The 115343-nt window shown below is 32.2% G+C and carries 102 protein-coding genes, 7 tRNA genes and 1 pseudogene (1 of these 110 running past the window's edge); 35 read left to right on the forward strand and 75 right to left on the reverse strand.

Translation table 11 applies throughout. The features are described 5' to 3' along the window. On the forward strand, positions 1-359 hold the end of the coding sequence (locus QM746_RS15055; protein ID WP_414984967.1) for a hypothetical protein. Its footprint begins 553 nt before the window's first position; only the last 359 of its 912 coding nucleotides appear in the window; its start codon lies off the left edge, out of view; its stop codon occupies positions 357-359. A 268-nt stretch (positions 360-627) separates the two neighbouring features. Here the strand turns inward: QM746_RS15055 and purE are convergent, their stop codons facing one another. From purE to QM746_RS15110, 11 genes are all read right to left on the reverse strand, one after another. Further along, complete coding sequence (purE, locus tag QM746_RS15060) at positions 628-1128, reverse strand: 5-(carboxyamino)imidazole ribonucleotide mutase (RefSeq protein ID WP_414984968.1); 501 nt, start codon at positions 1126-1128, stop codon at positions 628-630. A gap of 51 nt (positions 1129-1179) precedes the next feature. Beyond that, positions 1180-2292 carry a 5-(carboxyamino)imidazole ribonucleotide synthase gene (locus tag QM746_RS15065; RefSeq protein ID WP_414984969.1) on the reverse strand — a complete coding sequence of 371 codons (1113 nt, stop codon included), beginning with the start codon at positions 2290-2292 and terminating at the stop codon, positions 1180-1182. A 90-nt stretch (positions 2293-2382) separates the two neighbouring features. Further along, on the reverse strand, positions 2383-2817 hold the full coding sequence (locus QM746_RS15070) for a nuclear transport factor 2 family protein (protein ID WP_414984970.1): 435 nt from the start codon (positions 2815-2817) through the stop codon (positions 2383-2385). A gap of 39 nt (positions 2818-2856) precedes the next feature. Continuing rightward, the gene (locus tag QM746_RS15075) at positions 2857-3234 is read right to left on the reverse strand and encodes a VOC family protein (protein WP_414984971.1); all 378 of its coding nucleotides are present in this window, start codon (positions 3232-3234) and stop codon (positions 2857-2859) included. 3 nt (positions 3235-3237) lie between these two features. Beyond that, complete coding sequence (locus QM746_RS15080; RefSeq protein ID WP_414984972.1) at positions 3238-4266, reverse strand: LLM class flavin-dependent oxidoreductase; 1029 nt, start codon at positions 4264-4266, stop codon at positions 3238-3240. A gap of 324 nt (positions 4267-4590) precedes the next feature. After that, a complete protein-coding gene (locus QM746_RS15085; RefSeq protein WP_414984973.1) occupies positions 4591-5649 on the reverse strand; it encodes a diphosphomevalonate/mevalonate 3,5-bisphosphate decarboxylase family protein in 1059 nt (352 codons plus the stop codon). 50 nt (positions 5650-5699) lie between these two features. Beyond that, positions 5700-6704 carry an NAD-dependent epimerase/dehydratase family protein gene (locus tag QM746_RS15090; RefSeq protein ID WP_414984974.1) on the reverse strand — a complete coding sequence of 335 codons (1005 nt, stop codon included), beginning with the start codon at positions 6702-6704 and terminating at the stop codon, positions 5700-5702. A 61-nt stretch (positions 6705-6765) separates the two neighbouring features. Further along, entirely contained in the window at positions 6766-7551 is a 786-nt protein-coding gene (locus QM746_RS15095; RefSeq protein WP_414984975.1) for an alpha/beta fold hydrolase, read from the reverse strand. 54 nt (positions 7552-7605) lie between these two features. Beyond that, on the reverse strand, positions 7606-8010 hold the full coding sequence (locus tag QM746_RS15100) for a hypothetical protein (protein WP_414984976.1): 405 nt from the start codon (positions 8008-8010) through the stop codon (positions 7606-7608). Positions 8011-8032: 22 nt separating this feature from the next. After that, entirely contained in the window at positions 8033-8767 is a 735-nt protein-coding gene (locus QM746_RS15105; RefSeq protein ID WP_414984977.1) for a pyridoxine 5'-phosphate synthase, read from the reverse strand. 103 nt (positions 8768-8870) lie between these two features. Continuing rightward, positions 8871-10112: a mechanosensitive ion channel family protein gene (locus QM746_RS15110; RefSeq protein WP_414984978.1), complete on the reverse strand. Its 1242-nt coding sequence runs from the start codon at positions 10110-10112 to the stop codon at positions 8871-8873. An 85-nt stretch (positions 10113-10197) separates the two neighbouring features. Here QM746_RS15110 and QM746_RS15115 point away from each other — a divergent pair, with 85 nt between their 5' ends. Beyond that, entirely contained in the window at positions 10198-10683 is a 486-nt protein-coding gene (locus tag QM746_RS15115; protein ID WP_414984979.1) for a DUF456 domain-containing protein, read from the forward strand. Positions 10684-10689: 6 nt separating this feature from the next. After that, complete coding sequence (locus QM746_RS15120) at positions 10690-11154, forward strand: hypothetical protein (RefSeq protein WP_414984980.1); 465 nt, start codon at positions 10690-10692, stop codon at positions 11152-11154. Between the two features lie 197 nt (positions 11155-11351). Here the strand turns inward: QM746_RS15120 and QM746_RS15125 are convergent, their stop codons facing one another. Both QM746_RS15125 and QM746_RS15130 read right to left on the reverse strand, forming a co-directional pair. Continuing rightward, positions 11352-11993, reverse strand: a complete 642-nt coding sequence (locus QM746_RS15125) for a uracil-DNA glycosylase (RefSeq protein WP_414984981.1) — start codon at positions 11991-11993, stop codon at positions 11352-11354. Positions 11994-12084: 91 nt separating this feature from the next. Continuing rightward, on the reverse strand, positions 12085-12777 hold the full coding sequence (locus tag QM746_RS15130; RefSeq protein ID WP_414984982.1) for a hypothetical protein: 693 nt from the start codon (positions 12775-12777) through the stop codon (positions 12085-12087). An 84-nt stretch (positions 12778-12861) separates the two neighbouring features. Between QM746_RS15130 and QM746_RS15135 the strand changes: the two genes are divergently transcribed. From QM746_RS15135 to QM746_RS15170, 8 genes are all read left to right on the forward strand, one after another. Continuing rightward, complete coding sequence (locus tag QM746_RS15135; RefSeq protein ID WP_414984983.1) at positions 12862-15012, forward strand: endonuclease MutS2; 2151 nt, start codon at positions 12862-12864, stop codon at positions 15010-15012. Between the two features lie 53 nt (positions 15013-15065). Next, positions 15066-16166, forward strand: coding sequence for a sensor histidine kinase (locus QM746_RS15140; RefSeq protein ID WP_414984984.1), 1101 nt, complete (start codon positions 15066-15068; stop codon positions 16164-16166). A gap of 54 nt (positions 16167-16220) precedes the next feature. Then, entirely contained in the window at positions 16221-16892 is a 672-nt protein-coding gene (locus tag QM746_RS15145; RefSeq protein WP_414984985.1) for a LytR/AlgR family response regulator transcription factor, read from the forward strand. Between the two features lie 99 nt (positions 16893-16991). Further along, a complete protein-coding gene (locus QM746_RS15150; protein ID WP_414984986.1) occupies positions 16992-17774 on the forward strand; it encodes an intradiol ring-cleavage dioxygenase in 783 nt (260 codons plus the stop codon). 74 nt (positions 17775-17848) lie between these two features. Then, on the forward strand, positions 17849-18469 hold the full coding sequence (locus QM746_RS15155; protein ID WP_414984987.1) for a hypothetical protein: 621 nt from the start codon (positions 17849-17851) through the stop codon (positions 18467-18469). A 1-nt stretch (position 18470) separates the two neighbouring features. Further along, on the forward strand, positions 18471-18974 hold the full coding sequence (locus tag QM746_RS15160; protein WP_414984988.1) for a hypothetical protein: 504 nt from the start codon (positions 18471-18473) through the stop codon (positions 18972-18974). A 246-nt stretch (positions 18975-19220) separates the two neighbouring features. Beyond that, the gene (locus QM746_RS15165; RefSeq protein WP_414984989.1) at positions 19221-19745 is read left to right on the forward strand and encodes a carbohydrate-binding domain-containing protein; all 525 of its coding nucleotides are present in this window, start codon (positions 19221-19223) and stop codon (positions 19743-19745) included. Then, positions 19723-20745 (forward strand): carbohydrate-binding domain-containing protein, encoded by a 1023-nt coding sequence (locus QM746_RS15170; protein WP_414985163.1) that lies wholly within the window; start codon positions 19723-19725, stop codon positions 20743-20745. Before QM746_RS15165 ends, QM746_RS15170 begins: the two co-directional genes overlap by 23 nt. A 53-nt stretch (positions 20746-20798) precedes the next feature. Here QM746_RS15170 and QM746_RS15175 read toward each other — a convergent pair whose 3' ends face one another. The 5 genes and pseudogenes from QM746_RS15175 to QM746_RS15195 form a co-directional block, all read right to left on the reverse strand. Beyond that, complete coding sequence (locus tag QM746_RS15175) at positions 20799-23183, reverse strand: outer membrane beta-barrel protein (protein WP_414984990.1); 2385 nt, start codon at positions 23181-23183, stop codon at positions 20799-20801. Between the two features lie 192 nt (positions 23184-23375). Continuing rightward, a tRNA-Phe gene (locus QM746_RS15180) sits at positions 23376-23448 on the reverse strand. Positions 23449-23514: 66 nt separating this feature from the next. Next, a tRNA-Phe gene (locus QM746_RS15185) sits at positions 23515-23587 on the reverse strand. A gap of 112 nt (positions 23588-23699) precedes the next feature. Then, positions 23700-25518: pseudogene (locus tag QM746_RS15190) on the reverse strand (lysophospholipid acyltransferase family protein). An 8-nt stretch (positions 25519-25526) separates the two neighbouring features. Beyond that, on the reverse strand, positions 25527-26765 hold the full coding sequence (locus tag QM746_RS15195; protein WP_414984991.1) for an aspartate kinase: 1239 nt from the start codon (positions 26763-26765) through the stop codon (positions 25527-25529). Between the two features lie 127 nt (positions 26766-26892). Here QM746_RS15195 and fbp point away from each other — a divergent pair, with 127 nt between their 5' ends. The 3 genes from fbp to menC all read left to right on the forward strand — a co-directional run bounded on the left by fbp (position 26893) and on the right by menC (position 29237). After that, entirely contained in the window at positions 26893-27909 is a 1017-nt protein-coding gene (gene fbp, locus QM746_RS15200) for a class 1 fructose-bisphosphatase (RefSeq protein ID WP_374362129.1), read from the forward strand. Positions 27910-27992: 83 nt separating this feature from the next. Next, positions 27993-28202, forward strand: coding sequence for a PLDc N-terminal domain-containing protein (locus QM746_RS15205; protein WP_414984992.1), 210 nt, complete (start codon positions 27993-27995; stop codon positions 28200-28202). Positions 28203-28205: 3 nt separating this feature from the next. After that, on the forward strand, positions 28206-29237 hold the full coding sequence (gene menC / locus QM746_RS15210; RefSeq protein ID WP_414984993.1) for an o-succinylbenzoate synthase: 1032 nt from the start codon (positions 28206-28208) through the stop codon (positions 29235-29237). A 162-nt stretch (positions 29238-29399) separates the two neighbouring features. On the opposite strand, the gene QM746_RS15215 is transcribed toward menC, so the two are convergent. From QM746_RS15215 to QM746_RS15225, 3 genes are all read right to left on the reverse strand, one after another. After that, the gene (locus QM746_RS15215) at positions 29400-30182 is read right to left on the reverse strand and encodes a sensor histidine kinase (RefSeq protein ID WP_414984994.1); all 783 of its coding nucleotides are present in this window, start codon (positions 30180-30182) and stop codon (positions 29400-29402) included. 681 nt (positions 30183-30863) lie between these two features. Then, a complete protein-coding gene (locus QM746_RS15220; protein WP_414984995.1) occupies positions 30864-31718 on the reverse strand; it encodes a hypothetical protein in 855 nt (284 codons plus the stop codon). Between the two features lie 20 nt (positions 31719-31738). Next, positions 31739-32368 (reverse strand): response regulator, encoded by a 630-nt coding sequence (locus tag QM746_RS15225; protein ID WP_414984996.1) that lies wholly within the window; start codon positions 32366-32368, stop codon positions 31739-31741. A 244-nt stretch (positions 32369-32612) separates the two neighbouring features. On the opposite strand from QM746_RS15225, the gene QM746_RS15230 reads away from it, so the two are divergent. After that, positions 32613-34292: a glutamine--tRNA ligase/YqeY domain fusion protein gene (locus tag QM746_RS15230; RefSeq protein ID WP_414984997.1), complete on the forward strand. Its 1680-nt coding sequence runs from the start codon at positions 32613-32615 to the stop codon at positions 34290-34292. A 42-nt stretch (positions 34293-34334) separates the two neighbouring features. Here QM746_RS15230 and QM746_RS15235 read toward each other — a convergent pair whose 3' ends face one another. From QM746_RS15235 to QM746_RS15265, 7 genes are all read right to left on the reverse strand, one after another. After that, positions 34335-38582, reverse strand: coding sequence for a T9SS type B sorting domain-containing protein (locus tag QM746_RS15235; protein WP_414984998.1), 4248 nt, complete (start codon positions 38580-38582; stop codon positions 34335-34337). 93 nt (positions 38583-38675) lie between these two features. Then, positions 38676-40001, reverse strand: a complete 1326-nt coding sequence (locus QM746_RS15240; protein ID WP_414984999.1) for a hydroxymethylglutaryl-CoA synthase family protein — start codon at positions 39999-40001, stop codon at positions 38676-38678. Between the two features lie 152 nt (positions 40002-40153). Then, entirely contained in the window at positions 40154-42655 is a 2502-nt protein-coding gene (locus QM746_RS15245) for a M1 family aminopeptidase (protein ID WP_414985000.1), read from the reverse strand. Positions 42656-42658: 3 nt separating this feature from the next. Then, entirely contained in the window at positions 42659-42964 is a 306-nt protein-coding gene (locus QM746_RS15250) for a hypothetical protein (RefSeq protein WP_414985001.1), read from the reverse strand. Further along, positions 42961-43191 (reverse strand): hypothetical protein, encoded by a 231-nt coding sequence (locus QM746_RS15255; protein WP_414985002.1) that lies wholly within the window; start codon positions 43189-43191, stop codon positions 42961-42963. Before QM746_RS15255 ends, QM746_RS15250 begins: the two co-directional genes overlap by 4 nt. 101 nt (positions 43192-43292) lie before the next feature. After that, positions 43293-44180 carry a hypothetical protein gene (locus QM746_RS15260; protein ID WP_414985003.1) on the reverse strand — a complete coding sequence of 296 codons (888 nt, stop codon included), beginning with the start codon at positions 44178-44180 and terminating at the stop codon, positions 43293-43295. After that, complete coding sequence (locus tag QM746_RS15265) at positions 44180-44974, reverse strand: thymidylate synthase (protein ID WP_414985004.1); 795 nt, start codon at positions 44972-44974, stop codon at positions 44180-44182. Before QM746_RS15265 ends, QM746_RS15260 begins: the two co-directional genes overlap by 1 nt. Positions 44975-45153: 179 nt before the next feature. Between QM746_RS15265 and QM746_RS15270 the strand changes: the two genes are divergently transcribed. From QM746_RS15270 to QM746_RS15295, 6 genes are all read left to right on the forward strand, one after another. Next, positions 45154-46461: a TolC family protein gene (locus tag QM746_RS15270; RefSeq protein ID WP_414985005.1), complete on the forward strand. Its 1308-nt coding sequence runs from the start codon at positions 45154-45156 to the stop codon at positions 46459-46461. Between the two features lie 11 nt (positions 46462-46472). Then, positions 46473-47741, forward strand: coding sequence for an efflux RND transporter periplasmic adaptor subunit (locus QM746_RS15275; RefSeq protein ID WP_414985006.1), 1269 nt, complete (start codon positions 46473-46475; stop codon positions 47739-47741). 79 nt (positions 47742-47820) lie between these two features. Beyond that, entirely contained in the window at positions 47821-48558 is a 738-nt protein-coding gene (locus QM746_RS15280; protein ID WP_414985007.1) for an ABC transporter ATP-binding protein, read from the forward strand. Between the two features lie 131 nt (positions 48559-48689). Continuing rightward, the gene (locus tag QM746_RS15285; RefSeq protein WP_414985008.1) at positions 48690-49907 is read left to right on the forward strand and encodes an ABC transporter permease; all 1218 of its coding nucleotides are present in this window, start codon (positions 48690-48692) and stop codon (positions 49905-49907) included. Positions 49908-50048: 141 nt separating this feature from the next. After that, positions 50049-51074 carry a sensor histidine kinase gene (locus tag QM746_RS15290; protein ID WP_414985009.1) on the forward strand — a complete coding sequence of 342 codons (1026 nt, stop codon included), beginning with the start codon at positions 50049-50051 and terminating at the stop codon, positions 51072-51074. A 19-nt stretch (positions 51075-51093) separates the two neighbouring features. Continuing rightward, positions 51094-51825 carry a LytR/AlgR family response regulator transcription factor gene (locus QM746_RS15295; RefSeq protein WP_414985010.1) on the forward strand — a complete coding sequence of 244 codons (732 nt, stop codon included), beginning with the start codon at positions 51094-51096 and terminating at the stop codon, positions 51823-51825. 3 nt (positions 51826-51828) lie between these two features. On the opposite strand, the gene QM746_RS15300 is transcribed toward QM746_RS15295, so the two are convergent. The 6 genes from QM746_RS15300 to QM746_RS15325 all read right to left on the reverse strand — a co-directional run bounded on the left by QM746_RS15300 (position 51829) and on the right by QM746_RS15325 (position 56985). Beyond that, on the reverse strand, positions 51829-52266 hold the full coding sequence (locus QM746_RS15300) for a hypothetical protein (RefSeq protein ID WP_414985011.1): 438 nt from the start codon (positions 52264-52266) through the stop codon (positions 51829-51831). 61 nt (positions 52267-52327) lie between these two features. Continuing rightward, the gene (locus QM746_RS15305) at positions 52328-52924 is read right to left on the reverse strand and encodes a transposase (RefSeq protein ID WP_414985012.1); all 597 of its coding nucleotides are present in this window, start codon (positions 52922-52924) and stop codon (positions 52328-52330) included. 94 nt (positions 52925-53018) lie between these two features. Beyond that, positions 53019-54365 carry an alpha-amylase family glycosyl hydrolase gene (locus QM746_RS15310; protein WP_414985013.1) on the reverse strand — a complete coding sequence of 449 codons (1347 nt, stop codon included), beginning with the start codon at positions 54363-54365 and terminating at the stop codon, positions 53019-53021. A 107-nt stretch (positions 54366-54472) separates the two neighbouring features. Continuing rightward, complete coding sequence (locus QM746_RS15315; RefSeq protein ID WP_374361393.1) at positions 54473-55048, reverse strand: IS1096 element passenger TnpR family protein; 576 nt, start codon at positions 55046-55048, stop codon at positions 54473-54475. A 190-nt stretch (positions 55049-55238) separates the two neighbouring features. Further along, positions 55239-56288: a sensor histidine kinase gene (locus QM746_RS15320; RefSeq protein ID WP_414985014.1), complete on the reverse strand. Its 1050-nt coding sequence runs from the start codon at positions 56286-56288 to the stop codon at positions 55239-55241. A gap of 16 nt (positions 56289-56304) precedes the next feature. Beyond that, positions 56305-56985, reverse strand: a complete 681-nt coding sequence (locus tag QM746_RS15325) for a response regulator transcription factor (RefSeq protein ID WP_374361398.1) — start codon at positions 56983-56985, stop codon at positions 56305-56307. 181 nt (positions 56986-57166) lie between these two features. Here QM746_RS15325 and QM746_RS15330 point away from each other — a divergent pair, with 181 nt between their 5' ends. Together QM746_RS15330 and QM746_RS15335 are read left to right on the forward strand one after the other, a co-directional pair. Beyond that, entirely contained in the window at positions 57167-59965 is a 2799-nt protein-coding gene (locus QM746_RS15330) for a TonB-dependent receptor domain-containing protein (RefSeq protein WP_414985015.1), read from the forward strand. A gap of 36 nt (positions 59966-60001) precedes the next feature. Beyond that, positions 60002-61417 carry a hypothetical protein gene (locus QM746_RS15335; protein ID WP_414985016.1) on the forward strand — a complete coding sequence of 472 codons (1416 nt, stop codon included), beginning with the start codon at positions 60002-60004 and terminating at the stop codon, positions 61415-61417. Positions 61418-61519: 102 nt separating this feature from the next. Here QM746_RS15335 and QM746_RS15340 read toward each other — a convergent pair whose 3' ends face one another. The 5 genes from QM746_RS15340 to QM746_RS15360 all read right to left on the reverse strand — a co-directional run bounded on the left by QM746_RS15340 (position 61520) and on the right by QM746_RS15360 (position 64427). Beyond that, positions 61520-61807 (reverse strand): barstar family protein, encoded by a 288-nt coding sequence (locus QM746_RS15340; RefSeq protein WP_414985164.1) that lies wholly within the window; start codon positions 61805-61807, stop codon positions 61520-61522. A gap of 60 nt (positions 61808-61867) precedes the next feature. Beyond that, positions 61868-62449, reverse strand: coding sequence for a ribonuclease domain-containing protein (locus QM746_RS15345; protein WP_414985017.1), 582 nt, complete (start codon positions 62447-62449; stop codon positions 61868-61870). Between the two features lie 19 nt (positions 62450-62468). Next, positions 62469-62996 (reverse strand): hypothetical protein, encoded by a 528-nt coding sequence (locus tag QM746_RS15350; RefSeq protein WP_414985018.1) that lies wholly within the window; start codon positions 62994-62996, stop codon positions 62469-62471. A gap of 63 nt (positions 62997-63059) precedes the next feature. Further along, positions 63060-63854 carry an NAD(+) synthase gene (nadE, locus tag QM746_RS15355; RefSeq protein ID WP_414985019.1) on the reverse strand — a complete coding sequence of 265 codons (795 nt, stop codon included), beginning with the start codon at positions 63852-63854 and terminating at the stop codon, positions 63060-63062. Positions 63855-63896: 42 nt separating this feature from the next. Continuing rightward, entirely contained in the window at positions 63897-64427 is a 531-nt protein-coding gene (locus QM746_RS15360) for a GNAT family N-acetyltransferase (protein ID WP_414985020.1), read from the reverse strand. An 88-nt stretch (positions 64428-64515) separates the two neighbouring features. Here QM746_RS15360 and QM746_RS15365 point away from each other — a divergent pair, with 88 nt between their 5' ends. From QM746_RS15365 to QM746_RS15405, 9 genes are all read left to right on the forward strand, one after another. Then, entirely contained in the window at positions 64516-65502 is a 987-nt protein-coding gene (locus QM746_RS15365; RefSeq protein WP_414985021.1) for a gliding motility protein GldB, read from the forward strand. Between the two features lie 92 nt (positions 65503-65594). Further along, positions 65595-65918, forward strand: a complete 324-nt coding sequence (gldC, locus tag QM746_RS15370; protein ID WP_374362801.1) for a gliding motility protein GldC — start codon at positions 65595-65597, stop codon at positions 65916-65918. Between the two features lie 13 nt (positions 65919-65931). Next, entirely contained in the window at positions 65932-66381 is a 450-nt protein-coding gene (locus tag QM746_RS15375) for a GNAT family N-acetyltransferase (RefSeq protein WP_414985022.1), read from the forward strand. An 87-nt stretch (positions 66382-66468) separates the two neighbouring features. Then, positions 66469-66975, forward strand: coding sequence for a DinB family protein (locus QM746_RS15380; RefSeq protein WP_414985023.1), 507 nt, complete (start codon positions 66469-66471; stop codon positions 66973-66975). Continuing rightward, positions 66972-67400: a hypothetical protein gene (locus QM746_RS15385; protein WP_414985024.1), complete on the forward strand. Its 429-nt coding sequence runs from the start codon at positions 66972-66974 to the stop codon at positions 67398-67400. Before QM746_RS15380 ends, QM746_RS15385 begins: the two co-directional genes overlap by 4 nt. A 1-nt stretch (position 67401) precedes the next feature. Further along, positions 67402-67683, forward strand: a complete 282-nt coding sequence (locus QM746_RS15390; RefSeq protein ID WP_414985025.1) for a hypothetical protein — start codon at positions 67402-67404, stop codon at positions 67681-67683. Between the two features lie 24 nt (positions 67684-67707). Then, a complete protein-coding gene (locus tag QM746_RS15395; protein ID WP_414985026.1) occupies positions 67708-68316 on the forward strand; it encodes a hypothetical protein in 609 nt (202 codons plus the stop codon). A 2-nt stretch (positions 68317-68318) separates the two neighbouring features. Further along, complete coding sequence (locus tag QM746_RS15400) at positions 68319-68867, forward strand: L-threonylcarbamoyladenylate synthase (RefSeq protein WP_414985027.1); 549 nt, start codon at positions 68319-68321, stop codon at positions 68865-68867. Positions 68868-68977: 110 nt separating this feature from the next. Continuing rightward, positions 68978-70393, forward strand: a complete 1416-nt coding sequence (locus QM746_RS15405) for a CCA tRNA nucleotidyltransferase (protein ID WP_414985028.1) — start codon at positions 68978-68980, stop codon at positions 70391-70393. A 119-nt stretch (positions 70394-70512) separates the two neighbouring features. On the opposite strand, the gene hemL is transcribed toward QM746_RS15405, so the two are convergent. The 5 genes from hemL to QM746_RS15430 all read right to left on the reverse strand — a co-directional run bounded on the left by hemL (position 70513) and on the right by QM746_RS15430 (position 74706). Further along, a complete protein-coding gene (hemL, locus tag QM746_RS15410) occupies positions 70513-71811 on the reverse strand; it encodes a glutamate-1-semialdehyde 2,1-aminomutase (protein ID WP_414985029.1) in 1299 nt (432 codons plus the stop codon). A 27-nt stretch (positions 71812-71838) separates the two neighbouring features. After that, positions 71839-72888, reverse strand: coding sequence for a glucosaminidase domain-containing protein (locus QM746_RS15415; RefSeq protein ID WP_414985030.1), 1050 nt, complete (start codon positions 72886-72888; stop codon positions 71839-71841). A gap of 32 nt (positions 72889-72920) precedes the next feature. Beyond that, positions 72921-73829, reverse strand: coding sequence for a 1-aminocyclopropane-1-carboxylate deaminase/D-cysteine desulfhydrase (locus tag QM746_RS15420; protein ID WP_414985031.1), 909 nt, complete (start codon positions 73827-73829; stop codon positions 72921-72923). A gap of 154 nt (positions 73830-73983) precedes the next feature. Continuing rightward, positions 73984-74511, reverse strand: coding sequence for a DUF4136 domain-containing protein (locus tag QM746_RS15425; protein ID WP_374361606.1), 528 nt, complete (start codon positions 74509-74511; stop codon positions 73984-73986). Positions 74512-74514: 3 nt separating this feature from the next. Next, positions 74515-74706 carry a DUF5522 domain-containing protein gene (locus QM746_RS15430; RefSeq protein WP_374361604.1) on the reverse strand — a complete coding sequence of 64 codons (192 nt, stop codon included), beginning with the start codon at positions 74704-74706 and terminating at the stop codon, positions 74515-74517. Positions 74707-74776: 70 nt separating this feature from the next. On the opposite strand from QM746_RS15430, the gene QM746_RS15435 reads away from it, so the two are divergent. Beyond that, the gene (locus tag QM746_RS15435; RefSeq protein WP_414985032.1) at positions 74777-75106 is read left to right on the forward strand and encodes a hypothetical protein; all 330 of its coding nucleotides are present in this window, start codon (positions 74777-74779) and stop codon (positions 75104-75106) included. 36 nt (positions 75107-75142) lie between these two features. On the opposite strand, the gene pafA is transcribed toward QM746_RS15435, so the two are convergent. After that, positions 75143-76813 (reverse strand): alkaline phosphatase PafA, encoded by a 1671-nt coding sequence (pafA, locus tag QM746_RS15440; protein ID WP_414985033.1) that lies wholly within the window; start codon positions 76811-76813, stop codon positions 75143-75145. A 137-nt stretch (positions 76814-76950) separates the two neighbouring features. After that, positions 76951-77877 (reverse strand): malate dehydrogenase, encoded by a 927-nt coding sequence (locus tag QM746_RS15445; RefSeq protein WP_374361596.1) that lies wholly within the window; start codon positions 77875-77877, stop codon positions 76951-76953. Between the two features lie 232 nt (positions 77878-78109). Between QM746_RS15445 and epsC the strand changes: the two genes are divergently transcribed. Further along, entirely contained in the window at positions 78110-78937 is an 828-nt protein-coding gene (gene epsC, locus QM746_RS15450; protein ID WP_414985034.1) for a serine O-acetyltransferase EpsC, read from the forward strand. Between the two features lie 154 nt (positions 78938-79091). Here epsC and QM746_RS15455 read toward each other — a convergent pair whose 3' ends face one another. From QM746_RS15455 to QM746_RS15595, 29 genes are all read right to left on the reverse strand, one after another. Further along, complete coding sequence (locus QM746_RS15455; RefSeq protein ID WP_414985035.1) at positions 79092-80126, reverse strand: nucleoid-associated protein; 1035 nt, start codon at positions 80124-80126, stop codon at positions 79092-79094. Positions 80127-80223: 97 nt separating this feature from the next. Then, positions 80224-84144 (reverse strand): T9SS type A sorting domain-containing protein, encoded by a 3921-nt coding sequence (locus QM746_RS15460; RefSeq protein WP_414985036.1) that lies wholly within the window; start codon positions 84142-84144, stop codon positions 80224-80226. A gap of 1599 nt (positions 84145-85743) precedes the next feature. Further along, positions 85744-86046 carry a DUF3467 domain-containing protein gene (locus QM746_RS15465; protein WP_414985037.1) on the reverse strand — a complete coding sequence of 101 codons (303 nt, stop codon included), beginning with the start codon at positions 86044-86046 and terminating at the stop codon, positions 85744-85746. 92 nt (positions 86047-86138) lie between these two features. Beyond that, positions 86139-90407 (reverse strand): DNA-directed RNA polymerase subunit beta', encoded by a 4269-nt coding sequence (gene rpoC / locus QM746_RS15470; RefSeq protein WP_414985165.1) that lies wholly within the window; start codon positions 90405-90407, stop codon positions 86139-86141. Between the two features lie 32 nt (positions 90408-90439). Next, positions 90440-94267, reverse strand: coding sequence for a DNA-directed RNA polymerase subunit beta (rpoB, locus tag QM746_RS15475; RefSeq protein ID WP_414985038.1), 3828 nt, complete (start codon positions 94265-94267; stop codon positions 90440-90442). 309 nt (positions 94268-94576) lie between these two features. After that, positions 94577-94945: a 50S ribosomal protein L7/L12 gene (rplL, locus tag QM746_RS15480; RefSeq protein ID WP_414985039.1), complete on the reverse strand. Its 369-nt coding sequence runs from the start codon at positions 94943-94945 to the stop codon at positions 94577-94579. A 104-nt stretch (positions 94946-95049) separates the two neighbouring features. Next, on the reverse strand, positions 95050-95640 hold the full coding sequence (gene rplJ / locus QM746_RS15485) for a 50S ribosomal protein L10 (protein WP_414985040.1): 591 nt from the start codon (positions 95638-95640) through the stop codon (positions 95050-95052). A 13-nt stretch (positions 95641-95653) separates the two neighbouring features. Beyond that, positions 95654-96346 carry a 50S ribosomal protein L1 gene (gene rplA / locus QM746_RS15490; RefSeq protein ID WP_414985041.1) on the reverse strand — a complete coding sequence of 231 codons (693 nt, stop codon included), beginning with the start codon at positions 96344-96346 and terminating at the stop codon, positions 95654-95656. A gap of 11 nt (positions 96347-96357) precedes the next feature. Next, positions 96358-96801, reverse strand: a complete 444-nt coding sequence (gene rplK / locus QM746_RS15495) for a 50S ribosomal protein L11 (protein ID WP_414985042.1) — start codon at positions 96799-96801, stop codon at positions 96358-96360. 255 nt (positions 96802-97056) lie between these two features. Then, on the reverse strand, positions 97057-97485 hold the full coding sequence (locus tag QM746_RS15500; protein WP_414985043.1) for a hypothetical protein: 429 nt from the start codon (positions 97483-97485) through the stop codon (positions 97057-97059). Positions 97486-97572: 87 nt separating this feature from the next. Further along, entirely contained in the window at positions 97573-98844 is a 1272-nt protein-coding gene (locus tag QM746_RS15505; protein ID WP_414985044.1) for an SOS mutagenesis and repair protein UmuC, read from the reverse strand. 152 nt (positions 98845-98996) lie between these two features. Then, positions 98997-99539, reverse strand: coding sequence for a transcription termination/antitermination protein NusG (gene nusG / locus QM746_RS15510; protein ID WP_374364562.1), 543 nt, complete (start codon positions 99537-99539; stop codon positions 98997-98999). Positions 99540-99550: 11 nt separating this feature from the next. After that, positions 99551-99757: a preprotein translocase subunit SecE gene (gene secE / locus QM746_RS15515; RefSeq protein WP_374364560.1), complete on the reverse strand. Its 207-nt coding sequence runs from the start codon at positions 99755-99757 to the stop codon at positions 99551-99553. 12 nt (positions 99758-99769) lie between these two features. Beyond that, positions 99770-99840 (reverse strand) — tRNA-Trp (locus QM746_RS15520). A 63-nt stretch (positions 99841-99903) separates the two neighbouring features. Beyond that, on the reverse strand, positions 99904-101091 hold the full coding sequence (gene tuf, locus QM746_RS15525; RefSeq protein ID WP_414985045.1) for an elongation factor Tu: 1188 nt from the start codon (positions 101089-101091) through the stop codon (positions 99904-99906). 242 nt (positions 101092-101333) lie between these two features. After that, on the reverse strand, positions 101334-104432 hold the full coding sequence (locus tag QM746_RS15530) for an efflux RND transporter permease subunit (RefSeq protein ID WP_414985046.1): 3099 nt from the start codon (positions 104430-104432) through the stop codon (positions 101334-101336). 55 nt (positions 104433-104487) lie between these two features. Then, the gene (locus tag QM746_RS15535; protein ID WP_414985047.1) at positions 104488-105585 is read right to left on the reverse strand and encodes an efflux RND transporter periplasmic adaptor subunit; all 1098 of its coding nucleotides are present in this window, start codon (positions 105583-105585) and stop codon (positions 104488-104490) included. Further along, the gene (locus QM746_RS15540; protein ID WP_414985048.1) at positions 105582-106829 is read right to left on the reverse strand and encodes a TolC family protein; all 1248 of its coding nucleotides are present in this window, start codon (positions 106827-106829) and stop codon (positions 105582-105584) included. Before QM746_RS15540 ends, QM746_RS15535 begins: the two co-directional genes overlap by 4 nt. Before the next feature lie 77 nt (positions 106830-106906). After that, on the reverse strand, positions 106907-108271 hold the full coding sequence (locus tag QM746_RS15545) for an ATP-binding protein (protein ID WP_414985049.1): 1365 nt from the start codon (positions 108269-108271) through the stop codon (positions 106907-106909). A gap of 9 nt (positions 108272-108280) precedes the next feature. Next, positions 108281-108961, reverse strand: a complete 681-nt coding sequence (locus QM746_RS15550) for a response regulator transcription factor (RefSeq protein ID WP_374364554.1) — start codon at positions 108959-108961, stop codon at positions 108281-108283. Between the two features lie 69 nt (positions 108962-109030). Further along, positions 109031-109102 (reverse strand) — tRNA-Thr (locus QM746_RS15555). Positions 109103-109150: 48 nt separating this feature from the next. Continuing rightward, positions 109151-109223: transfer RNA gene (locus QM746_RS15560), tRNA-Gly, on the reverse strand. Positions 109224-109307: 84 nt separating this feature from the next. Continuing rightward, a tRNA-Tyr gene (locus tag QM746_RS15565) sits at positions 109308-109390 on the reverse strand. Positions 109391-109413: 23 nt separating this feature from the next. Beyond that, a tRNA-Thr gene (locus QM746_RS15570) sits at positions 109414-109487 on the reverse strand. 125 nt (positions 109488-109612) lie between these two features. Then, positions 109613-109903 carry an HPF/RaiA family ribosome-associated protein gene (locus tag QM746_RS15575; protein ID WP_374364552.1) on the reverse strand — a complete coding sequence of 97 codons (291 nt, stop codon included), beginning with the start codon at positions 109901-109903 and terminating at the stop codon, positions 109613-109615. Positions 109904-109949: 46 nt separating this feature from the next. Continuing rightward, entirely contained in the window at positions 109950-110831 is an 882-nt protein-coding gene (locus QM746_RS15580; RefSeq protein ID WP_414985050.1) for a tyrosine-type recombinase/integrase, read from the reverse strand. A 91-nt stretch (positions 110832-110922) separates the two neighbouring features. Beyond that, complete coding sequence (gene rpsU, locus QM746_RS15585) at positions 110923-111120, reverse strand: 30S ribosomal protein S21 (RefSeq protein WP_374364548.1); 198 nt, start codon at positions 111118-111120, stop codon at positions 110923-110925. Positions 111121-111321: 201 nt separating this feature from the next. After that, a complete protein-coding gene (locus QM746_RS15590) occupies positions 111322-113691 on the reverse strand; it encodes a TonB-dependent receptor (protein ID WP_414985051.1) in 2370 nt (789 codons plus the stop codon). A 155-nt stretch (positions 113692-113846) separates the two neighbouring features. Then, on the reverse strand, positions 113847-114200 hold the full coding sequence (locus QM746_RS15595; protein WP_414985052.1) for a hypothetical protein: 354 nt from the start codon (positions 114198-114200) through the stop codon (positions 113847-113849). Positions 114201-114310: 110 nt separating this feature from the next. Here QM746_RS15595 and pfkA point away from each other — a divergent pair, with 110 nt between their 5' ends. Then, positions 114311-115297 (forward strand): 6-phosphofructokinase, encoded by a 987-nt coding sequence (gene pfkA, locus QM746_RS15600; RefSeq protein ID WP_374364542.1) that lies wholly within the window; start codon positions 114311-114313, stop codon positions 115295-115297. The last annotated feature ends 46 nt before the right edge of the window (positions 115298-115343 follow it).

Genomic DNA, 115343 nt, shown 5'->3' on the forward strand with positions numbered 1-115343 from the left:
ATGGACTAATAAACTCTACAGAATCTGATGAAAACGAAGAACAAAGAATTATGAATTTTCTAAAAACAAATATTTCAGAAAAGCAAATAATAAACTATACGGAAGCTGCATTAATAAAAACCTTTAAGCCTAAATACAATAAAGAATATAAAAATTCATTTCCAAGCATTAATCATCAAAGCTATGATGAATGTTATAAATTAGACATAAATACTATTATAATTATTATAGAAATTGACTTAAATAGAAATTTATATACATCCCATAAACCTAGATCTGAAAATTATTTTATTTTTAAACAGCATCTTTTGGTAAATAGTAAAGATAGATATAATTTCTTTTTTAATGAATATTTATAGTTTAGCTAAACACAATACTTAACAATAATATAAATTTAAATCTCACTTTTCAAAAAAAGTATGAAAAGTGAAATTTAGCCCTGATTGCAGTGAAAATCCTTTTTTGGAGGCTGAGCGTAGCCGAAGCCACCAAAAAAGATTGTAACGAAAAGCAGGACTGCAAGTGTAAAGAAACGAAAACGTGTTGCTTCTATCTTCGACTTTGCTCAGAATAACGAAAACAGATTACTTCGTTATTTCACTGCGTTACATTCCTCGCAATGACATGTTAGTCGTAAGAATTCGGGTGCGTTTTTTTAATTTCTTCAATATTAGAAAGTACCTTTTCTTTTAAACTCAGTTGATAGATTTCTAATTTTGTAGAAATTTCTTCGTTTGAACTTCCTAAAATTTTAGCAGCTAAAATTCCAGCATTGGTAGCTCCATTAAGAGCAACTGTAGCCACGGGAATCCCAGAAGGCATTTGCAAAATAGACAAAACAGAATCCCAACCATCAATAGAATTACTGCTCAAAATTGGAACTCCAATCACTGGCAAAGTAGTACAACTCGCTACCATTCCTGGCAAATGCGCAGCTCCTCCAGCTCCCGCAATAATCACTTTTATGCCTCTATTTTTTGCAGATTTAGCGTAATCGAACATTCGTTCTGGCGTTCTGTGCGCCGAAACCACAATTAATTCATAAGGAATTTCTAGAGATTTAAGAAAATCTGCTGCTTGTTGCATAATTGGCAAATCGCTTTGGCTGCCCATAATTATTCCTACCATTTTTAAAAATTTTAGATTTTAGATTATAAATTTTTATAAAAATACAACAATTTATACCGAAATTACTTTTACCAAAGTTTTTATGTGATTGAGTTTTTCTAAAAGTTCTTCTCTGGAATTTGCCAAAACATTGATATGTCCCATTTTTCTACCAGGTTTTGTTTCGGTTTTTCCATAGAGGTGAACATAGGTTTTTGGCAATTTTAAAACTTCTTCTAAACCTTCATATTTTACTTTTCCTGTATAATTTTCTTCGCCGACTAAATTCAGCATTCCCGAAAATACAAAAGCATCTGTATCTGCCAAAGGAACATTTTTCAAAACTCTGTAAAATTGTTCAAATTGAGAGTTGGCGTTTCCTTCTTGCGTTTGATGACCAGAATTGTGCAATCTTGGCGCCGTTTCGTTTACCCAAACTTTTCCTTTTTTATCAAGGAATAATTCTATGGCGAAAAGTCCAGCAGAATTGGCAGCTTTGATGAATTTATCTGCAATTACCTCAATTTGAGATTGAACTTCTGATGAAATATCCGCAGGACAAATATTGAAATCCAACAAATTCAGTTTTTCATCGGCAACCATTTCTGTTACAGGAAAAGTTTTGGTTTCGCCATTTTCGTTTTTAGTGATAATGATAGAAAGTTCTTTGTCGATATCTACTAAATTTTCTAACACCGAATCTTCTGTCCAAAGATTTTTTAAATCTTCAGCATTTCTGATGATTTGCACGCCTTTTCCATCGTAACCGCCAGTATTTAGCTTTTGAACAAAAGGAAAATCGATTTTAATTTCATCTGAACTTCCGTCCATTATTTCAAAATCTGGACTTGGAATATTGTTATTTTTGTAAAATTCTTTTTGAAGAATTTTTTGTTGAATAGTTTTGATGATTTCAGCGCTTGGAATTACTTTTTTTCCTTGTTTTTCTAACTCAAAAAGCGCATCTACATTTACGTGTTCTATTTCTATGGAAACTACATCTTTGTCTTGTCCGAAAGACAAAACATCGTCGTAATTATTAAAACTTCCTAACGTAAAATGCGAAATGTGAGCACAAGAACAGTCTTTTTGAGGATCTAGCACACAGAATTCGTCGTCATAATTTAATGCATTTTGAATGAACATTCTGCCAAGTTGTCCACCACCAAGAATACCGATTTTCATTTTTTTTGATTTATTTCTGTGCAAAAATATAAATAAGTTTTGCAGTTGGCAATTTTCTTGAAAATAAAAAAATCGAACTTTCGTCCGATTTTATTTTATGCAATTCTCTTTTCGTCTGGTATCAATAATGTATTGAATTTTCCATTCGTTGTTCAATTTCGTCAATTGAAAGCTATTAACACCGCAATGCGAGAAATTTCCCTTGTAATAAAATTGATATGGAACCCAAACCGAAGCCATATTTCCATCAACCAAAATTTTAGAAATGGTAAATCTTTCGTCTAAATCACCAACTTTGGCAGCACCAACTTGTTTAGCAAAACCTTCTACTTTTTCGGTTTTTATTTCGTTGTTTTTGCCAAAAGTTTGCATAATTGCTGAACTAGAAAAAGCGTTTTTAACCCCAAGAGAATCTGCAGATTTCATTGCTTTAAAAAGACTTTCGATAGGTTTTACAACTTCTTTTTCAGATACATCTTGAGCAAAAGAAAAAGTTGAAATCAATAGAAATAAAAATGTTTTCATATCAATATTTATCAATAAGTACATTTTGAAATCTAAAAGTTACATTTCATAAAATTCTAAAGGCAAATCATCTGGGTCTGCTGTGAAAAAGAATTTTTTATTGGTAAATTCATCTATTCTAATTTCTTCACAATTGAGTCCTTTTTGTAATAATTCTGTACGTTTTTCCTCTACATTTTCTACCGCAAAAGCCAAATGTCGCAAACCACAACTTTCTGGTCTGGAGGGTCTTTTCGGAGGATTTGGAAACGAAAAAAGTTCTATTACGTAATCATCACCAATTGCCAAATCTAGTTTATAAGACTTTCTTTCTTCTCTATAAACTTCTCGAATGATATTCAAACCTAAAATCTCAGTGTAGAAATTTTTAGAAATTTGATAATCTGAACAAATGATGGCAATGTGGTGAATTTTCATTTTTTATCTTACTTTTTCTGCAACTTTAGTCCCGAATAACTCAATACTTTTCATCATCACATCATGGTTAGGAGCGCCAACATCCATGTGAGCAATATATCTTGTTAAACCAAACATTTCTTTTACGTCATTTATTTTTGCTGCCACTTCACCAGAATTCCCGATAAACAAAGCTCCATCTTTGCTTCTACCGCCTTCATATTGCATTTTGGTATAAGGCGACCAACCTCTTGTGCTGCCAATTCGGTTCATTTGAGCCGCATAATTTTCAAAATAAGCATCAATAACTTCAGGATCTTCGCTTACCAAAGTGTGAGAATGAATTCCGATTTGCATTTCGGCTGGATTGTGTCCGTTTTTCAAATATTCTTGTTTGTAATAAGCAATTAAAGGTTTAAATTGTTTTGGTAAACCGCCAATAATCGCGACCACCAAAGGCAAACCTAATCTGGCAGCTCTAAGAACAGATTCTGGAGTTCCGCCAACTGCAATCCAAACAGGTAATTTACCATTGCTAGTAGCTCTAGGATATACCGTTTGATTTTCCATTGGAACTCTAAGATTTCCTTTCCAAGTTACGTTTTCTTGAGAATTTATTTTGAGTAATAAATCTAATTTTTCTTCGAAAAGTTCGTGATAATCATTCAAATTGTAACCAAAAAGCGGAAAAGATTCTATAAAACTTCCTCTTCCGACACCAATTTCGGCTCTTCCGCCAGAAATTAAATCCAAAGTAGAAAAATCTTGATACACTTTTACAGGTTCTGCTGAACTTAACACCGTAACAGCACTCATCAATTTGATATTTTTTGTAATTGAAGCAGCTGCAGAAAGCACCATTTCTGGAGACGAAACCACGTAATCTGGACGGTGATGTTCGCCCAAAGCAAAAACATCAATTCCTAATTCGTCGGCTAATTTTATTTCGGCTAAAATTTGTTGTAATTTTTGTTGAGCATCAGCAAATTTCCCTGTTTCCTTATCGAAAGCCAAATCGCCGAACATCCCAACTCCTATTTCAAATTTTTTCATATTCTAAATTTTTATTCAAAAATACAACTTCTGAGCAGCGAATGAATTGATGTAAGGTAAGAAATAGATTGAGTTTATTTTAATAAATAATTACCAAATAATCTTTCTATTCTCTCCCCGAACTCCTAAGGAAAAATTTTTAATTAAATAAATTAGAAAAAATATTATTATCAATACAATAATAAATATCAAAACTGATTTTAACCTAATTTTCATAACATTAAAATTTAGATTCCTATGGAAATTGAAAATTCTACGAAGTCTATGACAAACTTTTTGATTAATTTTAAAACTCTTGACTTCTGACTTCTGACTTCCAACTTTTTAAAACCTCATCACATCTTTCACCACTCCTCCTTTTTGGGTGTGTTGCAATAATTCGGTTTCTATAAAATTTTTAATAGTTTCAGAGCTTTCGTTTTCTGGGAAAAGCAAGTGTACATTTGCGCCAGCGTCTAAGGTAAAAAACAAAGGATTGCCCTTTTCTTCACGGAATTTCCAAAGTTTATTGATAACTTCCATTGTCCCCGTTTTCATCAAAATAAAGGCTGGTTCGCTCATCATCATCATGGCATGAAGCGTTAAAGCTTCGTGTTCTACCAACGTGATGAATTTTTCTAAATTTCCTGTTTTCAGAATTTCTTTAAGAGGAACAAAATTCTCTCTCGCTTCTTGGAAACGTCTTTCGGCATAAGGATTTGTATTCATTAAACCATGACCAACAGTAGAACTCACCGTTTTTTGACCTTCATGAATAAGCAAAACCCAATCGTTAAAATTCTTAAAAATTGGGTGAATTTCTTCATCAGGATATTTCACCGCAAATAAATCTGAACTTCCTTCTACTTCATCCGTTTTTCCCCAAACCACAAGTCCATTATACAAACTTCTACAAGCGCTTCCGCTTCCTAAACGTGCTAAAAAAGAAGCCTTTTGGTTAATGGTTGATGGTTGATGGTTGTCAGTAGAAAAAATTTGGTCTAGATTCATCAAACAACTTGCAATAGCTCCAAAACCTGAAGCCGAACTTGCAATTCCTGAACTGTGAGGAAATGTATTTTCAGTCTTGATAATGTATTTTCCTTTGAGAATCCAAGGCAAATATTGTACTATATTTTTGAAATATTTATCAATTTTTTCTGCGAATATCAGTTCTTCATTTCCAGCCAAAAAAGTTTGAACAGAAAACGGTTCATTTGCCAAAAACTCCATTGAAGTTTGGGTATTGCAATGATTCAAAGTATAAGAAATACTAGGATTTGCAGGCATTTGATTGGCATATTTCCCCCAATATTTAATTAAAGCAATATTAGACGGACAAATTGCCGAAACCACTTGATTGGATATATTGAAATTTTGATTTCCTAAAAATTGATTTTCCATAATTTTTGTTTAAACGCAAAGATTTTTCATTGCGCTATTATTGCGAGGAATTATTTATTTGATTTTATATAATTTTCTACATGAAAAGCCAAACTTTCTTCTACAGAAATGAATTCATAATTAAGCTTTTCTTTTATTTTTTGGTTGGAAATTTTATTGAATTCTGTTACTGATTTCGCATTCACTTTATTTGCCATTTTGAGCGGAGAAATAAGCCAACCTAAAATTGAATTCAAGAAAACTGCTACTTTTAATAAATTATTTGGAACAATTTTAACTGCTGGTTTTCCTAGTTTTTGTTTGATAGAATTCGCAATTTCTTCATACTTTTTGTTTTCGGAAATTAAGATAAATCTTTCTGCGAAAATGTTTTTTCCCATCAATTCTACCGAAATTTTGGCAACATCTCTCACATCTACATAAGAAGTTCCTCCCGAAAAAGTATAATTATTTTCTCCCAATTCTTTGAATAAAGTTCCGCTGCTTTCGTTCCAATTTCCAGAACCGATGATTAAACCAGGATTCACAATTACGGTATTTAAACCTTCAGCCGAAGCTCGCCAAACTTCCATTTCTGCAAAATGTTTCGAAATAGCATAAGCAGAATGGTCTATTTTAGGATTAAAATCTGAACTTTCGTCTAATTCTCCGTTTTCATTGAATCCATCTAGAACCGCAATAGAACTCACAAAAAGGAATTTCTTAACCGAAGAATTTTCGCAAGCGTACAAAAGTTGTGTAGTTCCTTCAATATTGGTGTGATACATTTTTTTCTCATCATTTGGATGAAAACTCACTTTTGCAGCACAATGGTAAACTTCTTCTACGCCTTCTAAAGCTTTTTCAAGAGAGTTAAGATTGTCAAAATCTACATCAATCCAATTGATTTTTTCAAAATATTCGTTAGGATTTTCGGTGTAAAATCGGAAAGAGTTTTTCACTTCTTCCAGATTGCTAGATTTTCTTTTGGTTGCGCGAACCGTTTTACCACGTTTTAACAATTCTAAAACGATAACTCTTCCGAGAATTCCTGTGGCGCCTGTAACGAGAATCATTCTTTTTGTTGGATGTTAGATGTTAGATGATTTTTACAAAAATACGGTTAATTATTTAAGTTTAAAATTCACTTTTTGACAAGAAATTTTTCACTGCTTCATTAAAATCTTTCGGGTTTTCGGCTTGAACCCAATGCCCTGCATTATCAATAGTAATTAATTGATATTTAGGAAATTGCTGACGAAGCAACAAACCATCTTGTGGAAGAATATAATTGGATTTTGCACCAGCTATAAATAACGTTTCACCTTCAAATTTTCCAAATTTTATAGCATTCGAAACAAATTCTGTGTATTTTTCTGATAAAGTTGTCAAATTAAAACGCCAATTGAGCTTTTTATCTTCCGTCCAATACAAATTTTTAGTTAAAAACTGAATCACAGATTTCTCTGGAATGTACTGTTGAAGAACTTCCTCTACCTCTTGTCTGGAATTTACTTCGTTAAAATTAACAGATTGAAGCGCTTTAATAATTCCTTGATGATGTGGAGGATACGCTTTTGGAGCAATATCTACCACGATGAGTTTTTCAACTTTTTCAGGAAAAGAGATTGCGAAAGTCATCACTGCTTTTCCGCCGAGAGAATGCCCAAGAAGATTGGCTTTTTCGATGCCATGAAAATTCATATAATTGAGAATATCTTCTGCCAAAACTTGATGATTCATTTCGTCTGAATGAAAACTTTTCCCGTGATTTCTTAAATCCAGAATATGAGTTGGAAACAATTCTCCGAATTCTTTCCCGAAACTTCCCCAGTTATCCAACATCCCGAAAAGTCCGTGAAAAACGAGAAGAGGTGTTCCGTTTTTCTCTTGTCCGTATATTTTTGAGTGTAATATGTTCATTTTTTTCTCGCTGATTTTAAAATTAAAATTTTCGGCTAATCCCCAAAATAAAATTCATTCCCATTGATTTGTTTTATGTATTTTAAAATAATAAGAAGAAATTATTATTGAAATACAATAAATAACTGAAAATGTTATACCACTAAAATTTCCATTACTGTTATAAGAATTATTTCCAAAAACTAGTCTTACATTAATTATCATTAAAATAATTGATAAGATTATAAGAATAAATTTGCTTTTTTCATTAAGTTTAGACTTTAATTTTAAAAAACTTAAATGATAAATTAAAAATGATGGTAAAGAATAAATCAATGAATATCCAAACATAAAAAAAATTAATAAAATTGAATCTGGATCAAAAGTTTTAATTTTTAAAAATGTTAATAAATTAAAAAGTATTGGCGACAAAATTAAAGTTGTTAACCAAACTTTAATAGTGTATAATTTATCTTCCATCCGTAAATTATTTTCAATTAAATTACCACTTTGCCAACCTTTTCAAATAAGCTTGAATCGTGTTTTCTAAACCCAAATACAACGCTTCAGAAATCAGAGCGTGACCAATAGAAACTTCCAACAAATTCGGGATATTATCTGCAAAATATTTCAGATTGTCGAGACTCAAATCGTGCCCTGCATTAATTCCTAAACCATATTTTGCAGCTTCTAGAGCCGTTTCGTAGTAAGGTTTTATAGCCAATTCTTTTGTCATGCTGAGCGAAGTCGAAGCATAATTTCTGGCATAACCTTCGGTGTAAAGTTCTATTCTGTCTGTACCTGTTTCTGCGGCAAATTTCACCATTTCAGGATTTGGGTCTAGGAAAATAGAGGTTCTAATTCCTGCGTTTTTAAATTCTGCAATTACAGATTTTAAGAAATCTAGATTTTTTTCACAATCCCAACCTTGGTTAGAAGTGATGGCGTCATCTGCATCTGGAACCAGCGTTACTTGCTCTGGTTTTACTTCTAAAACCATATCTATAAACGGACGGTGAGGATTTCCTTCAATATTAAATTCTGTGTAAACCAAAGGTTTCAAATCGTACACATCTTTTCTGGTGATGTGTCTTTCGTCTGGTCTTGGATGAATGGTAATCCCTTGTCCGCCAAACTCTTGAATTTTAATTGCTGCTTCTGTTACACTTGGTGTGTCTGCTCCTCTTGCATTTCTAATCGTTGCAATTTTATTGATGTTTACTGATAATTTTGTCATTATATAGTTGATAGTTGATAGTTGATAGTTGATAGTTGTTGGCTGATTCTTTGGATGTCAATTTATTTTTTCATCAACTGACAACCAATAACTATCAACAAAATTATACTTTATTTACTTGCATTACTTCTAGGTCAAAATCTTTAGCTGCCGTAAGAATATGGTCAAAAATATCTGCTTGAATTCTCTCGTAATCTACCAATTCTGCTTTGTTGGCAAAACAATAGATTTCTAAAGGCAAACCTTGCGGTGTAATCTCTAACTGACGAACCAATACAATTTCGTCTTGGTCTATTTTAGGATTATTTTTCAGAAAATTAAGAACGTAATTTCTAAAAAGTCCAATATTTGTTAATTGTTGACCATTAATTAAACGTTCAGAATGCGGAATTCCTTTTTTAGATTCTGCAATTTCTCTCAGTTTTCGGTCTAAATATTCTGAAATAAGATTGATGTCTTTTACTTTATTATAAAATTCTTCGTCAACAAATTTGAAAGATTTGATATTAAAATAGATAGAACGTTTTATTCTTCTACTGCTTCCTTCGTACATAATTTGATGATTTCTAATTTCCGTAGAAAGCAAATCATAAGTAGGAATTGTAGAAATAGTTTTATCAAAATTTTGAATTTTGGTAGTTAAAAGATTAATATCCTGAATATTACCTTCAATATTATATTTCGGAATTCCTATCCAATCGCCAATTTTTAAATTTTTAGAAGTAGAAACGTGTATCCCCGTTACAAATCCTAAAATAGTATCTCTAAAAACCAATAAAACAACAGCTGTAACAGCTCCTAAAACACCAATCACGGTTTGCAAACCAATACCAAAAATTACAAAAATCCCAATAAGCGAAAAAATTACAATCCCGAAAATCCTTAGCGACTCTGAAATCGCTTTAATTGCTGTAATTCTATACCTATCTTGGTTTTGTTCATAATAAGTCTCTACCGCTTTTATCAATCGGTAAACTAACACTGCAAAAACCATTACTTGCCCAAAAATAATCATCCTTTCTGTATAAATATTGGTTCTAGGATGTCTTGGTCCAAAAATCTCTTCGTAGATAAAAAAACAAAATAATAAAGAGAAAAAATGAGCCAGAGAACGCCAAGCTTTCTGTTTATATATTTCTTTTAAGATACTTTTACTTCCTAAAATCTTCACTAAAATTTTAGAAAAATATTTCCAAAAAAGAATAGAAATAAAATCTACCACCAAAAAAGTAAGAACCAAAAACAAAAGTTTTGCACCAATGGCAAATGGTAAATACAAGTCGTCTGTAATGTATTGAGTTACCCAAATACTTATTTTGTCGCTCCAACTTTTAAAAAATCCCATTTAGCTATAATTTTCCTACAAAAATAGAAAATATGATTGGCAATTGCGTTTATTTATTAATTTTATACAAATTTTTATACAAATAATGGAGCAAGCTTTTTTCGCATTTATTTCTTTATTGCTTATTGCTGTGGGTATTGCAGGAACAATTCTGCCTATTTTGCCAGGTTTGTTGCTTAGTTTTGCAGGAATTTTATTATACAAATTCTTCGGGAATCCAGAATTTTCTATTATTTATGTTATTATTTTTGGAATTTTAACTTTGGTTTCATTAATTCTTAATTATACCATTCCCATCAAAACTACAGCTAAATACGGAGGAAGCAGATATGGTAAAATCGGAGGGTTTTTAGGAACCATTATCGGATTATTTTTTCCGCCAATTGGTTTTATAATAGGGATGTTGCTTGGTGTTTTCTTAGGAGAACTCATCCATGATAGAAAAGACAGAAAAAAAGCATTTAACGCTACAAAAGGAGCTTTTTTAGGATTTGTTTACGGTACAGGTTTTAACCTTTTGGTAGGTTTGGCAATGTTTTTGGTAGTTCTAATAGATATATTTTTAAAATAAATAATGATGAAATCTAAAATATTTTTTCTTGCAGTTTCGGCACTTATTTTCACACAATGTGCTTCTCAAAAAAAATCTGAAAATCTAAAAATGCCTATTACAAAATCTGAAATAGTAAATAGTACTTATCCAACTGAAAAACCAGAAAATGGAACAATAAGATTGGTAGAAAAACAAAATATTTTTTCGGAAGAAAATAAGTTAAACATCACTTTTGTTAAAACCATCGAAGACAGCAGATGTCCTATGAATGCGCGCTGCATTACTGCGGGATTTGCAACTGTAGAAATAGAAGTAATGAGTTTGCATTCCAGACCAAGAAAATTTACCATTTCTACTCAAGAGAATAAAAATTCTTTTGTTTTTGGAGGCAAAAAAATTACGTTAACGAATATTTACCCTTCCAATTCTACCGATGTAGGTTTTGACGATTTAAAAGGAAAATATGTAGTTGATTTAAAAATAGAATAATATTTTGGCCGTGTTTTTTGCCAAAGCTTATCCCAACACAAAAAAACCGCGCTGTCCGTTACAATCTTTTTAAAATTTTTCCCAGAGCTTAAACCCTTTCTGCGTTCAAAACGCAAAAAGGGTTGCCATCACAAAAAATTTTAAAAAGGATTTCCACTACCATCGCTCACGCAAGGTGCAGAAATTTTTAGAAACATTTACCAATCAATCGGTTTTTTGCCTTTTAATTTCAAATAATCGTTAATTTTAGAAAAAGGTCTGCTTCCGTAGAAACCTCTGTACACCGAAAACGGAGAAGGATGAGCAGATTGAATGATAAAATGCTTCGTTTCATCTATAAGCGAAGCTTTTTTTTGTGCAAAAGCGCCCCAAAGAACAAAAACTACATTTTCTTTTTTCTCAGAAATTTCTTTGATGATAAAATCTGTGAATTTTTCCCAACCCAAATCTTTGTGAGAATTCGGTTCGTGAGCACGAACCGTAAGCGTTGCATTGAGCAATAAAACACCTTGTTTTGCCCAAGAATCCAGTTCATTACTCGTTTTTTCGATTCCTAAATCGTCTTTCAATTCGGTAAAAATATTTTTGAGCGAAGGCGGAGCTTTTACTTGGTCTGAAACAGAAAAACACAAACCATTTGCCTGAAAATCGTTATGATAAGGGTCTTGACCAATAATTACAACTTCAACGTCCTCAAAAGGCGTGAGTTCTATCGCTCGGAAAATTTGTTCTTTCGGAGGAAAACATTTATTCGCAGCATATTCATATTTTACTTTTTGCCAAAGCGTTTCAAAATATTCTGTGTTTTTTATTGGGGAAAGGATTTCTGTCCAAGTCATGATTTGTTGTAAAATTGTTTAATTGTTAATTCGTAAAGTTGCATTGTCTTTGCAAGGAATGAGGAACGAATGACGAAGCAATCTGTTAAAGTTATTTCAGATTTTCTTTCTTAATAATTTTAGCAAATTGTTTTTCTAATTGTTTATTATTTTTACTAATCGTGTCAAATTTTCCATTATTGAATTGTAAAAGAAAATAATGATTTTCCATAAAACTTGGTGTTTCATTATCTACGTCCATGCTATCATCATGCGCATAATACCTCCAAAGAAAGCAATTCAATTGATTATTTTTATCTTTATAAATCCAAGATTTTTTGGTGAGAACATCTCCTGCATCTCCCCAACTTTCAGCAATTTCTATAAAATTTATAATTTTTTCTTGGCTTTTATTGTAAACAAAAAATTTTAAAGATGTTGGCCAATATTCTGATGGAGTTCTAGCAATTAAACCTAAATTATTTTCATCTACATTGAACTTATAAATTGCATACGTTTCTATTTTACCACTCTCAAAAACATCATATTTTTCTGGAAATAATTTCACATCGCAACTATCTATTTTTTTACCGAAAAATTCGAAATTTTCATTATAAATTTCTTCTCCAGAATAAACTTTAAGCGTATCAAAATCTACAGTTTTAAATTTGTCTAAAAACTTTTGATTTTTACTTACCCAAACTTTGATTTCTGGTACTTTTTCTTTTATAATTTCAGTTTTTGAAACTTCCTTTTTACAAGAAATTAAACTTAAAACCGTGAAAATTGTCATTAGTTTTTTCATAAAATTTATTTATTCAAACTTACAAAAATCATTGAAACGATTTTACATCTTTACAATTCAACGACTTTACACTATCTTTGCACCGTGCAAGTTACCAAAGAAAATTTACAAGAATTAGAGTTCCCGAAACTGCTTGCGGAGATTTCTCCTTTTGCTTTTTCGCCGAAAGTAGCCGATAAAATCCTTCATCTTAAACTTTTAAAAATTGATGAAGCAGAAATTTCATTAAAAAAAACGTCTGAATTCCTTACGAGTTTTGAGAGTTCTAACGCTATTCCTTTCAGCGAATACGAAGACTTAGAAGCAGAATTGAAGGTAATGCACATCGAAAATTTCAGGTTAGATAATACTGCTTTTATTCGAATTAAAAACATAACAGAACAAATTGGGAAACTGCAAAAATTCTTTCCTGCATTTTCTGAAACCTTCCCAATTTTGTTGGAAGAAGTTCAGAAATTAGAATTTAAAAAAGAAATTGTAGAAAAAATAGACAAAGTTTTCAACAGATTTGGAGAAGTAAAATCTGAAGCTTCCACCGTTTTGAAAACATTAAGAACCGAAATTCAGCACGCTAAAAAACACATTCAGGAGAATTTTAGCAAAACGCTTTCTCATCTTTCTTCTACAGATTTTTTAGATGAAATTAGAGAAACGGTAATTGATGACCAAAGAGTTCTCGCTGTAAAATCTAGCTTCAAAAAAAGAGTTCCGGGAAGAGTTTTGGGCGTTTCTAAAACAGGTTCTATCACGTATATTCAGCCAGAAAGTGTTGCTAGACATCAATTCAAACTGAAAGAAGCCGAAGAAGAAGAAAAAAAGGAAATTGATAAAATTCTTAGAAAATTAACCGCAGAAATTGCCATTTTTGCTCCAGAATTAGAAGAATATCAAACGTATATTTTCGATTTGGACATTACAAGAGCCAAAGCCAAATTTGCTGAACAAGTAAACGGAGTTTTGCCAAAAATCAATCGACATAAAACGATGAGATTGGTAAATGCTTTTCATCCTTTGCTTTTGCTGAAAAATAAAGCCGAAAACAAGGAAATTTATCCCCAAACTTTAACTTTGACAGAGCACAACCGAATTCTTTGTATTTCTGGACCGAATGCTGGTGGAAAATCTATCACTTTAAAAACTGTTGGTTTGCTTCAATTGATGATTCAAAGTGGGATTTTAGTGCCCGTTCATCCGAAATCTGAAATGTTCTTTTTCAATAAAATAAGAACCGACATTGGCGACAACCAATCTATTGAAAATCACCTTTCTACATACAGTTCTCGTCTCAAAAAAATGTCTGGAATTATACGAGAAGCAGATGATAACACCTTACTTTTGATTGATGAATTTGGTACAGGTTCAGACCCAGAATTAGGTGGCGCTTTAGCAGAAAGTTTTCTGGAATTTTTCTACGAAAAAAAATCTTTTGCCATTATCACCACGCATTATACCAACATAAAATTGGTGGTAGAACAATTGCCAAATGCAACGAATGCTGCAATGCTTTTTGATGAACATTCTTTGGAACCTTTGTATAAATTAGAAGTAGGACAAGCAGGAAGTTCTTTTACTTTTGAAGTGGCAGAAAAGAATAAAATTCCGAGATTTATCATCAGAAATGCCCGTGAAAAAGTAGAAAAAGATGTAGTAAACTTAGATAAAACCATTGTAAAACTTCAGCAAGAAAAATTTGAAGTAGAAAAGCTAAAAACCAATCTCGCCGAACAAAAAGAATCTGTAGAAGATAAGCGAGAAAATCTTCAAAAACTGAACGAACAATTGCAACAAAAGCTCTATAATTTCCAAAAATTGTACGAAGAAGAACATCGAAAATTACAATTCGGGAACAAGATAGAAACCTTTATTGATGGTTATTTGAGAGGAAAATCTAGAAAAGACATTGTAAAAGATTTTGTAAAAATTCTGGAGCAAGAGAAATTTAGAAAATTAGGTTCAGACAAAACTGAATCTGACAAACTGAAAGTAACCAAAAGAAAGGTAGAACAACAACTCAAAAAAGAAAATATACAAGTCCAGATTGCAGAAACCAACCAAAAATTGGAAGAAAAAACGCAAAAAGAACGTGCCGTTTGGATGAAGGTTGGGCAACGTGTAAGAATTGCAGGTTCTACATCAATTGGCACCATAGAAACCATCCACAAAAACGGAAAAGTAACCGTAAATTACGGACTTTTTAAGACGCAGATTGATGGTAATGAATTGGAAAGGATTTGATAAAGGAAAATTTTATTATCTTTATTTTTGAAAATCACATACTATAAAGATTAATGAAAAAAATTCTTATTCATACTATTCTGGTTTTGTTATTTTTAACCATTCCTGTACTTACTTCGCCAGATTTTGACAGCAGTTTCAAGATGCTTTCTGTACCAATGTTCCAGAGAAGTTTTCTAGAAATGGTGTTGCTTATTATTTTTTTCTATGTGAATTTCTTCATTTTAATGCCAAAATTATTCAACACAAAGAAATATCTAATATTCGGCTTTTCTATTCTTTTATGCTACATTACCATTGCTTCTTTATCAAATTTACTAATTGATATTCCTCAAAAATCTGAAATAGCACCAAAAATGCAACCTGATTTTGGACCAGAAATGAGACCCAATTTCAAAAATAGTAGAAATCCTCCTTCATTTGAAATAAACAGACCTCCCGAAATGAGAGAAAACTCATTCGTTTTTAATTTTATGAGAGGCTTATTGCCATTTGGTTTTTCTTTATTATGTTCTTCTTATTTGTTTATTTTCATCAAAAAAAGAGAAATAGAAATGCAAAAAAACAAAGCTGAACTATTGAGTTTAAAATACCAACTTCAGCCACATTTTTTGTTTAATATTCTTAATAACATCTACTCTATGTCTATCCTAAAATCTGATAGAACGCCAGATAGTATCTTGAAATTATCTAATGTAATGAGGTATGTTGTAGATAAATCTAGCAAAGATTTTGTGAAGATAAAAGAAGAAATAGCTTATTTAGAAGATTATATAGCTCTTCAATTGGTGAGAACAGATGACAGTTTGAATTTTTCTTTCAAAAAAGATATAAAAACAGAAAATCTAGTAATTGCACCAATGATTTTAGTAAATTTTATAGAAAATGCTTTCAAATATGGTTTTAATCCGGAAGCAAATTCTGTAATTCAAATAGAAATTTCTACAGAAAACCAAGTGCTTCATTTGAGGGTTTTTAATAGAATTGTAAACAAATCTGTACCTAAAGAAATGTCTACCAAAATTGGTATCAAAAACACTTTAGAGAGATTGAATGAAATCTATCAAAAGAAGCATTCAATTAACATTCAACAAACCAATTCTGAATACATTGTTGATTTAAAGATGAATTTAGAATTGCAAAAAACAATATAATTTAACATTCTTTAGAAATAAAACATTCTGAAATTCGTTAGAAATTAAAAAAAAATGATTACCGCCATTGCATTAGACGACGAGCCATTTGCTTTGAAAATTATAGAAAACTTCTGTAATGAGGTAGATTATATTACACTAGAAAAAACGTACACCAAACAAAGCGAAGCGCTGAAACATCTTAATAAATATCCTGTAGATTTAATTTTTTTAGATATACAAATGCCTCAAAAAAATGGTCTAGATTTTTATAAAAGCATACATCAAAACACCAAAGTAATTTTTACTACAGCTTATCCAGATTATGCGGTAGATGCTTTCGAAGTAAATGCAATAGATTATTTGGTAAAGCCTTTCTCCTTCGAAAGATTTTTAAAAGCTCTTGAAAAAATTAAAGAAAATCTAAAAGCTCCTTCTTCTGAAACCCTTTTTATAAGAGCAGATTATAAGCTTCACAAAATAAATTATCACGATATTCTTTTTGTAGAAGCTTTGGATGATTATATTAAAATTCATCTGAAAGACCAATCTAAAATTACCACAAGACTTACTCTTAAAAACATTCAAGATAAGCTTCCTGCGAGTCATTTTGTAAGAGTTCACAGGTCTTATTTGGTTTCTATTAACCATATTAAAAGTATTGTAAACAAATCTATAAAAATAGAAGATTACATTATTCCTATTGGCGAAAAGTACAAAGAAGAAGTACATAAATTACGACAATAATTATTTTCACCTACACATTTTTTGTCTTTACCTCATTTTTTTCGCTACTCTTTTTTGAGAAATTACCTTTGAAACTGTAAATCAAAAAAGTGGAAAAATATGAAATCTATCAACAGAAAAGATTTTTTAAAAAATCTAGGTTTAGCTGGAGTAACGGTAGCTGCAGCTCCTATTTTGGCTCATTGTAGGTCAGATGGAGACGAACAAACTTCTTCATCTTCTAGCTCATCATCTTCTAGTAGTGGCAGCGGTGGCAGCGGCAGCGGCGGCAGCTCTTCTTCAGGAACCTGTAGTGTTACCAATTCTGAAACGGAAGGTCCTTTCCCTACAAAATCTCCTTCATCATTGGTTAGAACAAATATTATTGGAGATAGAACAGGTGTTGCCTTTACGATTAATATTACTATTCAAAATACCAACAATTCTTGTGCTGTGCTACAAGGTGCATTGGTAGACATTTGGCATTGTGACAAAGACGGAAATTATTCTGAGTACGGAGGCACAAGTATGCAATCTACAGATTATACTTCTAATCATTTTTTGAGAGGAAGACAAACTACAGATTCTAATGGTTTGGTATCTTTTACTTCTATTTTCCCAGGATGGTATCAAAGTAGAGCAACGCACATTCATGTTCATATTTATAAATCTGATGGAACTTCTTTATTGGTAACGCAAATTGCATTTCCCGAAGGAAGCGACAGCGCAGTTGTAGCCGTAAACAGTGCTACTTCTTACGGTTATAGTAAAGGAATGAGTGGCTATACTTACAATGCAAATGATAATGTTTTTTCAGATGGAACGTCTAACGAAATGAGTAGTATTTCGGGAAGTGTTAGTGCTGGTTATATTTTAACACACACTATAAAAGTAGCTGGTTAGTATAATTTTTCATATCAATTTTTGCCATAACTAAGTTCTGTTGTGGCAAAAATTAAATTAAAAAAACAATAAAAATGTTAATACAAACCCCTTCTATTATTTTTAAAAATGATTTTAGAAAATGGTATTCTTCTGAAAACCTACAACATTGCGAAATTATTAGTGAAAAAAATTTAAAAGTTCAAGAATTTTTATTAAAAGAATTCTCCCTCACAGAAATTGAAATTAAGCCCAATTATATTACGCTTATCATCCCTCTTTACGGATTAATTAAAATCAACGAAAAAATTGTTTCTGCAAACGAAGTTTTTAGTATAAAACCATCTGAAAACAAAAGTATTACTATAAAAAATCTATTAGATACAGCATCTAATTATTCAATTATTGAAATAAAAGACGAAAAAGAACTTACTTTCGAAAATTTTTCTGAAATTAATGTACTTAGAAATGCTCTTTCAAAAATTTCAAATCATCTAAAAACGCCTAATTATATTGGAATTTTTGATGGAAGAGAAGAAATTCAATTTCACTTAGAAAATCATCAAAATAAAATTTTTGCAATGGTTTTAAATGGTGCTTTTGAGATTCAGAACAGATTATTAGAAAACAGAGATGCCATAATTCTTTGGGAAATAACCGAACTGGAATTTGAAGCATTGAGTGAAAACGCATTGATTATTTTTTTTGAAATATAAAATGATGAAAGCTAAAATAAGACTTGCATTTAGAATTACTATTGATCAAAACTCTGAACATCTTTGGGACAAATATGTCTTCGAAGACACTTATAATGAATACAGAATACAGCATCAGGTATTTAATTCAAACGAAAAACCTGTAAATTACTATTGGGAATTGTTGGCTCAAAATCCCAATGCTTATAAAATTCCATTTCTATTGAGTGCTGCTTCCGAAAATTACATAAAACAACTTAATGGCGAAATAAAAAGCCTTCCAGATGTACTTGGTAACCAATTTTTCACATTCGAAAATTACAAATTAGATTTGGTAAGCGCTCATCTTAACGACGCATCTAAATTTAAAATCGGAATCACTTTTTTTAGCAAAAAACTTCTATTGATTGATATAATTGATCAAAAATTTTTACTCTCCGAAAATCTGAACAAAGAGGAAGTGCTTTCTACTTATATGATGGCTTTTCATCCTCAAATAAGCATCTGCGAATACGAAAAAATATAGAGATTATTTTCCCCGACAAAAAAAGTGCATTTACCTCATTTTTTTGTTATTCAACTATTTTAAAACCAACTTTGTTATACAAATTTAGCCTTAAAAAATTAAAAATAGAATTTCCTTACACTCTTTTTCTAACTTAAATTCACAGTAAAATATGAGATTATAATTATTCTTTTTGTTCAAAAAAACCATCAAGATAATTCTTGAAAACTTCAACAGTATGTAGTAAAACTTAAAACTTTTATTTATATGAATACCCTGAATAAATTAAAAATGATTATGTCTCTTATGGTAATTATTACCATAAATGTAGCTTGCTCTCGTGATTCTGACTCTAGTGACTCTTCGTCTAGTACGAGTAGCTCTGCTGTTACAATTACGAATACTACTTCATCTGGCACAGCAGAAGGCGATACCGCTATTAATGGTAGCAATTCTGATGATTTAATAGAAAACGAAACCTTCAGCTCAACTATTAACATTGCTTTTTCTGGTACATCTGCCACAATTACTGGTTCTGCAACTGGTGTTACAATTACCAATAACGGAGCAAATGTTGTAGTAAATTCTACCGTTTCTGGTATAGAATACGTACTCTCTGGCGCAAGTACTGCTGGCTCTCTTAAAGTTTATAGCACAAAAAAATATAAACTTACTCTAAATGGAGTTACTTTAACAAGTACAGACGGTCCTGCACTAAATTTACAATCTAGTAAAAGAGCATTTATCATCTTAAATACAGGAACAACCAATAACCTTTACAGATACTACTAATTATACTACAACCTACAATTCTGCTGGTGAAGAAGAAGATTTAAAAGGAACAATTTTCAGCGAAGGACAATTAATTTTTAGTGGTACTGGTACTCTAAATGTAACCGGAAAATACAAACATGCAATAGCAAGTGATGATTATATTAGAGTAAGAGATGGTGTAATAAAAGTAACAGCAGCAGCTACAGATGCTATACATACTAATGATGCTTTTGTGATGGATGGAGGAGAATTAAATCTAACCTCTTCTAGCGACGGAATTGAAGTAGAAGAAGGTTACATGGTCTTCAACAGTGGTACTACTACTATTAATTCATCTGGTGACGGTATCGCTGCTTCTTATGATACAGACGCTACCATTGATCCTTACATTGTTATAAATGGTGGTAATTTTACAATAAATGCTTCGGAAGAAGGTATAGAAAGTAAAACAAGACTTACTATCAATGATGGAACTTTTTACATCAAAACGACAGATGATGCCATTAACGCAGGTGATGCAATCTATATCAACGGTGGAAATATCTACGCCTATAGTACAACTAACGATGGAATAGATTCTAACGGAACACTTACCATAACTGGAGGAAAAACCATCGCAATAGGTGCTTCTGCTCCAGAAGCAAGTTTTGATTGTGACCAAAACACTTTCAAAATTACAGGAGGTTCTATTGTAGGAATTGCAGGAGACACCAGCAAACCTACCACAAATGTTACCACTCAACCTACTGTAATCTTAGGAAGCGGTAGTGCAAATACAATTGTACATGTACAATCTTCAGATGGTACAGAAGCTTTAACGTTCTTAGCACCAAAATCTTTTACAAAATTAATTTTCTCTAATGCCAAATTAAGCACAGGAAAAACATACAAAATATACAAAGGAGGTACTGTAAGCAATGGGACAGATTTCAATGGTTTATACCTTACCGGAAGCTATAGCGGAGGAACACAATCTAGCTCTTTTACAGTAAATTCTATGCTTACAACCGTTAATTAAAAAACACAAATCAAATATACATAGAGCTAGTTTTAAAACATTAGCTCTTTTTATTAATTCGCTCTATTTTTTTCTTCGTCGTTGCTTTTGTTTATTGTTTTATTCTTAATATTAGAATTTCCAAAAGAATATTTCACCGAAATTCTTACAGATTGTCTATCTTCATAATTTTTGAATGTACTTTTAATTCCTGAAAAATATGTGGTATTTTGTACTTTCAACGTTCTTAAAAGATCGTCACCATAAATTGAAATAGACAGTTGTTTTTTCAAGAATAAAGTCTTTAATCCAATTCCTAAATTAGACATTGTTTTCATTTTATAAGGTCCATAATATTCTGGCAGTTGCAACCAATAATCTAAAGACAGTGAAATTGTTTTTTCTTTATTCAGAATAAATGTGTTAGAAGTCTCGAAAAACATGCTCCAACCATTATAATTATCAATATACTCTGGAAACAAAGATTTAATTTTCTTATAATAAGCACTCATGCTGTTACTGCTTTCTAGCCATTTCCATTTTTGAAATGTGTAAGATTGATTAATTCCAAAATTAAGCTCATTAAAAGCGTTTTCGTATTTAGTTCTGTTATTGATATTGTCTTTATTAATGTAATTAATCTGTTCATTTACATCATCACTTTTACTTAGATATAAAGAAGTATTCCAATTGTCTTTGTGCGTGAAATTTAATTCAAAATTATTGGTAAAAGAAGGTAGCAAGAAAGGATTTCCTTGTGTAACAGAATAAGGATTTATATACCTTACAAAAGGATTAAGTCTTCTATACGAAGGACGACTAATTCTTTTATTATAATTTACAGAAAAAGAATTATTTTCGTTGGGTTTGTAAAGTAGATAAACGGTAGGGAAAATTTTTAGATATTTATCCTCATGCACTTCTGATAGCGTTTCAGACTCTCCTCTAGCATTAGTATTTTCTAAGCGAACTCCAAGCTGAGCATCCCATTTCCCCATTTTTTTACTTCCAGATATGTAAACAGCTTGTTGCTGCTCTTGATAATTAAATACATCACTTCTATTAGGCTGATAAATAGCTTCTCCAGAAGACCAATCATAAAAATCTATTATGCTCTTGTTTTTAGTTTCAGAAATTTTACTTCCAAAATTAAGTTTAAGCCATTTTAAAGGAAATTCAAAATCTAATTTAGCCGATACATTATTAATTTTCTGATTGCTTTTATTATCTGCTGCGGTATAAGTTTTTAAATAATTTTCAGTAAGGTCTTCGTACTCGTTGGTCTCAAAAAACCTAGACTTTTTAGTATCGTAGTTAAAATAATCTAAATTAAAATCTATTTTCTTACCTAAAGAATCTATTTTATAAGTTGAGTGATAGTTTAAGCTATTACCGTTCTTTTTATCAAAAAGTCTAGATTCTGTGGTAATTAAATAATCTTTAGCCGAAAATATTTTGGTAATGTTATTATCCAAATTATCTGGAATATAAAAGTAATTCGTAAGATATTGAATTCCCATTGAAAGTTTTTTAGAAAACTCATAATCTAATCCAAAATTGAGATTAATATTATCTCCATATTTATCTCTCATCTTGCTTTTAGATTGGTATAATTTATCTGGATAGAAGATATTACTATCTTCCGTACGATAAAAATTAGTACCGTCACCATGAGAAGCAGAGGTATAAAGAGAAAGTTTGTTTTTGCTATATTTTACTGCAATACTTTCGTTGTAATCGCTATATTTTGATTGTGTATATGCTGTGGAAAGATTAACATTAAAAGAATTTTTTTTAGCTTCTTTCAATACAATATTTACAATTCCGCTATTTCCTTCCGCATCAAATTTTGCAGGAGGAGCTGTAATTACTTCTATACTTTTTATCTCATCAGAAGTAAGAGTTTTGAGATAATTAATTAAATCTTCACCAGAAAGTTGTAATAATTTATCATTCACCATTACCGAAAGTCCACTTTTACCAATCATTTTAATTTGGTCTTTATCTACTCTCAATCCTGGGGTTATTCTTAAAGCATCTAATCCGTTTCCGCCTTGTGCCGAAATAGAATTTTCAATATTAAAAACCAATCGGTCTGCTTTTCTCTCTATTAATTTTTTTGTTTTTAGGATATTAACTTCTTTTATTTCGACCTCCTTTATTTCGTTAACAGAAAAATTCTTCTTTATATTTCCGTTTACATTTAAATCTTCATTTAAAATCGTTTTTCCTTGGTAAATAATTTCGATATTGTAAACTCCATTTTCTGGTAATTTTATTAAAAAAACACCTTCAAAATCTGCAACAGTACTCTTTACAATTTTATCTTTGGTAGCAACTATAGAAACATAAGGAATTCTTTTACCATTATCATTACTTACAATACCACCAATTTTTTGAGCCTTAAAATTGATAAATAGGAAAACAAAAAACAGTAAAACATTGACTCTCTTCATCATTATTAGAAATTATAAGTTCAAAATTAGAAATATAAAAACTTGAATTAATTGTAAAATCTAGAAACATGATGAAAATCATCATTGAGTATTCAAAAACTGAAGAAAATTTAAAAAGAATACCCTAAAAATACATGTATATTAAAAAAATAATACAAAAACAAAAAACCACCCATTAAAATGAGTGGCTTAAAGTGGTTTCTCCAGGAATCGAACCAGGGACACACGGATTTTCAGTCCGTTGCTCTACCAACTGAGCTAAGAAACCTTAAAGGTTGTTTTGCAATTTTTTACTAAAACTTTTAAATAATAAAAGTAAAATAAAAAATAAAAGTGGTTTCTCCAGGAATCGAACCAGGGACACACGGATTTTCAGTCCGTTGCTCTACCAACTGAGCTAAGAAACCAATTTAGCTTTAGTTTTTAAAGTGGTGCAAAAATAAAGACTTTTTTCACACCATGCAAGTATTTATCCTTTAAATTTAATCAAATCAGTAAAACAATTGATTTTCAAGGGTATTATTTTTCTGTTTCTTTCAAGTGTTCGCTCATTTCTTCTAAAACAGGTCTTATTGTACTTTCTGGAAGGTCGCTAATTCTAATATACATTAATCCATCTATAGCATCATTGAAGTTAGGATCTACATTAAAAGCGATAACCTTAGCATTTTGCTTTATATATTTTTTAATAAGCACAGGAAGTCTCATTTGAGGCTCAAAATCATCAATAAGTTTATCAAACTTATTCAAATCATTATCTAATCCTTCGAAAAACAGATTTTTATCCTTTTCCCTAAGCCTTACTTTATAATCATTTTTTGGATGCACATATTGAGCCACAACAGAGTCATAGTAATGAGAACGCATAAACTCTATCATCAAAGATTTAGAAAAATCTGAAAATCTATTGCTAATGCTTACCCCTCCCATCAAAAATTTATGTTCAGGATTTCTAAGGCAAACATGTACAATACCTCTCCAAAGTAAAAATAAAGGCAACGGTTTTTGTTGATATTCCGCGGTAATATAAGCTCTTCCCATTTCTATTACTTTTCTAAAAAATGGGCGTAATTCTTGGTCGAATTCAAATAAAGAACTAATGTAAAATCCTTCAATACCATATTGTTTCATCACCTGAGCTCCAAGCGCCATTCTGTAAGCTCCACCAATTTTTTTGGCGGCATTATCCCACAAAATTAAATGATGATAATGTTGATCGTACTTATCCAAATCGAAAGGCAAATTGGTACCTTCTCCTACTCCTCTAAAAGTAAGTTCTCTTTGCCTACCAATTTCCCTCATTAGCGACGGAATAAGGTCGTATTCGGTGAAATAAACCTCATAATTTCCGTTAGCAAAAAGCATTTTGTCTTTAGCTTTAAGATTTTCTATATCTTTTAGTAAATCTTCAACAGGCGTTTCGTCTATAATATTTTGCACCACTTCTTCTTGCCTCAGAGGGAATTTAAGTGGCAGATTAGACAATTTAAAAAGTTCTGTAATAGATTTCCTTCTCTCATAATAAGACCTCATCATATAGACTTTTTTTCGCAAAAAATCTCCCATTTCTCTAGCATCATCACAATCTTCAATAATTTTTGTGCTTACAGGCTTTCCTATTCTTATTCTGATGGGCTTATCTCTTTTTTTAAGCATTTCGGAAGGAAGCATAAGTGTTTGCAAATCTGGATGAATCTTTGCGATATTGTAAAAAGTTCTAGAATTTTTAGCATGAAAATAAAAAGGCACAACAGGTACTTTAGCTTTTTTAATTAATTTCAAAGCCGTTAGTTCCCATTGTTTATCTAAAACCTCACCTGTTTCATTATTTTTATTAGAAACTTCACCAGCAGGAAAAATCCCGATACAACCACCATCTTTTAGATGTTTCAATGTATCTCGCATTCCTCCCAAACTGCTATACGCTTCCTTTCTTTCTTCAAAAGGATTAACTGGAATTACAAAATCTTTAATGGGTTCTATTTTCTGAATAAGAAAATTGCCCATTATTTTGAAATCGGGTCTTATTTCTGTGAGAATTTTACACATCAAAATTCCATCGATAGCACCAAGCGGATGATTGGCGACCAATATAAATGGACCCGTTTTAGGAATTTTTGCCAAATCTTCTTCGTATGCTATATAATGAACATCTAGTTCTTTAAGAAAAGCATCGAAAAAAATCTTTGCCTTGGGTATTTTTTATTTTATCATAAAGCTTGTTTACACCATCTAGTTTCACTAGCTTCATCATAGTAGCAGCAATGGGCTTCTTAAGAAATCCAAACTTAGAAAGCCCTGCAGCTTTTATAAGGTCTTGTTTTGAAATGAGGGTCATTAGTAGTATTAGTTTGTAACAATTTGTACCGTTTGTTTTGAAATTTGCTCTAGTAAAACTTTCTTATTTTCATAGAATTTAGAAAGTTCGTCTAAGTTAGCATTTCTTACGGTATAAAGCGAAACATTTTTTACTAAATCTGTATTGAATTTTAAATTCAACTCCTCATTTACTACATCTATTTTACCAAATTTATCTTCTAAGCAAAGAGCTAAAGAAATCGCCGAGTTTTGCATCAGAGAAACCTTTACCTTATGTTTTGCCAAAAGATTGAATATCTGACTGATATGATCCTCAGCAATAAAAGAGAAATCTCTCGTCGAAATATTAATTAAAACCTGATTTTCTTTTAAAATATAACTTTCTTCGCTTTGGTTTTTATCAGAATTCCCCACTTTAGTACCTGGTTTCATAGGCTCTACGAATGATTTAACGTAGAAAGGAATATTTTTTTGCTTAAGCGGTTGCAATGTTTTCGGGTGAATAACAGATGCTCCATAATAAGCCATTTCTATTGCTTCTTCGTAAGAAATATTAGAAAGCAATGTTACATTTTCGAATTTTCTTGGGTCGCCAGTCATTACACCAGGAACATCTTTCCAAATCGTCATTGCATCTGCATTAAGACAATAGGCAAAAATTGCAGCAGAATAATCTGAACCTTCTCTACCAAGAGTTACAGTAAAATTATTATCTTCAGAACCTATAAAACCTTGTGTAACGTATGATTGTTCTTTGTTAAGTTTAGCCACATTAGCTTCTGTTTCTTGCCAATTTACCACACCTTCTCTGTAAGAATCATCTGTTTTCACATAATCTCTGGCATCTAGCCAAGAGTTTGCAAAACCTATATCATTAAGAAAATCGCTTAAGATTTTAGACGAAATCATTTCGCCACAACTTACTACTTGATCATAAACAAAGTTATAATTTGGTGATTTATTTCTTCTAAGAAAAGCTTCCAAATCATCAAAAAACAATGCTACCTCTCCAAAAATGGAATGATTATCCGCAAAAAGTCCTTTAGTAATTTCTAGGTGAGACTGTTTTATCTTCTCGATTTCACTATGGAAATCTTCCTTCTTAAAGTAATATTCTACTACTTTTTCAAGAGCATTGGTGGTCTTTCCCATTGCAGAAACTACCAATAGACACTTCTCAAAACCTTGAGATTCTAACACTTTAGCTACATTTTTTACGCTATCAGCATCTTTCACAGATGCTCCTCCAAATTTAAAAATTTTCATTGTTGTACCTTATAACATTTCAAACCTTCAAATTTATTAAATTATTTTCAAATGTTTCTGTTTAAATTTCATGATGAAAATTGGCAAATTTTTACGAAATTTACAACTAACCAAAAAAACAAAAATCATGTCTGAGCAAACATTCCGCACATTGGGCGAATTCATTATCGAGAAACAAGAAGATTTTAAATATTCATCTGGAGAATTATCAAGATTAATTAGCGCCATAAGACTTGCTTCCAAAGTTGTAAACCGAGAAGTAAACAAAGCCGGAATCGCCAATATTATCGGACAAGTGGGCAACCAAAATATACAAGGCGAAGACCAACAAAAACTAGATGTTCTTGCCAATAATATTTTTATTGAAGCTCTTTCTCAGCGAGAAGTTGTTTGCGGAATTGCTTCCGAAGAAAGCGACGATTTTATCGAAATTAAAGCAACCAATAACGCCCACCTTAGCAAATATGTGGTTTTAATAGACCCTTTAGATGGTTCTTCTAACATTGATGTAAATGTTTCTGTAGGAACTATTTTTTCTATCTACAGGCGTGTAACAGAACCAGGAACGCCAGTGCAAATGGAAGATTTTTTACAAAAAGGTATAAAACAAGTTGCCGCTGGTTACATTGTTTATGGTTCTTCTACCATGATTGTTTACACCACAGGAAACGGCGTAAATGGTTTCACTTTAGACCCTTCTATTGGAACGTACTATCTTTCTCATCCCAATATTAAAATCCCAACCGTTGGAAAAATATATTCTATAAACGAAGGAAACTACATCAAATTTCCTCAAGGTGTGAAAGATTATATAAAATATTGCCAATTAGAAGAAGAAGACAGACCTTACACTTCAAGATACATTGGCTCTTTAGTATCTGATTTTCATAGAAATATGATAAAAGGAGGCATCTATATTTACCCTTCTACTTCTCATTCTCCAAAAGGAAAACTCAGACTTTTGTACGAATGCAACCCTATCGCTTTGATAGCAGAACAAGCAGGCGGAAAATGCAGCGACGGCTTTAAAAGAATATTAGAAATTCAGCCAACAGAACTTCACCAGAGAGTTCCTTTTTTCTGTGGAAGTGCAGCAATGGTAACCAAAGCAGAAGAATTTATGGCAAAAAATATAAATTCTTAGTACTTTTCCAAATTGAAAATTCGCAAAATGAACTGTAGTTTTATGATTTTATTGTAATTTTAATCAAAATTTTTTATAAAAATATGTTTTTAAGTCTTTCAGCAATTTACCTTATCATTGTATCGGTATTTTTATTCTTACCAACTTTGCTTTGGATTATCGCTTTGGTAGATATTTTAAAAAGCAATTTTAAAGACTCAAATAATAAAATACTTTGGGTTTTAGTAGTGATATTACTTCCGGTAATTGGTTCAATTTTGTACTTTATTATTGGAAAAAACCAGAAAATATAATTGATGCAAGCAAAATTTAAGAAATACGACCTCAACTTTAAACAAGCAAGTGGGACTTCTAGAGGAATTTTAACCGAAAAAGAAACTTATATTTTAGAAATTTCAGACGGAGACAAAAAAGGAATTGGAGAATGTGCTATTTTCCGTGGTTTAAGTTACGACGACGTTCCTGAATATGAAGAAAAACTAATTTGGCTTTGCGAGAACATCAATAACGATGCTGAATTTTTAAAATCTGAACTCAAACATTTTCCTTCCATCATTTTTGGATTAGAACAAGCGCTTCTCAATCTGAAATATGGCAAAGATTTATACTTCCCAAGTGATTTTACAGACGGAAAAGATTCTATAAAAATAAATGGACTTATCTGGATGGGAAATGCAGATTTCATGCAAAAACAAATTGAAGAAAAACTAGAAAAAGGCTTCAATTGCATCAAATTAAAAATAGGAGTAGATTGGGAATCTGAAAAAAAAGTGATTCAAAAACTTAGAGAAAAATTTCCTGCAGAAGTTATAGAATTAAGAGTTGACGCCAATGGAGCATTCAGTTTTGATGAAGCCAAAATCGTTTTACAAGAATTAGCCGAACTCAAAATTCATTCTATAGAACAACCGATAAAGAAGTCCGAAGTCCGAAATCTGAAGTCTGAAGATTCTATGATGGCGAGATTATGCTCAGAAACACCAACTCCTATTGCGCTAGACGAAGAACTTATAGGTATTGTAGATTTTGAAGAAAAAAAGAAACTTTTAGAGCTTATAAAACCTCAATACATTATTCTGAAACCGGCATTAGTTGGCGGTTTTTCTGGCAGTGACGAATGGATTTCTATTGCCGAAAGTTTAAATATTGGCTGGTGGATTACTTCTGCTCTTGAAAGCAACATTGGACTAAACGCTATTTGTCAATACACTTATACCAAGAAAAATCCTTTGCCTCAAGGTTTAGGAACAGGCGCACTTTTCATCAATAATTTTGAAACAAATCTACATTTGGAAGGCGACAAAATGTGGTACAAAAAAAAACAATAATTAATTTGCGAAAAACATAAAAAAACAGTGACTTTCTATGAGAGCCACTGTTGTATTTCCATCATTTGTGTGTTTAAGACTAAGCTTCCGCGATTATGTTTTTTGATGAGACAAAATTAGCGTTAGTTTAATTACCGCGCAATTACACTTTTGTGTAATATCTTAAACATACGTCACAAATTTTAGGGTTAAACCATTTTCAGAACTAGAAATTTGGCACTCACCTCCTACATCTTTCATCCTTTTTTGCATATTTTGAAGTCCGTAACCAGAAGAAGACTTCTCACTGATTCCCAAGCCGTTATCAATAATTTGCATGGTAAACATCTCATTATTGTTAAGACTAAACAAAATATTAATTTCAGAAGCTTTGCTGTGTTTATAGATATTATTAAAAGCTTCTTTGGCACAGAGAAAAAGATTTCTACGTACTTCTGAATTCAATTTGGTTTCTAGCGAATAAACCGCTCTTTTTACTGTAATTTTAATATCTGTTTTTTTGAAAAAATTCTCTGCATATTGTGCTACATATTGCATAAAATTTACCAGATTATCATTATCAGAATTCAAACTCCAAAGCATTTCTCGCATAGAAAGATTCATTTCTCCTGCAGTTTTCAACAAATCATCTACATCTGCTTTTATCATTTCGTCTTCTACTTTTTGCTTAATAAATTCGGCTTGAAGTTTTAAAGCAGAAATTCCCGCTCCCAAATCATCGTGCATATCGTGAGAGATACGTTCTCTTTCTTCCTGAACTTTCTTTTGTATTTCTAATTCTTTCTCTAAAATTCCGTTTCTAAATTGAATTTCCTGAAGTAATTTTTCTTTTTGAAATACCAATTGTTTTTTCTTATAAACCATTACTACCATCACAATAAAACCTACAAACGTCATTAAAATAACGATTGCTATCAAAAACATAAGTTTTACTTGTTCTGGCATTTTGTTTATTTTAAAAATGATTAAATGATCTTAGCACATTATGGTTCACACATTTCAATCCTCTTAGATAAAGTAGATATGTTATAATATTGATTATATTAAAAAAATTAATAATACTTGATAAAAAATCTTTATCAATTTTACTTATATCATACATTGGATACATCCTAAAGAGAGCAAAAGTGCTCCATATCAATAAAGCACAACTTACCCAAAAAGCTTGTTTGTCTGTAATTTTTTGCTCATCAGTATGATTAATAATATACCAAAACCATTGCAAAACAATAAAAAGTTGATACACAATTAAAACCAACAAAGAGCTGGTTGATATCGTTAAATCACCTGCTTTAATTTGAAAATAAGCAACAAAAAAAATGGATAATAATGATGCAAAAATCAATAAAATTCTATTTAAACCATCTTTATAATCTTGAATAAAAAAATAAGTAAAATAGCAGATTGTAACAAAAAACAGAGGGAAGTAAAAATAAAACTGGTCTATTTTAAAAAACAACCTAATATAATATCCAAAATTATCTACTAGAAAAACAGAAATCATATATAGAAAAAAGTATCTTTGCTTTTTCCCATATTTTTTCCAAAATAGTAAATAAAAAGAATACAGCATGGTTATTAAAACAACCATATCAAATGAATACTGTATAATTTCACTAATCTTCATTACGGACATTGAGTTGGACACAAACGACTCATATCATCTCCAGACAAACTGTTAATATCTTCACCACTAAGATTTTCGCAATCTGTTATAAAAGTCATTTGCCCAGCAGTATCTTCAGTAAAAGCAGACAATCTACTAGACAAAATTTTAATTTGTCCTTTGCTTACAAAATCTGGTACATTAACCCATTGTGCCAAAGTAATTTTGAACTTACCAATATCTTTTCTATTGTCTAATTTTTCTTTGTAAGCCAACAAATCAGACTTAGCTAAATGTACAGACAATGTATTTCCCTGAGACCCTTTTACAAAATGGTCTATCTCTGGTTTTATATTGGTTTTATAATCTTGAAACATTGTATTAAAGTCTGCTTCTGAGACTTCTACAGCGTCTTTTATAGAAAGTACAGCGTACGTTTTACCAGTAATATTGTTACCATCTTTATCTAAATAATAATACAACATATACAAGCTGCCATCGAATTTATATAATTCTTTGTATTTGTTTGGGAATTTACTTTTATTAAATTGAACAAAGCTAAATACAACTTTTTCTGCATTTTCGGGTAAATTATCAATCATGCTCAGATAATTTTCTTTGGTAATGTAGAAAGATTTAACGTTTTTAGAATTCAGTTTTTTCAGTTCTACATACGTTTCAGCATCAAAAGACTTTCTCATTGCCGAATCTAATTTTGCAGGCATAGGAATGTGTGCCAAAGGATCTTCTGAAGAATTAGCAGTTTTTTCCAAGGAAATAAGATTTTGGGGAAATTTAGAATTTTTACTACAGCTTACAATAAAGAACATTGCACAAAATGCAACAATTCTCAAAAAAATTGTTCTTGTTTTCATTCGCGTTAATTATAGTTTAGTTAGTGTTTCTTCAATATATTGATTGCTTCAACTTTATTGTTAACATGTAGTTTTCTATAGATGTTACCAACGTGTTTTTTTACAGTGTCTATCGTGATGTCTTTTTTATCTGCAATTTCTTTATACAAAAGACCTTGTGCCAATAATTCTAATACTTCGTGTTCGGTTTTAGAAAGGTCGTTCAAATGGCTGTTAATTACAGATTTTTCTTCTCTGAAATAGTTTAAAACTCTTTTTGCAACGCCAAAACTCATAGGAGCTCCTCCACGGCTTACATCTTTGATGGATGTAATAATTCTATCCATACTTTCTCCTTTTATAAGATAACCAGCAGCTCCAAATTTAAGAGAATCATAGATATGATCATCATCTTCAAAACTTGTACACATCATAAAATGAGATTCTTCCATCAAAGGTTTTATTTTAGACATTACTTCAATGCCACTCATATCCGGAAGTTTTATATCCATCAAAATTACATCTGGCTTCAATGCTACAAGATTTACAATTGCCTCATTACCATTATAGAATTGCCCTACACAATGCAAATCTGCATCATAATCTATAATTTTTTTCAGAGCATTGTTATAATGCTTTTCGTCTTCTACTATTGCAACGTTTATTTTCATCTTCAAAACAAGTTAATTAACAAATATGAAAATAACCCTATTCTTGTACAATTACACTTTTGTGTAACGTTGTAAATTTATAAAAAAAAATAATTGAATGATAAAAATATAAAAATAAATACGATTTATGATTAAAAAATCAACAAATCAACAACTAAAAAAATTAACATTCTCATTTTAAGGCATAAATAGTTTAGAAAAATCTACTAATTTTCATAAATTTGCATTATTACAAGAATTGAATATGGAAGTAGAAGAAAAAAAACCGCTCAATTTTATCGAACAAATCATTGAAAATGATATTGAAAACGGGCTAGACTCATCTAAACTAAGATTCAGATTTCCTCCTGAACCGAATGGTTATTTGCACGTTGGTCATACAAAAGCAATATGCATTAATTTTGGTTTGGGCGAAAAATACGGAGCCCCGGTAAATTTAAGATTTGACGATACAAATCCCGAAAAAGAAGAACAAGAATTTGTAGATGCCATCAAAGAAGACATTAAATGGCTTGGCTTTAAATACGACAAAGAATTATACGCTTCAGACTACTTCCAGCAGCTATACGATTGGGCAATAGACCTTATAAAACAAGGCAAAGCTTATGTAGATGAACAACCTTCTGAATTAATTACAGAACAAAGAAAAAACCCTACAGAAGCTGGTATAGAATCGCCATTTAGAAACAGACCCACCGAAGAATCTTTAGATTTATTCGAGAAAATGAAAAATGGAGAATTCGAAGAAGGAGCTATGTCTCTAAGAGCAAAAATAGACATGACATCGCCAAACATGAACATGAGAGACCCTGTGATGTACAGAATTTTGAAAAGACCTCATCACAGAACTGGCGAAAAATGGAAAATCTATCCTATGTACGATTGGGCACATGGAGAATCTGATTATTTAGAACAAATTTCGCATTCGCTATGTTCTTTAGAATTCGAAAATCACAGACCGCTTTATGATTGGTATTTAGACCAAGTATACGAAGAAGGAAAAGTAAGAAATAAACAAAGAGAATTTGCAAGAATGAACGTTACTTACATGGTAACTTCTAAAAGAAAATTGCAAAGATTAGTTGCAGAAAACGTAGTAACAGGCTGGGACGACCCAAGAATGCCTACCATTTCTGGAATGAGAAGATTGGGTTATACACCAAAAGCCATTAGAGAATTTATAGACAGAGTAGGTGTTGCAAAACGCGAAAACCTCATCAATATTCAATTGTTAGAATTCTGTGTAAGAGAAGACCTTAATAAGATTTCTACAAGAGTAATGAGTGTGGTAAATCCTGTTAAATTAATTATAGAAAATTATCCTGAAGGCAAAGAAGAATGGCTGGAAACAGAAAACAATCCTGAAGACGAAAACGCAGGAACAAGAGAAGTACCATTCAGCAGAGAGCTTTACATTGAAAGAGAAGATTTCATGGAAGAAGCTCCTAAAAAGTTCTTCAGATTAACAATTGGTGGAGAAGTTCGTCTTAAATCTGCTTACATTATTAAAGCAACGAGAGTAGAAAAAGACGAAAATGGAGAAATCACTACCATTTTTGCTACTTACGACGAAGATTCTAAATCTGGAAGCGGTACAGAAGCAAGCATGAGAAAAGTAAAAGGAACTTTACACTGGGTTTCTGCAAAACACGCATTGCCAATAGATGTAAGAATCTACGACAGACTTTTCACGCACGAACAACCAGATGCCGAAAAGGAAACAGATTTTATGGAATTTGTAAATAAAGATTCTTTAAAAGTAATTAAAGGTTTTGCCGAGCCAAGTCTTAAAAATGCTAAAATAGAAGACCATTATCAGTTCCAAAGAATTGGTTATTTTGCTTTAGATAAAGATTCTACCGAAGACCAACTGGTTTTTAATAGAACGGTTACTCTAAAAGACAGTTTCAAACTAGAACAATAAAAAAGAAAGCTTCATCACTGCGATGAAGCTTTTTTAGTTATTTTAATTTCTATTTTTTAATAAAATCCAGCCGTTGTAGATTCTTCCGTCTGCTGCATTGATGAGATACCAATAAGCATCTGTGGTAACGTTTCTTCCATTGAATTTACCATCCCAAATAAATTCGCTATTGCTAATTTGCTTGTAAACCAAATTGCCGAATTTATCAAAAATCTGCAAAGTAGAACTCTCTGGGAAAACATCTAATCCCGAAAGTTTCCAATAATCATTAATCCCGTCTCCATTTGGTGTAAGCGTATTAATGATGCTAAAAATCCTTCCCATTCTCATATCTCCACGGCAATCTGAATCTGAATATCTTACATAAAAAGTATAATCTCCAGGTTTTAAATTCCCAAAACGATTGCTTTCTTGCCAATTCATCATATCCATAGAATAGAGAATTTTTCTACCAGCGATGCCTGTTGCAATTACATCATAATAATCATTTTGACCTCTAAGAGCTGTAATTTCTGGAGTGTCTATATTTATTACTTTGAAGGTTGCGGTATAATCACAATTAAGAGAATTGGTAAGTGTTAATTTATACGTTCCAATTTGTTTTACGCCAGAGATAAAATCTTTATTAGCTCCTTCAGAAATGCTTCCGTCTGGATATTCCCATTTGTAATAAACAACATTTAAACCTGTGAAATTTGGTCTTATTTCTAATCCTATTTCGTCATTTTTACAATAATAATAGTCTTGAATTTCTATCATTGGAGTTTTCTTCAAAACAACATCTATTGTAAAATAATTAGGACAAAAACCACTTTGTGAAACTTTTACATAAAATTTTGTAATTCCTTTTGCTGCATCAAATAAATAAGAAGAAGACTTTGGAATTTTATTTTGAGAACTCGTCATATCCTGATAGGTTTCAAAATATTCGTAAGTGTATGAAGAATTACTAAATGTAGTTTCATAATCTGTTAAACTTATCGTTTCCTTATTATCATTACCTGTATCGCAAACGTCTTTGTTAAACTGGTTCTGACTTAAACTTAACTGAGTTCCGTTTACAAAATTTACTTCGGCGCTACTTCCACAATCTTTTAAATTTTCTACATAAACCCAAATTTTAGAAGTATAAGGATTGAGAATAAAATTGCTAGGATTCTGTATTTCTTTACCCGAAACTCCAATATCTGCCTGATTGAGATAAAAAGTAAAAACGTTTTCGGAACTTGGTATTTGCACCATTTGAGCAGTGTAATCCATTAAATTCACATCATAAAAACCATCTACATTATTATCACAAATTTGAATAATAGAATTTCTTGCTTTGGCAGGAAAATAAGACAACAAATTGATTGGAGCTACCGAATAACATCCATAAGTTTTAGATTGAAATCTGGCATACACATAAACATTTCCCGCAGAAGTAGGATAAGGAGAAGTTATTTTACCAACATTAGTTCCGTTATTAGCGTCTTCTTCAGTAACATAATACGTTATATCTAAATCTGAAAGTAAAACTTTATTAATACTTTGGTCAAAAATCTGTGAAGTCGCCAAATCTAAGTCAAATGATTCTCCAAAATTTAAATCTTTATCACAAAGTTTCAGAACTGCATTTTTGGTTAAATAAATAGGCGGATAAAATTCTAAGTCAAATGTAATTTTAGCAGCAGAAACACAATTAGAAAGCCTATTTCTAACTCTTACATATACCTCGCTTCCATTAGAAACAGGAATTTTGGTAGGATTATAATATGGATTACTGAAAATTTTATTTTGTGCATCATAAGACTGATAATACGCAAAATCTACATTTTCATTATTGATATTAATTTGAGATTCGTATAAAGTAGCATCTAATTCTTCCACACCATCTGCATTATTATCACAAATATTTTTAACGACAGCCGTTACTTCCGATTTAATTTTTGGAGTACTTGCAAGGCTAAATGTTACCGGAAAAATTAAAACACAATCTCTATAACTAACTCTAGCATACACCACAAGACTTCCGTTAATTGTAGCTGTGGTAATATTGGTCCCACTTACATTAGCTGTTGCAGCGGCATTGGACGCAAAAAATAAAACCTGCGTTCCATATTGATAGTTGACAAATCTATAATAATTACTAAGCTGAACAACTTCTGTATTATCATTCAAATCATCACAAATAGAGAATTGGTCTATATTCTTAACCAAATGAATTAAATATACATTAATTGCTTTTATAGAATAACAATCTGTGCCTTTGTCAAACCTTGCATAGAAGGTTTTGGTAATAAAATCTCCATCATCTGTAATAATTTGATTTGCAGGAATTATTCTATTTGGATCATTCGCCATTGCATCTTGGTAATTTCCAAAATAAATAGGACCAGTAACCGTTCCGTCTAAAGGGTCTAGAAGCATCCCTGTAGTTAGTGTGTCTAAATTTACGGGTATATCTTGCGTGCCATCAAAACAAATATAAGTATTAGAATCATTAAGTTTTATTACTCCAAAAATTACATTCATATTAATTTCTGCAATAGAAAAACAACCACCAGGATATTCTACTCTAGCAAATACTTTATACTGTCCGTCTCTAATAGTAGTCATGCCGCTGCTGTAAGGAGATGCATTGTAAGCATTGTCATAAGAACTAAAAACTCTTATTAAAGAAACTCCGGCATCCGTTGTAACTTTATTTTTCACCAAATCTGCCCAATTAAAATTTTCAATTCCATCATCATTAGAATCACACATTTTAACTTCAATATCTACTGGAGACGTAACAATTGGCGTTGGATTAAATTTCACCGTTACAGGGCCTAAAACATTGGTACACGTTTGGTAATCTAATCTTACATAAAACTGACTCCCATCTACTAAATCATAATTAGTTTTTTGATTTCTATTATTTAAAGCATCGTCATAAGACAAGTAATAACGAATTGTTCCATAATAATTATATCCAACTAATCTTGTACTGAAATTACTTAACAAATAATTACGCTCAATTTTATCATTCAGCATATCGCAAACTTCAACCTGATTGGTAAGAATATTCTCAGAAAAAAATTGAAATTGCAGCGTAGTTGTTCTTTTACAATTTGGCGTATTTTTATTAGAAACCGTTACATTAAAATTTCTATTCGAACTTATCGAGAAAGGAGTATTTTCGTCTACTGCCAAACCAGTTGCTGCATCTATAAATTCAAAATTAAAATTAGAAATATCATTAGTTGTAAGAAACTTTTTATAATCTGCCAGCGTAATTTTGTCAGCAATATTACAAACTATTTTAGTGTAAGGCTGAACCGTAGGATAATCTGTGGCAAATTTTATATTAATATCGTCAGTATAAGTAATAGATTGCCCGTTACAAGTATTGTAAACGATGTTTACTTTAAATGTTTCATCTTTTTGAGGACAAACCATCTGATTTTTACTATAACCAATCACATTTCCTGCTCCATCAAACCAAGTAAAATAAGGCACTAAATTACTACCAGAAGGAGCAAAAATCCATGCTTCATTTTGAGCCGACCAAACTCCCGTATTTCTTCCAGGAGCTGAAACCCCCAAATTACCAGAAGCATCATTTATTCCAATTAAAGCATTTGGATATTTTGCCAAATTACAAGGAAGGTCTTTATTTTTAACAAAAACCTCTATTTTATTGCTTCCTTCCGAAAGAACAATCTGCGAAGTGGAAGTTTGAGGTTCACAACCTGAAACATTTCCTGCTTCAAAATTCACTATAAATTTTCTAAATGGCGCTGAACCTATAACAGAATAATTTATTTCAGAATTATCAGTTTTTAGAAAATACATATCGTGAAGCACTCCAAAAATAGATTCTTTAGGCAAATTTTGACTTGGTAAAGTATCTGTAAAATTGGGCGCATTAGGCTGATTTGCTTGTCCTACATCAAAACTTATCATTCCATTAGAGCCAATTACTAATTTATTATAAGCATTACCATAAAAACAAAAAGTAAAAGGCAAATCTATTGTCCCGGAAAAAGAATCGTCTAAATTTTCTTTAATTACCGTTTTGTTCGTAGCTGAATAAGGAGAATAAGGAATTGACGAAACAGAATAAGAATTTGTAAGTTTAAATTGAGGATAATTAGCCGTTAAATTAATACAACTACCATTTACAAAAGGATAACTACAATCTATAACCGGATTTTGATTTCCTTGTCCATCAGAGATATAGAAATCTGATTGGCTTTGAGACTTAAAAAAACCAACCGATATTACAAATAATGTAAGAATATAAATAATTAATTTTCTAAATCTCATTAAAAATAGATTTTACCAAAATTATTAATTAAAAACGAAAAATTGACATGTTTATTAAAAAAAAATAAAACCGAGATTGCTCTCGGTTCATTATTATCTTTTTGCGTAATATCTAGCACCAACCAGAACTGGATTTTCTTTTTCAATTTTCGTTAATCCAAAACCTTTCCAATCTGGATTTACAGACTGTTCTAATTGCTTTCGGTGGAGTTTTTCGTAAGTATCAAAATCTATTGCTGTTCTTTTTGATAATTCATCAAAAATATTCCATTTTTCAACTACTTTCTTCCAATTTTCGCCAACTTTACCTGCAAAAACTTTAGATTTGCTACCACTTCCATAAGCCAAGAAACCAATTTCTTTGCCTGCTAATTCTTCGTTATTGCTATAAGAAACTTGCAACGAAGAAAGAAGTGCCATATAAATAGAAGCGGTGTACATATTACCAATTTCGGAACTTGCACGTTGAGAAATTTCTATTTTATCGGCTACTAAATTTTTATATTCTTCGGTTTGAGCAATTGCTTTTATATCATCAAAAGTTGCAGTATTCATTCCGTTTTCAATTCCAAAAATCTCTGTAAATAATCTCTTCCCGTGGAATGCATAAGGCAAATGGAAAATCAAAAATCTCCAATTTTCATAAGGTTTCACTTTGCCACTTTCTTCTTTATAATGAGCATAAGCTTCTCTTATTCTGTCTTGATAACATTGGTTAGAATATTGCCCTTCAAAAACAGGTTCGTCTGTGAAAATTTCTACTTTATCAGCAAAAGTATCTGGTAAACCTTGCACCAAATTTTTGGTAGTTGGTCTTCTTGGTTTAAAAAAATCAAAAACGCTATCTGTAGCAACACCGAATTGATTTTCAATCTCCAAAAGTAAAGGATTTGCAGAAACCAAAACCGCTACAGCACCACCACCTTGAGTATATTCTCCAGTAGAAGCCAATTCATATTTTGCATAATCGCTTGCAATTACTACCGCTTTTTTTGTAGGATTAGCTCTTACAAAATCTAAACAATTGTGTAAAGCATCTACGGCTCCTACGCAAGCAAAAGTAATATCTACAACATCACAATTTTTGAAACTTCTTTCGCCAAATTCTTCTGCTAAAGCGCCTTCTACCATTTGCATGGCATAAGTAGCTGTAGGTTTTGCTGCATCTACTGCACTTTCGGTTCCTAAATAAATTCTAGAAATTTCTTTAGGATTTATATTATAATCTTTTATTAATTTTAGTAAAGCTTCTGCCGCAAAAGTGGCTGCATCTTCGTGCACATCTGGGAAAGCCATTTTTTTCAATCCCAATCCTTTTTCTAGTTTTGCAGGTTCTATACCACGTTTTTCTGCTAAATCTTTAATTTCTAAGTACAAAGTTGGTACAAAGAAACTTGCCGCTTCAATTCCGAATTTCATTTATTAATGTTTATATTTTTACTAATCTTCCCTTTTTTTAAAAAATTTGTACGAATTTAATGAGTTGAAAATTCATGACAAAAAATTAAAGGATGATTTTTATAGGATTAATTTCCTCAATAACGAAAACCCTTTATTTTAGATGGTTTCTATTATTCGTTATACGCTTCAACTGTTTTATTGATTAATTCTACCTGAGAATTTAAACTTTGGTTGCTCGGATTTTCTCTAAAAACTTTCATTTTTCGGTCTAAACCTTTTTTCAGAATATCTCTAATCATCATTTTAGCTTGAGGATTATCACCAATCTGAGCTTTTACTTGTTTTAAAATACCTGTAAGTTTTTCTACTGCTTTTATATTATCAGAATCCATTATCCAATTAAAACCTTCTTCTGCTGGCTGCGCCAAATTAGGATTTTGGAAAGCAATAAAAGGATAAAATGCAACGGTTTGCGCAATATTTGGCATTTGAGAAACTATTTTATTTTTCACAATTATGGGCAATAATTTGTCCATTACGCTTTCGTCGGCATTTTCTAAATCTACTTTATCTAAAAGCGAAGCTACTTTTTCTGGGCTAGTTTCAGCAAGTCCGGCAATTGCATTTGCTTTCACCGAATTAGAAACAGAGCTTAGACTTTTTTCAAATAATGGTGAATATTTTGGATTTTTAGTTTTTGCCAAAACTCCAATTGCAGCACCTTGAACCAAAGTTTTTGGGTCGTTTTGAGCTAATTTTTCTACATCTGCCAAGAAATCTTTTGCATCTTCTGGAACAGATTCTAAAGCCAACATTCTATTTCTGAAGAAATTATCTTTAAGCGCTGCCGAAATCGTTTTATTAGCAAAAGGATTTTTACCTACACTATCTTTAGAAGCTTCTATTGCATTGTATTTGCTATGAAAATCTTTAGAATTGGTATATTGAAGATACAATTGCTCTGGCGTTTTGTCTTGTTTAATATCACAAAGCAAAATTCCATCTGCATTGGCATTAATTAATTCAGGATTTTTAGCTGCATCAAAAACGAAATTATTTTTAGAAGTTGCCGTTACCCAAACATTTTTTCTAGAAATTTTACCATTTTCTAAAACATCAATTGCTAAAGGAAATTCAAATTTTTGGTCTTGAGTTTGAGCTACAGAAACCGTAACTTGTTTTTTCATGGCATCATAAGTAGAAGAAACTTCTAATTTTGGATAACCACTACCAAAATACCATTGATTAAAGAACCAGTTGAGATCTTTACCCGAAACTTTTTCTAAAGAAAGTCTTAACTGATGCGCTTCTCCGGTACTATATTCGTTAGTTTTAAGATAATCTGTAAGTCCGGCAAAAAAAGCATCGTCTCCCAAATAATTTCTCAACATGTGAAGAATTCCGCCTCCTTTGTTGTAAGAAACTCCATCAAACATATCTTCTCTATCGTGATAATCGAATCTTACTAAATCTTTGGTAAAATTTTTAGGGTCTGCTTTAGACGTTTTAAGCGATTTCATTAACCAATAATCTGCTTGGTCTTTTCCGTATTTGTATTCGTTCCAGAGATATTCTGAATAGTCTGCAAAACTTTCGTTAACGGTAAGATTACTCCAACTTTCTGCGGTTACTAAATCTCCGAACCAATGGTGAAATAATTCATGAGCAATTACGTCTTCCCATTTATTTTCATCAATTAAATCTCCAAGTTTTTGTTGAGCAGATTCTTGGTGAAGTGTAGAAGTAGTGTTTTCCATCGCTCCAGAAACGTAATCTCTGGCCGTCATTTGAGAATATTTTTGCCAAGGGAAATCGTAATTTAATCTTTTGGAGAAAAACTCTATCATTTCTGGTGTATTCCCAAAAATTTGTTTTGCATAAGGTTCGTATTCTTTTTCTACGTAATAATTCACTTCCTTATCCCTCCATTTATCTTTTACAACAGCATAATCGCCAATTCCCATAAAAAACAAATAAGTAGAATGTCTTTTGTCCATCACCCAATGGTCTGTTCTAAGATTTTCTCCTAAATTTTGAGAATCTTTTAGCAAACCGTTCGATAGTGTTACATATTCTTTAGGAACGGTAATATAAATTTCGCTGGTAGTTTTTTGATTGGGTTTATCAATGGTAGGAAACCAACAAGATGAAGATTCGGTTTCACCTTGAGTCCAGATTTGTGTAGGTTTATTAGGGTCTTTTCCTTGTGCATTAATAAAATAAAGACCTTTCGCATCATTAATCGCGGCAGAACCTTTTTGTTTCACTTCATTTGGTCTTGCAACATATTTGATATAAACCGTGTAATCTTGATTTTTCTGATACGTTTTATCCAAAGAAATCTTAAGAATATCATCTTTATAAGTATATTTCAAAGGAGTTCTTGCACCATTTTTTTCTATCGATACATCACTAATAATCATCGCTTTAGCATCTAATTCCAACTCATTAGAATCATAGAAAAAAGGAGAAGCAGTAATCCAAGCTTCGCCATTCATTTGTTCTTTTTCAAAATTGAAATTCACACGCAATTTAGTGTGTTTCAGCTCTGTAACTTTAGTATGAGTTGCTCTATAAACTCCTGTTCTGCCAGAAATTTCTGTTTGAGCGAAAGCTGTATTTTCGTTAAAAAACACACCTAAAAATAGTGCAGCAATGATTAGTTTTTTCATTATTTATTTAAGTAATTTTTTTAATTGTTGAGGATTTTTTTTATTAGCCCAAAATAACAAAACATCATAATTATTTTCAGAAATTTTTACAAAGTATGTTGTAACTTGCTTATTTCCTAAAAGAGCAAATTGAATTTTTGAATTTTTATAATGTGGATAATTTATAATACCCAATTCTAAAGATTGGATAAACGTTTCGATATCATTTCTGAAATTATCTATTTGTTTTTGCTTCCATTTGTATTTCAAAAAAGTATTGATTTCGTCTAAAGAATCGAGTGCTATTTTGGTAAAATGAACTTCAATCATTTGAAAGTTTTATCTAATATTTCTTTAGAATATTTTACTTTTTCACCGTTTTTAGATTGTTCTAGACTTTTTTCTAATAATAAATCTTTAATTTCTTCATTTTCTTTGTCGGAAAGCATCTCATTATCTTTTATCAATTCAATATCAGAAATACCTTTTATCTGCGACAAAAGTTTCTTAATAAAAGGAATATCGGCGTATTCATTTAAGCTGATTCTTATTTCCATCATCCTTGATTTTCAACAAAGTTACTATTTTTTAAAAATTAATCAATATTTCTAAAAATAAAAAAGTTTAGAATAAAATCTAAACTTTAATTTATAAAACCTTAGTCATCATCAATATTAATATTATTCCTATTCAAAAACCATATCATTTCAATTTCATTGTCTTTCCACACGGTATCTTTTTTTAGTGTTTTTTTGATAAAATCATTATTTGATATATTATTAAATCTCACTAACTCTCTTATGTATGTTTCAAATTGATAATAATTAAGCGAATCTTTATTCAATAAACTTTTAAATTCTAACTGTAGTTTTTGATTATAATCTGCTTTGTGCCAATTAGATAAATAAATAATTGCATCTTTATTCTTATCAACAAATGCTAATTTTTCTATTTGTTTTTTAAAATGACTAGGATATAATCTGTTTTTAAAAGCATAACGAAGTAATTCTTCTTCTGAAGTATTATACAATACTAAAGAGTCTAATTTCCTCAATAGCTTTTCTTCTTTTTTTTCAGAAAAAAGATAATTTTTATAAAATGCTACTGCTATGATTTCTTCACCAATAACACAACCATTTTGTGTTTCAACTTTTGATTTTCTATTCTTTAAAAAATCTAGAAAGACTTTATAAATATCACTATAATTTGCTTCTGACAAAGCAATTGCGGAATATAAAGCGACAACACTATTTTTGTTCTTGGTTAATAAAACCAAATCTTTTGTAGAAGCTAAAGATTTTAATTCTTTGAAATTTTCAAAGTTAGCAGCCTTAATTTGCCCTTTTGCTAAAACTCCGTTTTCATAACCATTAATTTTAGAAATATTTAAAACAACACTTTTCAAATATTCTGGCACATCTTTACTATCTAAAACTGCTTTTTCTGTAGGGAAGTCTTCTATAATTTTAGCATAAGAAACATCTTCCTTTTTTTTGCAAGAAAAAAGAATTAGGACTATTAAAAATATTTGTATTAATGATTTCATCACACCGCTACTGGTGCTTTAATTCCGGGATGTGGATTGTAATTTTCTAAAGTAAAATCTTCAAAATTAAAATCAAAAATGTCTTTAATTTCTAGATTAATTTTCATTATTGGTAATTCTCTTGGCTCTCTAGAAAGTTGTTTTTGCACTTGCTCAAAATGGTTATTGTAAATATGAACATCACCAAAAGTATGCACATAATCTCCTACTTCTAAACCACAAACTTGCGCTACCATCATCGTAAGCAAAGCATAACTTGCAATATTGAAAGGAACTCCCAAAAACACATCTGCGCTTCTTTGGTAAAGTTGTAAAGACAGTTTTCCATCGGCTACATAAAACTGAAATAATGCATGACAAGGCGCTAAAGCCATGTTTGGAATTTCGGCAGCATTCCAAGCAGAAACGATGAGTCTTCTAGAATCCTGATTTTTCTTAATTTGCTCTATCACTTCAGAAAATTGGTCAACTATTTTATCATCTGCACCTTTCCAACTTCTCCATTGCGCGCCGTAAACTGGACCTAAATCGCCATTTTCGTCTGCCCATTCGTTCCAAATGCTTACACCGTTATCCGTAAGATATTTGATGTTGGTATCTCCTTTTATAAACCAAAGCAATTCATAAATAATAGATTTAAGATGAACTTTTTTTGTGGTAACCAACGGGAAACCTTTAGACAAATCATAGCGCAACTGGTAGCCGAAAACGCTTCTGGTTCCAGTGCCTGTTCTGTCGGTTTTGTCTGTTCCATTATCGAGAATATGTTGGAGTAAATCGAGATAGTTTTGCATTTTTATTATAATTGAATTTTCAAATTTAGAAAAACATCTTTAAAAAATTGATACAAAAATTAAATTTAAAAAATATTCAACACAAAATACAGATGTTCTTCTATAAAAATTTGCATTTGGTCTATTTGATTTGAGATTAATATATAGTTGAAGCAATTTTGTCTCATAAAATAAGAGTTATGCGAAAACTTACCTATATAATACTGCTACTTTTAGGAACATATATTTCCGCTCAAAAAGTATGGTCTCTTCAAGATTGTCTTAATTATGCCGTTGCCAATAATATAACTGTAAAAAAAGCAGCGCTAACTAAGACTACAGACCAATTAAATTACGAACAAGCAAAAAACAACAAACTTCCTACGGTGTATGGTTCTGCTTCTATGGGACTTACCAATGGTTCTAGTATAGACCCAATTACAAGTAGTTTTGTAAATCAAACCATTTTATCTAATAGTTTTGGTGTTTCTGGCAATATTACTTTATACCAAGGAAATAAATTAAATCTTGAAATTGAGAAAAATAAAATTCTAACTTCTCAATCCGAATTATATCAAAAACAAGCAGAAAACAACATTACATTGAGTGTTTTAGAAGCTTATTTACAAGCTTTGTATTATTTTGAAGGAATTAAAATTGCAGAATATACCGCCAATTCTAGCGCACAAGAACTTAAACTTACCGAAGTAAAATATAAAAATGGTGCCATTGCAAAACTAGACCTTGCAGATGTAGAAACACAAAATGCTCAAAATCAATACAATGCTGTAAACAGCAAAAATCTTTACAATCAGCAGGTTTTAAAATTAAAACAATTATTAGAACTTGACCCAAAAGAAGACTTTGAAATCGAAAAAATAACTTTAGATGATGCTTACAAAATTATACCTGATAAGCAAGAAGTTTTCTCTAAAGCACAAGAAGTTTTTCCAGATGTAAAAATCTACGATTTGCAAAATGATGTGCTTTCAAAAGATTTAGAAATTACAAAAGCGGGTTACAAACCTACTTTAACAGCTAATGCAGGACTAAATTCTGGATACACTAACACACAAGATTACACCTATTTTAATCAATTAAAAAACAATTTTAATAAATCTTTAGGCTTGTCTTTAAACATTCCTATTTTTTCTAAAAAACAAAATGACACGAATGTAAAACTTGCCAAAATAGAAATAGAGCAAAACAAATTAGATAAAATAAGCGCCCAGAAAACTCTTTATTCTAATATAGAAACAGCGTGGCAAAATGCAATTTCTAACCAAGCGCAACAAGAATCTTCTAAAGTTGCCAAAAACAATGCAAAATTAGCCTACGAACTTGCCAATAAAAAATATGAATTCGGTGGATTAACACCCACAGAACTTGCTGTAAGCAGAAATACTTACCTCAGCAATGAACAAACATATCTTCAGTCTAAATATATGGCAACATTATATGCAGAACTGCTTAATTTTTATCAAGGAAATCTATCTACTCAAAAATAAAATTATTCGTTATGAATCCAAAATATAAAAAATATTTAAAAACTTCCGCTTTTGCTATTATCACGATAATTGTTGTTTTCTTAGGTTATCTATTCTTCGGAAAAGAAAAAGAAACTCCAATAGAAGTACAAACCGTAAAGATGAACAAAGGCGCCATTACTACTTCTGTTACCGCAACAGGTACAGTAGAACCAGTAGACCAAGTAGAAGTAGGTACGCAAGTTTCTGGTTTGGTAGATAAAATTTATGTAGATTATAATTCTCCTGTAAAAAAAGGACAATTATTAGCCGAACTAGACAAAACCAATCTTCAAGAATCTGTAAATAACGCTTTTGCTCAATATTCTGCTGCTCAAAACGAACTAAATTATTACCAGCAAAACTATAACAGACAAAGCAATATGTTTAAATCTGGCGTCATCAGCAAAGCAGATTACGAACAAGCCGCTTATCAGGTTCAAAATGCAAAACAAACGCTTAATCAAAGAAAAACCGCTCTTGCTCAAGCCAGAACAAATCTTAGTTATGCCAACATTTATGCTCCTATTGATGGTGTAATCTTAAGCAAAGAAGTAGAAGAAGGACAAACCGTTGCCGCGAGTATGTCAACTCCTACCCTTTTCAAAATCGCAAAAGATATTACAAAAATGCAGGTTGAAGCTAATGTAGATGAAGCAGATATAGGCGGTGTAGAAGTAGGGCAACGTGTAAGTTTCACGGTAGATGCTTATCCTCAAGAAGAATTTAGCGGTAAAGTTCGTCAGGTTCGTTTGTCTGCAACTACAACATCTAATGTGGTAACTTATACCGTAATTATTGACGCAGACAATCCTGAACAAAAATTAAAACCTGGGCTTACGGCTACAGTAACAATTTTCACGCAAGAATTAAATGACATCAATACTATTCCTGCTGCAGCGATAAGTTTTACACCAGATACAGATGTTTTGAATCAATATTATCTACAAAATAAAATTACTGCAAAAATTCCCGAAATAAAAACCGGAAAAAACAAAGAAAAATTTATCTGGATTAAAAACGAGGACAATAGTTTGGTACAAAAACCTATTACCATTGGTAGCAATGACGGTATAAACATACAAGTAGTAAAAGGTCTCAATGGAACAGAGAACATTGTAACTTCTCTGGAAATTCAAGAAGAAACCGTAGCAAAATCAGACTCAGAAAGTGGAGACAGTCCTTTTATGCCAAAACGCCCCGGAAGTAATAAAAAAACAAATAGTAAAAGTTCTAACCAAGGTCCGCCTCCGGGAAATTAAAAATTAGTATTTGATTTAGTATTTTGAATGAATTTAATTCTAAAAATTAAAAATCAACAATCCAAAAAAGGTTAAAACAATGAAACCAATCATAAAAATAGAAAACCTCAAAAGAGAATTTGTAATGGGAGAAGAAATTGTTCACGCTCTCAGAGGTATTGATTTGAATATTAACGAAGGAGAGTTTGTAACCATTATGGGAACCAGTGGCTCTGGAAAATCTACTTTGCTTAACATCTTGGGCTGTCTAGACAAACCAACATCTGGAATCTACGAATTAGACGGTGTTTCGGTAAAAGATTTAAACAAAAATCAACTTGCCGAAATTAGAAATACAAAAATTGGCTTCATTTTTCAATCTTATAACCTCTTGGCAAGAACTTCAGCTTTAGAAAATGTAGAATTGCCATTACTATACAATCCTAATATTTCATCTGAAGAAAGAAGAGAAAGAGCCTTAATTGCCTTAAAACAAGTAGGTTTAGAGAGCCGAATGCACCACATTCCGAGCCAACTTTCTGGCGGACAGCAACAAAGAGTTGCCATTGCAAGGTCTCTTGTAAACCACCCAATCATTTTATTGGCAGACGAAGCTACAGGAAATCTAGACACCAGAACTTCCTATGAAGTAATGAATCTTTTTCAGGAATTAAATAGCCAAGGAATTACCATTGGTTTTGTAACTCACGAAGAAGACATCGCAAAATTTAGCAAAAGAACGGTAGTACTGAGAGACGGAAACATAAAAGAAGACCACTTGGTTACAGATAGACTTATAGCTTTGGATGAATTAAAAAAACTACCAGCTGTAAATTAAAATATCAAAAAACCAACTCACAAAATAGTTTATTATATGTTTAGATGACCCAAATGCAAATCTGAAGAAAAGAAAAACATGACGAAAGATTTCGGGTTTGCAATGGGTTTTAAAACTTAATTATCACAATTATGAATTTTTCAAATTTAATAAAAATAGCATGGAAGGCTATTCTTCTCAATAAAACCAGAGCCATGCTTACCATGCTCGGAATTATAATTGGAGTAGCTTCTGTTATCGCAATGCTGGCAATAGGCGAAGGCTCTAAAGAAAGTATCAAAAAAAATATTTCTAGCATGGGAGCCAACCTTATCACTATTCGTCCTGGTGCTGGGATGATGGGAGGAGTTCGTTCAGACCCTTCTTCTATGCAAACCTTAACGCTTAATGATTATAAAACTCTTAAAACACAAACTCATTATATAAAAAATATATCGCCAATGGTAAACGGGAGCGGACAAAGTATTGCAGGTTCTAACAACTGGCCTACAACTATTTATGGAGCTTCACCAGAATATCTTAGCATTAGAGATTGGAGTGTAGAAAAAGGCTCTATGTTTACCGAAGACGATATAGAATCTTATGCAAAAGTGGCTGTAATAGGAAAAACAGTTCAAGAAAATCTCTTCCCAAACGAAGATCCAATTGGGAAAATGATTAGATTCAAAAATATTCCTTTTAAAGTAATTGGAATTTTGAAAGAAAAAGGAGAAAACACTTTCGGGCAAGACCAAGACGACATTATTATTGCTCCTTACACTGCTGTTCAAAAAAGAATTTTGGCTCAGAAATATCTACAATCTATTGTTGCTTCTTCTATTAGCGAAGACGATTCTGAAGCTGCCGTAAATGAAATCACCACAATTATGGAAAAACAGCACAACATAAAAGAAGGAGACGATAACGATTTTAATGTATCTTCTCAGCAAGAAATTATTTCCACATTTAGTTCAACCAGCGAAATGTTAACCGTACTTTTGGTAGCTATTGCAAGTATATCTTTAATTGTTGGAGGTATCGGGATTATGAACATTATGTACGTTTCGGTGAAAGAAAGAACCAAAGAAATTGGTCTGAGAATGGCAATTGGAGCAAAAGGAAAAGACATTCTGCTTCAGTTTTTAATAGAATCTGTTTTAATAAGTATCACAGGTGGAATTTTGGGCGTTTTTATAGGATTAGGAGCCACCTTTGCCATCAAACAATTTGCAGGTTGGCCAGTTAGCATTACCATGTCTTCCATTGTTATTTCTTTTGCAGTTTGTACCATTACTGGCGTATTTTTCGGGTGGTATCCTGCGAGAAAAGCGGCTCAATCTGACCCAATTAACGCTTTGAGATACGAATAAAACCAAAACATTTTTTAAATTATTTAGGAGAAATGATAGAAAAATTGATAAATTCACTTCTTCAAAGCTTTCACAAATCCTCATTTTTTAAAGGATTGAGTAAATTTAAATTCTAAAAATAGTATTAGCTTTAAAAAATTTATGATTAAATTCAAAAATAGAAATCCAGAATTCAGCCTACATCTTTTGATTTGGCTGGTTTTGTTTTTTCTTCCTGCGGCATTTTCTTATGGCTCAGAAATAGATTGGGGCAATATTTTCAAACATTTTTGGCTTCAACTCATCTTCTTAGCGGTAGTATTTTATATCAATTATTTGTTCTTAGTACATTGGCTTTTTGGAGAAAAAAAAATATCATTTTTCATAATCAATGCAATTTTATTGGCAGCATTAATTTATCTAAAAGGAGAAATTTTTGTTTTATTTGATTCTGACAGACCAAAAATGCTTGGCAAAAAACCACCAGAAGGGATACGCTATTTCTTCGATTTTTTAATCTACCTAATTCCTGTTGCTTTTTCAATTGCCATTAATGCTAGTAAAAAAATGCGTAAAGCCGAAGAAATGAAAATTGAAGCCGATAACATAAAACTTCAATCTGAATTACAACATTTAAAGTACCAACTTCAGCCACATTTTTTCTTTAATGCTCTAAATAACATTTATTCTCTGGTAGATTTTGCTCCAGAAAAAGCAAAACAAAGCATCCACAGTTTAAGCAAATTAATGAGACATTTGCTTCAAAAATCTGATGTGGAGAAAATAAGTCTTGCCGAAGAAATAGATTTTTTGAACAAATATATAGACCTTATGTCTCTTCGATTAAACGAAAGCACAAAAGTATATACCAATTTCCCTACAAAAGTGCACAACATCTATATTGCTCCATTACTTTTTATTTCTATTGTAGAAAATGCCTTCAAACACGGAGTTTCTGCCACCAAACCTTCAGATATTTGCTTTAAAATGGAAGTAATAGAAAAAAATATTTTCTTCACTACTTCTAACTCAAATTTTCCTAAAAATGAAGACGATAGAAGTGGCTCTGGAATTGGTGTAGATAATTTGAGAAAAAGACTGCAACTTTTATATCCCGAAAAACACGAATTTAATACTTATCTAAATAATGGAATGTATATTGTAGAAATGAAACTAGAAACCGAATAATATAAAAACATCTAAACTTATGAAAAAAATAACCTGTCTAATTGCTGATGACGAACCAATGGCTCTAAGTCTAATTGAAAGTTATGTGCTGAAAACACCTTTTCTGGAACTGAAAGCTAAATGCAATAGCGCAATTAAGGCAATGGAATTTTTGGAAACCGATTCTGATATTGATTTATTTTTTCTAGATATTCAAATGCCAGATTTAACAGGGCTTGAATTCTCCAGATTATTACCTGCAAAAAGCAAAGTTGTTTTCACTACTGCTTTTGACCAATATGCAATTGAAGGATACAAAGTAAATGCGCTAGACTATCTTTTAAAACCTTTTGATTATAACGAATTTCTAAATGCAGCTCAAAAAGCACGCAATCACTTTGAAACAAACAGCACTCAAAATGCTGAAAATCAACAAAATAATAAAAATTCAGATTTCATTTTTGTAAAATCCGAATACCGACAAATCAAAATTAATTTCAATGAAATTCTTTATATTGAAGGACTGAAAGATTATATAAAAATCTATACTTCTAGTCATCCAAGACCAATTTTAACTTTAATGAGTCTTAAAAAATTAGAAGAAGAACTGCCTTCGGAGCAGTTTATGAGAGTGCATCGTTCTTATATTATTTCATTAGAAAAAATTGAAGCCATCGAAAGAAATCATGTAGTAATAAAAGACGGTTTTATTACCATCGCTCCCAATTACAAAGATATTTTGATGGAATACATCAAAGGGAAAAGCATCTAATTATTACAAAATATTTGTAATAGTTTGTGGTGAATTATTAATTAAAAAAACGTCTCCCACTTTTTTAGCATTCATGGCTTTTGCTAAAGGAGATTCTGTAGAAATTACAAAGACTTTTTCTTGATTAAAAAGAATTTCGCCTAAAGAAATCGCAATAAAAAACTTACCTTTATTTGTTTCTACCCAACTTCCCAAACTTACAACTTTGTGAGGATTTGGATTGATGTTTTTAAGAATTTTTTGAGACTTTAGATGCTCATTCAGTTGAATTTGCAAATTATTAATCTCTTGCTGAAGCATTTCTCTGGAAGTTTCATATTTATCTCCCATAGAACTTTTGGTATCATTATTTGAAGCTCTGGTTTCGGCAATCAATTGTTCTAATTTCAGAATTTTTTCTGAAACTTTTTGTTGAATGATTTCTAAAAGTTCTGATTTCATTTGAAAATGTGGTTTTTGGACTACCCTTTTTGCGTTTGAAACGCAGAAAGGGTTTGTTAGATTAATCAAAAAAAGAATTTAAAAAATTATAATTTCTGTGACACCAAATAAAATTCTCTATGTCATCAAAAATTTCTATAACTTCTTTTCTCTTTAAACTCGTTTTTGAATTGGATAAATGAGCATTATAAGAACTCCATTTGTAATCTTCAAGTTTTTCAACTAAATTATGCTTTAATGGATTGTTGTTGATATAAAGAATTACTTGTCTCAAATAATTTTCATCCGTAATTTCTTTTCTCTCAAACCGTTTTTCAAAAAGGCTACCCGTTCTTCCAAATTTCTTATTGATTGCTTGAGAATATGCATTTAAAAAATGAGAAAACTGTCTCGAAGCTGAAACTTCTATAGGCTTATCTACTGTAGAATATTTTAATTTCTGAAAATCTATTTCCTTTTTTTCTTTAATTCTTACTAAAAAATGAAAATGGTTTTGTAACAAACAATAGGCATAAATATCAGCAACAGGATGTATATATTTCTTTAAAAGTTTAAGAAAATATCTATAATTTTCTTCTTCAAAGAAAATTTTTTCGCTATTATTTCCTCTGTTGAAAATATGATACAAACATCCTTCTTCTATTGCTTGAATTTCCATATTCAAATATAAAATTATTTTTATAAAAACAACAAACCCTTTCTGCGTTTCAAACGCAAAAAAGGTAAGGAATTCTAATCACTCTTCTTTATTTTTATTTCTCAAAAACAATATGTTCCCACTTATACATTTCGATAGTTGGTTTGGTATCAAAATCTGTGGTAAGACCAGAGAAAAGGCTTTTGTATTTTCCTTTTACGGCATCATCTAAAATTTGCAATTTCAAATGTTGTGTGTCTGATAAATTTAGGATAACCAAAACCTCATCATCTCCATTTTTTCTAAGATAACCCAAGACTTTATCTGGTGCATTGGTTTGCAAAATCTTGGTAGTAGCATTAGCGTCGCCACCTCTTAAAGCTGGATTTTCAGATTTTAATTGGTACAATTTTTTGTAAAATTCTTCTAATTTGTAAGAACCATTCCAAGGAATTGGGTCTTTTTCGAAGAATTCTAACCTTTTATTCAAAAGAGGCAATTCTTGTCCAGAATACATCAACGGAACACCATCCCAAGTTGCAGAAAACACAGCCAAAGGCTTTGCCATTTCACCATATTTTTCATATTCTGTTCCATTCCAAGAATTTTCGTCGTGATTGCTGGTAAACCAAGCTCTCATGCTATTTCCACCAATTGCAGAGTATTTGGCCAATAAATCTGTAAGTTCTGTAAGAGGCAATTTCTTTTTGTAGAAATCTTCGGTTTTGTGCATCCAAGACCAAGAATAAGAAGCATCAAAGACTTTCCCATAATCAGGATTTTCTAATTCGTCAAATTCTCCTAAAAAGAAAAGAGGTTTTATTTTTTCTACTTCTGGACGTGCTTGTTGCCAAAAATCTACTTCAACCCAACTCGCCAAATCGCAACGGAAACCATCAATATTGGTTTCTTCAACCCAATATTTCATGGCATCAATCATGGCAAGTCTCATTTCTGGATTTTTATAATCTAATTCGATAATATCATCCATCCCAGAAGCTCTGTGGAAACTTCCATCTGCATCATGTACATAATATTCTGGATGAGTTTTTGTCCAAACATGGTCCCAACCTGTATGATTTGCTACCCAATCTATAATTACTTTGAAACCCATTTTGTGAGCTTCGTTCACTAAATTTTTAAAATCTTCTAAATTCCCGAATTCTGGATTGATAGAGGTATAATCTTGCGCTGCATAAGGACTTCCCAAACTGCCTTTTTTCTCTTTTTGTGCAATAGGAGTAATTGGCATAAACCAAAGCGTTTTAACGCCCATTTCTTTTAATCTGGGTAATTCTTTTTGAAAAGCTTTAAAAGTTCCTTCTTTGGTATATTGTCTTACATTAACTTCGTAAATATTAGTAGTGTGTTTCCAGTCTGTATTCATTGTTTTTTCATTTTTTTGAATTCCGCAAGAGAGGAGTGAAATGCCCAAAATTGCAGATAAAAATAGCTTTTTCATTGTTAGAAATTTTAGCGAAGCAAATGTAATAAATTGAAACTAAAGACCATAAAAAATCCGGAAAGTTTTTCTCCGGATTGTATATGAATAAAGTCAATTATTTAAAATTAATCTTCGTCTGCTTCGTCTACGAAATCGTCTGCATAGCCATCTTCTTCTTCCTCATCATCTCCGAACTCGTCATCAAAATCATCTTTGAATTCGCCATCTATATCACCAAAATCTTCATCCATAAATGCTGCTGGCATTGCAGCAGATTTACCAGAACCTCCAGATTTGCTTGGAGCTTTCAAAGGTACATTACCGAATCTGAAAACAGTGATAGGATAATTTACGGCAGGTTTTTCTTCTATTATTTCTACTAATTCGCAGAAAAATTCCCAAAGGTCTATTAAACCATATTGAAACTGAATTTTGTCTCCTGCTTTTTGGAAGGCTTCCATAAGGTAAACATCCGACATGATTTCTCCGTCTCCATCATCACTCATATCTTCTAATGGAACAGATTTTACTTCAACGCCTTGCTCATCCAAAATAGTAAACATAGAGAGATCTTCTCCCTGTAAACTGAATGCGCTCTTAATTCCTAAATGTAAATTCCAAAGTGTTTGCTTTTCTTTGATTTCTATATCTCTGAAAATACTGTCTTTAGAATCTAAAATTACTCTGATCTTATAAACCATATTTTACTTTTTACTAAACCTTTTGAGTTAATCTTTTTATCTAAGTATTTTTTATTGATTTGGTATTAATTTCGGGAACAAAGATAAAACAAAAGAAATATGAGTTTTTAAAAAAATTCAATTTTTATTAAAGAAAGTTTTTCTTAAATTCCCAGCGATTTTATGATGCCAATATACAAAAAATTTAAAATCACAATGCTTTTTCTAAAGAAAATGTAAAGGTAGTGCCTTCTAGGTAAGTACTTTCTACGGTAATATTTTGCTTGTGAGCTTCCATAATGTGTTTTACGATAGCCAAACCAAGCCCAGAACCGCCATCTTTTCGGTTTCTACTGGTTTCTACACGATAAAATCTCTCGAAAATTCTTGGTAAAGCTTCTGGTTTTATGCCCATTCCATTATCAGAAATGGTAACGGTGGCATGTGTTTTATTGGTGGTGGTTTTTACTTTAATAGTAGCTTCCTCTCTATTACTATAATGTATTGCGTTAGAAATCAAATTGATAAGAACCTGAGAAATTTTTTGTTTGTCTGCATTTACAAAAACTGGCAAAGGTGAAAGCAATATTAGCTTCGCTGTTTTATTTTGAGCTTCCATTTCTAAAAGTTCAAAAATTTCTTTTATGAGTTGATTGACATCAAATTTTGAATATCTAAGAGAAATTTCACCAGATTCTAACTGGCTAATCATGTCTAAATCTTTAACAATATTGAGCAATCTTTCTACAGAAATACCAATTCTATCTAGATATTTATCTCTGATATTCAAATTTTCTACGGCTCCATCTTTTAGAGTTTCTATATAACCTTGTATGGAAAAAAGTGGTGTTTTGAGTTCGTGAGAAACATTACCGAGATATTCTTTTCTATAATCTTCCATCTCCTTCATCATGTCGATTTCGGAGACATTTTTTTGAATCATTTCTCCTAATTCTTTAAAATTTACAGCATCTTCTTCTTGAATCATGTTATCTGGAAGAATATTAGATATTTTTTTAATCTGCGTTTTACTGTAAGATTTAAATAAGAATTCTATTACAAAATAATTAATAAAGAATATAAAAATTAAACTTATAAATAGGTAAAAATAGAAGTGAGAATTGGTATCTGAAACCGTTTCTTGGGCATAATTAAAAAGTACTACTATGGAAACCATAGCAGTAGTAAGTATAAGAGCCGCTACAATAGAAAGCAGATGGTTCTTAACTAAAATTGAAGCACCAAAAAAAGAAATTTTCATCTAAAGAAAATAATTTTTAAACAGTAAGTTTATAACCAATACCTTTAAGTGTTTGAATAGAATTGTCTCCTAATTTTTCTCTAAGCCTTCTAATGTGTACATCAATAGTTCTCTCTCCTACAATTACATCATTGCCCCAAACTTTGTCTAAAATCTCTTCTCTTTTAAAAACTTTTTGGGTATTAGAAGCCAAAAGATAAAGCAAATCAAATTCTTTTTTCGGCAACAAAAGATTTTCTCCGGCTTTTGTAACTTTAAAATTATCTTTATCAATAATTAAATCTCCTAATTCTAAAACTTTAGATTGGCTTTCGGAAACTTGTGTGCTTAGTTGTAATAAAGCATTAACCTTAGAAATAAGAACTTTTGGTTTTATAATTTTCACAATATAATCATTAGCACCAGCATCGTAACCTGCTAATTGAGAAAATTCTTCGGCTCTTGCCGAGAGAAAAACAATAAGAGTTTTTTGCAAATCTTTTATTTGTCTCATTTCTTGGCATGTTTCTATGCCATCTTTTTCGGGCATCATTACGTCTAAAAGAATTAAATCTGGGATAATTTCTTTAGCTTTTGCAATACCTTCGTTACCGTTATTAGCGGTAAAAACTTTGTAGCCTTCTTTTTCTAAGTTATATGATAGGATTTCTAGAATATCCTGCTCATCATCTACTAAAAGAATTTTTTTGTCTTTCATCTAAACTATTTAACCTTTCAAAATTAATAAAAAAACCATTGCATTGTTATGAAAAATTAAATTTTACAATTAATTAATATAAAATCATTTTTCTTAAAATTTATTTAAAAATTATTTAAAAAATCCTAAACCATCCAAAACGCTAAATGGTTATTTCTTTGCGCCAAAATTAATTGTAAAAATGAATAAGACTATTCGTAAGAGTATTTTAACAATTACTCTTTTTTCGGGAGGATTCCTTTTTTCGCAGACACACGTTTTGGAAGGAAGAGTTCTGGATGAAAAAGATAACTCACCAATGCAAGGTGTAACGGTAAAAGTAAATGATAAAGAAACGAAAACTGATGCATCTGGTTATTATGTAATAACGCTAGATCCAGGAAAAAATTATTCTGTAAATGTAATTTACAAAGGATATAACAAAAAAGAGATTAGCGATGTAGAAATAAAATCAGCAGAAAACACCAATCTGGATATTTTATTAACAAAAATTGAAGCAAAAGGAAAAGATAAAGAAATAGAAGGCGTTGTGCTAAGATCTAGCGCTAAAAAAGAAACTATTGCTTCTACTATTGGGCTACAAAAAAACATGGGCGTTGTGTCTCAGGTAATAGGAATTGAAGCCATCAAAAAAAGTCCAGATAAAAATACGGGAGAAGTACTAAAAAGAGTTTCTGGTGTAAGTTTATTAGAAGGGAAATATATTGTAGTGAGAGGTCTTTCGGATAGGTATAACCAAGCTATGCTTAACGGAATTCAGCTTTCTAGTACCGAGCCAGACAAAAAAACGTTCTCGTTTGATTTATTCCCTGCAAGTGTAATTGAAACATTGGTAATTAATAAAACTTTTATCCCAGAATATACTGGAGAATGGGGAGGCGGATTAATACAAGTAAATACGAAAGACATCCCAAACACTAAATTTTTTAATGCTCAAATAGGAGTTGGTGGTAATTCTAACACCATAGGAAAAGATTTCTACACCAGTAAAGGTGGCAAATTAGATTTTCTAGGTCTAGAAGATGGTTACAGAAAACTACCTGCTGGTTTCCCTTCGAAAAATGCTTTCAGTTTGCTTTCTGACACCGAAAAAACAGATTTTGGCAAACAATATGTTAAAAATTTCGGTTACAATAATAACGGTTATCCAGAAAATGTAAACTTACAATTAGATGGCGGATTTAATACAAAATTCTTAGGAAAAGACCTTGGTGTAATTGCTGTTTTAAACTATAGCAACAGCAAAAGAACTACCAATTCTGACAACAGATTCTTCACCATCAACGGAGAACAAGCTGATGTGAATTTCGATTATAAAACTTCAAAATACAACAATGATGTGATTCTTGGTGGTTTATTAAATTTAACTTTAAAATTTAATGACAACAACAAAATTTCCCTTAAAAACATCATTACCAACAATACCAACAATCACGTTTCTATACGTACAGGAAAAGATTTTGAATTCGACCCTGTAAACGGAACAAATATCATTGCAAGAGAAGTTGGATACAAACAAACTATTTTCTATAATTCTACACTTACAGGTAACCATAAGTTGAATGCACTTGGTGGCCTTAATGTAAACTGGTACGGAAGTTTCGGTATATTAGACCAATACATTCCTCAGCTTCAGCGTTTGCAATACAATCAATATCCAAACTTAACAGGAAGCCCATATTTAGCTCTAATTTCTAATGGTCTTTCTCAAAAATCTGGGAGTTTCTTCTACTCTACTCTAAGCGATTATCTTTACAATGCTGGAGGCGATGTTTCTAAATCTTTTGAACTTTTCGGGCAAAAACAAACCATCAAAGGTGGTTATTTGTTCCAAGTGAAAGACAGAATTTACAACTCAAGACCTTTTGCTGTACAATTAGAAGGATTTAATCAAAATCTACTTTCACAGCCTTTCGAAACCATTTTCAACCAAGAAAACTTCGGAACAAGTGGAAACTTATTTACATTCGACGAAATTGCGGGTAAACAATACCGATATATTGCCAATACCATTCTAAATGCAGGATATTTACAATTCGACAATAACATTACTTCTTGGTTAAGAGCAGTTTGGGGATTGAGAGTTGAAAACTTCGACCAAGTAGTTGGAAGCACTAAAAAAAGCGACGAAAGATACGTTCACAGTGCCGTTACAGATTACTTGCCTGCTTTGAACCTTACTTTTAAATTAAACGACAAAATGAACCTTCGTTTAGCTGGTTCGCAAACTGTAGTAAGACCAGAATTTAGAGAATTATCACCACTTGCTTACTATGATTTTGATTTGGGAGCTACGGTAATTGGTAATAAAGAATTACAAAGAACTAAACTTACAAGTGCAGACATAAGATGGGAATTCTACCCAAAAAGTGGCGAAATCTTCTCAGTTGCTGGTTTCTACAAAAACTTCAAAAATCCTATCGAATTATACTTTAATCAATCTGGAGCTGGTACAAGTAACACCTTCAATTATCTAAATGCTGATAAAGCAGATGCTTATGGATTAGAATTCGAATTTAGAAAAAAATTAGATTTTGTATCGTTACTTCAAAACTTTACAATGGCTGGTAACTTGGCATTAATTGACAATAAAGTAAAAGACGAAGCTACAAACGTAAACAGACCAATGCAAGGACAATCTCCTTATACATTAAATCTATCATTACAATATGATTCTCAAAAATCTGGTTTCTCTTCTACTGTTCTTTTCAATATTATCGGAAGAAGGATTTTATATGTAGGAAACGAGCAAGTACCTCCAATCTGGGAAGCTCCAAGACCTTTATTAGATTATCAAATTGCTAAAAAAATCTGGAAAAACAAAGGTGAAATTAAACTTAACATTTCAGACATCCTAAACCAAAGAGCAAAATACTATCACGATCTTAATGATAATAAAAAGTATGACGCAAAAGACGCTTTGGCGATTAGCAGACTTACCGGAACTAACTTTAGCTTAACATTAGGATATAACTTTTAACAAAAACATTTTTAGAAATAATTAAAATTTTATAATATGAAACTTTTAAAAACTGCGTTATTTTCCTTACTAATAGGAATTCTAGCAACCACAACTTCTTGTAGAAAAATAGAAGAAGACGGAGAAACCATCAATACAGGTGGCGGCACTACTACCGAAGATTTTATCTTATCTGGGAAAATTACAACTAGCAGAACTCTTAAAGCAAATAACACTTATAAATTAAGAGGTTTGGTATATGTAACAAACGGTGCAACTCTTACCATAGAACCAGGAACAAAAATTGTAGGTGAAGCTGATAAAAACGGTGGACTTATCATCACAAGAGGTTCTAAAATTATGGCAGAAGGAACAGCTGCAAACCCAATTATATTTACTTCAGAAAAAGCAAGTCCTAAAAGAGGAGACTGGGCAGGCGTAGTACTTCTAGGAAAAGCACCTACCAATTCTTCATACAACGGTACACAAGGCGTTGGCGAAATTGAAGGCGGTATTAATAATGCTGATGGAGACGGTCTATACGGAGGTACAGACGCAGCAGACAACAGTGGAATTTTAAAATATGTAAGAATTGAATATGCTGGCTATGCATTTTTACCAGATAAAGAAATAAACGGTCTTACTTTCGGTGGTGTTGGTAACGGTACTACAGTAGATTATGTAGAAGTAGCTTATGCTAACGACGATAGTTTCGAATGGTTTGGTGGTACAGTAAATTGTTCTCATATCATAGCTTACAAAGGTCTTGATGATGATTTTGATACTGACAACGGTTTTGCAGGAAAAATTCAATTCGGAATTGGCGTAAGAGACGCAGCTATTGCAGACGTTTCTGGCTCTAACGCTTTTGAATCTGATAACGATGCTAATGGTTCTGCTTTAACACCTCAAACATCAGCAGTATTCTCTAACATGACAATTATTGGACCAATCCAAAATTCATCATCAAGCTCAAACGCATCTTCAATCAACACATTATTCCAAAATGCTTTGCAAATCAGAAGAAATTCTTCAATTTCTGTTTTCAATTCAGTATTTGTAGGTTATCCTGTAGGTTTATTTATTGATGCTACCAAAGGTACTGCAACGGATACTAACATTAGCAACGGAAAACTTAATTTTGAGAACAACATCATTGCTGCTTGTACTACTCCACTTAAATATGGTGCTTCTGCTACAGCAACTGGTTATACATTAGCAGACCTTACCACTTGGTTTAACTCTAAAGGAAATACAATCCTTAATTATTCTACAGACGTTAAATTAGCTGGTGCTTGGAACAACGTAGGTTCTGTACCAAACTTTTCTCCTGCTTCAGGTTCTCCACTTCTTACAGGAGCTGCATTTACAAACACTAAACTTTCTTCAGGATTTACCACTGTAACCTACAGAGGTGCCGTGAAAGATGCTACAGATTATTGGTACGCAGGATGGACAAACTGGAACTTATAAGAAATAGTTAGATCTTCATATAAAATTAATTTTTTTACAGAAAGCGCCCCGAAAATTATTTTCGGGGCGCTTTTATTTTCAATTTTAAATCGTAAATCAGAATTACTCTTCGTCTTCGTATTGCTCTAAGTAATAAGAGAAAGTAAAACCTTCTACTTCTTCTTCGGCATCTTCTAAAGTTGTTAACAAATCTTCGAAAATCTCTAATTGTTCTACACTCAGATTTACAAATTCTAAATGAAGCGGCATTTCTAATTCACCAGTAATTACATCAAAAAGTGCATCCAGATTATCTCCAAAATGCTCTGGTAAAGTCAATTTTTCCTTCAGTTGAGCATAAAAATCTTCGTAATCGCCAATTTCTAAAAAATCTATATATACTTCCATAATTTTATTTCAAGTTTCAAAGTTAGTAAACATCTCGCTTCCTACATCCAACTTCCAGCAAATTTATTTTTCCTCAAAATTTCTATAATGGTCGTGCGTTACAAACACCAAACCATCGTTAGAAAACACTACTCTATCTGCATTTCTGTTGCCACAATTGTAATTAAGGTCGGCTTCAAAATATCTTCTGCCAGATTTTGTAGGGAGAGATTTTTGTCGGTTCGTCCAGATATCACCACCAATAGCTTTTCCGGGAGCAACTTCGCAAAGATTACCTTTGCTAGGAACCCAACCCAAAGATTTTGCTTCTGATTTTGTGATGTAATAATCTGGCAATTCTCCGTGTTTTTTTAGATATTTTACCACCAATTCATCATTGGTAAGTTCTTCAATATTATTGCTTGAAGCAATACTATCATAAGAAAAATCAGATTTATTTTGTTCAAAATCATCTTGATTTTTCTTTGAATTATTTTCATAAGAATAAGAACTTTCAAATTTCTGATTGTCAGATTTTCGGTAAGAAATTTCTGAATTTTCTATATTGATTTTCTTCTCAATTTTATAGTTATTGAAAAGGTACATCAATAATAATCCTGCCACGAAAGCCAGAAAAATATAGAGAAATGATTTTTTGTTCTGCATAAATATCTAGTTTATGGTTTCAAGTTTTTTTAAGTTCTAAATTTTCTTTATTTGAAATATAAATAATTAATATTGAATACATTAAAAAAACATAAAAACCATATTTCACATCAAAAAACTCATCAATAAATTTTGATTTTATAAGTAAAATTGTGGAAGTTATAAGCAAAATATTGTTTGCAACTGCCAGATTTCTAACCCACAAAATCTTCTTTAACCAAGAAAAAACAATCATTAAAATTGAAAAAACTATGATGAAAGTATATGAAATAATTGAGAAAAATTCTTTGTCTTTCAAAAAATTATTGAATTGAAATTCATTACTATAAATGTTTTCAACAAAACCAAATCCTAATTGATAAGCATTCAAATTTATTTCATCTCCCACATAAAATCCGCTTCCTTTTTCTGTAATAACTTCCGTTATATTTTCTTTTTTATGCTCTATCGTTTTAATTACTTTATTACTTTCGCACATCCTCAAAAAAGGCATAAAGAAAATCAGAAAAGCAATTGGTGTAAAATATTTGGTTTTGAGAAATTTCATGAGTTTTGTTTTTAATACAATATCAAATTTTAAACCAATTATCCAACTCTCCCATTCTCCAACTTAACTTCTCCACTCTTCAGGAATATCACACACCGGAATTGGGTTCATTTTATGTTGTGCCGCTTTATTCATTTTAGAAAAAATCTGGAAAACTTCTAAATCTCTTCCGCTATAATCTGCTTCGGTTTTTGTTCCCCATTCTTTTTGAATTTTTTCTAACTCTGGATAACTAGCTCCAATTTGGTCTTCGTCTGTTTTATTATCAGCATCCCAAAGTCCATCTGTAGGAATTGCATTTTGAATAGATTCTATCAAATTAAGTGCTTTTGCTAATTCGTAAACTTCGGTTTTATATAAATCTGCAATTGGTGAAACATCTACACCGCCATCACCATATTTGGTATAAAAACCAATACCGAAATCTTCTACTTTATTGCCCGTTCCGCAAACCAAAAGTCCGTGTAACTGACCAAAATAATACAAAGTAACCATTCTAAATCTAGACCTTGTATTTGCCAAAGCAAGATTATTAGTCCATCTTCCTTCAATGTGATCTTCTACCATATCTTCGAAAGTTTCGAAAACTGGAGTTAGATTAATGGTTTTTCCTTTCACATTTGGGAATTTTTTTTCAAGGTCTTTTATATGCTCTTGAGCTCTGTTTACTTGGTCTTGTTTCTGACGAATTGGCATTTCGAGAAGCAAAACTTCTAGTCCTGTCTTTGCGCAAAGTGTAGAAACCACACCAGAATCTACACCTCCCGAAACTCCTATTACAAAACCTTTTACGCCTGCTTTTGTAGCATAATCTTTCAACCAGTTTACAATGTAATCTATTACTTTTTCTGTCTGCATTTTGTATATTTTTTGTTTGATTTATTTAATATTTTCTTCGAATTATATATTTTCATTTTTTTCTTTTTCATACCAAATACAAATTCCATCGGGCTCTTCAAAAGTTCCCTTCTCTACGAAACCTATTTTTTTTAAAGTATGATTAGAAGCTACATTCTCTGAATGAGCATGAGCATAAATTTTTTCTAAATTCATCACGTTAAAACCATAGTCTAAACTAGCTTTTCCAGATTCTGTAGCATAACCTTTTCCCCAAAATTCTGGCAAAAATCGATAACCTAAATCATAAATTTTTTTGAAGCCATTAATTTCATCTGTTAAATATTTTAGAAAACTCCAACCAATTAAAAGGTTGCTTTCTTTTTCAATTACAGCTAATCTTCCGATTCCGTTTACCTCGTATTGTTTTTGAATTATTTTGATAACTTCAATAGATTGTTTTTTTTGAGTTAAAGGTTTTACACCTACATATCTCATTACCTCAGGATTACTGTCTAATAGAAATAATCTATCCACATCTTCTTCCAAAAAAGGTCTCAAGATTAATCTTTCTGTTTCTATTCTAATATTCATCCTTTATTTACTATTTTTGCGAAACGTAATTTCATGTAAAATTAATTAAAAATTTGCACGTAACCCCTTCAAAAATTAGGTAAATTCAATGAAAATTAAAAAATACACATTACATATCATACTTTTCACGTTGTCCTTATTTCTTTTCTCTTGTCACAAAGAAGCAGAAAGCCGTTGGAATGTAGAAACAAAAACCTCCGAATCTGTAAAAATAACAGACATTTCTGCGGAATTTTACAACGAAAAAATCCCTTTTCCTAAATTTAAAGAAAAGTATAGCTTTTTCCTTGCGCCACAAGTTCCAGATGCTACTTACGAGAAAAAAAGAAACAATACTTTGGAAAGAAGAGTGTATAAAAATGCTATTTCGCTTAATAAAATTCCAAAATTAGAAAAAGATTTAACTGAACTTTTCGCTCACATTAAATTCTATTTCACGAAATTTCAAACGCCTAAAGTTTATGTTTTTTCTTCGGCTACAGAACTTTATGAAGAACCTATTTTGTATATTCCTGCAAAAAAAATTCTGTTTATAGACCTTTCTGCTTTTATGGGAGAAAAATCTGAATATTATGACGGAATAGACAATTATGTAAAAAAAGACATGAATCCCGAAAACGTTATAACAAGAGTTTCAGAAAATATTGCCGCAGATTTTGTCCCAGTAACACCAGACCAAAACAAGTTTTTAGATAAAATTGTAAATCAAGGAAAACTTTTGATTTTGCAAGATGCTTTTTTACCTAAAACGCCAGACCAATACAAAATTGGTTATTCTAAAGAACAACAATCTTGGGCAATTTCTAATGAAGAAAATATTTGGAATTATTTTGTAGAAAACGATTTGCTTTTCAGTGACGATAGCAATTTAAACGAAAGATTCTTAAACAAAGGTCCATTTTCTAAATTTTACACAGAAATAGACCAAAAATCTTCGCCAAGAATTGGTGCTTTTATCGGTTGGCAAATTGGCAGAAAATATTTGGCAGAACATCCAGAAGTGACACTTCAACAGTTTTTGCAAAAAAACGCCACAGAAATTTTTAACAATTGTAATTATAAACCTAAAAATTAATTCGTAAAATCGAAGATTTGTGGAGTTGTAAAATCATTAAAAATTTACATCTTTACATCATTACGATTCAACGACTTTACATCTTTATAAAAATGAAAAATACACAAATAACAATCAACGTAGAACTAGACGAAAATCACGTTCCAGAAAAACTTTCATGGAATGCTCAAGATGGCGGAATTGAAAATCAGGAAACCAAAGCCACCATGATTTCAGTTTGGGACGACAAAAAATTTGAAGCTCTTAGAATAGACCTTTGGACAAAAGAAATGCCTGTTGACCAAATGAAAATGTTTATTCATCAAATTTTCGTTTCTCTTGGTCATACTTACCAAAGAGCAACTGGCGAAGATGATGTGGCAGATAAAATTCAAGAATTTGCCGAAGATTTTGCATTTATGAGTAAAATTAAATAAATCCTCAAAAAAAATGTTCATAACCAGAAAAGCAACTTTAGAAGATTTAGCTCAATTGGCAATTTTATTTGACCAATACAGAAGTTTTTATCATAAGGAAAGCGACGTTAATGGTGTCGAGAATTTTCTAAAAGAAAGATTAGAAAACCAAGATTCTGAAATTTTCGTAGCAGAAGAAAATGGAATTTTAACTGGTTTTACTCAATTATATCCTCTTTTTTCTTCAACCAGAATGAAGAGATATTGGCTTTTGAATGATTTATTTGTGAACGAAAACCACCGTGGAAAAGGCTTTTCTAAAGCTTTAATTGAAAGTGCAAAAGAACTTTGTATTGTAACGAAAGCCTGCGGAATTCTATTAGAAACGGATAAAACTAACGAAATTGGCAACCAACTCTATCCAAGTTGTGGTTTTGAGCATTATACCCATGCTAATTTTTATGAATGGACAAATCCTATTTAATGTTAAATGTTAAATTTTAGATTTCGGGTTTACGATTTCTAAAAAAAATGATAAATTTTAAATCCAAAATCTAAAATCGTAAATAATATGACTGAATTTCAAAAATACATCCAAAGATATTTAGACCAAATTCCATCTGAAAATTGGATGGAAGAAATGATTAATTCTGGTGCCGAAACCATTCAGATTTTCTCTGGTTTAAACAACGAAAAATCACTTTTTGCGTATGCAGAAGGAAAATGGAGTTTGAAGGAATTGCTTCTTCATTTAATAGACACCGAAAAAATTTTCCAATACAGAGCGCTTCGTTTTGCTAGAAAAGACGAAACCGAATTGTCTGGTTTTGACGAAAATTTATTTGCTGCAAATTCTTTTGCCAACGACAGAACTTTGGTAAGTTTGTTAGAAGAATTCAGAATTGTAAGACAAACTTCTATCATTTTCTTCGAAAATTTACAAAATGTATCTCTTGCAAACACTGGAAAAGCAAACGGAAACGAAATTTCTGTAGAAACCATCGGAAAATTAATCGTTGGACACAATTTCCACCACCTAAAAGTAATTGAGGAAAGATATTTGCCTAATTTGAAATGAAATTTTTAAATAAAACTTTACCAATTCTATCAATCTTGATTTACATTATTTCTGTAAGTCAAATTGCATTTAAGACTGGTTATATGGGAGAAATAAGAATCTACTATTCTTATGAAGTTTTATTAGTTGGTGGAATTTCCTTTTTAGGAGGTGGAATTCCTGAAACTTTTGTTTGGTCTACAAATTTTTGGTATCTATTATCTTTATTTTTCACAAAAAATAAAAAATATAAAGAAGCAATTATTTTTAGTATAATCGCAACTCTAATTTCAATGTCTTTTATGCTTTGGAAAGAAGTTTTATGGTCAGAAAGTGGAAGTACAGCAAGTATTTTAAGTTTAGAAATTGGCTACTTCTTATGGGTAATTAGTATGATTATTTTATTGGTGAATTCCATACTTTTGTCTTATAAAAAAGACTCTTAAATTGAGGTATTTAAAAATTTTAATATTATCAATATTAATTTTTTGTAGCATTTCGTTTGTTACAATAATTAATGATTTAAACATTCCTGCTTTAGGCTTTGTAGATAATCCTTGTACTTTAAAAATAGGTTTTCCTTATACCTTTTATCATCAATTTCTAGTTGAATCTCCCATCCCAAATTCTGGCTGGGGAAAAGAAATTATTATAGACTACTTTTTTGCACTAGCAATAAGTATTGGCTTGTATTATTTGAATGAATATTTAAAAAGAAAAACCACATAATTTATCATTCCGAAGGAATCTAAAATGAATTATAAAATAACAATACAATATTTATTAATTTCAATTTTATTAATTGGAGTTTCATTCCTATTGGCATATCATTTTTGGTGGAAAATTGACTTAAATTCAAATCAATTTTTTAAAATAGTTTTTGCAACTATGATATGTTGGTTTGGAATTGGATTTTTATCAATATTAATCAGCGGAATTATTGTATTTAAAAATATTGAAAAAATGGGTTTCATAAGTCCTTTTAGTTTAGCAATGAATGGATATTATTATGAAAAATTTGGGCTTGAAACTGCAAAAAAATTAAAAAACACTTTTTCTCTGATTGCTTTTCCTACACTTTTTATTTTAATTTTCGCTTTCTATAAAATTGTAAATCTCGTAGAATACACAGATTTAACCTATTACGGAATTGAAAAATCAGTTAAAATTGAACAAATTTCATATTATAAAGGCAACAAAAGAGCACAAATAAATTTTGAATTTAACAATGAAAAAATTTCAAAAATATTGTTTTTGAAAGATACTTTAAAAAATGTTGGAGATTTTGAAACCATCATTTTTTCATCAAGAAATCCTAATATTGTAGAACTAAAATCAGAATTTGAAGAAAATTCTAAATAATTATGGAAAAAGCACTAGAAATATTAAAAAACGGAGGCGTAATCCTCTATCCTACCGATACGATTTGGGGAATTGGTTGTGATGCAACCAATGTAGAAGCTATCAACAAAATTTTTGAAATCAAAAAGCGTGAAAAAACCAAATCTATGATTATTTTGGTAGAGAACGAACGCCGATTACAAGATTTGGTTGACGTTCCGGAAATGGCTTGGCAAATTATTGATTTGTCAGAAAAACCAGTTACCATTGTTTATGAAAATCCTAAAAATCTACCAAAAGAAATTCTTGCAGAAGACGGAAGTATCGGAATTAGACTGGTAAAAGACGATTTTTGTAAAAAATTGATTTCTAAACTCAATAAACCTTTGGTTTCTACTTCGGCTAATTTTAGCGGAGACAAATCTCCTTTGAAATTTTCGGATATTTCCCAAGAATTAATTGATGCGGTAGATTACGCAGTACAAGAAAGCAGAGAATATGTGTCTAAATATTCAGGGTCTTCTGTTATAAAAATCTGGAGTGACGGAAGAGTAAAAATCTTGAGAGAGTGATGGAAGTAAGAAGTTTTTGAAAAACTATATTTAATCTTATCTTTGCAAAAAATTACAGATTAAAGAAAAGAAGATAAAACTTCCGTATTCTGAGTTCGATATTCCAATGTATGAAAATCAATTTAGCCCAAAATAAAAATTTCAAACTTTTTAAAATTATTTCTAAAGTCGCTCAAGAAAACAACCAAACTGTTTACATTGTTGGCGGTTACGTTCGTGATTTGTTGATGCAAAGAAAAGTACCAACAGACATCGATTTCGTTACCGAACAAAGCGGAATAGAACTCGCAAAATCCGTAGGAAAAGAACTCGGAGATTTGAAAGTTTCTATCTTCAAGACGTATGGAACTGCGATGATTAAATATAAAGATTTGGATTTGGAATTTGTAGGCGCAAGAAAAGAAAGTTACAGCGAAGATTCTAGAAAACCAGCCGTAGAAACTGGCACTTTAGAAGACGACCAAAAACGCAGAGATTTCACCGTAAATGCTTTGGCAATTTCTCTAAATTCTGAAAATTTTGGTGAACTGATTGATCCTTTCAAAGGAAGAGAAGATATGCAAAACAAAATTTTGCGAACACCTCTTGAACCTGCTCAAACGTATTCTGATGATCCTTTGAGAATGATGAGAGCAATTAGGTTTGCATCGGTTTTACATTTCGAAATTGAGGAAAATTCTCTAGAAGCCATCAAACAAGAAGCAGAACGCATCAAAATTGTTTCGATGGAAAGAATTATGGTGGAATTCAACAAAATTATGCTCAGCGAAAAACCTTCGGTTGGCTTAAAATTGATGGAAAAAACCACACTTTTAGAAAAAATAATTCCAGAATTAACAGCATTAAAAGGCATTGAAGAAGTAGAAGGACAAACGCACAAAGATAATTTTTGGCATACGCTAGAAGTAGTTGATAATATTTCTAAAAATACAAATAAACTTTGGTTGCGTTGGGCTGCATTGCTTCACGATATAGGAAAAGCTCCTACTAAAAAATTTGTAGAAAAAATTGGCTGGACTTTTCACGGACACGAGTTTTTAGGTTCTAAAATGGTTAAAAACTTGTTTACAAGACTCAAATTACCTTTAGGAACCGACATGAAATACGTTCAAAAAATGGTGAAACTTTCATCCAGACCGATTGCTTTGATAGATGATGGAACTTCGGATTCTGCCTTGAGAAGATTGCTTTTTGATGCCGGCGAAGATTTAGAAGATTTGTTCACGCTTTGTAAGGCTGACATCACGACGAAAAATTCTCAGAAACAAGAAAAATTCAAGAAAAATTTTGAATATGTAGCTAAGAAAATAAAAGAAGTAGAAAAAAAAGACCAAGTTAGAAATTTTCAACCACCTATTTCTGGAGAAGAAATAATGGAACTTTTTAACTTAAAACCTGGCAGAGAAATAGGAATTTTGAAAGAGAAAGTAAAAGAAGCCATTTTAGAAGGCATCATTGCAAATGATAAAGATGAAGCTAGAAATTTCGTCATTAAAGAAGCGAAACTTTTAGGCTTGGAATTATGAATCTTTCGCTGATTGTGCTGATTTAGCAGATAATTAAAAAATCCGCATTATCTGTGCTTAATCTGCGAGAAATAAAAGAATATTAAGAAAAATCCCTCAAAAATTTGAGGAATTTTATTTTAGTCTTCTACTTTATCTGAATAATCAAAATTTCTAACGGCTTCAAGCGTTTTATCAATTTCTGCATCGTTAATCGCATCCGAAATAAACCACGTTTCGTAACCACTTGGCGGAAGATAAATTCCCTGAGCCAACAATTGATGAAAGAAATTATTGAATAATGAATGATTAGAATCTGCTGCTTCCTCAAAATTAGAAACTCTATTTGTATGGAAGAAAACGCTCATCATACTACCTTTTCTGTTGATTTTATGGGCAATTCCCTTAGAATTTAGGATTTTACCAATTTCAAAATCGAGTGTTTCTGTAGTTTTATTTAATTTTTCGTAGAAATCAGGATTGTTTTTGATGAGTTGAAGCGTTGTAAGTCCAGCTCTCATTGCAAGAGGATTTCCGCTTAAAGTTCCTGCTTGATATACATCTCCTCTTGGCGAAAGTTTATTCATAATTTCGTTTCTTGCAGCAAAAGCACCAACTGGCATTCCGCCGCCAATTACTTTTCCGTAAGTCACAATATCTGCTTTTATGTTAAAAAGTTCTTGCGCTCCGCCAAAACCCAAACGGAAACCTGTCATCACTTCATCAAAAATCAATAAAGCCCCGTTTTCATCACAGATTTTTCTTAAATTTTGAAGAAAATTGTTTTCTGGCAAAACGCAACCCATGTTTCCAGCAACGGGTTCCACAATAATCGCAGCAATTTCTCCTTGGTTATGACGGAATAAATCCTCAACTTGCTCTATATCATTATATTTTGCTAAAAGTGTATCTTTTGCAGTGCCAGAAGTTACTCCCGGAGAATTTGGATTCCCAAAAGTAGCAGCACCACTTCCTGCTTTAATTAAAAATGAATCTGAATGACCATGATAACAACCTTCAAATTTTATAGTTTTTTCACGATTTGTGTATCCTCTTGCCAATCTGATAGCGCTCATACAAGCTTCCGTACCCGAAGAAACCATTCTGATTTGGTCTATATTCGGAACATTTTCTATGATAAATTTCGCAATTTCGGTTTCTAATTCTGTTGGCGCTCCAAAGGAAAAACCTTTTTCAGCCTGTAATTTCACAGCTTCTAAAACTTCGGGATGAGTATGTCCTAAAATTGCAGGTCCCCAAGAATTGATGTAATCTACATACGTTCTATCGTCCGCATCGGTAAGGTAAGCACCTTTTGCAGATTTCATAAAAATAGGAACTCCTCCTACAGATTTAAAAGCACGAACAGGAGAATTAACACCACCTGGAATATATTTGTAAGCTTCTTCAAATAAAGCTGAACTTCTCTGGTAAATCATAATTGATGAATGAAAATTGATATTTAATTAGCTTCTTGGCTTTCTGTTTTTGAGATAAATAATTTGACCTTCTTTTACTTTATCACCATAGTTCATTCGGTTTTTATCATAAAGTTTGTCTAATTTTACAGCAAATTTCTGGGCAATAGTGTACATATTATCTCCTTTTTCTGCAGTGTAAGTATCCACTGTTCCGGAAGAATTTTTCTTTTCCAGAAATAAAATTTGTCCTTCTTTTAAATTGTTAGAAGTAAGCTCGTTCCACTTAATTAGTTTTGATACAGAAACTTCATATTTTTTAGAAATATCTTCCAAGTTTACTTCCGAAGCATCATCGTAATCTGGTTCTATAGGAATTACAATATATTTAAGCGCTTCGTTAGGATGTGCTTTCATCAGAATAGAAAGTAAAACTTCATTTTTGGTTAATTTCACTGGTTCCGGCGCATCAATTACCACTTTTGGTGCATCCTCTTTAGTTGCTTTTGGAATTGATAAATTTTTAGCCAAAAAATCTTTATCTTTTGATAAATCTGGATATATGGCTAAAAGCTTCTCAGTAACTTGCTCTTTTTTGATGAAATCAAATTCAAAAAGCTTATATTTTTCAATTTTATCTATCAAAATATACGCATAGCGAGAATTGGTGGCATATCCTGCTTTTTTAAGACCATGAGCCCAAGCTTTATAATCCTTAGGATCTAATTGAAATAAACCTTTGTAATAAGGACGATTTGCCAAAAATTTAGAATGATCTTCGTAAGAATCTTTGGGATTTTCATATACTCTGAAGCATTCATTGGGAGCATCATCGGTGTATTTCATGGTTTTTCCCGTCCAATCTTCTTTACATTTTATTCCGAAATGATTGTTGCCTTGTTGCGCGAGAATACTTTGTCCGCCACCAGTTTCCAAAAGCCCTTGCGCTAATGTAATAGAAGCCGGAATATTGTATTTTTCCATCTCTTCTACGGCATATTTTGCAAATTTTTGGATGTATTGATCCTCTGTTTTCCAACCTTGTGCTTGGAAATTTGAAATCATTAGAATTGAAAATATTACAATAAATTTCTTCATATTTATTTTTTAACTGCTAGAACTTATTTGGTTCAATAAATGTTAATTAGTTCCTTATTTTTCTTTTTCAGCATTTCGTTTGCTCCATCTATTCCTTGTAAACCACCGGTATGAAACACTAAAATTTTGCTGTTTTCTGGAAAATAGTTTTCATTAATCAATTTAAAAATTTTCCTCAGCATTTTTCCTGTGTAAACGGGTTCTAAAACGATGCCAAATTGCTGATAAAAACTATTGATAAAACGTACATTTTCATCTATTATTTTACCAAAACCACCATCAGAAGCATCAAAAAGTGTGAAATTTTGTTTTCCTGAAAGTTTAGAAATTCTACTTTCTAAAGACTCGTCTTTCACCGCCTTGAAGCCTAAAACTTTCTGATGAGAAGCTGCAAATTTAGCAATACCAGAAACCGTTCCTCCTGTACCAACAGCGCTGCAAAGATAATCAAATTCCTTAGTTTCATCATTTAGCATATATTGTATGCCTTCTACCGCGTTTTCGTTGGTACCACCTTCGGGAACGACCAGTGCTTCTGGAAATTCTTCTTGAAGCTCTTTCATCATTTTTTCTTTGTCTCTGTAAATTTCTCTGGTTACAAATCTAAAAGACATTCCGTTTTGATGTGCCGAAAAAAGCGTTGGATTTTGTTGCCAAGTATTTTCTAATTCGTTTCCTCTGATAATGCCAAGTGTTTCGATTCCGAATTCGTTACCAAGAGCTGCTGCTGCTGCAATATGATTAGAAAAAGCACCTCCAAAAGTGATTATTTTTCTTTCTGAAACCTCTTTTTCCAAATATTTTTTAACATTAAAAAACATTTTCCAATACTTATTGCCCGAAATTTCGGGATGCGTAAGGTCTTCTCTTTTGATGAAGAGTTTTACATTACTTTTTATTGGAATTTCCACAATTGGAATTTTATGTTCTAAAAGCTTCATTTTTACAAAATTAGGCATTTTATGTTAAAAGGGAATGATTTTAACGAGTATTAAGATTTCTTTAAGAGTTTTTAAAAACTATGTATAAGCAACTTCGGGACAACCATTGGCTGCCCCGAAATTTTAAAACTATAAGTAAAAATTCAAAGAAAATTTATTTTTTCACCGGCGGATAATTAGCCATCATTTCTGCTACTATCGCTGGAATTTGTTTTTGTTTAGACTTAGGAGAATCTACATTAATACCGCTTCCTATGCCTTGCCAAACCAATTTATTAGTTTTAGCATCAATAATATCTATCACCAGAGAACCTCTGTTGTACTCGGAAGTCCAAGTTCTGTTCATTCCCCAGCCCCAACCGTAAGGACCTCCCCAACCCCACATTCCGTAAGGTCTGTCGTCTCTAATATCTTCAATTTTTTTATGAGAAGCTTTCAAATTAATTATTAAATCTGGAGTTTGAGAAGCTGATAAACCTTTAGATTGTAGATTTTTGGCTACTTCATTTAAAACTCTGTCTTTGTCTAAATCATTAATTTTAAGGTCATCTACTCTAAACTGATATGTCTTATAATCTGTAAATTGCGCCGTTTGTGCATAATCTGTCTTTACCTGAAACGGAGTACATGAAGTAACTACTAGCGCTACTGATGCTGCTAAAAGTAAAAAGTATCTCTTCATTTTTTATGATTTATTTGGTTTTTTAATATCTTTTTTGAAAGTATCTGTTTTTTTATCATAACCATAAGGACAATGTTTGCAACCACTTTTGCAACAATATCCTCTTTTTAAATGATAAGCTTCCGTAAAAACACGATAGCCTTGTTCGTTGAAATAAAAATCTATATTTTCTTTTAAATCTGTATCAAATTTCATTCCATAAAAATACAAATAAAATTTTTAACTAATCTTTAATAGTATAACGTATAAATTCTATATTTGTTTTATGATAGTGCTGTATCTTAGTTTTTTAAAGAAAACAAAAATTAACGGAATTACACTTTTTCCTTTCATTATTCTTCGGGATAAAAAATTAAGGGCGAATAAAGTATTAATGAACCACGAAAAAATACACATACATCAGCAATTAGAACTTTTAGTAATATTTTTCTATATATGGTATGTTTTAGAGTATTATTATTTGTTCTTTAAGCTAAAAGACAAAAATCTGGCTTATCGAAACATCTGCTTCGAAAGAGAAGCATACTCAAAAGAAAACGAACTAAATTACCTCGAAAAGAGAAAATTTTGGAATTTTTTAAAATACAGAAAATAAAAAAACGTGCATTGCTGCACGTTTTTAGTTTATCAATTACTTTTCTAAAACTTCTGTAATTGGATTGCCAATGCAACCACTTGGATTTTCAATTTTTAAAAACTGAGCCAAAGTTGGCGCAATATCTGTCATAAAATGAGGCTTATTGCTTTGTCCGTTTTTAACACCTGTTCCCATAAAAATAAGAGGAATATGAGAGTCATAAGAATTCCAAACGCTGTGCGTAGTACCTGTTTTAGAATATGGAGGCAACATTCCATCGTGAGAAATTACTTGAATATCTCCACTTCTTTGCCAGTTATAACCATTGATAATTCTGGTTTTAATAGGTTCTGGAATGCTAGCTTCTGCTACTTCGTCTAAATCTACAGCATATAGCACTGTAGGGTCTTCTTTTAGAATTTTCACTACCTCTTCTTTAATTTTATCACGGTCTAAATTCTTTTCCTTAATTAAATTATTATTAAGATAAACTTGGTAATTGTCTATTGCCCAAATCATTTTGTCTTCGCCAAATTTTTCTTTCAGTTTAGTATTCAATGTTTTTTCAAAATCTGTCCCGAAAAACCCTGTTGCCATTTTATTAGCTTCCATATAACCTTCAGCGTGTGCTGCACCGTGGTCTGCGGTTAAAAAAACCAAATATTTTCCTTTACCAACTTTAGCATCTAACATTTTGAAAAACGCTGCTAAATCTCTGTCTAATCTCAAATAAACATCTTCAACTTCAATAGAATTTGGTCCAAATTTATGCCCCGCATAATCTGTAGAAGCTATATTAATTGCCAAGAAATCTGTATCTGCATTTCTTCCCATGTGATAACCATCGATTGCAGCTTCGGCAAATCTTAAGGTTAAAGTATTCCCGAAAGGAGTAGATCTGATGTTATCTTTTTTAGCTTCGTAATCTGCGGCTAAATTACTATATGGAAAAGTTGGCGTTTTTGCACTTCCTAAAAGCCCTTCCCAAGCGCTATTATCTTGAGTACTTTCGGTGTATTGTTCTATAGGAAGTAAAGTATTCCAACCGTTTGCTACTAAATTTGAAGGTACTTTTTTAGCATTGAAATCTTTAACCCAAGTTGGCAAATCATTCATATAATAAGTACTTGTAATGAAATCTCCAGAAGAATCGTCAAACCAAAAAGCTCCTGTAGGATTATGTCCCGCTGGTAAAATAGATGCTCTGTCTTTAAGAGAAACACCTACTACTTTTGAACGAAAATTGGTAGAAATACCTAATTGGTCTGTAATGGTAGAACTCCAAAGATTTCTTGGTGAGTGTTGTCCTACTTTTTCGTTTGTAGTTCCAACCGATTGAACTGTAACATCTGTAGTACAATACACGTTTTTTCCAGTTGATTTATCCGTCCAATCATTTCCGGCAATACCATGAATTGAAGGAACAGAACCTGTATAAACACTAGTGTGTCCTAATGCTGTAACAGTAGGAACGTAAGGAATCATCACATTATTAAATGAATAACCTGTACTTAATAATCTTTTGAAACCACCATCTGTATATTTAGATTGATACCTGTAAAGATAATCCCAACGCATTTGGTCTATCACCAAACCAACTACTAATTTTGGTTTTTGAGTTGTGGTTTGAACTTGTTTTACATGTTTTTGTGCTTCGGATTTTTGAGCATTAAAAGTACCAATAGATAAAACTGCAATTGCAATTATGGTAAATTTTTTGAACATAGAATTTATTTTTTGTTGTATGGGCAAATTTAATTGTTTTGTTTCGGAGGAATGGTATAATAAGTTTTAAATAATGTTAAAAAATAAAAAACGCACCAATTGCTTGATGCGTTCTTTATTTAATTTTTTAGAAATTTTTAGAATTTCAAATCTCCATTTACATCTCTTACAGCTGCAGCTGCAGTAGCAAATTTTTCTTTTTCAGCTTCAGAAAGTTCAATTTCTACAATTTTTTCTACACCGTTTGCTCCAATAATTGCAGGAACACCAAGGCAGATATCAGATTGTCCGTATTCACCATCAAGCATTAAAGAACAAGGAATCATTTTCTTTTGGTCGCAAGCAATAGCTTGTACCATTACAGATACAGCAGCACCAGGTGCATACCATGCAGAAGTTCCTAATAATTTAGTAAGAGTAGCTCCACCTACTTTAGTTTCTTCTACAACATAGCTTTGTTGTTCTTCTGACAAGAAATTGGTAACAGGAATACCATTTCTAGTAGCTTTAGATAATAATGGAAGCATACCTGTATCACTATGTGCAGCGATTACCATACCATCTACATCAGAAATTGGAGCCTCTAAAGCTTCAGCCAATCTGTATTTAAATCTAGCAGAATCCAAAGCACCTCCCATACCAATTACTCTGTTTTTTGGTAAACCAGAAGTTTTGTGTACCAAATAAGCCATGGTATCCATTGGGTTAGAAACTACGATAATAATAACATTTGGAGAATGTTGCACCAAGTTTTCAGCTACATTTTTTACAATACCAGCGTTAATACCAATTAATTCTTCTCTTGTCATCCCTGGTTTTCTTGGAATACCAGAAGTAATAACAGCAACATCAGAACCAGCAGTTTTGCTATAATCTCCTGTAGTACCAGTAATTTTAGTATCAAAACCATTAAGAGAAGCTGTTTGCATCAAGTCCATTGCTTTACCTTCTGCGAAACCTTCTTTAATGTCTACCAAAACTACTTCTGAACAGAAGTTTTTCATTGCGATATACTCTGCGCAACTAGCACCTACAGCACCTGCGCCTACTACGGTTACTTTCATATTTAAAATTTTTTTGTTAATTTTTTAATTAAAAGAATCAAATTTAAGATTAAAGAAAACCTTAAATTTTGCACCTCAAATTTAATGAATATTTGAGGACTGAACAATTTTATTAACATGAAATAAATCTCTATTAACAATATTTTATAAATAATTATAATAGATTTAAAAATTGCTTAAAACCAATTGTCAATTAAAACCAATTGCTAAATTTGCATTTTATTTATAATTTATGAAGAGTATTTTTTTGAAACACTTACACCAAGGATACGCCAACAGAAAATATGACCTTAACAAAAGTAGAATAGAAAAATTTATTGACGATTTTTTCAGATTTGTTTTTTTCTTAGAATTGCAAAGATGCAGCTCCGAAAACGAAACAAACAATAGGCTTATTGGTTTCAAAAAAGATTTTACAGAAATTCTACAATCTGTATTCGACACTCCTGAAGAAGCTTTTAATGCTGCTGAATATTTTTTTGAAAAATTTCCTTCGGTTTATATTACTTTAGAAAAAGACGCAGAGTTTTTATTACAAAACGACCCTGCTGCTAGTTCTTTAGAAGAAGTTACTTTTTCTTATCCTGGTTTTTATGCCACTGCAATTTATAGATTTGCCCACGAATTATACCTTAAAAATATCCCAATTATCCCAAGAATCTGGACAGAACTTGCACACAGCAAAACCGGAATAGACATACATCCTGGCGCAGAAATTGGTTCGCCATTTTTTATAGACCACGGAACTGGGATTGTAATTGGTGAAACTTCAAACATTGGAAATTTTGTAAAATTATACCAAGGCGTAACTCTTGGTGCACTTTCTGTTTCTAAAGAAATTGCCAATACCAAAAGACATCCAACTATAGAAGACAATGTGGTAATCTATGCCAATGCAACGGTTCTTGGCGGAGAAACTACCATTGGAGAAGGCTCTATTATTGGAGGTAACGTATGGATTACTGAGAATTTACCTGCAAATTCTGTAGTTTTTCATAAAGGACAAGTTACCATTAAACACAAATATCCTTCGGAAGAACCTATTAATTATTTTATTTAAACATCACTCATATTATAAAAAAACCTTTCCAAAATTTTATGGAAAGGCTTTTTGCTTTTTTTAACACCCCGACTTCGCTTCGCTCAGCCACCCCTCTTTCAGAAGGGGAACCGTGAACATATAAAATTAAATTATCATACAGAGATTGTAATTTTTAATTTTCTTCTTCGAAATAGAGAATGTAGTATTTCCCGTTTTCGTCTTGTCCTTGTTGGAGTTTTTTTCGGTCTCCGTGAACGTAAATATGAAAATTTTTATCAAGTTTGATAATACTTTTCAGCAAACGAGCATTTTTCTTTACCGCAGCTTCGTTAATGGCAAAATCATCAGACAACACATAATCTCTTTCGTCTTCGTATTGCGTTTTGAAGGCATTAAAACTTTGGATTACCTCATCGTCTGCTAAAACCTCGCCAGCAAATTCTTCCATTTTAAATTCTTCCTTTTCTTTGAAAAAACTCAAAGATTTATTTAGTAAATCTACTTGGTCTGCTTTAGAAATTTCGAATTCTTGAGGTAATTGCTTGGTAATATATTCTTTGTAAAGAGTAAGCGTTTCTTGTGTTTCGAAATATTCGTCTTGGCGCTGGTGTACTTGCAAGAAATCGTCCATCCAATAACTGGTTTCCGCTCTAGAAGTTCCGTCGATAATAGAAATAAGGTAACCTTGTTCTTTGTTGGTATTGTAAATAATACAACCTTTATCTACTTTATTCAGATTAATTCCTTGTAAAGTTTCGAGTTCAAAGTTTTCATTTTTTGGAGAAACCTTAAGGAAAGTATCTTTATTTTCAGATTTAAAAAGTCCTACAGCATCGTATCTTTCGCCTTTTACGATTAAATCTTTGAAATAGCAAACGTAGAATTCTCCGCCTTTAGTTCTAGGATTGGTAGAATGCTCGTAAAGCAATTTTGCTAATTTTTTAGATTGGTTTTCTAGCAATTCTGGTCGTTCAAAAATTTCTGAAACGTAGGTAAACACTTCGTTATTCTCAATATTAGAACTATGGAAAAACTCGAAAAATATTTCGGGTTTAAAATTTTTAAGGAAATAATCTTTCAGCATCATTTTCATTTCTTCTTCTAAGAAAATTTCGGTATCGGAAGTCACCAAAGCTTCCTGATGCGTTTGGTTTCCAACATAATTGATGCAAAGATGTTCTAGTGTGGTTTCTTCTGTGAAAATCATGCTGCGAAAATAGTGATATTTTACGATAAATATTTTAATAACATCAACAAAAAAAATCCCACATTGCTGCGGGACTTTCCATTTTTAAAAATTAGATTTATTTCCTAATTAGAAGCTTGATGGTTCTTTCGGTGGTAGAAGTTTTCACTTTTACAAGATACAAACCAGCTACTAAGTTAGGGTTGTTTATATATAGAGAAGCTTTGTTACCGTTTCTCACTACTTTGTTGCTGTAGTCTCCAATTAAACTTCCTTGTGCATTGTAAATTTGAACAAGAACTTTACTGTCTTTTTTAGCATCAAATCTCAAGTTAAATTCGCCAGAAGAAGGATTAGGATACAACACCACTTCGTCGCTTACAATTACTTCTGGAGCTGCTTTTGCTTGCGTAGTAGGCGCAACCATTTGTTTGCTTGCTGTTGTAGTACATGGACAAGACAATAAGCCTAAATTTACTTTACCTCCATCGTAATTATTATTGATAGCATCTGCAATAGCATTAAGTTCGCTAGCCGAATACATGGAAGCTTCGCCGGCAAGAACTTTATTTGCTTCTGCAAGAACTTGGTAAACTGTCCAACCTGCAAATGCTCCTGAATTTACAATTAAATCACCAAGTTTAATTGTATTAGAAGAGAAGTTAGCATCCCATTCGTCGAATCTTACATTAAGGGTAAGAGCTACAACTTGTCCGGCAAATACATTTTGATAGGTTTGTCCAGGATTTACATAAGATTTATCTAATGCTCTAGGTGTAGAACCGCTTGGTAAGAAATCGTCAACTGCTTTTGCTGAAGTGAGACTTAAATTTCTAGAAACTGTTCCTACCACTAAACCTGTAGGGAATGCAGCTGCAAAATTAGCATCTCTATAAGCACCCCAGTTTTTGCCAGAAGCTTTAGCTCCCCAACCACCTTGAGTTACTGTTGTAAATCCTTCGCAAGTAGCTGTTTTAACTTCTACATTTTTAGAAATTGTACATCCATTAGCATCTGTTACTGTAACTGTATAATTACCTGCTCCCAAATTTACAACCTGTGTAGTTGCTCCATTAGACCATAGATAAGAGTATGGTGGAGTTCCTCCGCTTGCATTAGCTGTAACTTTTACAGTTCCGTCATAGCATAATAATTTTTCTGTAACAATTGTAAGTGATAATGCAGAAGGTTGATTAACTGTAATTGTAGTAGAATCTGAACAACCATTTGCATCTGTAACTTTATAAGTATAGGTTCCAGCCATTACATTAAATGTTCCGGTTCCTGTATATGGAGCCGTGCCTCCACTTGCGCTTACAGTTACACTAGAACTACCTCCATTACAAAGAATTGGAGTGTATTCTACTTTTATTACTAATTTTTCTGGAGCTGTTACAGTACAAGTAGTTTCTGCATAGCAACCATTAGCATCAGTAACTTTATAAGTATAAGTTCCTGCCATTACATTAAATGTTCCGGTTCCTGTATATGGAGCCGTGCCTCCACTTGCTGTTACGGTAATACTTCCTAAATCGCCATTACACTTAGGATTAACAGAAGAACATGAAACTTCTAATTTACTAGGTTCAGTAATTGTAATTTCTTTTGAAACTTCACAACCGTTTGCGTCTTTAACAGTGTAAGTATAAGTTCCTGCAGATACTGAGAAACTGCCTGTTCCTGTGTATGGTGCTGTGCCTCCACTTGCGCTTACGGTTACTGTGGATTGACCTCCGTTACATAAGATTGGTGTAAACGATACTTCCATCATCAATTTACTTGGTTCTGTAATTGTGATTTCTTTTGAAACTTCACAACCGTTTGCATCTTTAACAGTGTAAGTATAAGTTCCTGAAGATACTGAGAAACTGCCTGTTCCTGTGTACGGTGCTGTGCCTCCACTTGCGCTTACGGTTACTGTGGATTGACCTCCGTTACATAAGATTGGTGTAAACGATACTTCCATCATCAATTTACTTGGTTCTGTAATTGTGATTTCTTTGGAAACTTCACAACCATTTGCGTCTTTAACAGTGTAAGTATAAGTTCCTGCAGACACTGAGAAACTGCCTGTTCCTGTGTATGGTACTGTGCCTCCACTTGCGCTTACGGTTACTGTGGATTTATCTCCGTTACATAAGATTGGTGTAAACGATACTTCCATCATCAATTTACTTGGCTCAGTAATTGTGATTTCTTTTGAAACTTCACAACCGTTTGCGTCTTTAACAGTGTAAGTATAAGTTCCTGCAGATACTGAGAAACTGCCTGTTCCTGTGTATGGTGCTGTGCCTCCACTTGCGCTTACGGTTACTGTGGATTGACCTCCGTTACATAAGATTGGTGTAAACGATACTTCCATCATCAATTTACTTGGTTCTGTAATTGTGATTTCTTTTGAAACTTCACAACCGTTTGCATCTTTAACAGTGTAAGTATAAGTTCCTGCAGATACTGAGAAACTGCCTGTTCCTGTGTATGGTGCTGTACCTCCACTTGCGCTTACGGTTACTGTGGATTGATCTCCGTTACATAAGATTGGTGTAAACGATACTTCCATCATCAATTTACTTGGCTCTGTAATTGTGATTTCTTTGGAAACTTCACAACCGTTTGCATCTTTAACAGTGTAAGTATAAGTTCCTGAAGATACTGAGAAACTGCCTGTTCCTATGTACGGTGCTGTGCCTCCACTTGCGCTTACGGTTACTGTGGATTGATCTCCGTTACATAAGATTGGTGTGAATGATACTTCCATCATCAATTTACTTGGTTCTGTAATATTTATAGTTTCAGATGTAGCAGAGCATCCTTTAGAATCAGTAACTGTAACACTATAAGAACCTGCTTTTACAGAAATACTAGGTGTAGTTTCTCCATTGCTCCATAAATAAGTATAAGGAGCTGTACCAGAACTTACACTAGCAACCAATGTTGTATTATCCCCATTACATTTAATAGGATCAAAAGACAAACTCACCAATGGTTTAGGATTAATCGTAGCCGTAATTGGTACTCTGGCACTTTCGCAACTTAAGCCATCGCTTCTATAACAGGAGACATAGAAAGTAGTAGTTTGAGTAAGATTTACCGTATAAGAATCTCCTGTAAAAATAGGATTTCCGCCTGTTTCAGAAGTGTACCATCTCACAGAACTATTATCACCACCGGTACATTGAGCCGATAAAGTTACCTCTCCTTCTCCACATCTTGTAGCAGAAGATACTGTTGGAGCTTTAGGTTTTCCGTTATATTCTCCATATGCTAAATCTTGTAAAGAAGCGTCTTCAGACTGAGAATTTCTTGTTTCCATTAAGAAACTAGCAAAACAAGGAGCATAGCTTCCCAATAATTTAATTTGTCCTTCGAAGAAAGAACCAGCCGGATATACATTAACTGGAGGCGTTACATTACCTGTTTTCTTTGCTTGATATGTCCAATTTGGATAACTTGGAGTAGGTTGATTGGTAGAATTGACAAAAGCAAAAGTATCATTAGAATTATAAAGCGCTGTAACATCTTCTAGATAACCACTTTGATTACCTGGATTAAAACGCCAATAAAAAATTCTTAAGTTAACTTTTCCGCCACCATTTGTAAAATTACTTAGGATTAATAAATCTCCATCTGAGTGTTCTGGAGCAAAGGTTCCGTTAGCCATTTTGGCTGTTCCATTTTTAAAGAACCAAAAACCAATCTGAGCATCACCATTTATGGCTGTTCTATCGCCACAAAAATAAATTACACCATCAATTAAAACGGCTGCAGTATTGGTAATATCACCTTTATCATTGGTATTTCCACTTACCCACGCCCAAGTACTTACCAATTTAGTATCTGCCGATCCTCCTGTAAAAGAGTCATCGTTTGTATTATTATTATCATGTACAAATGCTTTTATAGCATTATTACTTAATGCAGTAGCCCATCCGGAAGTATTCCCATCAGTAACCATTTGTGCATAAGTAAGACTACAAAAAGATAATGTAAAAATTAATAAACAACAGAATCTTTTAAGAAAATAATTATAAAAATTCATAATTTAAAAGTTTTTTAATTTGATAAAAAAATCATCGGGGTTATCTCCCTAAAAAACTTTCAATAATTGAATCGATTTAAGTAACTAAAAGGTAATAATTGAATTACAACGAAAAAATCGACTCAACAAAGTGACCTGTTAATCTCGAAATCTGTTTTTGAACTTAGCATAGAAGACTTCTTTTGCTGTGTAATGATAAAAAATATTTGTTTCTCATTTTGTGTGTTTTCTCATTGCAAAATTACAACTAATAGAATTTTATGCACTACTACAAAAAGCGTATTTTAAGAATTTTACCATCAATTCAACAACAAAACACTCTATAATAAGATCTCCAAATATCCTATTTAAAATGAAATTTCGAAATTGAGACAATCTTACTTTTTGTGTTTTAGACTGAGATTTTTATGCTGTTAAAAAATTTAAAAGTAGCTTTAGTCTTATTACCAATATGCTTCGAGGTTGTAAACTTGTTATAGTAGGTCTCCTTTTTTCACTACATAAACACCAACTAAAATTTGTTTATAAAACATAGCTTTATTCTTGCTTTCTATAAGCTCGAAGTAAGAGTTTTTAGATTATTTTGACTAGTATTATCTATATTATAACTATACTACAACAGTTTATTTGTATCCTTATAAAATTAACTGCAAGAATATGAAGATGAGGAAATTTATCAAAAAAGAAAATATAATGAGACTCAGTCTTTTTTGTATTGAATTGTAAAAGAAAAATTATTACGTTTTTTATTAAAATCTCAGAATTGTAGAAATATTGAAAAATAAAGTAAAAAAAATAAAAAGCAGTTTGTTTTAGGCAATTTTTGACATTGTTTAGAGATTTTGGGAAATGGAAAGTAGGTCATTTTTTACTTCTATTTTATTATTTTTCAATAGATTACAATTCTATTCAGAACTATAACCTACATCGGAGACAAGCTTTTTTGGAACTTTATGATAACGCTTTTCAAAACCTTGTAAATGAGATTCTAATGTTTATTGAACGATTCGAAAAATGTAAAATAAATTATTTATTTGTAGAAATCTGCATATTATCTGAGAGTTTAGCTTCGCCAAATCACTCAATTAAGTTCCTAGAGTTTAAAATTTCCTGTTGTTTTTTACATTTATCTATATTATTCGGCTAGTTTTTCTTGGCTTAATTCAGTTTCTAACGAACTTTCGAAGGTGTTTTTATCCTTCAAAATGTGATTAATCTTATCGATGTTTTGCGTTACTTTTATCGACTTGAATAGATATTGCTCAAATAGTCATAAATCAAAACTTTAAAAAGCATTTTCGTGTAATATCAAGATATTTCACTAGATTTTTAGGTTTTGATTAAATTTTAAATATCCAAGCTATCAATAATGCTTGAAACTACTTTTACAGGATGTTTTTCATCAATCAGCTCCAACAATTTTGGAGAAAAAAGCAGATTTTGTTTAGGAATGTAATCTTTAAAGACTATTTTTGACTTGGCTAATAGTAAATTACAAAATTGTAACTATTAGGAAAGCTCAAAATTTCCATTTTTTGCATTAAAAAGGCTGTCTCCATATGGAGACAGCCTCTTCTATATGCTTATTTTTATTAATTATTAAGCCTGAGCATTACCTGTTCCTAATACGAAAGGCTCTACTTCTTTAATTTCTCCAAATTGAGCTTCATAATTTTGAATATTTTGCTCTAATGCAGCTAAAACTCTTTTTGCATGAAGAGGAGCAAGAATTACTCTGCTTCTTACGTGAGCTTGTTGTACACCTGGCATTAATTGGATGAAATCTAATACAAACTCAGATGGAGAGTGGTTTACTAAAGCTAAGTTGCAATATGCACCAGCTGCTACCATTTCGTTTAATTGAATATTTACGTTTTGATCTTGGTTTTGGTTATTATCCATTGTTATAAAATTTTGTTGTTAAAAATTAATTTATTGCTTTACAAAAATAAGGTTTAAAATACAGAAACCTGCATTCTAAACCTTATTTATAATTAATTTAAATCTTCGAATTCTTTGTTAGAACCTACGATTACGTTTTGGTAAACTTTAAGACCTGTACCTGCAGGAATTCTATGTCCTACAATTACATTTTCTTTAAGACCGTTTAGCTCATCTACTTTACCAGACACCGCTGCTTCGTTTAGAACTTTTGTAGTCTCTTGGAAAGATGCCGCAGACATGAACGACTTAGTTTGAAGCGCTGCTCTTGTAATACCTTGTAATACCGGCATTGCAGTTGCTGTAAGTGCTTCACGAACTTCTACTAATTGTTGATCTTCTCTCTTCAATTTAGAATTTTCGTCTCTAAGTTCTCTTGCAGTAATCATTTGACCTGCTTTGAAGATTTTAGAATCTCCAGGTTCTACTACAACTTTCAAACCGAACACTCTGTTATTTTCTTCTAAGAAATCATATTTATGCTCTAAAGAACCTTCTAAGAATTGGGTATCACCACCATCTACAATTTCTACTTTCGTCATCATTTGTCTAACGATGATTTCGAAATGCTTGTCATCAATTTTTACCCCTTGTAAACGGTAAACTTCTTGAATTTCGTTTACTAAATATTCTTGTACGGCAGTTGGACCTTTAATTCTTAAGATATCATCTGGAGTAACAGAACCATCAGAAAGTGGCGAACCAGCTCTCACAAAGTCATTCTCTTGAACTAAGATTTGGTTAGAAAGTTTTACTAAATATTTTTTAACCTCACCTGTTTTAGATTCTACTACCAATTCACGGTTACCTCTCTTAATTTTACCATAAGAAACTACACCGTCAATTTCTGTAACCACTGCTGGGTTAGAAGGATTTCTTGCCTCGAACAATTCGGTAACTCTTGGTAAACCACCGGTGATATCCCCTGCTTTTGCAGATTTTCTTGGGATTTTGATTAAAACTTTACCCGCTTTAATTTTTTCTCCATCGTTTACCATTAAGTGAGCTCCTACTGGTAAGTTGTAAGCTTTTTGCTCAACACCTTTAGAATCTACCACTTTAAGAGTAGGAATTGCTTTTTTATTTCTAGATTCAGAAATTACTTTTTCTTCGAAACCAGTTTGTTCGTCTATCTCTAATTGGAAAGAGATACCTTGAATAATATCTTCGTATTCTACTTTACCAGCTGTTTCAGCAATGATAACCGCGTTATAAGGATCCCATTTTGCAATAAGATCACCTTTAGCAACTTTATCACCAGGTTTTACAGAAAGCGAAGAACCGTAAGGAACGTTTGCTACCATTAATGGAGTTCTTGCCGCATTATCTGCTACCAAACGGAATTCTGTAGAACGAGAGATTACAATATCTGCTTCGTTACCGTTTTCGTCTTCAGATTTAATGGTTCTTAATTCGTCCATTTCAACGATACCGTCTCTTTTCGCAACAATAGTTGGACTTTCTGAAACGTTACCAGCTGTACCCCCTTGGTGGAAGGTTCTCAATGTAAGCTGAGTACCTGGCTCACCAATAGATTGTGCAGCAATAACACCTACAGCTTCACCCATGTGAATTGGTTTACCTGTTGCAAGGTTACGTCCGTAACATTTAGCACAGATACCTTTTTTAGCTTCACAAGTAAGTGGCGAACGTACTTCTACGGTTTCGATACCAGCTGCTTCTAGTTTTTTAGCCAATTCTTCGTTGATGATTTCGTCGGCATTTACTAAAATTTCATCAGTTTCAGGGTCGTAAACATCGTGAAGAGAAACTCTACCTAAAACTCTTTCAGATAGTTTTTCTACAATCTCGTCGTTTTTCTTTAATGCAGAAACTTCTGTACCTCTTAGTGTACCACAATCGTCTTCTGTAATAATAACGTCTTGAGCTACGTCTACCAATCTTCTTGTAAGATAACCAGCATCCGCAGTTTTAAGAGCGGTATCCGCAAGACCTTTACGAGCACCGTGGGTAGAGATAAAGTATTCCAAAATTGATAAACCTTCTTTGAAGTTTGCAATAATTGGGTTTTCGATAATCTCAGCTCCAGAAGCACCTGCTTTTTGTGGTTTTGCCATCAAACCTCTCATACCAGATAACTGACGAATCTGTTCCTTAGAACCCCTTGCACCAGAATCTAGCATCATATATACAGAGTTGAAACCACCTTGGTCGCTCTTCATTCTGCTCATAATCATCTCGGTAAGACTAGCGTTGGTATTCGTCCAAACGTCGATAACTTGGTTATAACGTTCTGTATCTGTAATAAGACCCATGTTATAGTTTCCTTTGATTTCGTCTACTGTTTCAATAGCTTGAGAAATCATTTTTTTCTTTTCTGCCGGTACTACAATATCAGCAAGAGAGAAAGATAGACCGCCTTTGAAAGCGTTCATATAACCTAGGTTTTTCATATCATCAAGGAACTTCACTGTAGTTGGGAAATCTGTATCTCCTAAGATTTTACCAATTACGTTTCTTAATGATTTTTTAGTCAATAATTCATTAATATATCCTACTTGTTTAGGTACAATTTGGTTGAATAAAATTCTACCAACTGTTGTTTCTTGTAGTTTAATAATGATGTTTCCTTCTTCAGTTTTGTGAGGTAATCTACATCTTACTTTCGCATTAAGAGAAGCTCTACCTTCTGCGTAAGCAATTTCTGCTTCTTCAGGAGAATAGAATACTAAACCTTCTCCTAAAATTTTGTGGTCTTCTGTAGAACTAGCTTCTTTGGTCATAAAATAAAGACCCAAAACCATGTCCTGAGAAGGTACCGTGATAGGAGAACCATTTGCAGGGTTCAAGATATTTTGAGAACCTAGCATTAATAATTGAGCTTCTAGAATTGCTTCTGGCCCTAATGGTAAGTGTACCGCCATCTGGTCACCATCGAAATCGGCGTTGAATGCCGTTGTTACCAATGGGTGAAGTTGGATAGCTTTACCTTCGATCATTTTAGGCTGGAATGCTTGGATACCCAATCTGTGAAGGGTAGGTGCCCTGTTTAATAAAACTGGGTGACCTTTCATCACGTTTTCTAGAATATCATAAACTACAGGCTCTTTTCTATCGATAATTCTTTTAGCAGATTTTACAGTTTTTACAATACCTCTTTCTATTAGTTTTCTAATGATAAATGGTTTGTAAAGTTCTGCCGCCATATCTTTTGGAAGACCACATTCGTGTAATTGAAGGCTAGGCCCTACAACAATTACCGAACGCGCAGAGTAATCTACCCTTTTTCCTAATAAGTTTTGACGGAAACGACCTTGTTTACCTTTCAATGAATCTGAAAGAGATTTCAATGGTCTGTTAGATTCAGATTTTACAGCAGAAGATTTTCTAGTGTTATCGAATAAAGAATCTACCGCTTCCTGAAGCATACGCTTCTCATTTCTAAGGATTACTTCTGGAGCTTTAATCTCAAGAAGTCTCTTTAGACGGTTGTTTCTAATGATAACTCTTCTGTATAAATCATTTAAATCTGATGTAGCAAATCTACCACCATCTAGTGGAACTAATGGTCTCAATTCTGGTGGTATAACAGGAAGAACACGCATTACCATCCATTCTGGGCGGTTAATCATTCTTGTATTAGCACCTCTAAGCGCTTCTACAACATTTAATCTTTTTAATGCTTCAGTTCTTCTTTGTTTAGAAGATTCGTTGTGAGCTTTGTGACGAAGATCAAAAGAAAGAGCATCTAGGTCTATTCTTTTTAATAATTCTTCTACCGCTTCAGCACCCATTTTAGCTACAAACTTATTAGGGTCTGAATCTTCTAAATATTGGTTTTCAATAGGAAGAGTTTCTAAAATATCTAGATATTCTTCTTCTGTAAGGAATTCTTTTTCTTCAAAATCAGAACCGTCTGCTTTTTTAGCAATACCTTGTTGAATTACTACGTATCTTTCGTAGTAAATAATCATATCTAATTTTTTAGAAGGTAAACCTAAAAGGTAACCAATTTTGTTTGGAAGTGAACGGAAATACCAGATGTGAGCAACAGGAACTACCAAATTGATGTGCCCAATTCTCTCTCTACGTACTTTTTTCTCAGTAACTTCTACCCCACAACGGTCGCAAACGATACCTTTGTAACGAATTCTCTTATATTTTCCACAAGCACATTCGTAATCCTTTACAGGGCCGAAGATTTTCTCGCAGAATAAACCATCTCTTTCTGGTTTGTGAGTTCTATAGTTAATCGTTTCTGGTTTTAAAACTTCCCCTTTTGATTCTTGAAGAATGATTTCGGGAGAAGCTAAACCGATGGTGATTTTACTAAATCTACTTGATTTATTTTTTGACATAATTTGTTCAAATAAAAATTAAAAAAAATTGAGGATTACTCTTCCAATCTTATATCAAGACCAAGACCTTGTAATTCGTGTAACAATACGTTGAAAGATTCTGGGATACCAGGTTCTGGCATAGATTCTCCTTTAGCAATTGCTTCGTATGTTTTCGCTCTACCAATCACGTCATCAGACTTCACGGTTAAGATCTCTCTTAAGATGTTAGATGCTCCGAATGCTTCTAGAGCCCAAACCTCCATCTCTCCAAATCTCTGACCACCAAATTGTGCTTTACCTCCTAATGGCTGTTGAGTAATTAATGAATAAGGACCGATAGAACGTGCGTGCATCTTATCATCTACCATGTGACCTAGTTTCAACATATAAATTACTCCCACTGTAGCTGGCTGACTAAATCTTTCACCAGTACCACCATCGTATAAGTAAGTGTTTCCGTAGATAGGAAGACCTGCTTTTTCGGTGTATTCAGTAATTTGTTCTAAGCTTGCTCCATCAAAGATAGGAGTAGCGAATTTTAATCCTAATTTTTTACCAGCCCATCCTAAAACAGTTTCGTAAATCTGTCCGATGTTCATACGAGAAGGTACCCCAAGTGGATTCAATACGATATCTACTGGTGTCCCGTCTTCTAAGAATGGCATATCTTCTTCTCTTACGATTCTAGACACGATACCTTTGTTACCGTGACGACCTGCCATCTTATCTCCAACGTTTAATTTACGTTTTTTAGCGATGTAAACTTTAGCTAGTTTAATGATACCTGCAGGAAGCTCATCACCGATAGAAACTGCATATTTCTCACGGTTTTTAACTCCTTGAATATCATTGTATTTAATTTTATAATTATGAATTAATTGTTTAATTAAATCATTTTTGTCTGCATCTACAGTCCAATCTGAACCGCTTACGTTAACGTAATCTTCCACAGACTGAAGAAGTTTAAGCGTAAACTTAGCACCTTTAGGGATAATTTCTTCTTCTAAGTCGTTATTAACTCCTTGAGAAGTTTTACCGTTTACTAGAGTGTTTAGTTTTTCAAGAAGTGTATTTCTTAATTCGTCGAATTGAGATTTGTATCTGTTTTCGATTTCTTCAAGTTTTAGTTTCTCTTCTGTTCTCTTCTTCTTATCTTTAATATTTCTTGAGAATAATTTTTTGTTGATAACAACACCTCTTAATGAAGAATCTGCTTTTAATGAAGCATCTTTTACATCACCAGCTTTATCACCAAAGATTGCTCTAAGAAGTTTTTCTTCTGGAGTAGGATCAGATTCACCTTTTGGAGTAATTTTCCCGATAAGGATATCACCAGGCTTCACTTCTGCACCAATTCTAATCATACCGTTTTCGTCTAAGTCTTTGGTAGCTTCTTCAGAAACGTTTGGAATATCTGCAGTAAGTTCTTCCATACCTAGTTTAGTATCTCTTACTTCTAATGAATACTCATCTACGTGGATAGAAGTAAACCAGTCTTCTCTTACTACTTTTTCGTTGATTACGATTGCATCCTCAAAGTTATACCCTTTCCAAGGCATGAACGCTACTACTAAGTTTCTACCAAGAGCTAATTCTCCTTTTTCGGTAGCATACCCGTCGCAAAGTACTTGTCCTTTTACTACGTAATCTCCTACTCTTACGTTTGGTCTAAGAGTAATGGTAGTAGATTGGTTGGTTTTTCTAAATTTAGTAAGATTATAGGTTTTAATAGCAGACTCGAATTGTACTAAATCTTCGTCTTCGCTTCTTTCGTATTTAATAACGATTTTATCAGCATCTACATATTCTACAGTACCATTTCCATCAGCATTGATTAAAATTCTAGAGTCTGTAGCCACTTGTTTTTCTAAACCTGTACCTACAACTGGAGCTTCTGGTTTTAACAATGGAACAGCCTGACGCATCATGTTAGATCCCATCAATGCACGGTTCGCATCATCATGCTCTAAGAAAGGAATTAAAGATGCAGAAATACCAGCAATCTGGTTTGGTGCAATATCTAATAATTCTACTTCAGTTGGAGTAACTACAGGATAGTCACCATCAAGACGAGCAATAACTCTCTCTGTATTGAAAGTTCCATCATCTGCTAAATCTACGTTTGCCTGAGCAATTACTTTACCTTCTTCATCTTCAGCATTTAAGTAAATTGGAGCAGCAGAGAAATCTATTTTACCAGCTTCTACTTTTCTATATGGAGTTTCAATGAAACCTAAATTGTTAATTTTTGCATAACATCCTAAAGAAGAAATCAAACCGATGTTTGGTCCTTCCGGAGTTTCAATCGGACAAATTCTACCGTAGTGAGTATGGTGAACGTCTCTTACCTCGAAACCTGCTCTTTCTCTTGATAAACCACCAGGCCCTAGTGCAGATAATCTTCTCTTGTGAGTGATTTCAGACAATGGGTTGGTTTGGTCCATAAACTGAGAAAGCTGGTTGGTACCAAAGAATGAGTTGATTACTGATGTTAACGTTTTAGCATTAACCAAATCTAGTGGTGTAAAGATTTCGTTATCTCTAACGTTCATTCTTTCTTTAATTGTTCTCGCAATTCTAGAAAGACCTACACCGAATTGTCCTGCTAATTGCTCACCAACAGTTTTAATTCTTCTATTAGAAAGGTGGTCAATATCATCTACTTCTGTTTTAGAATTAGCTAATTCTATTAAGTGTCTTACGATAGAGATAATATCTTCTTTGGTAAGAACTTCTGTAGTTGTAGGGATATTAAGACCTAATTTTTTGTTTAATCTGTAACGTCCTACTTCACCAAGAGAATATCTTTGCTCAGAGAAGAATAGTTTTTCAATAATTCCTCTTGCAGTTTCTTCATCTGGTGGATCTGCATTACGCAACTGACGATAGATATACTCTACAGCCTCTTTTTCGGAGTTTGTAGGGTCTTTTTGTAATGTATTTTGAATGATAGTAAACTCACCACTATTCTCATTGTGGATTAAGATAGACTTAACACCAGCATCAAGAATAAGGTCTAAATGTTCTTTTTCAAGAATCGTTTCTCTATCAAGAATAATTTCATTTCTTTCGATAGAAACTACCTCACCTGTATCTTCATCTACGAAATCTTCGAACCATGTATTCAATACTCTAGCTGCCAAAGTTCTACCTTGAACTTTTTTAAGATTTGCTTTAGAAACTTTTACTTCTTCTGCAAGGTCGAAAATCTGAAGAATTTCTTTATCAGATTCATAACCAATTGCTCTAAGCAAAGTAGTAAGTGGTAATTTCTTTTTACGGTCAATATACGCATACATTACGTTATTGATATCCGTAGTAAATTCCATCCAAGAACCTTTGAAAGGGATAATTCTTGAATAGTACAATTTAGTTCCGTTAGCATGATAAGTTTGTCCGAAGAACACACCTGGTGATCTGTGCAACTGTGTTACAACAACTCTCTCAGCACCATTGATGATGAAAGACCCAGAAGGCGTCATGTAAGGAACTGGACCTAAATATACATCTTGAATTACAGTCTGGAAATCTTCGTGCTCTGGATCTGTACAGTATAATTTAAGTCTTGCTTTTAGAGGAACTGAATACGTAAGTCCTCTTTCCACGCATTCGTCAATAGAATAACGAGGAGAATCTACCAAATAATCTAGAAATTCTAATACGAATTGGTTTCTAGAGTCTGTGATAGGGAAATTTTCTTGAAAAGTCTTGTAAAGACCTTCGCTCACTCTGGCTTCTGGAAGCGTATCTAGCTGGAAGAATTCTTTGAAAGACTGTACTTGGATGTCTAAGAAATCTGGAGCTACTACACTACCTTTTGCAGACGAAAAATTAATTCTTTGATTTTCCTGAGTGCTTGTGATAGCTTTTGTTTTACTCATAAAATGGTAAGAAAATTGGGGTTAAAAAATATTTTACTTTATTTTAAAAAATATCAAAAATGTTGGATGTTTGATGCTAGATGTCTGATGTTTAACTTCCTACTTTCGCATTTATCTTCCTCCATTTCTAACTGCAACGCTGGTATATCTTTTCACAGCGTAGTGCAAAATATTTTTTTCTTTTTTGAATTTAAAATTTTCAAATAACTGAAAATCAACAAGTTAAATTTTTAAAAAAGTTTAACTCTAAAAATAGACATAGACCTACCCAATACTGGGAAGGTCTAAGTCTTATGTGGTGTAAATAGATTATTTTAATTCTACTTCTGCACCAGCTTCTTCTAATTGTTTTTTAAGAGCTTCAGCTTCGTCTTTAGAAGCACCTTCTTTAATAGCAGTTGGAGCACCATCTACCATATCTTTAGCTTCTTTAAGACCTGCACCTGTTAAATCTTTTACTAATTTAACGATAGCTAATTTAGAAGCACCAGCTGATTTAAGGATTACGTCGAATTCAGTTTTTTCTTCAGCAGCTTCAGCACCAGCACCAGCAGCTACAACTACAGCAGCAGCAGCAGGTTCAATTCCATACTCATCCTTAAGGATTGCAGCAAGTTCGTTTACGTCTTTTACAGTTAAGTTTACTAGCGTTTCAGCTAAATTTTTTAAATCTGACATTGTATTAATGTTTAAATTGTTGAACGATTTATGTTATTTTTTTTGAGTGTCTTTTACTCGGTGTTGCTTTCGGTACTCTACCTTCAGCAAACAAATTTTTGTTATTATTCTGCTGCAGGAGCTTCACCTTCCGCTGCTGGAGCTTCAGGAGTTTCTTCTGTTGCAGGAGCTTCTGCTACTACTTCTGAAGTTTCTTCAGCTTTAGCACCTTTAGCTTCTTCTTTGTTTTCTAAAGCAGAAATCAATCTTTGGATTGGAGACTGAAGTAATCCGATGATTTCTCCAATCATTTCTTCTCTAGACTTAATGTTTGCTAATGCATCTAGGTTTTCGTCACCTACATAGAAAGTTTCTTGTAAGTAAGCAGATTTAAGAGCTGGTACAGCTTCTTTTTTTCTGAAACCTTGGATTAATTTAGCAGGAGCGTTAGCAGTTTCTGCAATCATTACTGCAGTGTTTCCTTTAAAAGTAGGGAACATTTCAGAATAATCTACACCTTCAATTTGCTCCATTGCTTTTTGTAGCAAAGTATTTTTTACTACTTTAAGCTTAATATCGTTTTTAAATGCTTGTCTTCTAAAATCTGAAGTTTGAGCGGCATTCAATCCTTCAAGATTTGCTACATAAACAACTTTAGCGTCTTGTAACAATTCTTTTATCTCTTGTATTACTAATACTTTTTCTTCTTTTGTCATTGTCTTTCAGATTTTAGTTTACAGATTTAGTATCAATTGCAATCCCAGGACTCATTGTAGAAGAAAGGTAAATAGATTTTACGTAAGTACCTTTAGCTGCAGTTGGTTTTAACTTCATTAATGTTTGAATTAATTCAGCAGCATTTTCTTTTAATTTATCAGCATCAAAAGAAACTTTACCAATACCAGCGTGGATAATACCATATTTATCTACTTTGAAATCAATTTTACCAGATTTCACTTCTGAAACAGCTTTACCTACTTCCATAGTTACAGTACCAGATTTTGGGTTTGGCATAAGACCTCTAGGCCCTAAAATTCTTCCTAATGGACCTAATTTACCCATAACTGCTGGCATAGTAACGATAACGTCAACATCTGTCCAACCTTCTTTAATTTTTTGTAAGTATTCGTCTAAACCTACAAAATCAGCACCTGCTTCTTTAGCTTCTGCTTCTTTATCTGGAGTTACAAGAGCTAAAACTCTTACATCTTTACCAGTTCCGTGAGGTAGAGATACTACACCTCTTACCATTTGGTTTGCTTTTCTAGGATCTACCCCTAATCTAACTGCAAGGTCTACAGAAGCATCAAACTTAGCATAGTTTAATTCTTTCACTAATGCAGAAGCTTCTTCTAGGCTATATACCTTGTTTTTTTCTACTTTGCTTGCAACTTCTTTTTGCTTTTTTGTTAATTTTGCCATTTCAATAAGTTTTAAGCGTTAGACGGTTTAGTTCCTGTTACTCTTAATCCCATAGATCTAGCAGTTCCTGCTACCATGCTCAATGCTGAATCCATAGTAAAACAGTTAAGATCTGCCATTTTATCTTCTGCGATCTTTTTCACTTGTTCCCAAGTTACAGAACCAACTTTTACTCTGTTTGGTTCTCCAGAACCACCTTTTACCTTAGCAGCTTCCATTAATTGAACAGCAGCTGGTGGAGTTTTAATTACAAATTCGAAAGATTTATCTTCGTAAACTGTAATTAATACTGGTAAAATTTGTCCTGGCTTATCTTGCGTTCTTCCATTAAATTGTTTACAAAACTCCATAATGTTAACACCAGCAGAACCCAATGCAGGACCAACTGGTGGTGAAGGGTTAGCAGCGCCACCTTTCACTTGGAGTTTCACCATTTTAAAGACTTTTTTAGCCATTTTTTGTTTTTTTGAAAATTTTTAAATTTATGAATGTGGAAGCATTTATAAATCAGTAGATTACACTTTCTCACCTAGTGAATCTACTTTTCAGGGTGCAAAAATAAGAATATTTTCTGAATATACAATAGATAATGTTTTGATTTTTAGAAAGAATTTGATTTTTCTTTGAAATAAAAAAGTCAACTTATTGAAAGTTGACTTATGATTTATCTGCTCTCAAGTTACAAACTTCGGAGAGTGGTTTGCAATAATTTACTTTTCCCACTTCGGCATGTTCCCAATTATTTCTTCTCTAGTAATTTTATCATATCCATTTTCACTAAAAAAGAATAAAGTTATGGTTAACGTTTCATTTTTTTGATTGGTAAAATCATATTTAACATACTTGTGTTTACTACTAAATTCCATAATAGTATCTTTTACTTCTGGCTCATTTAAAAGAATTTTTCTAGAATTCATTTTATCATAATTTCTAGCTAAATAAGAATATACGTATTGTTTATCCCCCGTATTGACATTGTTCATAAAAAGATTTTTATATTCTTCAAAATCGCTATTTTTAACACTATTAAAGTACTTTTTTACCGTATTTGAAACTTGCTTATTCTCGTCATTTGACAAATTATGACAACTTATGTTGAATATAACAATTATAACAAAAAATATTTTTAACTTTCTCATTATTATTAACTTGAATTTAGTAAAACCCCAATATCGCGGATTTGCAATCCGTGACTAAATTTCATTTTATAAAACTACAAAAAATCTCTAATGAAACCTGAAATTAGCTTCAGGTAAAGTATTGCTTTTCAGAAATTCTTCGTATTCGGCAGAAAGCAATTTTCTTTCGTAGGTAGGATTTCCGTTTTGTGAGGCGAGTCTAATCTTGTCTTTTCCGTATTTTTTGTTGAGAAAATCCATCGTTTTCATAATAGGAAGATGTTTTTCTTCCACATCTTTTTCAAAAAGATTAATCAACCTTTCATCCTCAGGAACAAAATCTGAAACTATAACTCCCGCTTTTTTATATTGAAAACCTTCTTTATAAATTGCATCAAAAATTACGTTAGCAGCCTTTGTCAAAACAATAGAAGAGCTGCTAGGATTTGGCAAAACTAAGGATAACCCATTTCTGTATTCTGGCAAATCTTTTCTAAACCTGTTGGTTCGCACAAAAACGGTAATCATCTTGCAACAACTGGCTTGTTTCCTAAGTTTTTCTGCACACGAAAACGAAAAAGTTTCTATTCTTTCTCGCAAAATTTCCTTATCCGAAATCATATCCATAAAACTTCTGGTGGTAGCAATAGATTGTTTTTTTGCGGGCGTATCTAGTTCTAGTTGTTTTATACCTTTCAGCTCGTTAAGCATTCTGACGCCATTAATTCCCATCATTTTTCTTATCCAAATTTCGGGTTTTTGAAACAAATCAAAAGCTTTACTCACTCCATAATCACGCATTTTAACTCTTAGCCTTCTACCAATTCCCCAAACATCTTCTATGTCTAACCATTTTAAAGCTTTTTCAATTTTATCAGGAGAATCTAAAATATAAACTCCATTTAGTTTTTCTGGATATTTTTTAGCAATTCTGTTGGCGAGTTTTGCCAAAGTTTTAGTAGGCGCAATACCAATGCTTACTGGTATATTGGTTTCTAAGAGAATTCTTTGCTTAATGTTTTGAGAATATTCTTCTAAATCAAAATATTTAAACCCATGAAAATCTAAAAAAAGCTCATCTATACTATAAATTTCATAGTTAGGAGAATATTGCCTGGCAATAGCAGAAACCTGTTGACTTTTGAAATTATAATATTCGAATTTTGCCGAAAAACATTCCACTTGATGTAAATTAAACAAATCTCTGTATTTAAAAACAGGAGCTCCCATAAGCACACCGAGATTCTTTGCCTCGTTACTTCTAGAGACAACACAACCATCATTATTAGAAAGAACAACCACCGGCTTATTCTCCAAAGCTGGATTTAAAGCGCGTTCGCAGCTTACAAAAAAATTGTTACAATCTAATAAAGCAAACATAAAACAAGGTTTTATAATGATGAAACGAAAACAAAAATCAGATGGTAAAATTAGCAACATAACACGACAAAACATGACGTATTAAAAAATAGTTATCCACAAAAAAAGCTACTCAGTCTTGAGTAGCTTTTAGATATAATATTGATTAAATTTTACAATTTTTCAACCTGCATGTAAGAAAGTTCCATAGGAGTTTTTCTACCGAAAATCATCACAGAAACTTCAATTTTCTTTTTGTCTTCGTGTATTTTTTCAATAGTACCATTAAATCCGTTGAATGGTCCATCTATAACTTTTACACTTTCTCCCACAATATAAGGAATACTTGTTTCCACAGCAAATTCTGAAAGTTCATCCATTTTACCTAGCATTCTGTTTACTTCAGACTTACGCATAGGAACAGGCTCACCTCCTTTAGTTAAACTTAAAAAAGAAATTACACCTGGAATATTCTTAATCACGTGAGGAACTTCACCAATAAGATTAGCCTCTACCATTAAATAACCAGGGTAAAAAGGTTTTTCTTTTGGTACTTTTTTACCGTTTCTAAGTTGTATTACTTTTTCCATAGGAATTACAACTTGAGTAACGTAAGCATCGTAGTTTAATCTTTTGATTTCGCTTTCGATGTAGGCCTTTACTTTATTTTCCTGGCCACTTACAGCTTTCAACACATACCACTTTAAATCGCTCATGGAAAATTATTTTAATTAAAAAAACCGATAAATATTGCTAATATATTTTTAATAGCAGTACTAAATAATGAATCTACACCAAAAGTGAACAATGCTAAAATAATCGTTCCTATCGCAACTACAACTGTAGAGGATTGCAAATCTGCCCATTTTGGCCATTCTACTTTGTATCTAAATTCTGAATAAGAATCTTTGATGAAATTAAATAGTGCGTTCATAATTTTTATTTGCACGGGCACAAGGATTCGAACCCTGATCAACGGTTTTGGAGACCGGTATCCTACCATTGGACGATGCCCGTAGTTTAAAAAAGCCTCCGCAAGTTTCCTTGCGGAAAGCTTTTAATTATTTTTAATCTAAATGATTAGTCTAAGATTTCAGTAACCTGACCAGCACCTACTGTTCTACCTCCTTCTCTGATTGCAAATCTAAGACCTACGTTAAGAGCGATTGGTTGTAACAATTCTACAGTGATAGTTAAGTTATCACCAGGCATTACCATTTCTACACCGTCTGGTAAGAAGATTTCACCTGTAACGTCTGTAGTTCTTACATAGAACTGAGGACGATATTTGTTGTGGAATGGAGTGTGTCTACCACCTTCTTCTTTAGAAAGTACATAAACCTCAGCTTTGAACTTTTTGTGTGGAGTTACAGAACCAGCTTTAGCGATAACCATACCTCTTCTGATATCAGTTTTTTCGATACCTCTAAGTAGTAATCCTACGTTATCACCAGCTTCACCTCTATCAAGGATTTTTCTGAACATCTCTACCCCAGTTACAGTTGAAGTTAATTTTTCTTCACCCATACCTACGATATCTACTGGATCACCTGTATTGATAACACCTGATTCAATTCTACCAGTTGCTACAGTACCTCTACCTGTAATAGAGAATACGTCTTCAATTGGCATCAAGAAAGGCTTATCTTGATCTCTAACTGGTTGTTCAATCCAGCTATCAACAGCAGCCATTAATTCTTCTACAGTTGCAACCCATTTTGGTTCACCGTTAAGCGCACCAAGAGCTGAACCTTGGATAACTGGAGAGTTATCTCCATCATATTCGTAAGAAGATAATAAATCTCTTACTTCTAATTCTACTAATTCTAATAACTCAGCATCATCTACCATGTCAACTTTGTTCATGAAAACAACGATTCTTGGTACATTTACCTGACGGCAAAGTAGGATGTGCTCTCTAGTTTGTGGCATTGGACCATCAGTAGCAGCTACTACCAAGATAGCTCCATCCATTTGAGCAGCACCAGTTACCATGTTTTTTACATAGTCGGCGTGACCAGGACAGTCTACGTGAGCGTAGTGTCTGTTTTCTGTTTCGTACTCTACGTGAGCAGTATTGATAGTGATACCTCTTTCTTTTTCTTCTGGAGCAGAGTCAATTGCAGAGAAGTCTTTCATTTCAGCTAAACCTTTCTCAGCTAATACTTTTGTAATAGCAGCAGTAAGGGTAGTTTTACCATGGTCAACGTGACCAATAGTACCAATGTTTAAGTGTGGTTTGTTACGATTAAACGTTTCCTTTGCCATGATTTTAATATTTAAATTTATTAACTATTGAAATTTTCAGTGCGCAAATATAGTGATTTTTTGAATACCAAAACCTTTTTATTGAAAAAAGTTTTAATATTCATCTTCAAGATATTTACTATTTAATATTTTTGTTTTTTTGAGGGTACAAATTTAGCAATTTATTTTAGTATAAAAAACTTTAAATCACTATTTAAGTAAGTTTAACAAAAACTATTAAAATAACGCCTAAACATGCACTGTTAGCTTACTAACCTTTTATTTGCTTTATTAAAAATCCAAAAAATAATTGGGAATATCAACAATGTTAAAACTGTAGCTGTAACCAAACCTCCAATAATTACTATTGCTAAAGGTTTCTGAGATTCCGAACCAATTCCTGTAGAGATAGCTGCTGGCAAAAGACCAATAGACGCCATTAGTGCCGTCATTACCACAGGGCGAGTTCTCACTTTTACTCCTTCAAAAATAGCTTTTGCAACATCCATTCCCGATTTTATATTGTGATGAAACTCTGAAAGCAAGATAACTCCGTTTTGAATACAAATTCCAAATAATGCAATGAAACCTACACCTGCCGAAATTCCAAAATTCATCCCTGTAAGATGCAATGCTATGATTCCTCCGATAAGGGCAAAAGGCACATTAGCTAATACCAAAAGAGAATCTTTTATGTTACCAAAAAGGATAAAAAGCAGAAGAAAGATCCCTAGTAAACTTACCGGAACCACTTGTCCTAAACGTTTTGTTGCTCTTTGCTGGTTTTCGAATTGCCCTGTCCAGCCGAAAGAATAACCATCTGGAAGTTTTATTTTATCAACCTTTTTTTGAGCTTCTGCAATTGTACTTCCCAAATCTCTATCTCTAATAGAAAATTTAATTCCTATGTAACGTTTTATTCCGTCTCGGTAGATAAATGCGGCGCCATTTTCTTGATGAATTTCACTTATTTCCTTTAAAGGAATTAATGTTTCATCTTGAGTAGGAACCATTAATCTTGCCAAATCGTTTTCGTCTTTACGATAATCTTGCTCGTACCTAATTCTTATGTCAAACTTTCTTTCTCCTTCATACAAAGTTGAAGCTGTTTTCCCTCCAAAGGCTGTTTCTAAAACCGATTGAGCATCATTAAGAGATACATTATACATTGCCATTTTATCTCTATCTAACACTACACTTACTTCTGGCTGTCCAATATTTTTTATAATTCCAGGCTCCTTAACCCCTGGCACATATTTGATTGCAGCTAAAACATGTTTTGCATATTTGTCTAGCGTGTTGAGATTATCTCCGTAGATTTTTACTCCGTTTTCAGCTTTAAAACCTGCAACAGCTTCGGCAACATTATCAGAAATAGGTTGAGAATAATTATAAGTAATCCCTTGATATTGCTTCAATTTTTTATCCATTTCATCTATTAACTCTTCCATAGAAATTTTTCGAGACCAATCTTCTTTTGGTTTCAAATTCACTGCAAACTGTACAAATCCGAAACCATTTGGGTCTGTACCGTCATTACTTCTTCCGGTTTGAGCAATTACATCTGTAACTTCGGAAAAACTCATAATCTCGTGCTTTAGCTTATCTGCCGTCTTTAAACTTTGATTAAGACTTGTGCTCATTGGCATTTCTGCTGTTATCCAAAGCGAACCTTCATTAAGTTGTGGCAAAAATTCTGTCCCTAAAAATTTAGACGAAAACAATGTAACTCCCAAGATTGAAAGCGCTACAATAAGACTCATTTTTTTATTTCTGAAAGTGAAATTAAAACCTTTGGCAACTAATTTCTCCCAAAAGATGACAAAAACATTATGTTTTTCTTTCACATTTTTATTCAATAAAATATGACTGAGAACCGGCACTAAAGTTAAAGTAAAAATTAAAGCTCCCATCAACGCAAAACCTAGCGTAAATGCCAAAGGTGAGAACATTTTGCCTTCAACTTTTTGAAATGCAAAAATAGGAAGCAGAGAAGTAATAATTATCATTTTAGAGAAGAAAATAGCTTTACCAAGTCCTGTTCCGGTATTTTTTATCCAACCAGCTTTTGCCAATTTATTAAACCGTTCCGTTCCATATTTATGAGCTTTTTGGTCTAGCATTACAAAAACTCCTTCTACCATTACCACTGCTCCATCAATAATTATCCCAAAATCTACCGCTCCAAGCGACAACAGATTTGCACTCATGCCTGCAATTCTAAGACATAGAAATGCAAACAACAACGATAGAGGAATGATGATTGAAACAATAACTGTAGTACGCCAATCTGCCATGAACAGAAAAACTACAACAGTTACCAAAATTATTCCCTCTAAAAGGTTATGCATTACGGTATTGGTAGTATAATTCATCAATGTTTCTCTGTTGTAGAAAGTTACCAGTTTTACATCTTTAGGTAAAATTTTGGTATTGAGTTCTTCAATCTTCGCTTTAACCAGTTTAATTACTTCATCAGGATTTTCGCCTTTTCTCATTACTACAATTCCTTCTACATCATCTTTTCCATTGTTATAAGCTGCTTGCCCCACTCTAGGCATAGAACCTTCGTGAACATTGGCTACACTTTTTACCAAGACAGGATTTCCATTATCATTCTTTATGACAACATTTTCAATATCCTGAATAGATTTCAGTAATCCAATTCCTCTAACGACATAAGACTGTCCGTTTTTTTCAATCACATCTCCTCCAACGTTTAGATTACTTCTAGAAATCGCATCATATACTTCTGAAGTAGTAAGATCATAAGTATCTAATTTTCTAGGATCAATGCTTAATTCAAAAATTTTATCTTGTCCACCAAAAACATTTATATCAGCAACTCCAGGAATACCTCTTAAAGCACGATCTACCACCCAATTTTGTATTGTAAGTAGTTCTCTGGAATCTTTTTCAGGACTTTTAAGAATATATCTGTAAATTTCTCCAGTGGGGCCGTAAGGAGGTTGTACATCTGGTTCAGCACCTTCGGGAAGAGAAACTGTTCTAAGCTGATTATTCACTTGTATTCTCGCAAACATATCATCTACTCCGTCATCAAAAATAATTTTAATGATAGACAAACCAAACATCGTGGTGCTTCTTACCGAAGTTTTTTTCTGCACAGAACTCATAGAAAGTTCAATTGGAGTAGTTACAAAACGTTCTACTTCTTCGGCACTTCTTCCATTCCATTGTGTAATAATTACAATCTGAGTATTGGTAACATCTGGAAATGCATCAATTGGCATATTTTTAAAGCTAACGAATCCTGCTATTGCTAAAATTCCGACCCAGAAAAAAGTAAAAGCCTTGTTTTTGAGCGAAAATGCGATTATATTTTTAATAAATTTATTCATACGTTCATTTGATAAATGATTTTTAACTCTATAGATTTTTATTCCGTAGTATTTATTATTCGGTTAATGCTCTATAAATTAATAATTGATTAGCCGTTACCACTTTATCATCATTTTGCAAACCATCAGAAATGTAAGCCTTTTCGCCAGTTTCTTTAAGGATTCTTACTTCTTGTACTTTTACATCGCTTTGAGATTTAAAAATAACCACAAAATACCTGTTATCATCAAAAATTAAAGCTTGTTTCGGGATAGACAATGCTTTTTTATTTTCAGTTTTCAAAACCTTTATTGTAGCCTTACTTTCTGGGATTAATTGCCCTGAAGCATTTTCTAAAACTACCCTTGCTTGCATTGCATTAGTTTCGGGGTCTATAATTTTAAAAATTTTATCTATTTTCCCTGTAAAAACTGTAGAAGGATCTGCTAAAGTGTAAACTTTTGCTTTCATGCCGAGCGAAACCTTACTAATATCGCTTTCGTTGATATTTACAATTGCCCATACATTTTTAGTATTAGCTACATCGAATATATTTTCACTTCTATCGCTTCTCAATTGCATATCTTTATTAATGTTTTTCTGAACAACATAACCCGAAATAGGAGCTATAACATTATATATACTGCCGTTTTTAACATTATAAACCTGACTTACAGATTGGCTTCTTCTAAGCTCATCTTTGGCTTTTTGCAAAAGACTTTTAGCTTCTAAAACATCTTTTTCGGTATTGAGTTTCCCTGCGTATAAATCCTGTGCTACTCGTAAATTATTTTCTGCAACAGCTACTTCGTTTCTGGCATCGCTCAAATCTTTTTGAAATCCTGCCAATTCGGTAGAACGAATTGTTGCCATAATTTGTCCTGCGTGTACATAATCTCCTAATTCTACATTTACAGACATTACATTACCACCAACCAACGGATAAATGTCTATATATTGATTTTTATCTGCCGAAATCTTCCCAAAAAAACTCATTTCGTCTTCTACATAATCATCCTGAACATCTACAACGGTTGTGTTTTTCATCATTTCATTGCTGATAACAAAGCCTTTCTGTATAGGTTCCTTATCTTCAGTTTTTTCTTTGTTGCAACTTGTTAACGCCAACATTACAAGCAATACAATTCCTATGTTTTTTATATTTTTTTTCATGATTTAAAAATTTGAGTTTGAGTTAAACGATTAATTTCTTCTGCAGAAATCATAATTTGCTTTTTCATTTCATTCATTTGTAAAACGCTTTCGTTGTAACTGTCTGAAAAATCTGTAAATTCTATAAGAGACACATTCCCTTTTCTGAAATTATCCTGCATCCCTTTATAAACAGATTCTAGATTATCTAAATCTGTCTGATTAATATTTCTAAACTGAGTATATTGGTTTTCCCAAGTTTGATACGCCAGATTTACCTGATTATAGAGTTCATTCTTTTTGAATTCTGCATTTTTTTGACTTTGCTCTGTAATATATTGAGCTTTCTGAACGTTGCCTTTATTTTGTTTCCAAAGCGGAATTGGGATTCCCAATGTAAAATTAAGTTCGTTTTTAAAAGCTCCACCAGATTGACTGTACTGTAAACCTGCCGTTAAATCTGGCGTATTAAAAGATTTTTGCCAAGTATGATATGCTTTATTACTTTCAATAGTTTTTAATGCAAATTGATAATCTGCATTATTTTCTTCGGCTTTCTTTTGTAAATCTTCTAACGAAATAAGCGGAGCATTTTCTAGAACTTCTTTGGCTTCAGAAACACTCCATTCTGGAATAATTTCTTCATTAATTCCTGTTAGAATTTTAAGTGAATTTTGAGAAGCAAGAATGCTATTTGTAATTTCTATTCGGTCTTTATTAAGACTCAAAATCAAAGTTTGCAAACGCACTTCATCTTTTAAGGAAATGTTTCCTTTTGAAGTCTGAATTTTATACGCTTGCAATAAATCATTGAGAAAACTAAGCTGATTATCTATCCTCAGAAGTTTTCTTCCGTCATAATAAAGAGAATAATACGTTTCTTTGAGCTGAGACAGAAGATCTACCGCTAATTGATTGTACTGCAGTTTTGCAAGTTCTTTATTTGTTTTTGCAAAATCTACTTCTTTTTTCCTTTTTCCTCCTAGCACAAAAAGTTGCTGAATTTCTACATCTTTAGAGTGGAGGACATCAAAAGTTTTTTTATCATCGGGATTATATGCATTTCCTGTAAAAGAAATTTCTGGTAAGTCCCAAATTTTTGCCTGAATAATATCCGCATCTGCTTGCGAAATATTATACTGTTCTGCTAATAGTTGTAGGTTGTTACTCCTAAAAACCTGTTCGCATTCTTTCAAGCTCATACTTTTTTGTGCACAAAGAGGAGTGCAGCTTCCGAGGAGTAAAGCCAAAATTTTAAGTGTCATTTTTTTCTTATTTAAGGCAAAAATGAACTTTGAAGATTAAAATCCTCTTTAAATAAAATTAAAAAGAACTTAAAAAATTATATAGAAAAAGATAAATGAAAGATATTGTTCTTATTATTAGACGAATAAGAAATTTCGGCGTGATGAAAATCCATAATTCTTTTTGATATCCTAAGACCTAATCCTGAACCAGAAATATTTTGAGAATTTTTACCTCTTCTGAATGCTTCAAAAATTTTTGCAGCTTCTTCGGCAGAAATGACTTCGCCTTCGTTGGTAATTGTAACTTCTATATTTTGCAAAGTTTCAGAAATTTCAACTTTTGCTTTAGGTTCATAAGAATACAGACAAACATTTTTAAAAAGATTAACAAAAACAATTTCTAACAAAGATTTTATACCATTTACGGTTAAATCTCCTTCCTGTTCTTGTTCTCTAATTTCAAAATCCATTTCAAAATCATGAAAACTCTTTTTCACTTTGGCAAATGCATCAAAAACCACCTCATCCATTCTCACTTTTTCAAAATGTATATCTTTTCCTTCTTCTACTTTTGAAAGCACCAAAAGAGAATTAACAGTATCCGAAAGTTGATAAACTTCGTTTTTAATAGACGTTATATATTCTTTTGCACCCTCTTCTTTTGTGAGATTAGATAAATTTTCTAACTGAAAAGACATTCTGGTAAGTGGAGTTTTAATTTCGTGAGATGCACTAGTGGTAAATTCTTTTTGCGCCAAAAAAGCTTCATTAAGCCTTTTCATCATTGTATTAAATGCTTTTATTAGAACATTTATTTCGTTATCTGATTTTTGTTCTGGCAACTGAATGGTTAATTGATGAGAAGTAATATCTGCAATTTTATCTTTAAAATCGTCTAAAGGTTTTAATTGCTTTTTCATAAAAAAGAAACTAAAAACCCAAATAAAGGCTAAACTTATAAAAAAAATAGAAACCAAAACCAGTTTCAAGAAATTGAGTTTTGCATTTCCATTTACATCTTCTGCAGAAGTAAGAATGTAGAAATACATTCCTTTAATCTTTGTTTTAAAACCTATGTTTTCGTGGTTCTCATCTGTCCAGAAAATTTTAGGTTGCTTATCTAGTGTACTGAGATAAGATTTATTCCAGACAAGTTTTTCATCAAAAACATTAGAAAAAACTAAATTTTTATCTCCGCTAAAGACCAATATTTTTTCTTTTGTTAGAAAATCTTCTTCATTATTATTAATACTATCTACCGTTTTATCTTCGTCATTCAATTCTTTGGCAGAAAGTTTAGAAATATAATTGGCTGTAATTATTGCACTGTGCTCTAGGTTTTCTTTAAATTCTGTTTTTCTAAAATTTGCAAAAGAAATATAGATTACCGTCATCACAATTCCTATTACTATAGAAAAAGCGATGCTTAAATTAAGCGCAATTCTGGTCTTTAAATTCATAAAGAGTAATTAGTATTCAGATTTAATATAATACCCAAATCCTGGGCGCGTATGAATTAATTTAGAATTAAATTCTTTATCTACCTTTTTCCTCAAAAAATTAATATAAACTTCTATAGTATTGGTGTTGGTAGAAAAATTAATATCCCAAACTAATTCGGAAATTTGCTGTTTAGAAAAAATCCTACCCGGAGATTCTGCCAACAATAACAAAAGCTGGTATTCTTTTACTGTAAGATTAATCTCTTTACCAGCTCTGGAAACTTTTTGCTCAGTCTTATCAATAATCAAATCTTCAATTTTAATAATTTCCGAAGGAACTTCTGTGAGACTTTTCCTTCTCTTTAATGCTTCCATTCTCATTAATAACTCTTCAAACTGAAAAGGTTTTACCAAATAATCATCCGCCAATCTGCTAAAAGCATCTTTTTTGTCTGAAATATCACCATAGGCCGAAATCATTATAATAGGAGTATCTTGGTCTTGAGTTCTAATATTTTCGCAAACATCTAATCCGTTAATTTTTGGCACATTAATATCTAAAAGATAAAAGTCGTATTGATTGGCTCTAATTTCCCTAAGAAAAATATCTCCATCATATACGCGTTTGCATTCGTAATTATTATTTTCTAGAAATTTACCAAGTTCGGCAGAAAGTATCAAATCATCTTCCAATAAAAGGATTTTCATAATTTAAATTATTTACAAGACGAATTTAAGAAATAAAAAAGTCTCCCAAAAATTTTGAGAGACTTATTGAGCCAACTATGAGATTTGAACTCACGACCTCTTCCTTACCAAGGAAGCGCTCTACCCCTGAGCTAAGTCGGCTTGGAAAAAAAAATCACATACCGAAAAATTGGAATGTGATTTTTATTGAGCGGAAGACGGGGGTCGAACCCGCGACATTCAGCTTGGAAGGCTGACGCTCTACCAACTGAGCTACTTCCGCAATTTGTGTTTACAAATTATTGTTGGTAAACGGTGTGCAAATTTATAAAATATTTTTAAACCTGCAAAATAAATTTATAAAAAGTGGGGAGAGCAGGATTCGAACCTGCGAAGTCGTAAGACAGCAGAGTTACAGTCTGATCCATTTGGCCACTCTGGAATCTCCCCGCTTGTTTTTTATAAATTTAAAGAGCCTCCAGAGGGATTCGAACCCACGACCCCGAGATTACAAATCACGTGCTCTGGCCAACTGAGCTATGGAGGCAAATTTGAGATTTCAAAAGAACTCTTTTCTTTTTGCAGTAAGGTTGTTCCCTTTTTGCGAGTGCAAATATAGAACGTTTTTTTTGAAATCCACAAACTTTTTTGAAAAAAATTTTAATTATTTTTTTATGCTAATTCTTTTTTCTTGATTAGCAGCTTTTTAGCTGTATCGTAGCATTGGTCTAAACTTTCCTCAAAACTTGCCGAAGTTTTCTTTACAACAATATCATCTCCCGGAACTGCCAATTTCACTTCGGCGGTTTTATTTTCTTTTGCAGACGTATTCTCTACTTTTAGGAAGACTTGACAATCGTGTATTTTGTCATAAAAAGTGTCTAATTTACTTAATTTTTTTTCTAAATACTCTTCTAGTGGTGCATGTGGAGTTAGACCCATTGCTTGAACTGTAATTTTCATAACGCTAACATTTTTTTTTAATTTAGAAAAGCAGAAACTAAAATTTCTAATCTTCTCTATTAGCTCTTGGATGAGCTTGGTTAAACACTTTTTTTAATTGTTCAATATTGCCATTCGTGTAAACTTGCGTAGAAGCTAAACTAGAATGACCGAGCAACTTCTTAACCTTAGAAATTTCGGCACCGTGATTGAGAACATGCGTTGCAAAGCTGTGCCTCAATATATGCGGGCTTTTTTTCTTCTTAGAAGTTACAATACTAAGATAACGATTTACCACTGAGTACACAAATTTTTCTGTGAGTTTTTTTCCATTAGCTTGAATGAAAAAATAAATTTCATACTCTGGCTTTGGTTTTCTTAGGAGTTTGTATTCATTCAAAAATTCTGCCAAATGAGTAGAAATTGGGATGATTCTTTCCTTATTACCCTTCCCTTTTACCTTTATCTCATTGGTAGAGAAGCTTATATTTTCATATAAAAGATTACAAAGTTCCGCTTTTCTCATCCCTGTTTGATAAAGTGTCTCAATAATTGTTTTTTCTAACAAATGTTCTTCGTCTTGTGCCAAAATTTCAGACAAATCATTCATTTCCTCTTCAGATATAGGAATTTGTTTTTCGGGGTAAAATTTAAGCGAAGAAACAGATTCTAAAGGCGAAACCTTTATTTCTCCTATTTTGAGTAAATAGTGGTAAAAACTTCTAAGTGTAGAGAGTTTTCTATTGATGCTGCGTTTTTGAAAATTATTTTCCGTTAGATGAACCAGAAAATTCCGAATTACTTTTTTATCAACCTTTACCAAATTTTGAGAACCTTCTGTTTCCATCACAAAAGACAAAAAATCTTCTAAATCTTTTTTGTAGCTGGTAAGTGTATGCTCAGAATAGCGTTTTTCTATTTTAATATAATCTAAAAATTTATCTACCATAACGCTAATTTAGTTCGGGTATAAAAACAAAAAATCACTTTCCAAATATAGTAATTTGAAAAGTGATTATAATATTGTTTAAGAAGAAAAATTAAGCTTGTTCTTCTTTGCTCAATTCTCTTTGTTTATGAGCTGCTTTTAATTTAGCCTGTCTTAAAGTTACTGAAGGCTTAATAAATTGCTGTCTTGATCTTAAAGCTCTAACAACACCTGTTTTGTCAAATTTTCTTTTGTACTTTTTAAGTGCTCTGTCGATAGACTCTCCGTCTTTTACTGGAATTATTAACATATATTACATCTCATTTTGTGGCTGCAAAAGTAATGATAATTTCAAGAACTGCAAAATTTTTGCTATTATTTTTAGAATTATTTTCATTAAAACTTATTGATTAGCAATAATTACTAAGTTCTTTAGCTCAAAAAAATACTCCACTTTTTACAGTGAAGCATTTTATTAAATATTAATTGGCAAATTAAACAGTAGAATATTTTAAAAATTCATCACCAATTTTGCGCTTATATTTCTACCCATATTGAAAACACCCACTCTACCTGTAGCCATATTTTCGGGAGCATATTTTAGACGGCTCAAATGATTTTGATACGCAACATTGGCAAGATTTTCTCCACTGATGAATAAATTGAAGAAATCTTTTTTGCCAAAAGCTTTAATATCTGCGCCAATCCCAACACTTAATAAGGTATAAGAAGGCGTAGCGGTTTCTGTATCAAAAGCACTGTAAACATTATTTTGCTTAAAATAATGATCTACTGCAAATTTCGCATAAAATCCTGAAAACGTATCATTAACGTTTTTGAATTGAGTTTTTATTTCTCCACGATATTTTGGAGCCGGAATAAAAGGTAAAAACTTCTCATTTTCAGGACGATTGTTTTGTGTAGCTCTAACGTAAGAGAAAGAGTTTTCTATATGCAACCAATCTAGCGGATGCGGATGCACGTCTATGAAAACCTCACCACCAAAAAGTTGCGCATTTCCTTGTGTAAATTTAAAAGCAGGAACTGGGTCACTTGGGTCTATAATGATGTCATTTCCGTTGGCATCTTGTAATTTTTCGGTGAAAATGTAATTCGAGATAAAATTAATAAACGGCGTAAACTCAAAAGTAATATGGTCTGAATTTAGAAAATATGCCACATCAATTTGATGACTGGTTTCAGATTTCAAATTCTCATCACCAATTTCGTATCTAAAAGTACCTTCGTGAACTCCATTAGAAGCCAATTCTGCAATATTTGGCGCTCTAAAACCTCTTGAAAGATTTACTTTAAGTGTAGATTTTGAATCTAACTGATAAGATAGACCTAAACTCCCGGAAATGCCGCTGTAATTTTTATTAAATTTAGAAAACTTCACATCTCCATCTTCTAACATTTCCTTAGAATCTACATTTCTATTGTCAAATCTTAATCCTCCAGCTAATGTAAATTTATCACTAAATTTTTTCTGAGTGTAAACGAAAGCTCCAATATCGAAGAAATCATAATCTGGAATTAATGCTTCTAAACCTTTATTGGTATTAGATTGTTGCATACCGCCAATCCCGAAAGATGTTTCCCAATTTCTAGATTCTTTTAAATTATATCTCACATTATAATTAAAAGTATTCAAATCAAAATACAATTCTGTATCATCTGGATTGGTTGCATCTCCAAATTCTCTTCTTCTATTATTTTGGAAAGCAAAATCTGCATTAATTGTTCCGTTTTTCAATAAGAAATAATTATTAGAAGTAAATCTTAAATGATTAATTTTCTGATGCGGAAACCCAATTTTGTAACCTCTATAATCTGCATCAGAAGCAGTAACATCATCTCCATTTCTGTTGATGTAAGTAAAGTTTCCGTCTGCATCTCTTTCGCCTTCTACAATTCCTAAAGTAGAATTATAAGTACTAAAATTAAAGTAAGAATGTCCCCAACTTTTATTAACTCCTAACATTAAATTTCCATCATTTTCTTTAAAACCAGAGTTGTACACTTTACCATCGTATTTATTTTCATAATTACCAGCCATTTTATTGGTAATTCTGCCTTGCCAAACAAATCCATTTTTGTTTCCCGAATTAGAAAAAGAGTTGGCAATGAGATTATTATTAGATTGATAATTGGTAGTAAATTGATTTTCTATCTTTCCTTCGGAAGGATTTTTGGGAGAAATAAAATTAAGAACACCTGCAATACCGTCTGAACCATACATTAAACTTCCTGGCCCTTTTACAATTTCTACTTTTCCTACAGAAAAATCGTCAATTTCAATGCCGTGTTCGTCTCCCCATTGCTGACCTTCTTGTCTTATTCCGTCAACCAAAGTAATTACTCTGTTATAGCCCAAACCTCTAATTATTGGCTTAGAAATAGCAGCTCCCGTTGTAATTTGATTAACTCCTGGCACGTTTTTCAAACCATCTATAATATTAGTAGAAGAATTTTTATTGATTTGATTTCTATCCAAAGAAGTAATAACTACAGGAATTTTTTTCAACTCCGAAGCTCTAGAAACCGCCGTTACAACCACCTCAGCAATTTCTTTGGCAGATTTTTGCAATTCGAAATTAGCAATACTATCATTCTTCACTTCCACAGAAACCAACAAAGTACTGTAATCATTACTCGAAATTTCTAATAAATATTTCCCAGATTTTAAATTTTGAAAAGTATAATTACCATTTTGGTCTGTTGTAGCATTCTTTTTCAAATCCGAAAAATAGACAACCGCATTTTTCACAGGCTCTTGAGTATCTTTATCCTTAACAATACCCGATAATTTATATTGAGAAAACAACATTGGTGTTGCAAAAACTATTGCAACAAAAAAACATATTTTTTTGATTAACATTTTTGATATTTTAATTAGAATTAAATGTCATTAACCTTTTTCGTTGAAAAAAAAATCAACAAAAAACAGTTAAAAACAACTATTGATGTTTAAATAAATAAACAAAATAAACCACGAAAACTAAAAAATTAGCTTCGCAAAAAATACTTGAAATTCTAAATAAAAAATGGCGGAGCTCTTAAAGAAAAAAATCTAATGACCGCTTTAGAATAAGAAAAATACTGTACAAAACTATACTCTTTTGTAAATATAGATTTGGTAATTTCAAAATCAAAAATCTGATGTAAATCTCCTATTAAAACCTGAGAGGCATGTAGAGTATAACAATTATCTGCACCAGCTATAGAAGAAGCTTTAGCAGCATTAGAATCTGCTTTAAAACTTAATTCGGTGCTAGAAAAATTATTACTGTGCGTATGAAAATATCCAGAAAGTAATACAGAAAATATGTAAATACACGTCAAAAGTGTAGATACTAATCCTCTATATTTTACCACTGTTTTTTTCATTCTGTGCAAATCTATGAAATATTTTGTTATTAATGTAACATTAAATATGACCAAAAACATAATTCACATGTCTTTATATTTTGTAACTTTGCGTGTCAAAAAAAAACATTATGGGTAATACAACGTTGAAAAAAATCGGGGTACTAACATCTGGCGGCGACGCGCCAGGGATGAATGCGGCGATTAGAGCAGTAGTAAGGACAGCCCATTTCCATAAGATAGAATGTGTGGGAATACGAGGAGGATATACTGGGCTTATTGAAGGAAACATTACAAAAATGGGACCTCGTTCGGTAAGCAATATCATTAACCTTGGTGGCACCATTTTACGTTCGGCACGTTCTGCAGAATTCAGAACAGAAGAAGGACGAAAAAAAGCTTATGATCAATGTATAGCAAATAACATTGATGCATTAGTATGTATAGGTGGAGATGGTACTTTTACAGGAGCTCTAAAATTCAGTGAAGAATTTGGTGTAAAAGTAATAGGAGTACCTGGTACTATAGACAATGATATCTTCGGAACAGATTTTACAATTGGTTATGACACTGCATTAAATACTGCAATGGACGCCATAGATAAAATTAGAGATACCGCAACATCTCACAGTAGAGTATTCTTTGTAGAGGTAATGGGAAGAGACGCTGGTTTTATTGCTCTTAATAGTGGAATTGCAACTGGTGCTTTAGATATTTTAATCCCTGAGCAAAAAGACAGTTTAAATGAAATGTTTGAAACTTTCGAAAAAGCTCAAAAAAGAGGAAAAACATCTAGTATTGTAATCGTTGCTGAAGGAGAACAATTGGCTTCTACTTATGATCTGGCTAAGAAAACCAAAGAAAAATTCCCAGATTATGATATTAGAGTATCTATCTTAGGACACATCCAAAGAGGTGGCGCACCAAGTTGTGCAGACAGAGTTTTGGCAAGCAGACTAGGATATGGAGCTGTAATTGGTCTAATGAAAGGACTTACCAATGTAATGGCAGGAATGAGATCTAACGATTTGGTTTTCACACCAATAGAAGATGCCATTAGAAAACACAACGAAATAAACCAAGACTTACTGCAGATTTCAGAAGTTCTAGCAATGTAAGTTTTAAGAAAAAATAATAGTATTAACTAAAATTTAAAAACAAAAA

The sequence above is a fragment of the Cloacibacterium sp. genome (assembly GCF_047601505.1).
Classification (GTDB): domain Bacteria; phylum Bacteroidota; class Bacteroidia; order Flavobacteriales; family Weeksellaceae; genus Cloacibacterium.

Bases quoted from the DNA above. Each gene is read 5' to 3' on its own strand.
- QM746_RS15080 (WP_414984972.1), bottom strand. From the start codon at position 4,266: ATGAAAAAATTTGAAATAGGAGTTGGGATGTTCGGCGATTTGGCTTTC.
- QM746_RS15265 (WP_414985004.1), bottom strand. From the start codon at position 44,974: ATGCAAAACTATCTCGATTTACTCCAACATATTCTCGATAATGGAACA.
- QM746_RS15300 (WP_414985011.1), bottom strand. From the start codon at position 52,266: ATGAAATCAGAACTTTTAGAAATCATTCAACAAAAAGTTTCAGAAAAA.
- QM746_RS15335 (WP_414985016.1), top strand. From the start codon at position 60,002: ATGAAACTTTTAAAAACTGCGTTATTTTCCTTACTAATAGGAATTCTA.
- QM746_RS15445 (WP_374361596.1), bottom strand. From the start codon at position 77,877: ATGAAAGTAACCGTAGTAGGCGCAGGTGCTGTAGGTGCTAGTTGCGCA.
- QM746_RS15285 (WP_414985008.1), top strand. From the start codon at position 48,690: ATGAATTTTTCAAATTTAATAAAAATAGCATGGAAGGCTATTCTTCTC.
- QM746_RS15405 (WP_414985028.1), top strand. From the start codon at position 68,978: ATGAAAATCAATTTAGCCCAAAATAAAAATTTCAAACTTTTTAAAATT.
- nadE (WP_414985019.1), bottom strand. From the start codon at position 63,854: ATGCAGACAGAAAAAGTAATAGATTACATTGTAAACTGGTTGAAAGAT.
- QM746_RS15070 (WP_414984970.1), bottom strand. From the start codon at position 2,817: ATGAAAACATTTTTATTTCTATTGATTTCAACTTTTTCTTTTGCTCAA.
- QM746_RS15295 (WP_414985010.1), top strand. From the start codon at position 51,094: ATGAAAAAAATAACCTGTCTAATTGCTGATGACGAACCAATGGCTCTA.
- QM746_RS15330 (WP_414985015.1), top strand. From the start codon at position 57,167: ATGAATAAGACTATTCGTAAGAGTATTTTAACAATTACTCTTTTTTCG.
- QM746_RS15540 (WP_414985048.1), bottom strand. From the start codon at position 106,829: ATGACACTTAAAATTTTGGCTTTACTCCTCGGAAGCTGCACTCCTCTT.
- QM746_RS15345 (WP_414985017.1), bottom strand. From the start codon at position 62,449: ATGCAGAACAAAAAATCATTTCTCTATATTTTTCTGGCTTTCGTGGCA.
- QM746_RS15235 (WP_414984998.1), bottom strand. From the start codon at position 38,582: ATGAGATTTAGAAAATTAATTATTTATATTCTTACATTATTTGTAATA.
- QM746_RS15095 (WP_414984975.1), bottom strand. From the start codon at position 7,551: ATGAACATATTACACTCAAAAATATACGGACAAGAGAAAAACGGAACA.
- QM746_RS15425 (WP_374361606.1), bottom strand. From the start codon at position 74,511: ATGAAGAGATACTTTTTACTTTTAGCAGCATCAGTAGCGCTAGTAGTT.
- QM746_RS15230 (WP_414984997.1), top strand. From the start codon at position 32,613: ATGGAAGTAGAAGAAAAAAAACCGCTCAATTTTATCGAACAAATCATT.
- QM746_RS15325 (WP_374361398.1), bottom strand. From the start codon at position 56,985: ATGAAAGACAAAAAAATTCTTTTAGTAGATGATGAGCAGGATATTCTA.
- QM746_RS15150 (WP_414984986.1), top strand. From the start codon at position 16,992: ATGAAATCTATCAACAGAAAAGATTTTTTAAAAAATCTAGGTTTAGCT.
- QM746_RS15315 (WP_374361393.1), bottom strand. From the start codon at position 55,048: ATGGTTTATAAGATCAGAGTAATTTTAGATTCTAAAGACAGTATTTTC.
- QM746_RS15155 (WP_414984987.1), top strand. From the start codon at position 17,849: ATGTTAATACAAACCCCTTCTATTATTTTTAAAAATGATTTTAGAAAA.
- QM746_RS15380 (WP_414985023.1), top strand. From the start codon at position 66,469: ATGACTGAATTTCAAAAATACATCCAAAGATATTTAGACCAAATTCCA.
- QM746_RS15465 (WP_414985037.1), bottom strand. From the start codon at position 86,046: ATGGATAATAACCAAAACCAAGATCAAAACGTAAATATTCAATTAAAC.
- QM746_RS15500 (WP_414985043.1), bottom strand. From the start codon at position 97,485: ATGAGAAAGTTAAAAATATTTTTTGTTATAATTGTTATATTCAACATA.
- QM746_RS15270 (WP_414985005.1), top strand. From the start codon at position 45,154: ATGCGAAAACTTACCTATATAATACTGCTACTTTTAGGAACATATATT.
- QM746_RS15400 (WP_414985027.1), top strand. From the start codon at position 68,319: ATGGAAAAAGCACTAGAAATATTAAAAAACGGAGGCGTAATCCTCTAT.
- QM746_RS15430 (WP_374361604.1), bottom strand. From the start codon at position 74,706: ATGAAATTTGATACAGATTTAAAAGAAAATATAGATTTTTATTTCAAC.
- rplK (WP_414985042.1), bottom strand. From the start codon at position 96,801: ATGGCTAAAAAAGTCTTTAAAATGGTGAAACTCCAAGTGAAAGGTGGC.
- secE (WP_374364560.1), bottom strand. From the start codon at position 99,757: ATGAACGCACTATTTAATTTCATCAAAGATTCTTATTCAGAATTTAGA.
- menC (WP_414984993.1), top strand. From the start codon at position 28,206: ATGCAAGCAAAATTTAAGAAATACGACCTCAACTTTAAACAAGCAAGT.
- QM746_RS15250 (WP_414985001.1), bottom strand. From the start codon at position 42,964: ATGATTGAAGTTCATTTTACCAAAATAGCACTCGATTCTTTAGACGAA.
- QM746_RS15220 (WP_414984995.1), bottom strand. From the start codon at position 31,718: ATGAAAACAAGAACAATTTTTTTGAGAATTGTTGCATTTTGTGCAATG.
- QM746_RS15360 (WP_414985020.1), bottom strand. From the start codon at position 64,427: ATGAATATTAGAATAGAAACAGAAAGATTAATCTTGAGACCTTTTTTG.
- QM746_RS15290 (WP_414985009.1), top strand. From the start codon at position 50,049: ATGATTAAATTCAAAAATAGAAATCCAGAATTCAGCCTACATCTTTTG.
- QM746_RS15090 (WP_414984974.1), bottom strand. From the start codon at position 6,704: ATGATTCTCGTTACAGGCGCCACAGGAATTCTCGGAAGAGTTATCGTT.
- QM746_RS15255 (WP_414985002.1), bottom strand. From the start codon at position 43,191: ATGGAAATAAGAATCAGCTTAAATGAATACGCCGATATTCCTTTTATT.
- QM746_RS15115 (WP_414984979.1), top strand. From the start codon at position 10,198: ATGGAGCAAGCTTTTTTCGCATTTATTTCTTTATTGCTTATTGCTGTG.
- QM746_RS15075 (WP_414984971.1), bottom strand. From the start codon at position 3,234: ATGAAAATTCACCACATTGCCATCATTTGTTCAGATTATCAAATTTCT.
- QM746_RS15160 (WP_414984988.1), top strand. From the start codon at position 18,471: ATGATGAAAGCTAAAATAAGACTTGCATTTAGAATTACTATTGATCAA.
- QM746_RS15305 (WP_414985012.1), bottom strand. From the start codon at position 52,924: ATGGAAATTCAAGCAATAGAAGAAGGATGTTTGTATCATATTTTCAAC.
- nusG (WP_374364562.1), bottom strand. From the start codon at position 99,539: ATGAGCGATTTAAAGTGGTATGTGTTGAAAGCTGTAAGTGGCCAGGAA.
- QM746_RS15065 (WP_414984969.1), bottom strand. From the start codon at position 2,292: ATGAAAATCGGTATTCTTGGTGGTGGACAACTTGGCAGAATGTTCATT.
- QM746_RS15435 (WP_414985032.1), top strand. From the start codon at position 74,777: ATGATAGTGCTGTATCTTAGTTTTTTAAAGAAAACAAAAATTAACGGA.
- QM746_RS15455 (WP_414985035.1), bottom strand. From the start codon at position 80,126: ATGATTTTCACAGAAGAAACCACACTAGAACATCTTTGCATCAATTAT.
- QM746_RS15550 (WP_374364554.1), bottom strand. From the start codon at position 108,961: ATGAAAATCCTTTTATTGGAAGATGATTTGATACTTTCTGCCGAACTT.
- tuf (WP_414985045.1), bottom strand. From the start codon at position 101,091: ATGGCAAAGGAAACGTTTAATCGTAACAAACCACACTTAAACATTGGT.
- QM746_RS15590 (WP_414985051.1), bottom strand. From the start codon at position 113,691: ATGTTAATCAAAAAAATATGTTTTTTTGTTGCAATAGTTTTTGCAACA.
- QM746_RS15110 (WP_414984978.1), bottom strand. From the start codon at position 10,112: ATGGGATTTTTTAAAAGTTGGAGCGACAAAATAAGTATTTGGGTAACT.
- QM746_RS15195 (WP_414984991.1), bottom strand. From the start codon at position 26,765: ATGAAAATTTTTAAATTTGGAGGAGCATCTGTGAAAGATGCTGATAGC.
- QM746_RS15120 (WP_414984980.1), top strand. From the start codon at position 10,690: ATGAAATCTAAAATATTTTTTCTTGCAGTTTCGGCACTTATTTTCACA.
- QM746_RS15165 (WP_414984989.1), top strand. From the start codon at position 19,221: ATGAATACCCTGAATAAATTAAAAATGATTATGTCTCTTATGGTAATT.
- QM746_RS15175 (WP_414984990.1), bottom strand. From the start codon at position 23,183: ATGATGAAGAGAGTCAATGTTTTACTGTTTTTTGTTTTCCTATTTATC.
- QM746_RS15535 (WP_414985047.1), bottom strand. From the start codon at position 105,585: ATGAAAAAAAATATAAAAAACATAGGAATTGTATTGCTTGTAATGTTG.
- QM746_RS15310 (WP_414985013.1), bottom strand. From the start codon at position 54,365: ATGAAAAAGCTATTTTTATCTGCAATTTTGGGCATTTCACTCCTCTCT.
- QM746_RS15145 (WP_414984985.1), top strand. From the start codon at position 16,221: ATGATTACCGCCATTGCATTAGACGACGAGCCATTTGCTTTGAAAATT.
- QM746_RS15595 (WP_414985052.1), bottom strand. From the start codon at position 114,200: ATGAAAAAAACAGTGGTAAAATATAGAGGATTAGTATCTACACTTTTG.
- hemL (WP_414985029.1), bottom strand. From the start codon at position 71,811: ATGATTTACCAGAGAAGTTCAGCTTTATTTGAAGAAGCTTACAAATAT.
- QM746_RS15100 (WP_414984976.1), bottom strand. From the start codon at position 8,010: ATGGAAGATAAATTATACACTATTAAAGTTTGGTTAACAACTTTAATT.
- QM746_RS15395 (WP_414985026.1), top strand. From the start codon at position 67,708: ATGAATTATAAAATAACAATACAATATTTATTAATTTCAATTTTATTA.
- QM746_RS15280 (WP_414985007.1), top strand. From the start codon at position 47,821: ATGAAACCAATCATAAAAATAGAAAACCTCAAAAGAGAATTTGTAATG.
- QM746_RS15580 (WP_414985050.1), bottom strand. From the start codon at position 110,831: ATGGTAGATAAATTTTTAGATTATATTAAAATAGAAAAACGCTATTCT.
- rpsU (WP_374364548.1), bottom strand. From the start codon at position 111,120: ATGTTAATAATTCCAGTAAAAGACGGAGAGTCTATCGACAGAGCACTT.
- QM746_RS15240 (WP_414984999.1), bottom strand. From the start codon at position 40,001: ATGAAATTCGGAATTGAAGCGGCAAGTTTCTTTGTACCAACTTTGTAC.
- purE (WP_414984968.1), bottom strand. From the start codon at position 1,128: ATGGTAGGAATAATTATGGGCAGCCAAAGCGATTTGCCAATTATGCAA.
- QM746_RS15275 (WP_414985006.1), top strand. From the start codon at position 46,473: ATGAATCCAAAATATAAAAAATATTTAAAAACTTCCGCTTTTGCTATT.
- QM746_RS15085 (WP_414984973.1), bottom strand. From the start codon at position 5,649: ATGGAAAATCAATTTTTAGGAAATCAAAATTTCAATATATCCAATCAA.
- QM746_RS15215 (WP_414984994.1), bottom strand. From the start codon at position 30,182: ATGCCAGAACAAGTAAAACTTATGTTTTTGATAGCAATCGTTATTTTA.
- pafA (WP_414985033.1), bottom strand. From the start codon at position 76,813: ATGTTCAAAAAATTTACCATAATTGCAATTGCAGTTTTATCTATTGGT.
- gldC (WP_374362801.1), top strand. From the start codon at position 65,595: ATGAAAAATACACAAATAACAATCAACGTAGAACTAGACGAAAATCAC.
- QM746_RS15225 (WP_414984996.1), bottom strand. From the start codon at position 32,368: ATGAAAATAAACGTTGCAATAGTAGAAGACGAAAAGCATTATAACAAT.
- epsC (WP_414985034.1), top strand. From the start codon at position 78,110: ATGAAGAGTATTTTTTTGAAACACTTACACCAAGGATACGCCAACAGA.
- QM746_RS15350 (WP_414985018.1), bottom strand. From the start codon at position 62,996: ATGAAATTTCTCAAAACCAAATATTTTACACCAATTGCTTTTCTGATT.
- rplJ (WP_414985040.1), bottom strand. From the start codon at position 95,640: ATGACAAAAGAAGAAAAAGTATTAGTAATACAAGAGATAAAAGAATTG.
- QM746_RS15545 (WP_414985049.1), bottom strand. From the start codon at position 108,271: ATGAATTTAAAGACCAGAATTGCGCTTAATTTAAGCATCGCTTTTTCT.
- QM746_RS15420 (WP_414985031.1), bottom strand. From the start codon at position 73,829: ATGAAGCTTTTAGAACATAAAATTCCAATTGTGGAAATTCCAATAAAA.
- QM746_RS15260 (WP_414985003.1), bottom strand. From the start codon at position 44,180: ATGAAATCATTAATACAAATATTTTTAATAGTCCTAATTCTTTTTTCT.
- QM746_RS15575 (WP_374364552.1), bottom strand. From the start codon at position 109,903: ATGAAAATTACAGTTCAAGCAATGGGTCTAACTCCACATGCACCACTA.
- QM746_RS15140 (WP_414984984.1), top strand. From the start codon at position 15,066: ATGAAAAAAATTCTTATTCATACTATTCTGGTTTTGTTATTTTTAACC.
- rpoB (WP_414985038.1), bottom strand. From the start codon at position 94,267: ATGAGTAAAACAAAAGCTATCACAAGCACTCAGGAAAATCAAAGAATT.
- QM746_RS15320 (WP_414985014.1), bottom strand. From the start codon at position 56,288: ATGAAAATTTCTTTTTTTGGTGCTTCAATTTTAGTTAAGAACCATCTG.
- QM746_RS15375 (WP_414985022.1), top strand. From the start codon at position 65,932: ATGTTCATAACCAGAAAAGCAACTTTAGAAGATTTAGCTCAATTGGCA.
- QM746_RS15415 (WP_414985030.1), bottom strand. From the start codon at position 72,888: ATGAAGAAATTTATTGTAATATTTTCAATTCTAATGATTTCAAATTTC.
- QM746_RS15125 (WP_414984981.1), bottom strand. From the start codon at position 11,993: ATGACTTGGACAGAAATCCTTTCCCCAATAAAAAACACAGAATATTTT.
- QM746_RS15365 (WP_414985021.1), top strand. From the start codon at position 64,516: ATGAAAATTAAAAAATACACATTACATATCATACTTTTCACGTTGTCC.
- QM746_RS15505 (WP_414985044.1), bottom strand. From the start codon at position 98,844: ATGTTTGCTTTATTAGATTGTAACAATTTTTTTGTAAGCTGCGAACGC.
- fbp (WP_374362129.1), top strand. From the start codon at position 26,893: ATGTCTGAGCAAACATTCCGCACATTGGGCGAATTCATTATCGAGAAA.
- QM746_RS15245 (WP_414985000.1), bottom strand. From the start codon at position 42,655: ATGAAAAAACTAATCATTGCTGCACTATTTTTAGGTGTGTTTTTTAAC.
- QM746_RS15205 (WP_414984992.1), top strand. From the start codon at position 27,993: ATGTTTTTAAGTCTTTCAGCAATTTACCTTATCATTGTATCGGTATTT.
- pfkA (WP_374364542.1), top strand. From the start codon at position 114,311: ATGGGTAATACAACGTTGAAAAAAATCGGGGTACTAACATCTGGCGGC.
- rplL (WP_414985039.1), bottom strand. From the start codon at position 94,945: ATGTCAGATTTAAAAAATTTAGCTGAAACGCTAGTAAACTTAACTGTA.
- QM746_RS15385 (WP_414985024.1), top strand. From the start codon at position 66,972: ATGAAATTTTTAAATAAAACTTTACCAATTCTATCAATCTTGATTTAC.
- QM746_RS15105 (WP_414984977.1), bottom strand. From the start codon at position 8,767: ATGACAAAATTATCAGTAAACATCAATAAAATTGCAACGATTAGAAAT.
- QM746_RS15460 (WP_414985036.1), bottom strand. From the start codon at position 84,144: ATGAATTTTTATAATTATTTTCTTAAAAGATTCTGTTGTTTATTAATT.
- rplA (WP_414985041.1), bottom strand. From the start codon at position 96,346: ATGGCAAAATTAACAAAAAAGCAAAAAGAAGTTGCAAGCAAAGTAGAA.
- QM746_RS15130 (WP_414984982.1), bottom strand. From the start codon at position 12,777: ATGAAAAAACTAATGACAATTTTCACGGTTTTAAGTTTAATTTCTTGT.
- QM746_RS15530 (WP_414985046.1), bottom strand. From the start codon at position 104,432: ATGAATAAATTTATTAAAAATATAATCGCATTTTCGCTCAAAAACAAG.